A 115343-nucleotide genomic window follows, 5' to 3' on the forward strand; every position below is an offset into this window, starting at 1 on the left:
CCAGATCGTTGTAGAAAACTAAAAACACGGTAAAGATACCGCCGCCCCAATCGGGCGGCGAACTTATTGACCTGGACTGGTTATTTACCATTTACACTTAAAATAAAGTGTAGAAAATAAATTTGACTTTTATACATACTTTATTAATACTTATATGCATAAAAGTCAAATATTTTATCATTATTAAATTAGTCTAAATTTTCCGTATTTTCAATTACATCTTCTCACTTGCCACAATCCGCCTTAATGCTTACCATGCTTGCTTCACCGATTCTTAATCTGCCATACAACATAATTAAAAAGACTGGAGCATTTCTGTAGTTACAAACTGAACTGTTCTCTAAAATGCCATAAACACGCTATTTTCTGTACATTATCTACAACTCACGACGTAACCTGATATACATAATTAGTATATCATATGGTGAAGATTTTATATTAAAAACCCTTTATTTTATACTCAATTTTTCTATCTCTAACTGATCAACATAATCCATTGTTGGAACAAACATACTGTGTACTGTTGTACTTCCTTTATAGGATAATGCCGTTTCAAAAATTTCTTCCCAAATATTTCTTCGCTTCAGTTAATACCTTCTCCTATATTAATCCCTAATCATAGATTTTTTTCGTAATATGCTTCTTCAATATTCTTGTAAGTAGTGACTGTCAAAGGATGTTCTTTACCAAGAGTCTTTTCACGTATTGTTAAAGCTTTTTGAAACCATTTTATCGCCTCAGAATATTCTTTTTTTCCATAATATACTGCTCCAATGTTATTGTAAGTAGTGGCCGTCTCAGGATGGTTTCTTCCCAGAGTCTCTTCATGTATTGTTAAAGCTTTTTGATACCATTTCATCGCCTCAGAATATTCTTTTTGATCATCGTATACCAATCCAATATTACTATAAGTAATTGCGGTATCAGGATGATCAATTCCTAAAACCTTTTCACGTATTAACATAGCCTTCCTATACCATTCCAACGCTATGGGATATTCTTTAATCGTATAATGTAATAGTGCGATGTTATTATAATTATTAGCTAACATGGGATGCTCTTTATTCAGTACCTTTTCATTTATAGATAATGCTTTGTAATAATATTCCAGGGCCTTAGAATACGCTCCCTTATGATCATATACAGATGCCAGGTTGTTAAAAATTGTAGCAGTATCGTAATGGTCATTTCCAAATTCTTTTTCTCGTATATCTAAAGCTTTAAAAAAGAATTTAATAGCCTGAGGATAAAGTCCTAGATTGTCATATATAGACGCAATATTATTATAGACTGTTGCAGTTGAAGGATGATCTTCACCAAGTAACTTTTCATCAATAGATAGTGCTTTCTGATACCATCCCAACGCTTCAGGATATTTTCCTAGATAATCATATACTAATGCAATATTGTTATAGGTAATCGCTGTTGAAGAATTTTCTTGACCTAATAAATCTTCATTAATAGAAATAGCATTTTGAATCATCTCCAATGCTTCAATATAATTACCCTGCCTAATCTTCACTAATGCAATATTACTATATATTGCAGCGACCAGAGGATGCATTTCCCCCAGTATTTTTTTTCGTATAACCAAAGCCTTCCTATACCATTCCAACGCCTTGACATAATTACCTTGTTTATAATAAATCATCGCAATATTATTTTGCAAATTAGAATATATTTCTTTTTCTTCCCCCATAAAATTATTTACGATTGATAAAGCATGTGGGAAAAGCCACAACTTCTGAATAGCCATTTCATTTGGCTTAATATAAAGTTTTTGATTAATCCATAAAATCATCGGCTCTACATCATCATAATCTGGATTTGCACAATATTTAATTACTGACGATACAACAGGATGCATAAAATAACTATTTTGGTTTTCATTTCTATTAATCCATCCTTTATTAACAAGTTTGTTAATTATACTTAAACCTTGTATTCCGAAGCATTCTTTACTAACTTCCATAGGAAATAGTTCGGATGATAATAAAGAAAAATGCTGTAATATCCTTAATTCAGCTTGATCACCAATATCAGCTATATGAAAAATTTTAGCCATATGTTCAATAAATACATTTTCAGATTTTTGTTCTAACGTCGCTTCTGGATTATGGGTATATGAAATTTCTTCATTAATATCAGCAAGGTTAAAACCATTTTTAATAATTGATGCCAACATCTCCTGACTTGATTTTCCACTTGCATATTGTGTTTTTGATAATAATTCAATCGATAACGTGTGTCTATCAGACAGCTGAATAATATGATCAACTGTATTGTCAGAAGATTCATAATCATTACTGTGCATTCTATAAAGCAAACGACATTCTTCCAGAGACATCGCATTTATTTTAACGGAAGTAATACGATCTACTTTACCACGCGAAGTAAGAATAATACGACACCCTAGTGAAATTAAATCCGTAAGATCCTTTGGAGATAAATCATTTGCATTATCGATAATCAAAAGTATATTATTGGCATTTTCAGCTATATACTTTTTTATTTTCTTCCAATACGTATCAACGTCCAACTCCTCTATGAATTCAAACTGATTATAGAAAGTATTTAAAATATTCTCACGAAAAAAAAGCCAACCAATATTTTTAAAAATAAGTGCATTTTCCTTTGTAAATTTTTCGAATAATTTACGGCAAATTTCTGTCTTTCCCATTCCTGGGGGCGCATATAGAGTTATAAGTTTTCTGTCTTGGATCATTTTTTCTATAATAGCCATATCTTTGTCTCTTCCTATAAAATTCTCAGTAGCTGGGAATGGTATAGAATTGGTAATAATCTTAGCCTGCATGTGATATTTTTGTGATGTGATATCCCATTTCTTTAAAGCATTATTAAAATGAGTGTATGAAGCCCAATTAGAGAATTTAGAATCCCATATATGTGCTTCTACAGAAAAATCACCATTTTCTCTTATTTCACCAATCGAAAAAACTGTTTGCACATCTTTATCGTTCTTTAAACATCCCATAGTTATTTCCATTATTTCATTTATTCTTCTCTTCCATGCATCATGAGCATCTCCACAGAGATATAACCTCACCGGATAATTTATGAAAATCTGTTCAAGAGCCTTTTTTTCGTCATCTCTAAAATTATCCATACCATGATGAGCCAAAATGATAATGGGTTTATCTGGGTTTTCTTCAATTATAGATTCTAAACAATCATAAAGTACTTCATTGCCTATGACCAATTTGTTTCTCTCATTATCACTTCCGCAAGTAATAGCTGTGTTTAAATAAAGAAGGTTATAAGTTTTAAAGCAACGATACTGATGAATTGGTAATAAACTCTCTGTCCATACTTTGTTGTTAGGATGGAGTAGATTTTCCACACAATTAAAAAAATGGAATCGCTCAATTAAATATTCTAAATCTCCATGTTCAAAGCTTCCCTTTTCGCAATTATATGATTTTCGGATCCCAATAATTTTAGAACAATCTTCATCTCTTGTTAAATCATGATTACCTGGAACGATGTGTATATTTTCAGAATTTATTACACCAACTGATGCTGAAACCTCCTTAATAAATTCTACTGATGCACAAGCAACAGAATGCTCATCTTCATTTTTTTGAAGTAATGCATTCCTAAAATCACCCGTTATAAAAACATTGTCTACATTGAAATTGTTATCTTTTAAATATTTGATAAGATTCTTTCGTAATTGTTTTGAACTGCGTCCGTCACTTTTAGGATTATAATGAACGTCCGAAATATGTAACCATTTCATTTTTTAAACCAACTTTCATTCTTATTAATATTGAATAATACAAATAGTACTTTATTAATACAAGACATATTATGATTTTCATCAAGTTTCATATTATTTATAAAGAAATTAGTAATTCATTTCACAATATCTCGCATTAAAATTATTCTTTAAGAAAAATAATTTGTTTATATTTTACCAGAAAAGTATATGTTTTACCAATATAATTCAAAAAAATAACATCTAATCACGCTATTAACGTAATTAGATGCTTAATAGCTATTCTCTTCATCAGTTCAAACAATTCCATGTCACTTTCTACTTTTAAGGGAGGTTTAGCAAAATTATGTAACTCATTAATTTTAATGTTCTTTACTACAGTTATCTTCTTGTTTTTTTCCTCCTTTGTATGATACAACTTTATCACTTCCTTTCCATCTTAACCAATGTGCAAATAATCTTCTAAACGAAAAAAGACCTCTTATTTCCAATTGGCTTAGAAATAAAAGGTCACTAAAATTATACAAGATAAATCCTCAGCAAGATTTACTTAACATGAATCAAAAAAGGTATCACCCTATAAGCAATACCTGATTTGAATTGCAAAAAACTTAACTCCTTTTCTATTATTTTTTTGTCCCTACCGTACGCCATTCGTACACCATTTTTCACAATAACTACGGCATTTTGCGATAAATTACGATATGTCCGATTTCATATTCATATCGTCTGAACCCTTGATAAACCAAGGTTTTAAGCCACTTTCCCTACAACTCATACGGCGTAACCTGATAAACATAATAATTCAACCAATTCCCATAAATCGTATTCGCCGCATTCCTCCAACAAAGCACCGGCATCGTATCCGGGTCATCATCCTCATAATAATTACAAGGAATGTCCGGATTCAACCCCTTATCCAGATCCCTATGATACTCCCCATTCAACGTCATCCGATCATATTCCGGATGCCCCTGAATGAAAACCTGCTTTCCATCCTCACTCATCACCATCAGAATCCCAGCTTCCTTCGACTCCGCCAGAATCTTCAGCCCCTGATGCTTCTCAATATCCACTCTCCTCACCTCGGTATACCGGGAATGAGGCGCCATCACATAATCATCAAGACTGCGTACCAGCGGCACCTTCCGATCCAGAACCCTGTGTCTGTAAATACCAGAAAGCTTGCTGTCCCTCTTATACTTTGGCACCCCATAATGATAGTAGAGTCCGGCCTGGGCGCCCCAGCAGATATGAAGGGAACTGGTAACATTGGTTTTACTCCACTCCATAATCTTCGTCAGCTCTTCCCAGTAATTCACCTCTTCAAACTCCATATTCTCAACAGGCGCACCGGTAATAATCATACCATCGAACTTTTTCTCTTTTACCTCATCAAAGAACACATAAAACTTATTCAAATGACTGGCAGAAGTATTCTTTGAAGTATGACTCTCCAGCATCAGAAACGTACAATCCACCTGCAGCGGAGTATTAGACAATGCGCGGAGAAGCTGGGTTTCTGTCTCTTCCTTAATTGGCATTAAATTAATAATCAGGATTTCAAGGGGACGAATATCCTGGCTTGAAGCCCGGTCCTCATCCATGATAAATATGTTCTCTGTTTCCAGTATGGCTTTTGCAGGTAAATCCTTTTGTACTTTAATCGGCATATTTTATCCCTCCAGCAGTTTTATGAAATCCTCTTCTGAAATAATGGGCACTCCCAGTTCCTTTGCCTTTTTATTTTTAGACGAATTGGATGTGGTATCATTGTTAATTAAATAAGTCGTCTTTGATGTAACTGATCCAGTGGCTTTGCCTCCCTGTGCTTCGATTGCTTCCTGAAGCGCCTTTCGGTTCTCAAAATGCTCCACGGATCCGGTAATGACAAACGTCATTCCCTCCAGCCGCTTCTCTCCTCCGGTCTCCGCCTCCTGCTCAATGGTTACCTCTTCTAACAGACGATCTGTCATCTCATTATTCTTCTCGTCCTTAAAATAAGTAATCCATGCATCTGCCAGCACCTTTCCAATGCCGGAGACAGCAGTCAGCTCCTCTTCCTCTGCATGACGCATTCGGTCAAAATCGTAACGGAATTCCCGGCAGAGCATCTTCGCATTGGCAACTCCTATACCAGCAATTCCAAGTCCATAAATCAGACGGGGCAGGGTGGTATGAGACGCCTTATTCACTGCCTGAATTAAATTATCATAAGACTTTTTACCGAAGCCCTCCATCTGAGTAATAGCTTCTTCATGCTGATCTAAATGAAACATATCGGCAAACTCCCGGATAAATCCGGCACCGATAAACTTTTCCAGCGTAGCTTCAGATAATCCATCAATATTTAAAGCATCCCGGCTTACAAACAGGGAAAAGCCCTTGATCCGCTTCGCCTGACAATCCGGGTTGGTGCAATATAAACTTTTCACATCATTTACCTGACGGATTTCCGTCCTTCCGTCACAGACCGGGCAATGATCCGGAATCTTTATTTTACCGCTTCTGGTTAAATTGTCGGCAATCTGAGGAATAATCATATTCGCCTTGTAAACTGTAATCTGATCCCCTTCCCCCAGTTCCAGCGCTTCCATAATACTAAGATTATGCACACTGGCACGGCTCACTGTCGTGCCCTCCAGCTCCACCGGTTCAAAGATGGCTACCGGATTAATCAGACCGGTTCTTGACGCACTCCATTCAATTTCTGTCAGCGTAGTCTCCCTGATCTCATCAGCCCATTTAAATGCGATGGCATTGCGTGGGAACTTTGCAGTCCGTCCAAGAGATTCCCCATAAGCAATATCATCATATAAAAGCACCAGTCCGTCTGATGGAATGTCATATTCCGGTACAGTCTTTGCGAATTCAGCAACCGCTTCCCCGATGGTATCTTTCGTTACGATCTTATAATCCACCACATCAAAGCCCTGGGCTTTCAGCCACTGAAACTGCTCAGCTCTGGAGTTTTTAAAATCAACACCTGGGGCGGAAACCAGTGCAAATGCCTCGAAATTTACGTTTCGGCGGGCGGTGATCTGGTTGTTTAACTGTCTGACGGAACCGCTGCACAAATTCCTTGGATTCTTATACTTTGCAGTCACATCCTCAATCTCGTCATTAATCCGGTTAAAGTCAGTGTATTTTATGACAGCCTCTCCCCTTATTACCAGTTCTCCCTGATAAGAAATGGTAAGAGGAATGTTTGCAAATACTCTTGCATTATTGGTAATTACCTCTCCGATCTCTCCATTTCCCCGTGTTACCGCTTTTTGAAGCGTCCCCTCCCGGTAAACCAGAACAACCGTCAGTCCATCCAGCTTCCAAGAGAGAATCCCTCTCTGGCTTCCCAGCCAGTCAGCCAAGTCCTCCGTACTCTTCGTCTTATCCAGAGAAAGCATAGGGGAATCATGGGCTTCCTTGGGAAGCTCGCTTAAGACCTGATAGCCAACGTTCTGTGTGGGGCTGTTAGATAAAACAATTCCTGTTTCCTCTTCCAGCGCCGCCAGTTCATCATAGAGACGGTCATACTCAAAATTGCTCATGATCTCCCGGCTTTCCTGGTAGTAGGCCTTTCCTGCCTCCTGTAACCGGGATATCAATTCTTTGATTCTATTTAATTTTTCGTCCATCAGATTTCTCCTTTTTCTGTTCTTGATAGGAAAGACTGGTCGAGCTTTTTAAAGACTCTTTCATCTGGTGGTATTCACGCCGGGAAAGTTCACGGTAAGCGCCCGGCTTTAAATCTCCTAGTTCAATATTCATAATCCGCATTCGTTTTAACATGCGCACTTCGAACCCAAGCTGAGTGCACATTCGGCGAATCTGGCGGTTTAATCCCTGGGTCAGTACGATACGAAATGCCTTTTCTCCCGCTTTCTCTGCAAAGCAGGGCTTTGTGGTTACGTCTAACTCGGATAGAGTGACTCCCTTTCGCATCTTTCTGATGAAATCGTCGGTAACTGGACGATTCACTTTTACTAAATATTCCTTTTCATGAGCATTTCCGCTGCGCATGATTTTATTCACTAAATCTCCCTGGTTGGTCATGAGAATCAGACCCTCGGACTCCTTGTCCAGACGGCCTATGGGATAAATCCGCACAGGATAATGAACCAGATCCACGATATTGGGAGCCCGGTCCTTGTCTGAGGTGGTGCATACCACACCCCGAGGCTTATGGACTGCTAAAAAGACAGGCTCTGCCTTATGGCCGGTCTCACCTTTGGCTGCGCTGACAGAACGGCCCTTTACCGTAACAGACTGTCCCGGAAGCACCTTTTGTCCCGGTACTGCGGCCTGTCCATCTATTTTAACCTTTCCTGTCTCAATGAGCCGGTCCGCCTCCCTGCGGGAACAGATCCCTGCCTCACTTAAATATTTATTCAGACGGATTCCATTTGCATCCATAATTGTTCTCCCTTACTGTTTGCTAGATAAAAATTATAACATTGCTAAAGTGGTACGTCAAATTTTTATCTCTATTTTAAAATCGATTTTTCTTTCCTGAATGGTAAAATATGGTTTGCTTTTTCTTAATAAGAGTATTATAATAATAAATATCATTATTACATAGGAGGATTTCGTTATGCCGTGGACACAAAATTTATCAGTTGGTATTTCAATGATTGATGATCAGCATAAGATGTGGTTTGAAAAAGCAGAGGCTCTTTTTGATGCCGGAAAGAACAACAAAGCGAAGGAATATGTAGGAGAGCTTTTAGATTTTCTTGAAAGTTATACAAAAAAACATTTTGCAGATGAAGAAGTTTACATGCAGAAGATTCATTACCCCGGATATGCAGAGCAGAAGCAGGCTCATACTGCTTTCATTGCCCAGCTTACCAAGCTTAGAAGCGATTATAATTCTTCAGGCGGTAATTTACTTGTTATTTTAAATGCAAACCAGATGGTGCTTGAATGGCTGACAAAGCACATTTCAAATATGGACAAAAAGATTGGCGAATACGCAAAGACCGCCCATTAACCGGCAAAGAGGACTTAAATGAAATCCATTCAAGCCCTCTTTTTTATTATTCTTACGTAAACTTATAATGCACTTCACAGCCGTTAGAAATGCGGTTGCAGATATTTACCACCCGCTCCATGACAGCCGTAATCTTGCTGTTCTCCATCTCAATGTTCATTAGCTTTAAGTCTTCCGAGATCTTTATTACCTTCACCCCATCGACCTTTGCAATTTCCCGCTCAATTTTTCTGGCCTTTAACCGGTCTGACAGGGCGTAAACGTGGTAACTCCTGTTCACGCTTCTCCCTCCTTTCTATGAGTGTCTTACCCCTATTGTAGACAATCATAGGTAACTTTAAACATTACAGGAACGCCCTTGCTGCAGTAGTAAACAAAAAGCATACAATAACTCCGGTTACCGTAGGCACAGCCCAGGACAAAAGGGTCCATTTTATGCTTCCGGTCTCCTTCCTTATGGTCAGGCAGGTAGTGGAACAGGGCCAGTGCATGAGGGAGAAAAGCAGGGTGCTGACAGCAGTCACCCAGGTCCAGCCATGGGCAATCAACAGATCCCTTAATATGGATAAATCATTGATTTCCCGTATGCTGCCTTCGGAAAGATAAGCCATAATCATAATGGGCACAACGATCTCATTGGCGGGAAAGCCAAGGATGAATGCCAGGAGGATCACACCGTCAAGGCCGATGACTCTGGCAAAGGGATCTAAAAAACCGGAACAGCGGGTTAATAAGGTCATATCCCCTACTGTGATATTTGCCATCAGCCAGATTAACAGACCTGCGGGAGCAGCCACGGCAGCCGCTCTTCCCAGAACAAAGAGGGTCCGGTCAAATATGGAACGGACAATGACCTTTCCGATCTGGGGCCTGCGGTAAGGGGGCAGCTCTAAGGTAAAGGAAGAGGGAATCCCCTTTAATATGGTTACAGAGAGAATTTTTGATATTACAAGGGTCATAAAAATTCCAAGAAGAATAATACCTGACAGAATCCCTGCCGATAAAATCGTGGAAAATGATCCCGTCGCTCCTCCAATAAAAAACATGGTAATAATCGCAATCATGGTAGGAAAACGTCCGTTGCAGGGGACAAAGTTATTGGTGATCATTGCAATGAGCCGTTCTCTTGGAGAATCAATAATCCGGCAGCCTACAATTCCTGCCGCATTGCAGCCAAAGCCCATGCACATGACAGGGGAAATCTATGCTTTTTTACTGTCTGGTGACTCTGACCGGTAACAAATCCTGACAGTTATAATCAGGCTGTCTTTCTGATCCGGATCTTTCCCTGACTGGAAAATTTCAATCCGGTCAATAAACTGGTGGAGCAGATCGGAAGGTGGAATCCTTTTTTCCCTTATTTCATTTAAGAAACAATCCACAGCCTTCTCTGGCTCCTCCATGCTTTTCCACACACATGTGGTCATTTGCTTTAAGGTATTTGCTTCTGCCGTAATCTCCTTTAACTCCTGTTCATAAGAAGTGAGCAGCTTACAAAAACGCTCTTCTTCCACTACTTTATTGACCCGATCCTCGTAAAGCGTTCCAATAATTCGCTCAATCTGTCTCTCCCTCTTTTTTAAAGATGCTGCCGCCCGTTTTTCTTCTGGATTGCCTCTGTTTCTTCCATAAAACTCTAACTGACACGCAACCTCTTTCCTCTCTTGTTCTGTCAGTGTAATGAGAGTCTCAAGCTCCTGAGATACCATCTGGCAGAGCAGGTCATAGTTCATGTAGTGGTTGGTGCATGCGGTTCTTCCATACTGCTTATATCCGCTGCATACCAGCTTTCTGTCCTCCGTATGACTGCCCCCGGTTGTTGTCATCACTCTTTTACAGTCCCCGCAGTACACCAGTCCGGAAAATGCATTGGAGAATTGAGCTGATTTTGATTTTTTCCGTGGTACACTCCGCCTTCCTGCCTGCTCAAACAAATCTCTGGATACAATGGCGTTATGCTTGTTTTTTACCACGATCCATTCCTCTTTCGGTACCCTTAAAGTCATCTGACTTTTAAATGACAGCTTGGAGGTTTTGCCCTGCACCATATCCCCTGTATAAACCCGGTTAGATAAAATCTTGCAGATGGTGCCGGATGTCCAGCCTCTTTCTCCCTCACCCGTCTCCAGATCCACCTGCTGCTGTTTATAGCGACGGTAACTGGCCGGAGTTTTAACACACCTCTCATTCAGCAGTTTTGCTATTTTTAATGGGGGCTCTCCCCTGGAAGCCCGCTCAAAAATGTCCTGCACCACTGGCGCCGTCAAAGGATCAATCAAAAGATGGTTTTTATCCGCAGGGTCCTTTCTATATCCGTAAGGAGCATAATTTCCGATAAATGCCCCATCTTCCATCTTGGTTCTCAATGCGCTTCGAATCTTTTTCGATGTATCTCTGGCATACATTTCATTGACGATATTCTGAAAGGGAGCCAGATCATTTCCCCGATTGTTTGAATCATAGCCGTCATTTACTGCAATATAACGGACCCCTTTGGCTGGAAAATAAATCTCCGTATACTGACCTGTGAGTATATAATCCCTTCCAAGCCTGGAAAGGTCTCTGGTAATTACAAGATTTACCCTCTCCGCCTCAATATCAGCAACCAGACGTTTCCATGCGGGACGGTCATACGTAGTCCCGCTGTAGCCGTCATCTGCGTATTCTCCATATATAAAAAAACCATTTCGGTCTGCATAGGAACGCAGCATGCTTCGCTGGGTATTAATGCTTGCGCTCTCTCCAGTCCCGTCGTCTTTAGAGAGTCGCATGTATAAAGCTGCCTTATACTGCCGCTCCTTTCTGTCTTTCTCCCTAATCACGACTGCCTGCCTCCAGCCGTTTCTTTAAGAGACTGAGAACCAATTCCTTTACGGATGCCTCTCCCTGATAACAACGCTCTATCAAAACCGCAGTCTTCTTTTCTCCCCATTTTTTTTCATAGGTGCTCTCTTTGGACAAATCCATGATGCCCACCTCCTGAAAAATCTTATTCATAACGGTTTGTACCATATACATAAGTCAATCCGACTCGTGGAAAAACTGTATTTTTCACTCAGAGGTATCCAGTTCAGCTACTTTAAAAGGTTGATTTTTTCAAAACTTTTGTGCATATTGTTTTAAACTTTCCTAAACTAACCCATTATTTTTGTGTATAATTCACTATTTTTGACAAAATGTAACTTGCACTCTTAAATATTAAAAGCTATAATCAGGCTATATACCAAGTGAGGAATCAGCCATTGTTTCAGTATCTTCTATGGCTGGAAATAAAAGATCAGGGGAGCTTATTATGAGACATTTTTTTCCATCAGGATTATCTTTTCAAAAAAACATCAGGATAAAAATCATTGCATTTTTTCTGATTATGGTACTTTCTATTACAATGACACTTGCATACATCCTATACCGGCAAAGCTATAAAGCCGTTACCAGTAAGGCCTCCGATACGGCTTACCAGACAGTTTTCCAGTCCAGTAAGTACATTGATGTGGAAAAGTTTATAACACTGACCTCTCCTGAGGATGAAAACACCGATTATTATAAAAAAGAGAGGGATAATTTAATAAAAATCAGGGAGATCACGGGAGCAAGGCATATCTTCACTCTTAGAAAAACCTCTGATGGAAAATTTATGTATGTGGTTGACGGTTCACCTGACGGAGAGCTTTCTCATATTGGTGATACGGAAGAATCTGCACTTTGCTACGAACAGTCCTGGAGCGGAATTCCCTATACAGACCAGAAACTTAACTTTGTAGAAGGCTGGGGAATCTACATAAGCTCCTATTATCCCATTAAGGACAGTCAGGGTACGGTTGTGGGAATCATGGGTGCGGATTTTGATGCAGAATCTATTTATAATGAAATGGAGCACTTCAAAAAGATCTGCTTACTGATTCTAATGATATTTACAGGAATTATTACTTTTGCAGGTTTCCTTTTTTCAGATAAAATTTCCCGCTCCATTAAACGTTCCTCTGATTTTGCAAAAGAACTGGCTGAGTTCAATCTACAAAACAGTATTTCAAAAAAAGAATTACGTAAAAAGGATGAATTTGGAATTTTAGCCAATTCATTGGAAAATATCAGAGATAACTTTCAAGCGCTGATTGGTAAGATAAATTCTTCCTCCAGCCAGGTTGCTCTTACCTCGAATCAGCTGACTGCCGCTTCCACTCATTCAGCCAGAGCGGCCGAAGAGGTTTCTCACACCATTCATGAAATAGCTGACAGAGCAGAAGACCAGATGGAAAGCACTGTGGAAGGAGCTTTAAAAACAACCCAATTAGGAAATATTATTGATAATAACCTTTCATTGGCAAATCATATAAACAGTGCAATAACAGTTGTTACAGAGTCTATTAATGACGGTCTTAAAGAAATGGATAACCTTTCTGAAATAACGGCGGAAAGCAACCGTGCCAACGAGAAAATATACGATTTAGTGACTAAAACCAATGAGAGTTCCAATCAGATCAGTGCGGCAAGCAGCCTGATCTCCTCCATTGCCCTCCAGACCAGACTTCTTGCTCTCAATGCATCTGTAGAAGCCGCCCGTGCAGGTCAGGCTGGTAAAGGCTTTTCAGTTGTTGCCAGTGAGATAAAGAAACTGGCTGCCTTATCTGCCGATTCTTCAAAAAATATTGAAGAAATTGTTTCAGATCTGCAAATAAACGCTGCTAATGCTGTGGATATCATGGAACGAATTAAAAACATAACCACGGAGCAAACCCATCGGGTTGAAAACAGCAGAGCCACTTATCAGGCCATTAATCAGGCCATGGAAACGTCTAAAAATGCCTCAGTGCAATTAAATGATACCGGAAAAGAAATGTATGATATGAAAAATACAATACTGGCTCTACTTGAAAATCTAACCCACATAGCAAAGCAAAATTCCCAGGCCGCCGGAGACGTGAATCAATCTATGGAGGAGGAAACCGGTGCGCTGGAAGAGATTGCTGCCTCCAGCGATCTCTTATCCGATCTTGCAAAAGACTTACATGCCATGATTCTAGAGTTTAAAATATAGTTAAAATGCACCGCCATTTACAAAAAAAGAAACAGGACAGGAAAATCAAGAATTGCTTTTCCTGTTCTGTTTCTTTCTGTCTTACTGATTCTCTGTTCCTGTCACACCAGGTCCCACATTCACAGCCTCATGAGTCTCACCTGGTTCTTCAGTGGGAGCCGCTGTGGTGCTTTCCGGCTGTACATGAGTTTCCTGTACGGTCTCTTCGTGTTTTAAGGTGGTATTTCTCTGAATTACCTGGGGTTTCCCTTTATAACTGCTGTTGTGAAGCGGCTCTTCCTTTATTACAGTGTCGCCCTTCTTGTATACACGGTAGCTCTTAAAATATCCGCCGATGGTTCCTTTATCCACTACCTTTTCTGTTCCAAACGGCAGCGCTGTGTTTTCCTCATAGGTAACCGGAAGGGGATCGGAATCCTTCACCTTTTCTGAACGAATGGTAACCTTTACCCCATCCTCCAGAACCGGGATTCCTACGATAGATAGTTTTAAAGTAGTTCCGTCTAACGATGCTCTCAATACAACGGAAGAACTTCCGGTATTAATAAATTTTAAATCCGGTCCGGCATAGCCGTCAAAGCTGACCATGGCATCCTGTCCCTTTTCCACGTAGGAAGGGGCAAAGCTGTGCGAATTCCGTTCCGTGGTTTTAAACCCGCTCTCTATAATGGCATGATACAGGGTGGTAGAAACCTGACATACGCCGCCACCCGGCTCTTCAATTAAGACACCGTTTCTGTAAGCACCTGCAGGCTGATATCCCTTTTCACTGGTACGGTTTCCTGTGGTATTATTAAAGGAAAATTCCTCACCAGGCTTTAAGACCACGCCATTGATGGCATTTACTGCAAGGCTGATATTCTGATTCCGGTTTTTATTGGTGGTGGTTTTGGTAGTAAAGGTTCCGATTACCTTATACTGTTCCTTTGCCTGAGCCTGGGTTCTTACTGGTGCCTTAAGGGCAAACTCCGCCGGGATCTCTGCCTGAAAATTCTCTTTCTTAACAGCGTCCAGCAGCTGATTTACTAACTTCTCCTGGTCCAGTACTCTGCCATTCTGTTCTTTTGTGTAACTGTACGCCCCCGTTTTTGGGTCAAATGATTCTACCTGGGAATTGACTCCGTCTTTGTTCCAGCGCTTGGCAAGGGCTTCTGCCTGCTTTGTAAATCCTTCCTTCATGGAATCGTAATCCAGCTGATAATCCTGTGGCTGATCTGCCGGGGTTTCACTCAGCTGCTTCATAATCTTCTCCAGCTGACTACTTACTATATCATCGATTACAACTGCATCTGTTCCGTCTGTAACCGTCATTCCCCACTGGTAACGCTCTTCAATGGTGTCCTTAGCCTCTTTTACAGTCAATCCGGAGAGATCGGTATTTCCAATCCTGGCTGATACCAGCGCTTTCTCCGGGACTGTTTCTTTTTCTTTGGTTTCTGCGATCACCTGGCTGCTGTCAGAATCTTTGGTTTTTTTGCTGTTTCCAAAGCTATATAATATACCAACCGTTGACAGGGCAGCTATTAGCAATGATCCATAAATGATTCTCCGATTTCTTCTTTCACGTTTTCTTCTCGCCCTGTTTTTATCCATATTCTTAGTTTCTTACTCCTTTCCTTGTCTGATCAATAATACTCTTCATAGTATCCTCTGATAACTGTCCGCTTGCATATCCAAATACATTGCCATCCCGGTCAATCATAAAGGTAGTTGGATAGGAGTATATCCCATACGCATCAAATAATTCTGCTTCTGTATCCATGAGAACCGGATAGGTGTATCCATTATCTTTTAAAAATTTTTTGATACCCTCCTCATCCTTTTCATCCCCGTAACCGGGAGCTGCTACTCCAAGAACAATCAGACCGTCATCGCCTTCTGTGCTGTAGGTCTCATATATTTTCTGTATATCCGGCATCTCTGCCCTGCAGGGCGGACACCAGGTCGCCCAGAAATTTAAAAAGATGGTTTTTCCTTTATAATCCGATAAAGAATGTGTCTTGCCAAACTGATCTGTTAAAGTAAAATCAATGGCTGGAAGAATCTGGTTTTCTTCGTTCTGGGTTTCCTCTGCCTGAGACTGAGATTCAGCCGTTGTTTCCTCTGTGGCAGATTCTTTTATCGTTTCAGACGCCGTTTCCTCTGTTGATGGTTCTGTCTCTTTAGCCGGTTTCGCTGACTCTTTCGTAAATGGAGACTTCACAGAAGACAGATAACCAGTAAAGGAATTCATTTTTCCCGTAAACATCAGCAATCCCATGAGTATCATCAACACTCCGCCGACTTTAACCGCATTTTTAGCAACATTCCTGTGTGTCTTAAAAAATTCAAGAACAGATGTGGTAAAAAATCCCACTGCCAGAAATGGCAGAATAAATCCCAGGGTATAGACTCCGATCAACATAAATCCCAGTGTTTTGGTGGAAGCTGATGCTGCCATAATCAGCACGCTGGCCAGTGCAGGTCCTACACAGGGTGTCCAGGCAAAGCTGAAGGTAAATCCCATGAGAAGGGCTGTAAGCGGAGACATGGCTAGTTTGTCAAAGGAAACGGACAGCCTGCGCTCCTTTCCCAGGAGAGAGGAATTTCCCAGGAATCCCAGCTGATATAATCCGAACATAATGACAAGAATACCACCTAGTCTTGCAAACAGAAGCTGATTGGTTCGAAAGAAGCTCCCAAGTGCTGAGACACCAATTCCCAGAAGAAAGAACGTAAAACTGATTCCAATCACGAAACAAACGGTATGTAACATAACCTTGCTTCGCTTATAATAGATTCTTCCATCCTCACCTGTTACTCCCGTTCCCCCTGACAGATATCCAATATAGAGAGGAATTAAAGGCAGCACGCAGGGTGAAAAAAAGCTTACAATTCCCTGTAAAAATACGGTTAATACCGGAACACTCATGTCAATCGAAAATCCCAAATGATTACCTCCTGTAAGTGATACTTTTACCGCCTGTTTGTGGCAGTTAACCTCGTGTTTCTGTACTATTTTTAATTACAGTTTATATTTGTAACTATAACATTCAGAATAAAAAGTGTCAAGATAGTAATCCAGGATTTAACAGCGAAAAAAAGCATAGATTTCTTCTGTCACATGGTCAGCGCCTGCTTTCCGCAGGCAGAACATCGTTTAAAGCACCGGTCTAAATTAAAGGCTACTCTGGGAAGATAACCAAAATCTTCCAACAGAGTAAAAAGAGGAAAGAAAATGGCCATAGGTGGCAGCATAACCGATATTACCCACGCCAGCACCCGGTATACACCGTGAATGAAAAGCCCGGACAGAATTGACGGAATCCCCGCTGCATCTGCGGCAATGGCCAGGCGGTCTTCAATACCAAATAACAAATTACTTAATAGCTGGGATGGATAATTGGCACCTGTGATAGTCAGCCAGAAAATCCCCAGAAGAACCAGAAACATAATAGGAAATCCAGTTGCTTTACTGGTAAAGAGACGGTCCAGTTTCCGGTCTTTTCCGTTATAGGTTTTATTCTCAAATACCACGACTCCCTTACATAACTCTTCTGCTTTCCGGATAAATACAGCAGCCATATCATCGCTAACCTGTTCCTGGCTGATTCCCTGCTCTTTCCATTCACTCCAGATATCAGTAAGGCATGCCTTTACAGCCTCCGAATCTGCCAAAGGCTTTAAATATCTGTTTACTGCTCCCATCAGGTTTTCATTGGCATCCAAAAGCCTTGCACAAAGCCACCGGACCTTAACTGCTCCGTCTGATACTTCCTCCACAGCAGGCGCCAGCCTTTCAATTGCCTCTTCAATATATTGGGGATAATATATGAGCACAGGTCTTTCATAATTAGTCTCCTTTTCCCTGATGCACCGCTTTAACCCCTGGTAAATCTGATTCAGTCCCTTTTTGCTTCTTGCTGTTGTTCCTGCTACAGGGGCGTGGAGCCGTTCCTCCAGAACATCCAGATTTAAAACAATCCGTTTCTTCTTTGCCTCATCCATAAGGTTTACACAGACTACCACACGGTCCGCTGCCTCCATAATCTGGAGTACCAGGTTTAAATTCCTCTCCAGACAGGTTGCATCACAAACTGTTACTACTGCATCGGGATTTTCAAAGCAGATGAAATCCCGTGCCACCTCCTCTTCTGTAGAGTGTGCCATAAGGGAATAACAGCCTGGAATATCCACCATAACATACCCCTGATCCCCATCCCGACACCAGCCCTGGGCATTGGCGACCGTTTTGCCGGGCCAGTTTCCGGTGGGTTGATGCGGTTAGACGAAAAATGAAAAAGAGCCATTTTAACACGGTCAGATCAAAATCCGGAAGTCAGAAAACGGGTTTGTGATGGAAGTTTGTTCAAACTGTGAAATATTTGTGAATTTATTCTTAATTTTAGCTGATTTCTATTTTTTTAATACAACTTAATTTTTTTTAAGAAATAAATAACAAATTTGCCATTGATTTTATTCAATTTCGGTGCTACACTGAGTTCTGACTTCAGGGACATAGGACAACCGGAAGCCATACAACCATAATACCTATGCAGTCTCAAGGAGGATATAATTATGAGGTTAACAACAAAGAAACTGGTACTGACAGGTGTTGCAGTATTAACAATGGCAGCTATCTCCGCATGTGGAAATACGAAAAGTTCTGAAACAACTGCCGCTACAAAAGCAGAAGTAACCACCGAAGCAACCACAAAACCAGCTGAAACTAAAAAAGACGTAAAAGAAAGCAGTTCCTTAGCAGAAACCAAAAAAGACGATACTAAGAAAGAAGAAACAAAGAAGGACGAAACCAAGAAAGATGAAACAACTGCTGCAGAGTCCAAGACTGGCGACAGCAAAGTAAAGGCAGAATCCACAGCAGCTGCAAAAGACAGCAAGTCAGCAGTAACAGAAACAAAGAAAGCTTCTAATTAGTAAGTAAGATTCCTACATAGCATTTCAAAAGGCAGATCCGTCAATCCGATCTGCCTTTTTATATAGAATCATTCCGTTGATCCAGTTTCTTTTTCTTCTTTTTTCCTAAGATTTTTCAGAGTAATTTCCACTCCCTCTTTTTCCCCTATAATTCTTGCCAGCGCTTCAAATGCCCTGACCGGATCTGCCTGATTTACTGTGGTGATAGTATCTGCCACTACTACCACCTCCTTTCTGGTTCATTGTATGTTCCGTTGTTTGTCCTTCTTACCTTATTTAAAGCAATCACAGAAAACGGGTTTTAATTTTCTGACGGAGGGAGTAGATTATACCAGGAGATGATAGAATGAAACGTGCTGAGGAATCAGAGAAACTGATGCGTGTAGCCGTCTACATCCGTGTGTCTTCCGATGAACAGGCGGAACGCGGGGATTCCATAAGAGATCAAAAAGAGCGGGGCATCAAATACATCGAAGAACATAAAAATATGGTTCTGCAGGATATTTATCTGGATGACGGCGTTTCCGGTCAGAAAATTGACCGGGACGACTTTACCCGTTTAATGAATCATGTAAAGGAAGGGCTTGTGGATCTGATTATATTTACCAAGCTGGACCGATGGTTTCGCAGCCTGCGCCACTATCTCAATACCCAGGCGGTCCTGGAAAAACACCACGCAGCATGGACCGCCATCGACCAGCCCTTCTTTGACACCTCCACTCCCTATGGCCGGGCATTCGTGGCTCAATCCATGACCTGGGCTGAACTTGAAGCACAAAATGGCGGTCTTCGTGTGGCTGATGTCTTTCGCACAAAGGTCGCCCACGGGGAAGTCATATCTGGCAAAGTCCCACACGGATACCGGATTGAGAATAAGCATCTGGTACTGTCAGAGGAAGCCCCTGCCATACAAGACACGATTTTTTATTTCTTAAAACACCAGTCCATGAATCAGGCTGTAAACTATTTAAAAGAGACACACGGAATCATTATGTCTGTACAAAACTTTAAACAGTCAATTCTTCGTAATGAAAAAATCACCGGACGTTACAGAAACAATGAGACTTACTGTCCCCGTCTGATTTCCGATGAAGCCTTCCAGCAGATTCAGCGCATCCTGGATCATAACAGCAATATAAAATCCAGCCAGAAATACCCCTACATTTTTACCGGCCTTCTGGTATGCGCTGAATGCGGTCAAAAAATGAGCGGCTGTCATATCAACTCAGTTTCAAAGCAAAAAGACAAAACAGTGCTCCGATATAAATATCCAGCCTACGAATGCAAACATCACCGATCTTTCAGGAAGTGTGGCAACGGGGGAGCAATCAGGGAAGTCCGCATTGAGGAATATCTTATGAAAAATGTAAAAGAACAGTTTGGAACTTATATAGCAGACTTTGAAGCAAAAAGCAAAAAAACAGCTGATAACCGTCAGAAAAAAAATCAGCTTCAAAAGAAAATTGGCCGGTTAAAGGATTTATATTTAAATGAAGCAATTACACTGGAAGAATATAAAACGGACAGGGAAGAATTAGAGAATCAGCTGAATAAACTTACGGATATAAAGCAGCCGGCCAAAAATCCGGAAGCTTTCATAAACATGATTAATAAAGATTTTGAAAGCATGTATCAGCGCCTTGATAACCAGCAAAAGCGCCTGTTCTGGCGGTCAGTCATCAAAGAAATACGCCTGAGTAAGCGCTCCGGCTGTTGCAGGGAATATACTATTATTTTTTTATAACCATTTTACCACTAAATGCACGATCCGGTGTGCTGGTTCATCCCAGTCATCTGATTAAATACCGTACTTTTCCCCACATTGGGGTTTCCGGCCAGCGCTATCACCAGATCTTCCGGCTCCTTTTTTTTAATCTCCAGTCCACAGTCTACCGATTTGATTCCCATGGATTCTCTGCTTAGTCCCATATGTCTTCCTCCGCAGTGACACAGGCAGCCGCAATCCCCTCTCCATAACTGGGTTCAAAGGACTCCTGGTCGTGATTCTGTATCAAAACCCTGACGGAATCTTCATTTCGCAGGGCGATTACAGCACCTCTGATTAAAAATGCAGTAGGATCCCCAAGAGGACTTTTACCCACACACTCCACTACAGTGCCCTCAATCAGTCCCATATCCTGTAATCTCCGTCTCATATCATCACAAACGGTCAGTCTGGAAATGATTCCTTTCTGACCTCTTTTTAAGTCATTTAAGCAAAATCGTCCCGACATCTCTTTAACCTCCGAAAAAGTTTCCATATCCTAACATATGCATTTAATAAAAAACAGGTTCCTGTCTTTCTTATCCCCTGCCTCCCTGGTAATTCATAGAATCCACCGGCTATGAATAGATATAACTAACAGCCGTATATAAGGAGGAACTGACTATGCCTCAGAACGATAATTTTTATACATTAAAGGGTTACTCTCTTTTGGAGCATACAAAAATCACATCCTCGATGGAAGATTACCTGGAGATGATATACCGGTTATCTCAGGAGAACCAGCCTGTACGCATTAAGGAACTGGCAGAGTGTCTTCATGTCAAGCCCTCCTCTGCTTCAAAAATGACTGGTAATTTAAGGAAGCAGGGGCTGGTTGGCTTTGAAAAATACGGGACTGTTTCTCTGACCAGTGACGGAAAAGAGTTAGGGGAATACCTCCTGTTCAGACACCAGATTCTTACCCGTTTTTTTTGTTATGTCAATCAGAAAACAGATGATCTGGAACAGGTGGAAAAAGTTGAGCATTTTATTGATCCGGAAACAGTGTATAATATTCAAAAATGGTTGGATAAATTTGCATAGATATGCTTGTGTGATTTGATATTTCGTCGTATACTATAGCATAACACGAACATTTCTAAGGAGGAGAAACACATGGATAAGATTAAGATGACAACCCCCATAGTCGAAATGGATGGCGACGAGATGACCCGTATTCTCTGGCAGATGATTAAGGACAACCTTCTGCTGCCCTATATTGACTTAAAGACAGAATATTATGACCTTGGACTGGAATACCGGGATCAGACAGATGATAAAGTGACCACTGATTCTGCTCTGGCCACAAAGAAATATAAAGTAGCCGTTAAATGCGCCACCATTACGCCAAATGCTGCCCGTGTAAAAGAATACAACTTAAAAGAGATGTGGAAAAGCCCCAACGGCACCATTCGTGCAATTCTCGACGGAACCGTATTCCGGGCGCCTATTGTTGTGAAAGGAATCGAACCATGTGTTATAAACTGGAAAAAACCCATTACCATTGCCAGACATGCTTACGGTGATGTTTACAAAGGATCTGAGATGAAGATCCCCGGTGCCGGCAAAGTAGAACTTGTCTATACTGCCGCTGACGGAACAGAGGTACGGGAACTGGTTCATAACTTTGAGAGCGCCGGGATTGTCCAGGGTATGCATAATATTAACAATTCCATTGAAAGCTTCGCAAGAAGCTGCTTTAATTATGCACTGGATACAAAGCAGGACTTATGGTTTGCAACCAAGGATACCATCTCCAAAAAGTATGACCACACCTTTAAGGACATTTTCCAGGACATCTTTGATGCTGAGTATGAGAACCGCTTTCAGGAAGCAGGTATTGAATATTTCTATACCTTAATCGATGATGCGGTAGCAAGAGTGATGAAATCAGAAGGCGGTTATATCTGGGCCTGCAAGAATTACGACGGAGACGTTATGAGTGACATGGTTTCCTCTGCATTTGGATCTCTTGCCATGATGACCTCAGTACTGGTTTCTCCTGACGGCGACTTTGAGTATGAAGCAGCTCACGGAACGGTACAGAGACATTATTATCAGCACTTAAAGGGTGGGGAAACTTCTACCAACTCCGTTGCTACGATCTTCGCCTGGACAGGAGCGTTAAGAAAGCGGGGAGAACTTGATGGCAATCAGGAACTGGCTGCATTTGCCGATAAGTTAGAGCAGGCCACCATCGATACCATTGAGGCTGGAGAGATGACAAAAGATCTTGCGCTTATCACAACAATAGAAAATCCAACTGTTTTAAACAGTGAGAATTTTATAAAAGCAATTGCAACACGACTTTAATCATTCCATGGAATCGCCTTAAAAGCCGCCGACAGGCGGCTTTTGTTTTATTTTTATATCTATTTTATTCAATTTCTAGCAAAAAACAAATAAGTATGTTATAATATCACAAAATAAATTTACAATAGGAGAAAAAGTATGAAAAAGTTTTTGGTTGTATTAATGTCAGCTACAATTGTCTTAAGCAGTACAATCGTTTCACTGGCTGGAGAATGGAAACAAACAGGAAAAGGCTGGAAGTATGATAACGGCAACGGAAATTATACAATTAGTAATTGGCAGAAAATAGATAATAAGTGGTATCACTTTAATCAAGACGGTGATATGTCCCATAATACATGGATTGATGGAAAGTACTATGTTGGAGCAGATGGTGCAATGTACGCAGATGCAACAACACCTGACGGGAAAAAAGTTGACTCTACTGGATTAATAATAAATGACAATGCAGCTAAATCCGAATACAGCGATTTTATCGGAGTATTTAACGATGGTTCTTATGATGAATCAGGAAATTTTGAATGGTTCGAGGAAGTTACAATTACAAAAATTGAAAATGGCAAGATCTATGGAAAATATTCCCCTATCTCCATCGCTTATACTTTAAATGGTGATTTTAGCAACGGAATACCTCTTACCAATAAGAAATTCACCATATCTGTTGAAGCAATCGACCATACAAATAATGACAGCAAAAGTTACTATAATGCCACATTTGAATTAGGTATAGAAAACGGGAAGCCTGTTTTACTGCCAGATGAGAACAACAGCGGTAGTCTGGTGATTTATAATAAGGTGAAATAAAAAAGTAAGATGCAACAAAACCAATTAGTTTCAATCGACATTTTTTTCAAAATCTCTGTTCAACCCATTATCAAAATGATATAATGAAAGTTATCATATGAAGCACTGGTAATGGAAGGACCTATAAACATGAATCTACGACATCTAACAATCTTTAAAACAGTATGTGAGGAAGGAAGCATCACCGGAGCGGCGAAAGCGTTGTCCATGACTCAGCCCGCTATCTCTCATGCCATCAATGAACTGGAAGAATCCGTTGGCTCCCCCCTGTTTGACCGTGTATCCCGAAGAGTAATGATCAATGAAAATGGTAAATTTTATTTATCTAAAGTAATACCTCTTCTGGAGTTATACCAGGATCTGGAGAACTATTCTGGTTCCCTGCACTTACAGGCACCTTTGCGGGTGGGCTCCTGCGTGACACTGGCCAGTTACTTACTTCCTAACGCTGTTTCCCGTTTCGCTCTGACAAATCCTGACATACAGCTGAAGGTTACCGTGGATAATTCCGGAGAAATCATCAGCAAACTGTTAAAGAATGAGCTGGATCTGGCTCTGGTGGAAGGTGTCGTATCCGACGAGCAGCTCGAGAAAATCCCATTCTCCTCTTATCCCATGGCCGTAATCTGTTCTCCAAACCATCCCTTTGCAAACCGGGCTGCACAGCCGGTATCCTTAGACAGGCTGATTGAAGAACCTCTTTTATTACGAGAGACCGGATGCACCATCAGAGATACATTTGACTGCGCGCTGGCACTGAATAACTTATCCGCAGAACCATTGTGGACCAGTACCAATTCCGACGTAATTTTACAGGCAGCCAGAGAAAATATTGGAATTGGTGTCGTACCAAGAATTTTTGCCGATGAATCCATTAAAAAGGGTGAGGTTTTTGAGATCGAGGTAAAAGATATGGAGATCAGCTGTATGAACCATGTTGTGTTCCATAAAGACAAATTTCAGACAGAATCCTTTCAGGCTTTTATTAATCTGGTCTTATTCGACTAATATACATAAAACAAACAAAAAGCGCCGCACATCATCTCCCATCAGAGGCAGATTTGTGCGGCACTTTCTATTTATGCTATCTCAGACAAAATGTGGTCAATGCTTACAATCTTAACACAGAGTGCAAATAATTCCATAGCCTGCTTTAAATCCGGCAGAGTCGGATAAGATGGTGCAATACGAATGTTGTTGTCATACGGATCCTTTCCATATGGATAGGTAGCTCCTGCACCAGTCATGACCAGACCTGCTTTTTTGCATTTTGCAACAATGGTTTTGGCACAGCCATCTAATGAATCAAAGGAAATAAAATATCCGCCTTTTGGACAGGTCCATTCGCCGATCTGAAGTCCGCCCAACTCTTTTTCCAGAGTTTCAATCACAGCTTCAAATTTAGGTCTCATGATATCTGCATGCTTTCTCATATGCTCTACCATTCCATGAATATCCCCAAAGAAACGTACATGACGAAGCTGGTTCACTTTATCATGGCCAATGGTCTGAATCTTTAACTGCTTCATGATGTCTGTTAAGTTGTTCTCGCTGGCTGCAATCGCTGCGATACCGGAACCTGGGAAGCTTACCTTTGAAGTAGAAGCAAATTTATAAACCATATCCGGATTACCGGCTCTCTTGCATTCTGCCAGAATCTCAATTAAATGATCCTGCTCGTTATCGTATAAATGATGAATGGTATAAGCGTTATCCCAGTAAATACGGAAGTCACTTGCTGCGGGTTTTAAACGGGCAAAACGGCGTACAGTTTCATCGGAGTAAGAAATTCCCTGAGGATTGGAGTATTTGGGCACACACCAGATACCCTTAATGGAATCATCTGCTGCCACCAGTTGCTCTACCAGATCCATATCCGGTCCGGTTGGAGTCATTGGAACGTTTATCATCTCAATTCCAAAGTATTCGGTTATGGAGAAATGTCTGTCATATCCGGGTACAGGACAAAGGAATTTCACTTTATCCAGCTTACACCAGGGAGTACTGCCCATAACACCGTGGGTCATGGAACGGGAAACGGTATCATACATTACATTTAAGCTGGAATTGCCATAAATAATAATGTGATCCGGTGCAACCTCCATCATATCGGCAAGAAGTTCCTTTGCCTCCTTGATTCCATCAAGCACACCATAATTGCGGCAGTCTGTACCGTCATCACAGGTCAGATCATCGCTGCTGCTTAACACATCCATCATTCCCATGGAAATATCCAGCTGCTCGGCGCTTGGCTTTCCTCTGGACATATCAAGCTTTAAGTCTCTGCCCTGAAACTCCTTATACTGCGCAGAAAGTTCCTTTCTAAGCTCCTGTAACTCTTCCTTTGTCATCTCAACATACGGCTTCATAGATTTCTTCCTCCTCATAAAGATTCCTCTAACCTAACAGTTCCTTCAGAATTCGGTTGACCGCTCCCGGATCAGCCTTTCCTTTCATGGAACGCATGGTCTGACCAACCAGAAAGCCCATTGCTTTCTCTTTTCCGTTCCGGTAATCCAGGGCAGACTGGGGATTTGCAGCAAGAATCGCCTCAATGGCAGACTTAAGGGCACCTTCATCGCTAACGACTTTCAGTCCCTTTTCCTCTACATAATGCTCCGGATCGATATCATTTAAAAAAATCTGCTCAAACACTTCCTTGGCAACCGTGCGGTTAATGGTTCCATTATCCACTAAAACAATCAGTTTTGCAAGATTTTCCGCAGAAAATGTCATATTTTCCATTTCCATCTCATGCTCTTTTAACAGTCTCATGCCCTCTACCATCAGCCAGTTTGCTGCTTCTTTCGGCTTCTGACAGATGGCTGTAACCTGTTCAAATATATCAGCCATGTGCTTGGATCCGGTAATAATATCCGCGTCGTATTCAGAAAGACTATATTCCTCCTGGTATCTTGCCATCTTCTCGGTGCGCAGTTCCGGCTGTTTTTCTTTAATGCTCTGAATCCACTCATCGCTTATGGAAATGGGCGGCAGATCAGGATCCGGGAAATAACGGTAATCTTTCGCATCCTCTTTGGAACGCATGGCATGAGAGGACTCCTTGTTGTCATCCCAGCGCCTGGTTTCCTGAACCACTGCTTTCCCGTCCTCAATCAGCTCGATCTGACGCTTTCTCTCCCCTTCAATGGCACGGGCAATGGCTTTAAAGGAGTTTAAGTTTTTCATCTCTGTTCTTGTTCCGAACTGGGAAGCGCCTGCTTCTCTTACCGATAAGTTTACATCAGCTCTCATGGAACCTTCCTGCAGTTTGCAGTCAGAGGCACCTAAGTACTGAATGATTAATCGCAGTTTCTCCAGGTAAGCAATTACCTCATCTGCACTTCTCATATCCGGCTCGGAAACAATCTCAATTAAAGGAACCCCGCTTCGGTTAAAATCAACTAAGGAACAGTCTTCCCATTCATCGTGAATCAGTTTTCCCGCATCCTCTTCCATGTGGATCTCATGAATTCCTATCTTTTTCTTTCCTGCAGCTGTATCAATCTCCACGTATCCGTCGTGGCAGATGGGAAGATAGAGCTGGGAGATCTGATAGTTCTGGGGATTGTCAGGATAAAAATAATTTTTACGGTCAAATTTACAATTCTGGTTGATCTGACAATTTGCTGCAAGGCCTACTGCAAGGGCGTATTCCACTACCTGTTTGTTAAGAACGGGAAGAGATCCCGGCATTCCGGTACAGACCGGACAGGTATGGGTGTTGGGCGCTCCGCCGAATTCTGTGGAACAGGAGCAGAAGATTTTTGTTTTTGTTGCAAGCTCAACATGAACTTCCAGACCAATCACTGTCTCGTACTGTTTGCTCATTTACTTCTCCTCCTTTTCTCTCATTGCCTTAGCCGCCAGAGAAGGCATCTCATAGGTTCTGCTTTGCTCCACTGCAAAACCGGCCCTTAAAATATTCTTTTCCTGGAAACAGTCTGCAATCAGCTGTACACCGATGGGAAGTCCCTTCTCATCGGTTCCAAACGGAACGGACAGACCGGGAAGTCCGGCTAAGTTTACTGAGATTGTATAGATATCTCCCAGGTACATCTTTAACGGATCACTTAAGCTTTCACCCAGTCTTGGGGCTGTGGTCGGTGCCGCAGGTCCTAAAATTACATCATATTTGGAAAATGCCTCATCAAAAGCTTTCTTAATCAGCGCTTTTGTCTTTAATGCCTTCAAATAATATGCATCATAATATCCGGAACTGAGTACAAAAGAACCCAGCATAATACGGCGTTTTACTTCCGGTCCGAAGCCCTCAGAACGGCTCTTTTTATACATGCCGTGAAGTCCTGTATATTCCTTCGCCCGGTATCCGTATTTTACACCGTCAAAACGGGACAGATTGGAGCTGGCCTCCGCGGATGCTATTACATAATATGCGGGGATAGCGTACTCCACCATGCCCAGATCAAAGGTCTCCACAACGGCACCCTTTTCTTCCAGTACCTTAGCCGCCTTTAAAACGGCTTCTTTTACTTCCGGATCCAGGCCTTCTCCCATATAATCTGCAGGAATTCCCACCTTTAAGCCTTTTACCTCTCCGGTTAAATACCTGGTAAATTCATAATCCTCCCGCTGTACGGAAGTACTGTCCATACCATCATGGGAAGCCAGAACTTCAAGAATGGCTGCACAGTCAGTCACATCCTTTGCTACCGGTCCAATCTGATCTAAGGAGGAACCGTAAGCGATAAGGCCATAGCGGGAAATCGTTCCGTAAGTTGGCTTTAAACCTGTAACTCCGCAAAAGGAGGCCGGCTGTCTGATGGAACCGCCCGTATCAGAACCCAGAGCGAAAAAGCACTCTGCTGCTGCCACTGCCGCACAGGAACCACCGGAAGAACCACCGGGAACATGCTCCGGATTCCAGGGGTTTCTGGTAACGCCAAATGCAGAGGTTTCCGTTGTACTTCCCATTGCAAACTCATCCATGTTGGTTTTCCCGATGATTACAGCTCCCGCCTGTTTTAAATTCTCCACTGCCTTGGCATTGTAGGTAGGAACAAAATCGGATAAGATCTTAGAGCTGCAGGTGGTTTTCAGTCCTTCCATGCAGATATTATCCTTAACTGCCGCAGGAACACCGGCAAGAGGACCAGTCAGTTCTCCTGATTCAATACGCTTTTGGATCTCCTCTGCCTGCTTTAACGCGCCTTCTTCATCAATGGTTACGTAGCTGTTAAGCTCCGGTTCCATGGCCTTAATCTGGCCTAAAACGGCTTTTACAGCCTCAGGGGAGGTAACCTCTCCCTCTTTTATCTTTTTCCCCAGCTGTACCGCTGTGAGGGACAATATTTCACTTGCTGTCATTTTAATTCCCCCTATTCCACTGTCTTCGGCACTTTGAACGCTCCATCTTTGCTTTCCGGTGCATTCTTTAAGATCTGGTCTCTGTCGTCTCCGTTTATCACCACGTCTTCCCGGAAAACATTGTAAACCGGAAATACATGTGACATGGGTTCCACCCCATCTGTATCAAGTTCATTTAATTTATCTATATAATCAAGCATACGGCCCATATCCTTTTTAGCCGCTTCCTTTTCTGCATCATCAAGCTCCAGCTTGGCGAGAATGCCTACATACTCGATTGTTTCATCATCAATGATGTGCGCCATTTCTTTTCGTCTCCTTTCCGTCTGATTACGGCTCCAGCCTGGTAACATCTCTTGGGAACAGTGTGGTCTCTCTGACGTTTGACTCGTCAAGAAGACGCATGGTCAGACGTTCCAGACCAATTCCCAGTCCGCCGTGAGGAGGCATACCATATTTAAATATCATTAAATAGGAAGAGATGTCCTCGGGATTCATTCCTCTGGTCTCCATCTTTTTTATGATGGTGTCATAATCATGGATTCTCTGGCCTCCGGTTGTGATCTCAAGTCCCTTAAAGAGTAAGTCAAAGCTTAAGGTGAATTTAGAGTCTGCCGGATCATCCATGGCATAGAACGGACGCTTTTTGGAAGGATAATGAGTGACAAATACGAAATCACTGCCATACTCCTCTTTAAAGTAACGGCCGATTAAAACTTCCTCCTCCGGTTCTAAATCATAGGGGTTTCTGATCTTTCTGTTATATTTTTCAGATACCAGCTCTTTGGCTTTATCGAAACGGACCTGGGGAATGTTGGTTACATCAGGAAGGTCGATCTTTAACATGGCAAGTTCCTGTGCATATTCCTCACAAAGAAGTTCGAAGACATACTGAAGCATGGCTGTTTCCATTTCCATGATCTCCTCAAAGCTGTCAATGTATCCCATTTCAAAATCCATGCTGGTATATTCATTTAAATGTCTGGTTGTATTGTGTTTCTCCGCGCGGAAAACGGGTGCTACTTCAAATACCCGGTCATATACGCCAACCATGGTCTGTTTGTAGAACTGCGGGCTCTGACCCAGTTCTGCTTTTTTATTAAAATAATCCAGTTTAAATACGTTTGATCCGCCTTCTGCGCCCCGGGCTACAATCTTTGGTGTACGGATTTCGGTAAAATTCTGAGAATGAAGGAAATCCCGGAAGCCTCTTACAATCCCTTCCTGTATACGGAATTTTGCACGCTCCATGGGGTTACGCAAGGTAATGGGACGAAGACCCAGCTTTGTTTCCAAAGAGGTTTTTAACTTCCATTTACTGATGGCGATTGGAAGCACTTCTGCCGGCTGTGACAACACGGTTATTTCCTGAAGCCTGATTTCAAATCCATGAGGTGCCCGCTCCTCGCCGCTTACCACACCGGTAACACGGATTGCAGACTCTTCTTTTAACTGGTTTAAATCAAAGGCTGTTTTTCCGTCTTCAAACACGCACTGTACCAGTCCTTCGGCTTTTCTCAAAATAATAAAAGCCACATCACCCATGTCACGAATGGTATGGACACTTCCATCCATCCGGACCGTCTTTCCTGCATAATCACCAGATATAATTTCCTGGATTCCCACTGTTTCTTTCTGTTTTACACCACTGATAAATTCCATGATTGATTTCTCCTTACCTGAATGTAATTGCTTTGATTCCGGAGAAATATTTTATGACAATAAAATATCCCGTCCCGGAATACAGTTACATATTCCGGGACGGGACTACTATGCAATAGACTCCCGCGGTACCACCCGCATTGAGATAAAGATATCTCCACTCAAACATTTAACGCATGTATACGGACAAACCTACTCATGTCACCGGTACAAATCAGTACCAGCCGCTTCGATCTATCGGCTCCGGAGTGTTCCCATAGCCAAGTCTCTCGTGAAAGCGCTCTCAGTCGGTGACGCAATCTTCCTGTCCGGATCCATAGGCCAGAGTCTCCTTCTCTGCCTTTTTAGTATTTATTTCATTCTGTAGCTTCATCATGCCCTGTTTTCAATTTTTTTAAACAGTTCAACACTTCACTACAATGAATTTCACTTATAATATCACAATCTTTTTCCTGATGCAATGTTTTTTTATAATTTATTTCCCGGCCATGGCTGTGATTTTTTTTCTCTTTAACCTGAAAAATGTTAAAACAGCTCCCATCATACAGATGGCAGATGCAGTGATATATACGATATGCATGCCATATAAAAAGGCATCATTTCTCCCCGGAATATAGTCCGTTACCCGGTATCCCAGCCTGCTGCTCATCATGCCATACAAAAGTGTGGTGGCAAGAGCAATTCCGCATACCATACCCATATTTCTAACAAGAGCATTGATGCTTCCTGCCACTCCAAGCTTATCACGGGATACGGTGGACATGATAAGGGAATTATTGGGAGACTGAAACAGGCCCATTCCAACAGACATAATTCCAATCATGCTGACCATGGTAATAACGGCTGAATTCTCATTTAAAAAAGACATGGAAAACAACCCGATGCTGGTGAAAACAAGTCCGATAAAGGTAAGTATTTCAGAGCCTATTTTATCGGAAAGGTGACCGCTTACAGGGGCTGCAACCATTAAAATCAACGGATAAGCCATCATGATAAGACCTGCCTTCTGAGGTGAAAATTCCATAACGTCCTGTAAATAAAAAGGAAGTATGATATTGTTGCAGAACATGGCAACAAAACTGATAAAACCACAGAATATGCTTAAGGAAAACAGACCATTTTTAAAAATATCCAGCTGGATCATGGGATCTTTCCTTTTTTTCTCTACAGCCAGAAATACTGCAAAACAGACTGCTGCAAGGAAGAATCCTGTTAAAATAAGGGGATGTCCGAAACCAAGATTCAGTCCCTCGCTCAGTGCGCCAAATAAAGAAACAATTGTCACAATAAACAGAAGAGCACCATATAAATCCATCCTGCCTTTGGCCTTTGTTTTTGTTTTTGGAAGCAGACAGAAGGCTCCTATTACTGCAAGGATACCGATGGGAACATTAATGGTAAAGATATATTCCCAGCTTAATACTCCTACAATCATTCCACCCAGTCCGGGTCCTACCAGAGACCCCAGGGCAACTGCCGTACCAAGAAGTCCCAGTGCCTTTCCCCTTTCCTCAACAGGAAAGACTTCTGTAACGATTCCCTGGTTATTTGCCATGGTTCCCGCCGCACCGATTGCCTGAATGGCTCTGGCTATAATTAAAAACCAGTAGGAATGGGACAATCCGCACAGAAGAGATCCAATGGTGAAAACAATAACGCCAAGGGTAAACATGGTTGTCTTGCCAAACATATCTCCCAGTTTTCCAAAAATCAGAACGGTACCCGATATTACGATCAGATAGCTTGTGGCAACGAACTGGATGCTGGCAGTGGTAACGCCCAGAGAATCTGCCATACGTGGCAGTGCCACATTTACAATACTGCTGTCTAAGGTTGACATGAACGTCGATAATACAACAATAATCAGTACCGACCATTTATTTCTTTTTTTTACTTCTTCCATTTTAGTCCCTTTCTTATGTGTTTAATTCAAGCGCTTTATTTAGAATTTTAACCAGAGAAAACAACGTAATTTCCTTCTCCTCTGCCGTCAGATCCCCGGTAATCAGTTCTATTAATTTATTTATCTCCTCTCTGATCTGGGGAAGAATGAGCCTTGCTTTATCTGTCAGATATAATTTATATGCCCTGCTGTCCAATTGATCTTCTATTTTCACTACATAGCCAACCTCTGTCAGCCTGCTGATGGTTCTGGCAGACATTGCTTTATCGTGGCCAATCAGTTCACTGATCCGGCTTTGACATAATCCTTCATTTTTCTCCATTACAAATAAATAGCGAAACGATCCGCTGCTTAAATCATATTGTTTTAGTACTTTGTCTAAATAGCTCTGCGTATTTCTATATATTTTACTGTTGAGCATCATTAGATTCATAGGTTCATTCCCCATTTTATTACCACCTTTTTTATTCAGTTTCTTACTGTATCAGGATTTAGTTGATTAGTCAACTATTATTCAAAAAAAAAGACCGGTATCCCTGATACAAGTCTTTTTTCCGGATTTTTTTATGTATGACAAGAATAATATTATACCTGGTTCATTAATCCTCTTCGCTCTACTTCTTCTTTGAATAACTGATACTTTGCTTCATTTAATTTTAAAAATGAGCGGTAATATATCCCATATGCCAGAAACGCAAGAATCTTATTTTTACGGTTTCTGTCTGTGGTTTTATAAAAATATATCAGCTTCTTGTCTTTCATTTTTCCTTTTGCGAGTTTCTTTTTAATATTGTTTTGCTGCACTTTAGCCATAAATTTCATATAAAGCCCGTTGATGAAAAACAATACTCCAAGAAAAACAATAAAAATTATAACAGCTATTAAATCATCCATACTATTTACCTCCCTGGTTTCAAAATCAGAAAGAATATACCATAAATTTCCACTTTTGTAAAGAGATGATCTGATTTAATCTTGACATAAGTATTCCCATACGATAGAATTAGCAGAGGATGAGGGAGTAGTCAGCATCTGCCCGGGTCAGGTTAGATGCCTGCAAAGTCAACATACTGACAGTTTTTCTGTCTGGCTTTGCTAATTTGTTTTCAATACAAAAAGACGAGACTTATCTGTGTGTTCATTTCTGTACACACAGATAAGTCTTTTTTATTATATTCTCCCTCCTACACATATAATTAGATACCATATACAGGGGGAAAATCACATGTCATTATTGGAGTTATTTATCATTGCATTGGGTCTGTCCATGGATGCGTTTGCCGTATCAATCTGCAAAGGTCTTTGCATGCCTCAGATGAACTGGAAAAATGCAGTTATTGCCGGTTTATATTTTGGTGGCTTCCAGGCAGGAATGCCGGTTATCGGATATCTGCTTGGCTCCCAGTTTAAGGAAGCCATTACCTCTTATGACCACTGGATTGCCTTCGGTCTTCTGGGAATTATCGGCATCAATATGATCAAAGAATCCTTTAGCAAAGAAGAACTGGAATGTTCAGACTGCTCCCTGGATCCAAAAAATATGTTAATGCTTGCCATTGCCACCAGTATCGACGCATTGGCAGTCGGCGTGACCTTTGCCTTTTTAAAGGTACAGATCGTTCCAGCCGTTTCTTTTATCGGAGCAACCACATTTTCCCTCTCTGTTGCCGGAATAAAAGTGGGCAATGTTTTCGGTTCACGCTTTAAATCAAAAGCAGAATTTTCCGGGGGAATCATTCTTATCATGATGGGGGCCAAAATCCTGTTCCAGCATCTCTTTGAAATGTAAGCAGGGAAGGATTTTAAATCATGATCTGGCTGCCGCCAGGCACTTTCACAATGGTTTTATCCACACTGATCCAGACATCCATTGCCGATGGATTATATACGAAATCTGCATCAATGGTATATTTCAGAGCAGCAGCCGCATTCATATAATCCACAATCTGAATATTCGTTGCATACCAGGTATCATCCCGCTGCCCGGTCATACGGCAGAATTCTTCCATAAGCTCCCAGTTTTCATCTCGGGGAAATTCATAGCTGTGTCCCCAGACATACATCAAATAGAGGTATTGGGTCTTATTTAGCTCAATAAACCGTCTTCCATTTTCCAACAGATTATGGTTGTGATGGCAGGTGGCTTTCCATTTCAGAAAATTTTCAGGCATGGAAAAATCATCGGTGCTGCCTACCACTCTGCAGTATTCGATACCGAGACTGGGCAGCATGTTTACAATTTCTTCCGTATAGGAACCGTTTGGATAAGACATTCCACGAACCGGATAACCAGCTGCCCGTTCTAATCCCCGCCTGTCTTCCAATACCTGAAGTGCCGTTAAAGGCAACGGACATCTGGCTATGGTTGGGTGGAGCACGGTGTGGCAGGAAATTTCGTGACCCTTGTATACTTCGCTCCACTCTTCCGGTTTCAGCCTTTCCTCCTGATCTGCAAGTCCTGAGTTTATATGAAATGTACCCTTGATTCCATATTGGTTAAACAGCTGGGTCAGCCTTCTGTCTTCCAGTCTCCCATCATCATAGCTCATGGTAAGTGCCTTATGCTTTCCTTCCGGATAGCAGATATAGATATTTTTCATATTTTCCATCATTATAATGCTCCGTCTCCTGCAATCTTATCGTAATTCAGTACCGCACAAAAGAATGCCAGTGCCATTCCCTGTCCCCAGCCCTGAATCCATTTTTTTGATATATTCCGGTAGCCTTCCCGGTCTTTCATCACTGCCGTACCTCCGGATACATCGGTCACTCTTCCGTCTGCTGCCACATGGGAAAGAATACCTTCTATGGAGCGTTCCACATATTTGATGTGAAGAGGATTTCTCTTTAATGCCATGGCTGCAGCAATTCCCGCAGAGGCAGATACTTCCTCGTAGGATTCTTCATCATCTAAAATGGTTCTCCAAAGCCCGTTCTCCGTCTGCAGTCCCTTTAACGCAGACAGCTGTTCATTTAAACTTCCAACAATTTCCAAATACTGTGGATACAGATAACATTGAGGAAGAATCAGTCCCACCTTACTCATGGTATAGGCTGCCCAGCAGTTTGCTCTTCCCCAGTAAAAGCCAGACATATGATCCTTGGTGATATTGTTGTAACCATGGTACCAAAGCCCGCTTTCTTCGTCCTGAAGATACTGAATATGCCAGTAATATTGATTTAAGGCATCCTTGATCATGGTCTCATCGCCCGTCATGACACCAACTCTGAGGAGAAAGAAGGCAGCCATAAATAAAGTATCCGCCCAGCATTGTTCCGGAAAATCATTGTCAGCCGATACGGTATGCTGAAGGACGTAATCTCCGAAACGGAGTGCTTCTTCCGTTAAATAACGGGTCTTTAACCGGATTACATCCATATACTTTTCTTCTCCGGTGGCCTGGTAAAGGGTAATAAGGCAGTGCCCCATGGCACAGGTGTTGACTGTCAGCACCGGAAGTCCAAGTTCCATCAGTTCGTCTACCCGCTCCTTTAAAAAGTTCAGATAGGATTCATTCTTTGTTACCTCATAGGCTTCTGCCAGCCCGTAATATGCCACTCCGCAGGGCCAGTCCCAGGACATATCCATTCTCTTTGTCCGTTCCAGAATAAGGTTCATGGCATCTGTAATTCTTGTCTCATCATAATGTAACTTCCCCATCACTTATACCTCCGTTTTTCCATCTATTATAAATCTTTTTCCTTCGTTTGCCAATAATTGCCCAAAGATACCGGCACCCATTTCTGATAGATGAACCAGATCTTCCGTGTAGCATTTTACTGCTGCCTTTTCTCCTGCTTTCCACAGAAACTCCTCACATAAACCATATAAATCCACAAACAAAACTGCTCTTGTTTCTGCAAATTTTCTCATCTCTTCCCTGTAAGCCGGAAGAAGACGGGCAATCTCTTCCTTTTCCTCTTTCCTGTCCGGATCAAAGGGGCAGAGACAGACAGGGGAGATAATAACAGGGTAACCGCCTCTCTCAAGTGCCGCTTCCACATAGAGTTCCAAATATTCAGAAAGCCGCGCAAGAGGTACATACCGGTCTTCTTTTGAAGCAGCGGCATCATTGTGTCCAAATTGAATAAACAGATAGTCCCCTGGCTTCATTCGTCTTTTTATATCTTCCAGTCTTCCTTCTTCTAAAAATGTTTTTAAAGATCTTCCTGCCATTGCGCAGTTATCCACTACAAGTCTCCTGCTCTCATATCTTGTTTCCTGGGGGAATAATCCTTCTGTGCAGCGCCTGATCTGACAGGAGCTGCCATGATCCAGGCAGGAAAGCAGTTTTTCACCCAATCCGGTCTGCTTTTTCTCTTCCTCCCAATAGCTTTGTGTAATGGAGTCACCTGCCAGAAAAACAACAGGTTTTCGCTGCATAAAAGGAAGTACACGATGAAAATCCATATCAGTTCCATAATAAAATTTAGGATAGCATGGCTGGTTATAGCAGTTGTTCTGCCACGCCACTCCACAGCGGTACTGAGTGTCGTGCATAAGTGTAAACAGTTTATGTCCGGTTACTTCCGTGTTGGTATAAATCCGTATGGCAGAACTGTCCTTTGTTCTCACAAGAATCTCTTCCCTGAAATCCCCAAAGATGTCAGCCACAAGGCACGGGTTTCCCTTGGTTCCATTGTTTGTTGCCGTTTGCTCCGGACATAACATTGTGCCATGAATCCAGTCGTTTACCACACCAGTGGGATGCTGAGTCAGATAATCCGTTCCGTCTGTAATCTGGGTGGATAAATCTCCCGCCCACCGAATGGACATATTGGTTCCGAGGGTCTCATGTTTCATCAATACACCATGACAATCATAGGTTCCCTCTCCATTTACCCAGCACTGCAGTCCTCTTACTCCCTCCAGCACATCTCCAATCATACATCTGCCCAGATCTTCTTCGGCATATTTTCCAAAAATGATCTCCCCGTTTTCTCCATCCCGAAGTGCATAGCCGTATGGGGCATTCTCTGCCCCTTCAAACACTGCAAATATTTCATATCCAGGGCGGTCCGGGTCAATGTCCGCCACATGCATGGCATCTCCATGCCCCAGTTTTGCTTCTCTCCCGTCAGGCAGAAGTCCTGTCAGACTGTACAAAAGAGTCCCGTCGTGATCAATACAGGCAGCTCCGTAGATGATTTCCATGCAGCCGTCCCCATCTACATCTGCAACAGAGAGAGAATGATTTCCCTGTCCTGCCATTTTCCCATAAACGGGATCTGTTCCCCATTTCTCATGTGGATTGTCACAGAATGGATTTTTCATGGGAACAAATCCGCTGTCTGCCACCCATTCCTTTAGAAAGCGGTTCTCAAAAAATGAATAGGCAGCAACTGCTGCTCGGGTATAATATCCACGGCAGGCAATAAAATAAGGCCTTTTTCCATCCAGATAAGCCACTCCTGCCAAAAACCGGTCTACCCGGTTGCATGGTTCAATGCGAGGCATGGCATAATCGCCCCAGCGCAGACCGTCATCCACCCGTTCAAATGGAAATACGATGGTATCCAGTTCTTTTCCGTCACCGGCAAACATGGTTAAATATTCCGGTCCGTGAAAAATAAAGCCCTCCCATTCTCTCAATCTGTTTTTCGGACTCCTTGCAGGCGCATATACATCAAGAAAGTAATCGACTGCCTCTTTTTGCTGGATCTCATTTAAGGGATAACTCCAGCGGGGCGGGATATGAAAGCATTCCTCTAAAGTATCCGGCCATTGTCCCGCCTTTACCTCCGGCTGCTCCTGCCATCCGGCAAACAAACCTAAAAGGTGGGTCTCATACTCTTCCGATCCCGACACATAGGAATCACTATGACTGTACCCTCTCTTACAGTCCTCCAGTGGCATGGTAATATAGAATTCTTCCACAACCTCTCCGCCCGCTCCATATCTGGTCATACGGGTCCCCGGAGCCGTCTTTACAGCCATTTCCGCCTTCCCGTCTCCATTAAAATCGTAGCAGATAAACTGGGTATAATGGGCACCAGCCCGGATATTTGGTCCCATATCAAGCCGCCATAAAAGGGTTCCGTCTATCTGATAGCAATCCAGAATACAGTTTCCCGTGTATCCGGAAATGGAAACATCATGGGAATTAGATGGGTCCCATTTGACTATATATTCGTATTCTCCATCTCCGTTAACATCTGCCACAGACATGTCATTGGCAGAATAAGTAAACGCCTCTTTTGATGGTGTCACTCCCCCCGCTGGCTTTTTAACCGGAATATCCAGATAATCATGCTCCCATGCCCTTACTGTTTCGCTGGGTTCTGATTCCATTCCATTGATAACCGGTGCCACACAATAAACTGACGCTTCCGTTCCCTGGCGATCCAGATAGTTGGTGCTGTCTGTCACAACTAAAAGACTCACTCCATCCCGGAAAATTCTAAAATCCACACCTGCAAGACCATCTCCTCTGTCTGACACTCCAGTCACTTCATTCAGAAAAAGACGCCAGCTTAAGAAGACTCCATTTTTCACCTTAACTGCAATCAGGCCTCTGGAAAGTTTCTCCAGCTGTTCCTCCTGATGAAAATGAATGGGAGAAACAAAGGACTCTTTTTCTAACACATATCCATCCTCTGATATGTGGCAGATAAGAATATAGTGAGGAGTGAAAGTAGCCTTTTTCAAAGTAAACAACGTTTCATCCGTCTTATGAATCTCCGTCATCAGACGATAGCAGGTTTCACTTGTTTCCCGGTCCGACCAGTAGATACGTGTGGTTTTAGCCTGATTGACCGGATCCCAGGTAATGGTAAACTCCTGTGAATTAATAGATAACAGCCGTATCATAATAATTCCTCCCTCTGTCTAGGCTTTCCGAAAGCTTTCAGAAGGCATTCCAGAAATCAGGGTATTGGCTTCTTCTAAACTTTCCGGCAACTGGGCTCTGATAAATTCCAGAGTACAAATCACATTTAAGCACCACTGGGCTGCAAAGTTCGTAGAAATCCAGGGAATCTCCCGAAGCTCTTCCTGGTTTGCACAGTTTTTTAACACAGTAGTCTGGAAACCGCTGTGATTCTCTTCACAGAGAAGAGCGTGAAGAAGATGACTCCAGGTAGTTTTTGCAAGCATTTCGTCGTTATAATACCAGGCTCCATAGGCTCCCATGGCTGCTGCCATAAACGGAAGGGAGAACTCCCGGTCACCAATAATCCCCCCGGATTCCTCCAGCTGCTTTTCTCTTGGAAGATAATAAAATCTGCCGTACTCTGCCAGCATTTCTTTCCAGATGGGGTCGGAAAGAAGATCCGCCATCTCCTGCCAGATCTGAGGCGCTCCCATACAGATCTGCAGGTGTGTCCCGCCCGCTGCCCGTTCTCCAATATACCGTAAGTGAACGGTCTCAGGGTCAAATTCAAAGTCCGGTCCTGATACCAGTCTTAATGGAGCCTTTTTTAGATCCTCAATTCCCGTACGGATCTTATCCAGGTAATGGTTATCCTCAAACCGCTCCCACCGGGTCAGCCAGTTTGCACAAAGAGAAGACCAGTCAGGTCCGCTTCTGGCATGGCTTTTATACACCATTTCAGTGGAATCATAAAAATCTGCCAGTGGATCTTTTGTAAGAAACGTTTTTTCATTATCCTTTAGTTCCTCAAAGATATCTTCCAGCCGGTGATCTCCCGTCATATAGTAATAGTACCGGTGATGAGCTGCCATGGCAATCCGTGCTTCCTTGCATGGGCAGCCCCAGTGACGTACATTATGCCGGGAGCCCAGCCCCTTATATTTTCCCATATGATATACATCAACCTCGGATGCATGTCTGGTCAGTTTCTCCGCCAGGGAAAATGTTTCTGCTCTTCCAGATCGCAAAAAAGAAAGCCAGAGCCAGAGTGTGGGAACCAGTTCCGTATTATCCCAGGCGTAACCGCCCATATCATACCTCCACTGGTGGCGCTCCTTGTCGTAGGTATGCATAAAATCCCCATAATTAAAAAGCCCGTACCAGCCTCTTTGATCCACTTCCTTTTCATAGAAAACTGCGGCCCTCTCCAGCTGATCTTCCAGCCAGATTTCCATCTCGCTTTCCCTTTTTGGCAAGGACCAGTATCCAAATGCACGGTGCTCATGATAAAATTCCGGAGTTCCAACGTACTGGGGGGGATGATTTACCTGGTTTGAAAATTCCAGAAGTTCTTCCTCACTGGGAATGACTTCATCAAAGAACGCTACAGAATATTCGCTGGTGGACGCAATTCCAAAGGGGTCCGCCCCCTTATAATCATATCCTTCATAATATACCTGATTATATCCCCGGCTGGCATAATGTCTGAAATCCATTGCCTCTGCTGATGGGCTGTAAAGCCAGACTGTGGCTTTGGCCTCTTCACCTGTCAGACTGCGAAACGTATATCCGGAAGGATAGGTCTGCCAGAAATCACGGATAGCAAATCCCACACTTCCGTTTTCTCCGCCCAAACCAGCAGCCCCTCCCGCTCTTCTTCCATGGAGGCAGTCTAAGTAACACACACCTTCCTCTTTCATTTTCTTCTTCAGCCGGAAATGACTGGGACTGTCCTGACAGAAATCATATTCATCCCAAAACGGCATATCTTCCATGACTTTTTCCACAATTTCTCTGTCATTTTCCTGAAGAATCAACTGTTTTCCAGCCATCTGGCTGGAATAAACTGCTTCCGGCACCCTCGGCCTCCAGGTTAAAAGCTCTGCCAGTGCCTCATGAACCGTCCCAAAATCCCCTTCAAACCTTACATGCCGGTTATACATACTTCCTTTTACCGGAATAGTAAATTCCAGGCCGATTCCTTTTAAAAAGTCTCTGTTTTCGTCCCCGTCATAAAGAAACGTATGGGTGAAATGAAGGCGTTCACTGCCCATACCTACATGAAGCCGGATAATAAAGGGCAGCTTTCTGTCCCCGTCTTTCGATATATGGACTCCTGTGTATTTAATCACTGCCTGAAGGGGTCCTTCCTCCTCCAGAGTGACTTCCTCCACAAAACCCTGGTACTGTTTTTGCATCTGCCCCGTCATTTCATCTTTCGTAAACGGTTCTTCCAGCAAAAGTACCGGGGTTGCTGATGATACCCGGGGTTCTCCATGGACTGTCAGGTCCTCAAATAAAAAAGAGCCTTTATAAGGAACACAAAAAGACAAAGCCTCCGTTTTTATTAACATCCCCTCTGTCCCCTTGCTAATGATCAGGCTGCGGGATATCTTCTGTGTATTCCCATCAGCAGTCAGAACCTGGATTTCATCGGTAAGCTGGTCTGCACATGCAGAATGCGCCGTCCACTTGACTGAGCCGTCAGGCCAGTATGCCGTAATTCTGGACTGCATGGCAGCCTGGGTACCATCCTGATTTTTCAACACATAGGACTGATTTTTTCCGCATTCTCCCTGATTCCACATGCAGCCCCAGGTGGTGTACCCCCGTTTCTGTCTGTCTTTTAAATTATGCAGTTTCATATAATCCTCCGTCTGCGCACAAATGCGCTTTTTCATCAAAAGAGGCGGTACGGCTCCTGCAAGGAATCCGCACCGCCCAGGCCCAATCTATTTCCCAGTATCCTGCTGATACAGCTGATTGATTTCTTCGATTAATCTGTCACCGCCTCTGTCTAACCACTGTTTGGCAGCTGCGTCAAGACCAGCCTCATCGATCTGTCCACAGATATACTGAGTTCTTGCATCATCAATAATCTGTTCAATATCCGTACCTACTTCTGCATTGACACCGGAATTAGCAAGATAACCAAGTGCCGGATTAAAGACAGCAACCTTTTTATTTTCTGCATAAGCCTTATCCTGGGCAATGGTTGGTTCTGTCTTTTCCAGAACCGGTTCAGTCGAAGCAAGATTTGGAATATAGCAGATGGTCTGATTTAATCCGGTATGAGGAGTCTGCTGAACCTCCAGATCATTTCTCACCACAACTTTTCCATCCTTTAAATCATAAGTAATACCTTCAAGACCGTAATCAGCCAGCACAAGCATTTCATTATCACACATCTTATCCAGGAAATGCAGGCAGTTCTTCACATCTTCTTCTGTTTTTGCACCTGCTTTGGTGATCAGATAATAACCGTTAAAGCCGCTGGTTGCCAGTGTTTTTCCGTTAATCGGCCCTACCATGGTCATGGTGGCTGTCTTGGACGGATCTGTTACAGATTTTATATCACTTTGAATATAGTAGTTCCAGATTCTTTTTGCACTGTCCATAACATCTACGAATGCACCCGCTTCTCCCTTTTTAAGAGCATCGCCAAATGTACCGGAATCCACAGTTGCCCAGTCTTTCCGGATCAGACCATCATCATATATTTTTTTGACCCAGGTTAAGGCTTCTTTGTATTCCTTGGTCTGGTGAACAGGAATCAGCTTTCCATCCTGCACCACCCACTCATTGCCGGTTCCGAACCAGGACTGTATAATATCAATTGGTCCTACATATTTGGTCATTTCCAGCCCGTATGTATCATCCTTTCCATTGCCATCTGGATCTTCATAGGTGAATTTATAAAGCATGTTATAAACATCTTCCACTGTTTTCGGTGCCTGGGTAATGCCCACTGCTTCTGCCCAGTCGGTGCGGTAAGAAAATCCAAATCTGCCGATTTCCCTGGCACGGTATAATCCGATGACTTTTCCATCCACTGTCATGGATTTTAATACCTGGGGATCTGCCTTTGATAAATTGGGATAGCTTGCACTGTCCTTAATAAATTCGCTTAAATCCCAGAACGCACCTTTCTTTGCTGCATCAACCACGTTAGCTGATAAATCTCCCTTTCCGGTGATAATCATAGGCATATTGTCTTTGTCCATGAGCACCAGACCCAGCTTTTCATTATAGGTGTCGTTTGCCTCCCAGCGGAAATCCACATTGGTATTGGTATAATCCTCAAATTTTTTAATCACTTCATCGGAATGATCATTTTTCAGCTCAGTTCCATAAAACTGGGTAACCATCATGGAAATAGATGCTTTTCCTTCTCCCGCTTCTGCCGTACCTGACTCTTTTGACTCTCCTGCCGTCTGACTGGTTGTTTTGGAACTGCACCCTGCCATGGACAACGCCATTGTACCGGCAAGGGTCACTGCCATTGCCTTTTTCCATACCTGTTTCATCATAACACTTCTCCTTTTAAACTTTTATTATCCTTTTACAGAGCCAACCATAACGCCCTGTGTAAAGTACTTTTGAACAAATGGGTAAATACATAAAATGGGAATGGTGGCAACTACGGTTGTTGCCATCTTCACCGCTTTCTGAGGCGGCATTCCAAAGGCTCCCCAATCGAAACTGCTCTCATTGGCTACCTTGGAAGTGAGGAATATAATCCTCCTTAACACAATCTGAATTACTTCCTTTGAGCTGTCTGAAATATACATCATTGCATTAAAATAAGAGTTCCAGTGGGTAACTGCGTAAAACAGGGCAACACTGGCAAGAACCGGTTTGGATAAAGGAAGAATGATTTTAACAAATATCTCCCCATCATTGCAGCCATCCATTCTGGCCGCCTCCTCAAGCTCTGATGGTAATCCCTGAAAGTAGTTTTTTATAATAAGCATATTAAAGGGATTGATTGCTCCCGGCAGCCACAGCGCCCAATAAGAATTTTTTAAATGAAGTACATTTGCCACCAGCATATAGGTAGGCACCATTCCTCCGGTAAAAAGCATGGTGATGATAACCATGTTGGTAAAGAACGTTCTTCCCTTAAAATAAGGTCTGGATAATGGATACGCAAGGGTAGCCGATAACGTCATATTAATAATTACTCCCACGGTTGTTACAAAAACAGAATTTATAATTCCCTTCACTGCATCGCCGGTTTTAAATATATACTGGTAAGCATTTAAGGAAAGAGTGTGAGGGAATACGAAAAATGCCCGTTCTGTCAATTCCCGTTCTGTAGCAAAGGATCCTGCCACAATGTATACGAAGGGCAGCAGGGTAGCCAGTGCAAATCCCCCTACCAGTATGTAAATAATCACCTGAACCAGCTGGTCTCCCGGACTTCGCTTTATTTTGATTGTTTTTGTGTTTGCCATTTTATGACCTCCCCATTAATAGAATCCAGATTCCCCAAACAGCTTAGCAAGCTTATTTGCTCCAAGTACCATGATCATACAGACAATGGATTTAAACATGCCTGCTGCCGTTGCCATGGAATAGTTTCCATTTACGACACCTTTTGTATAGATGTAAGTATCAAATACATCGGATACGGCACGATTCATGGAATTCTGCATCAGGAAAATCTGTTCGTAGCCGGTATTTAAAATAGTTCCCACTTTTAAGATCAGCATGATTACAATGGTGGATCGTATGGCTGGAAGGGTAATGTGCCACATTTTCTGCCACCGGTTTGCGCCGTCCACTTCAGCCGCTTCATAAAGCTGCACATCAACACCAGATAAAGCAGCCAGAAATATGATCGTTCCGTATCCTGTTTCCTTCCACATATTCTGACCAACAATCATGGAAACAAAAAGCTTTGGATTGGACATGATATCCGGAGCATGATTTTTTCCAAATATTCCAGTGAGCCAGTGGTACACCAGACCGTCGGTTGTGCTGAACAGCTGGGCAGTTAAAGCCGCCACAATCACCATGGAAATAAAATGGGGAATATATACCATTGTCTGAGCCGCTTTTTTAAATGCCATATTCTTGATTTCATTTAATAAAAGTGCAAGAAGAATGGGCGCTGGAAAATAAAAAATCAGGCTGGCTATGGAAATAGAAAGCGTATTGGTTAATATACGAATAAAATCCGGTCCGGTAAAAAATTTCCGAAAGACTGCCAATCCCACAAACGGACTGTGAAAAAATGCCCCCAGCATGGTGTCTCCGTTATAAGGGCTGAAATCCTGGAATGCCATGATAAGTCCACCCATGGGCAGATAATGAAAAACCAAGAGATAGATTACTCCCGGAATAATCATTAGATACAGCCACTTATGAGAGCGGTATGCCTGCTTAAGGGATACACCCCTTTTTTGCGGAACGAAACGTTCTGCTTTCTGACTCATTGTCTCTCCTCCTCAATATTGCGGGGATTGTCTTATGAAATTTGCTCCCCTGTTGTGAGGCTATCCTACACCAGGTATCTGCTTTTGTAAATAATCATAATCAAACCTGATTTTTATCACAAAAAAGCCCTGGATCCCCTTATAATATAAGGAGTTTCCAAGGCTTGTCCTTTAGAATTATCATTTTGTTTCCATCTGATTTTTCCTATTCCCGATGCTCTTTACGAAAAGCCAGAGGGGTAATTCCTACCTGGGTTTTAAAAAAACGGATAAAATTCTGTACGTTATTATAATTTAATCTGGCTGATATTTCAGCGATGGGATCCTGGGTGGTTAAAAGCATATATTTGGCTATCTTCAGTTTTTCTTCATTGACCATGTCCGTAAATGACATCCCCTTTTCCCGTTTTAGTACCCGGCTGATATAATTGGGGTGATAGCTCAAGGCGTCGGCACACTCATTCAGGGTAATATTGCCGCTGCTAGTTTTAATCATGGCTGTTACCTGTTTTGCGATATCACAGGAATTTAATTGCCGGTAATCATTAAGGGCCTCCATCACCGGATCCAGAATTTCCGTAAATAAATAGGTGAAAAGTTCCTTTTTTCCGTAAATTCTTGAAGCCTTGGTTAAGACATCGTACTGCTCACTGTCAAAAATATCAGAAAGAGGCATGGAGACCTTTGCCGGTATATCAAGGATGGCTGTCAAAAGCCGGGTGACATAATAAGTTCGTTCCATGCCGGAAGCCCCTTTAATTTCAAGCCTTTCCAGGATCAGATCCAGCAGACGCCTGGCTTCTTCCTCATTGCAGCTTTCCACAGCATGAATCAACTCATCCTCCACAATTCTGTCGTACACATTCCCAGCCGGATCCATAAGAGAATAATCATCGTAAAGAACCAGGGATGGACCATTTTCATTCCGGTCATGATTCTTGCTGTGAAGTGCTTCCGAGCATTCGTCATACGCTCTTCTGGCATGAGTCAGTTTATGGAATGTCCGGCTGATTCCGAAGGCTGTGGGATATCCGTATGCCTCCATAATATAATCCTTCATCTGCTTATAGACCAGTGCAGTCTTATGATCCTCTTCTATATCATCATTTTCTCCTATCATAAATAACAGTGTGTGCTCGTAAATTACCGGAGCCACAAAGAATGCTTCCTTCACTTCTAAAGGAAGGCCAAGCAGGATTTTTCTGTTCAGTTCATCCTGCTCCTCCTGGATGAGATTCTTTTCTCTTTCATCAAACTTACAGGAAACTCCGATCATGCGGTAGGAATGAAACGCCTCCATACCATATTTCTTCATGGTATCCTGTATCCGGTCCATATTCAGCTCGCCCTTTACCAGGTTTGACACAAACAGTTCCCTGATCTGCACATTCTGATCATCCACAAATCTCTGGAGTTTCAAAAGAGGTTCGGAAAAAACAGAAGCAGCAAATCGTAAAAGAACCAGGATCACTCCAAAAGCGGCAATCACTGCCACAGAAGCAAATACAAATACAATACCGCCCCGTTTCATTTTCTCCGTATCCATCCCAGTTATGTAAACAAGACCATTGCTGCCGGAACGGCTGACACGATAACGGTATTTTTTTCCTTTGGGAGATGAAAAAAATCCTCCGTCTGACTTCTCACACTTCCCTGATTTTAAAAAAGCTGCTGTAAAATCAGGATTGGTTTCCATTAAGACCTTCCCCTGACTTAGCACAGTCACATCATAGCCCATTTTTTGATATGGCTCAGTCAGAGTTCCAAGCTGCTTCATATTCAGCTGAACCGTGAGCAGATAGACCAGCCCGGTACTGGCGTACTCTTCCTTTACGATGAGCAGTTCTCCGGATGTATCAATAAATCCGGATTCTTTCGCCCCTTCCTGATAGGGACCGGACACATCGGTCCGGTTCAGCCAGTAAAGAGATAACGGAACTTCTTTCTGATCCTGTAAAAACAGATCTGTCTCTCCCTTGTTTTTTAAATCCTTATAGTTATACATTCCAAACTTGCTGAGAACCCATCCTTCTTTTACATTAATAAAATTGTAAAAACCGATGTATTTGGATAAAAAGTAATTGCCCTGAAGCATGTTCTGGGCCTGCCTCACTTCTTTATACTGGGAATAGGGAACTTCCTTTTGATTGACCAACCATTTAATGGAGGTGCTGCTTGTACTGTCCAGATAATATTCCCTGACAGAAGAAAAAAGGTTCTCATACTCATTCGCCACACTATTGCAGTAAGATTCCAGCGCCTGTCTGCTTTTTTCTGTCTCTCCATTTACATAAATAAAGTAAGAAACCAGTCCCATAACAATAAGTGGAACCGTTACAAGCAGAAGAAACTGGGTAAACAGGCGCTTTTCATATTTCCCGTCTTTTATGGCAAATAGCTTTTTGTTCTTTAAATCAATTAACATAATTCAAAGACTTTCAGATTTCTGTAATCAGCTGTCAGCGGGGCCAGCTGACGGAATCCAATTTTTCCGCCTTTTAACGCCTTTCCGAACAATTCCAGCTCATCATTATATTCAAATACTGTCATATCATTAATGGAGAATCGAATATCTCCATGATATTTACGTACGGATATCCGGTAAAAATCCAGTGCATCTGCTGCACCAGGCAAAGGATCCGCCCCTTGTGCAACCAGGTGAAAGCCATGGCTTTTTCTTAAATTGCAGGTGTGAAACGCTCTCTCATCTGGCTCTTTTCTGCGAAAATAAGATACGTGGAATGCATTGATGTCACCGCTGTGATACTGGGGGTACTCACCCGTTCGTTCTGCCAGGGAGGAATCGAATAAATCTTCCCCGTTCCGCCCTTTCGCTGCAAAAAATAAAATGCAAAGCCCCTGATCCGTAACCGGCTTAAATTCCCATGTGATTTTAATATTTTCCGGAAATTCTTCTGGACACCACAAAACGTAATTGGCTTTTTGTCCCAACTCCTCATCAAGACTGTTTTTCAAACGCATACTGCCTTCTTCAAAACTTATTGATGCCTTTCCTTCTACCACGAAGCCTTCCATATCTTCCGGTCTGGTAAGGGGATTGTCGTAAATTAACCTTTCTTCAATCAGTTGAACGTAACCCGTCGTTTCTTTCTTCATGCGATTCCCTCCATAAGCACCTTTCTCATGATACTAACCAGTTTATTATACAACCGCTTTCCATTATTCTCAACTCGTTTTCCCCGGCTGCATCTAAAATTTACACACCAAAGATGTGAATCTCATCTTTCCATATCTGGTCGAATATGGTAAACTGTGATACAGAGTTTTGTACGAAAGGAGAATCGCATGCATGCAGGTTCAGTACACCAAAGATATTAATAACGAGAGCATTTTAAACATCATTCGCCGTTTTTGCAATTACATAGATCCACGGCTTACAGAGCATGGTTCCCATGTGTCTTACATTGTTTTCCAGATGCTTAGAGAAACTGGCCGTTTTACAAAAGAAGAACTGAGAAACATCTGCTTTGTAGCTCAGCTTCATGATGTGGGAGCCTACAAGACAGAAGAGATCTCCCGTATGCTTCAGTTTGAAACAAAAGATGTCTGGGATCATTCTTTTTATGGATATCTTTTTATCCGTTACTTCTCGCCCTTAAAGGATTTCGCCCCCGCAGTACTCCTGCACCATCTCAACTGGGATTTTTTGGAAAAACAACGCAGCCTGGATTCTTTAATGAAGGATTTGGGACAGCTGATCCATATAGCAGACCGGATCGATGTATTAATGTCTCTGCAGAATTGTTCCTGGGAGGAGACACTTTCCTTACTGAAAAAGGACCAGGGAACCGTTTACGCCTCCCATATCATAGAACTGGCGGAAAAACTGGATTTTAAAAATTCCATTGAGGAAGAATGGAAAGCGGACAGTCAGTTTAATCAGTTTCTTACCGGAATTCCGCTGTCAGGGGAGGCAATTACGGATTATTTAAAAATGCTGGTTTTTATTATCGATTTCAGAAGCCACTATACCGTCACCCACACCATCACTACCACAAGCATCAGCTACGAGCTGGGAAAACTTCTCTCCTATCCGGAAGACCGTTTAAATGTAATTCTCTGCGGCGCTCTGCTTCACGATCTTGGGAAAATAGCAGTCCCGGTAGAGATCCTTGAGTACCCGGGTAAACTAAGCCGGCAGGCAATGAATATCATGCGGACTCATGTAGGTTACACAAAAGAGATCTTTGGCGGAAGCATCGACGAAGCAGTGGAACGGATTGCTTTGCGCCACCATGAAAAGTTAAACGGTACCGGCTATCCCGATGGTCTCTTTGCAAAGGATTTATCGAAAGAGGAACGCCTGGTTGCTATTGCAGATATCATCAGTGCACTTACAGGAACAAGAAGTTATAAGGAATCCTATCCATTGGAAAAAATAACAACCATCCTGGAAAGCATGAAAAACGACCAGCTTGTGGATCCGGATATTGTAACCATTGCAGTCACCAATCTGGACTCCATTCTTGAGACAACAGCTATCCGCTGCAGGCCTATCCTTCGTATCTATGAAAAGTTGAAAAATGAATACCAGTATCTGCTGGGTCTTACAACTGATGACGAAAAACTGAATTTTGCACTCTCTATTAAAAAACAGGAGAAGGCTGCGTTGTGGCCATAAAAAATGACTGTATCCGTTTCATATGGATACAGCCATTTTTCTCTATACTAATATACCGTTATTTTGCAATCACTTTCACGAACTTCTTCTTTCCCCGGCGCACAACAGCTCCGTCAGCCAGCTGTTCTCTGGTATAGGAAGCTTTTATATCGTTGACCGTCTCTCCCTCTACGGTGACTCCGCCCTGTTCCACATTCCGTCTTGCTTCTGAACGGGAGGGTGCGAGTCCGGATTTCTGGAGAATGGTCAAAATATCAACACTGCCGTCTGTAAAATCAGCTTCTTCAAGCTCACATAACGGCATATTCTCTGCATTGCCGCCTGTAAACAGTTCTCTTGCGCTCTTTTTCGCCTTCTCTGCTTCTTCTTCGCCATGTACCAGCTTGGTCAGCTCGTAAGCCAGGATTTCTTTTGCCTCGTTTAACTGGCTGCCTTCCCAGCTATCCATCTCATCAATCTGGCTTAAAGGAAGGAAGGTGAGCATACGCAGACACTTTAATACATCAGCATCGGCAATATTTCTCCAATACTGGAAGAAATCAAATGGAGAAGTCTTTTCCGGATCAAGCCACACAGCACCGGACTGGGTCTTTCCCATCTTTTTGCCTTCTGAGTTTAACAGCAGGGTAATGGTCATTGCGTGGGCATCCTTACCAAGCTTTCTCCGGATCAGTTCGGTACCTCCAAGCATGTTGCTCCACTGATCATCACCGCCAAACTGCATGTTGCAGCCATGGCGCTGGAACAGCTCATAGAAATCGTAGCTCTGCATGATCATGTAGTTAAATTCCAGGAAGCTTAAGCCTTTTTCCATACGCTGTTTGTAGCATTCCGCACTGAGCATACGGTTTACTGAGAAATGAGGTCCGATTTCCCGCAGGAATTCAACGTAGTTTAAGTCCATCAGCCAGTCCGCATTGTTTACCATCATTGCCTTACCTTCAGAAAAGTCAATAAAACGGCTCATCTGGGTTTTAAAGCATTCGCAGTTATGAGCAATGGTTTCCACTGTCATCATCTGACGCATATCGCTTCTTCCGGAAGGATCGCCAACCATAGCGGTTCCTCCGCCGATTAAGGCGATTGGTTTATTTCCTGCCTCCTGCAGACGTTTCATTAAACACAGAGCCATAAAATGTCCCACATGGAGACTGTCTGCTGTGGGGTCAAATCCAATATAAAATACTGCCTTTCCTTCATTGACCATTTTGCTGATCTCTTCTTCGTTGGTCACCTGGGCAATCAGCCCTCTGGCTTTCAGTTCTTCGTAGATTGTCATTCCAATTCTCCTTTACATAAAAATAAACCCCGTCCTGTTAAAAGGACGAGGTTAAAATCTCGCGTTACCACCTTTTTTCATAAACAGCTCACGCTGCTTATCTCTTCAAGTACCGTCTGATACTCTAGCACAATAACGGGTGCAGGAATCCGTCGCCGCCTACTGGGCAATCATGCCTTTTGGAGCGAAGCTCAAAGATGTATTCGCAGTCCGTTTTCCATGCGCCTTTCATCAACCGGCTGCTTTCTGTCTGGTTTTACGTACTGTTACTTGTTCTTATCAATGCTTTTACTTATATATGAAGTTAGTTTTTAGTATATGAGGTTTCTTTTTATTTGTCAAGATCCTTTTTATTAAAGCAGTTTCCGCAAAAAAAACGAATAATCATGAAATAATATTATGGATCTGGCTAAGCATCTTTTTTAAACTGCCCGCATCAATCTGTCCAGGTGCCGATTCTTTTCCAACAGCTGCAAAGGTCAGTGCCGATCCAAAAAATTCACCGGAAAACCGGCTGATCACACCCTCTTTTGACATAGACATGGTTATGACAGGCCGGTCTGAAATATAGCGGGACATTTCATAGGTTGCTGTCAGAAGTATCATAACATCTTCTACATTTTGGGGCATTACAGCAATTTTAGGAATGTCTGCGCCAAGTTCAATCATCATCTTCACACGGCGAAACAGTTCCTCTTTTTCCGGTGTTTTCTGAAAATCATGATTGGAAGCTATTACACAGACTCCAAGCCTGTGAGCTTCTTCCACAAGAATCTTTGCGGCTTCTTCATCAAAAAATAATTCTACATCGATAATATCCACATAACCGGAGCGGATCAGAGCAAGATTTAAATCAATATACTGCTTTACATTGATTTCCTTTTCTCCACCTTCCGTTGCAGTCCGAAAGGTTGCAAGAAGAGGAATTTCCTTCAATGCTTTCCGGATACACCCTGCTGCTTCCACAACTTTGCTGATTTCATATGCCTCATCGAACCAGTCAATCCGCCATTCCGCTATATCAGCACCGCCTGCTTCCAGGTTTTCGGCAAATGTTACCGCATCTTTTAGTTTTATTTCAACAATCGGAACGCATACCTTGGGCATACCTTCGCCAATGACCACATCTCTTACTCTGACCGTCTTCATCCTGTCTTCCTTTCCTTATCCTGCAAAGTTCCCCTAAATTATTTTTTCTATTATAACGTTGAACTGCAAATAGTTCAAATACATTTTCTTCTAAAAAGTAAATCCGGCTGGAAAAAAGCATATAAATAAAGCGCAGGAATGCTTCCAGCGCTCTATTTGTAATATTCTAATAAAGGTTTATTTTGCTTTTTCAAGAGCTGCTGCAACCGCTTCTTTGATTCCATTGGAAGAGTTCGTCGCTCCCGATACACCATCTACAGTATCACTCTGGGTTCTGATAATGGCAGATATAACCGTCTTTTCTGCTGCCTCATAGATTCCAGGAGTCTCATGATGATCGGTCAATTCTATGGAGGTCACACTTCCGTCTTTTACCACCACCTCTACTGTAATATCTCCGTTATTTCCTTTTCCTGTTCCTGTATAGGTTCCGTCCTTATAATTACCCTTCACTTCTGGCTGTGCTGCTTCCTCTTCACCTGCAGCCTTCATGGTTTTCTCCGTAAACCCGCCGTTTTTCATAACGTAATCATAAGCCGCATTTCCCGCCAGTCTTCCGAACACCACAATATCAGTCACTGCGTTTCCTCCCAGCCGGTTTGCTCCATGAACGCCTCCAACTACCTCACCGGCTGCAAATAGTCCCGGGATTGCATTACCGTCCTCTTTTAGGACCTGGGCAGCTGTATCAATCTTTACTCCGCCCATGGTATGATGAACCGCTGGAGCGCACAGTCCGGCGTAATAAGGGGGCATGTTTAATGGTACTTCCATGCTTTCTCTTCCAAATTCTGTATCCTTGCCACCTGTCTGATACGCTGCATACTGTTCCAGTGTGGCTTTCAGCTGATCCTTATCAACACCGATTGCCTCCGCCAGCTCTTCCGGCGTGTCTGCCTGGGTAATGATGCCCTGACCAATATATTTTTCAATGGCAGATAAGCTTTCTCTTACAGACTGGTCAAACACCATGAAGCAGGTTTTTCCTTCCTGATTTAAAATGGCCTCAGAGACCACATCTCTGGTTTCCAGTTCATTGACAAAACGCTTTCCGGACCGGTTGACTAAAATTGCTCCGTTTCCACGGACACCTTCTGTGTACATGGTGGTTGTATCCGGATTGACGGTTGGGTGGGTCTGGATTTGATCAATATCTACAAGTCCTGCCTTCAGCTCTTGGGCCATAACAATTCCGTCACCAGTGGCACCAGAATGGTTTGTGGTGCAGAAACCATCTAGATCTTTTCTGTATTTTACCACCAGTTCAGAATTAGCTCCAAAACCTCCTGTTGCTAAAATTACAGCCTTACATGAAATGGTATAAGGCTCTCCACCTTTTGTTACTGCCTGTACGCCTACCACAGCACCCTCTTGGTTCAGTAAAATATGTACTGCTTCTGTCTCTAAAAATACAGGTACATCCAGTTCCTTCAGCTTTGCATTAAGAGCATTTACAAGCATGGGTCCCACTGCCGATGTATCAGACGGCCGGTGAATTCTCTTAACACTGGCTCCGCCGAACTGCCCTACTACCGATAAATCTCCGCCTATTTGGTTGACCCACGTAACTGCGTCTGCGGATTGCTCCGCCATTACCTGCACAAGCTTTGGATCATTTAAATTTTTGCCGCCCTTCATGGTGTCTTCCACAAACAGCTCAATGGAATCTTCAATTCCATCAGCCTTCTGATACGGTGTTTCGGCGGCATTTAAACCACCTGTGGCACGGACGGTATTTCCTCCTGTAATAGGCATTTTCTCTAATACAATCAGATTTGCGGCACCTTTTTGTGTGGCTTCAACAGCCGCTGTCATACCGGCTCCCCCCGCTCCGATTATAACAATGTCTGCCTGTTTTTCGTTTTGTTTTGATTCACGTTCCAGCGTGCCTTCAGCCGCCGCTTCCTGAGCATTCTTTTTCCCGGATTTGTCCAGACTGGTATAAGCCGGACCAGATAATACAATTACAGCTGCAGCCGCTGCTGCCATTGCAGCAATACCCGCAAATATTCCTTTTTTCATATCATTCTCCTCACTTTTTCGCTGTTAACAACAGTTTTTTAAGTTAATTAATTGCATGAAAACTTTGATAATAATTTATCATACTTTATTTACTTTAAAAAGTTTTGGAATGTAAAGAAGACCTTTTGTAAGTAAAAAAAGAGTTCCTTTACGGGAACCCTTTCTTCTGAACAAGACAAAACACAAAACAACCTGTGAGTATTAGTCCATTAATACAGTTCAAACCAATCCTTATAACCTAATTCAATCAGATGATCCCTGCTGATCCTCAGACTCTCAAACGGATCACGGTCATAAGTATCATCCTGCTCAATTAAAAAATACTCGCTCCCTCCTTCAAACCCAGCTTCCACACACTCTTTTACAGGCAGACTTCCTTCTCCCAATTCTGCAAATTCAATGGTATCAGTAAATGCCTGCATAAAGGTGGTTCTGTCAAACGCTCCCTCTGGAAGCCTTACTTCCCTGATCCGATAATCTTTCAGATGAATCAGCCGAATCCTGCCCGCATAATTTTTTATAAATTCAACCGGATTTTCACCCCCACGCTGGATCCAGTGAATATCCAGTTCAAAACCCATATACCGGGTATTGTCTTTAATTATATCCAGCAAATACTGTCCATCATATTTTATAAATTCTATATGATGGTTGTGATAATACAGATCTATCCCGTGTTCTTTCAATTTCCCTGCATAGTCATCCGCTCTCTTTACAAAATCCAAAGCTTTCTCACGACTGCCCATACAGTTGACAGGCAGCATGCCAATTCGCAGCAGGTCACAGTTTAATGCCTTACAGTCTGCCACTATTTTATCAAAATCAGTAGTCAGATATTCTCCCGGCATGCCAGGCATCATGGGTTCTAAAGAAGCGCTGCAGGCAGCTACCTTAATGCCGAATTCCTCACATGCTTTCTTTATATCACTTACATTTTCCGGAGTCATAGGTATCTGGCTGATCTCCACACAGTGATATCCCATCTCAGCACAGGCTTTCAATGTCTCATATGCCCCTAATTTATCAACTTTATCCTTGATCGTACTCATTTGAATTCCAATTAACCCTTTTTTCATTGCAAATTTTTCCTCTCATTTTTATTGTTCCTTTAACGAAGCAAACATACCTGTACGCCCTGACTCCTGTATGGAATCAATCAGACGTATGCTCATCAGTGCATCTTTGACATGCAGATAATCCTGATTGTCTTTTTCAATGGAATCATAGAATTTATTAATTAGTTTCCCATGGCTGGCTCCGTAATAAAATTTAGAGCCAAAAAACGTTGCATCCTCTGCCAGCCGTTCCCTGCTGCCATCTGGGTTGATCCGATACAGTACATTTTCGATAATGGCAAACTCCGCCTGATCCAGTTGTATGGAGATCTGTACGCTTTCGTTTTTATAATTTGCATTGGTTGCCATAAACAGACCATGGGCACCGTTTTCATAGAAGAGATTTGCCATAACGGTATCTTCCACTTCTATTCCATAGTCCAGAAGCTGACTTACCGATGCTTTCACACCGTTTACAGGGCCTCCCAGGTAATACAGCAGATCCAGGGTATGGACGGACTGGTTAATCATACAGCCTCCTCCGGCAGTATCCCATTTTCCCCGCCAGGGTTTGCTTTCATAGTAATCTCTGGACCGAAACCATGGCACAATCCCTTTTGCCCCACAAACTCTGCCATATTTTCCGCTGTCAATGACTGTCTTCAAAGCTTCCACTGATTCATTGAATCGGTTCTGAAGGCAGATTCCCATGTGAATGTCCGGATGTGCCGCTTCAAAATCAGCAAACACCTGCCCCTGTACTTGATTTAAAGCCACCGGCTTTTCACATAATACATGGACTCCCATCTCTGCAGCAGCAATAGAAACCGGCACGTGAAGGTAATGAGGCAGGCAGATATGCACCACATCCGGCTTTTCCCTGGAAATCATATCCTGATAACTGGTATAAAACGGCACTCCCTCCGGAGCCTGATCCCTTTTATTTTCCTCTATGTCACAGACTGCAGCCAGAGTAATTTCAGGATTGTTTTGAATACACATCATATGAATGGAAGAGATGTCTCCCAGGCCGATGACAGCCGCTCTTTTCATATATACTTCTCCTTATTTTGATTATCTGGTTTTGAATTTCCCCTCAGCAGCAATTCTCTTATTTAATTCCCGCAGATACAAATCCTCGTCAACAGGGTTTTCCACCTCAGTTCCCAGCCAGGACGAAAGCAAAGCCGCATTTGCCAGGTTCACTCCATTAATGCCATCGGAGCCGGGAGCCAGAAGAGGCACTCCCTCCAGAATGTGAAGAGCAAAATTTTCCATGACGGAAATATGCTGAACTCCCCAGCCATCTGTATTTTCAAAGGTTTCTTTCAGTATCATATCACCTGCACCCGCTGAATTGCCGCTTGTCAGCTTATGGACATCCATCATGCTCATGGTCGCATTCATTTCGCTCTCATCTTTTTTCAGACGATATACGGTAGCAGTTTTACTGTCATCTACCACAATCTTACCCCCATCCAAATCTATTTCCAATCGATCTGTTCCAATGGGATCATGGGTGCAGGTGATAAAACTGCCGGTGGCGCCGTTGCTGTATTCTGTCACAATGGTAACGTCATTTTCCACAATAATATCTCTGTGACTGCCGTAGAGACATTTTGCAATTACCTTATCAGGCACTCCGCAGAGCCACTGCCATAAATCCAGCTGGTGGGGGGCCTGATTCACCAGAACGCCTCCGCCTTCCCCACCCCAGGTGGCGCGCCAGTCACTCTGCTTATAGTAACTGTCCGGACGCCACCAGGAATTGATAATCCAGCTTGAGCGGCGGATTTCCCCCAATTCTCCGGAAGAAACCAGTTCTTTCACCTTCTGGTACAGTTTATTTGTCCTTTGGTTGAACATAATTCCAAACGCCACATCTTTATGGGCCGCAGCGCATTCGTTCATCTCACGGACTGCTTTTGCGTAGACTCCCGCAGGCTTTTCCACCAGCACGTTCATTCCATGTTCCAGGCAATAAATGGCAATTTCCGTATGAAGATAATGAGGAACGGTTGTAATCACCGCATCTACATCTCCGGATTCTACCATGTCCTTCCAATCTTTATAAAACGGTATTTCCGGATACTTTTCCCTGCATATCGCCTCTTTTACCGGATCATTGTCACATAAGGCTCCCAGAGTACAGTGGGGAGGACGCTCCACCGCCGGCATTCCTGCAAATCCTGCCTGTCCGCTTAAGAACCCTGCATATGCGCTGCCCTGCACACCTGCTCCGATCAGTCCGTATCGTATTTTTTTTTCCATTTTTATTCTCCTTCCGTCACATTCCTGGGTTATATAATGGATTTTAAAATTTCGCACAACGCATGATACTGCATTGCATAACCCTCTGCGCCATTTTTTGCTTTATCTTCTTTTATGATTTTCTTTGCATCAGCAAGCTCCAGATCTGACAGAGCGTCAAACACCACCAGGTGAGGTTCCAAAGTCAAAAATCCTTCATAGCCTTCATTCAAAATAGCCCGCTCTAAGATCTCTCTGATCCGCCCCTCACCAGTGCCGCACACCACATTTTCTTTGTCTGCTGCAACTGCATCTTTGATATGTATATAGGCAACATAATCCTTCAGTAAATCCCAGCAGGCAACAGGATCCTCCTTGCACTGCACATAGTTGGCAAAATCAAATGCACTGAGAAAACAGGGATCTGATAAAGCTTCCATAAGGTTTTTGCACCTGATTCCGGTATCGCCATAAATATCTTTTTCATTTTCATGGATCAGAATAATGCCATAACTCTTTGCTATTTTTAAAAACCCTCTCATTCTGTCAATTACTTTATCCCTGTAATAATCCGGATCTTTTCCTGCTGGAATATAACAGCTGAACACACGGATATACTTACAATTCAGAACCTTGCAAATTTCACAAAGCGTATTCAGCTGCCGCAGCTGTTTTTCATAACCTTCCTCATCATCTACGCTGACTTTTCCAATGGGCGAGCCCAGAGACGATACTTTTACATCAAACTGGTTGAGTTTGGGCAGAAGCTGTTCCCTGACTTCCTCAACTGTAAATTCTGCAATGGATTTTCTGTTTGCTGTCCGCAGGGAAATGTACTGCATTCCCAACCCAGCCACAGTTTTTAACTGCTCTTCAAAATCTTCACATATTTCATCTGCAAAACCAGATATTGTTACTTGTTTCTTCACGGGCTCCTCCTTTGTTGAAAGATTAGTTATGATTTAATCTTCTCTCTCTTAAAATCTCAGAATTTTCCTCCACCTTCTTTTTATTCAGTGGATATACAAAAAGCAGCATCAGGGCTACACATAAAAACAGGATTGCAGGAACAATGGTTGAGATTGTATATAATCCGTTTAGCACCTCCGGTGTCTGAATCTTTGCAGCTGATTCATAGCCAATCAGCTGCAAAGCATATCCGCTTAAACCGCCAGCCAGTGCCTGGCCTACTTTTCTTGCAAAGGAATAAACTGCATAAATCGTACCGTCTTCTCTCTTACCAGTTCTAACCTCCGCATCATCAATTACATCCGTGATATTTGCCCAGATAATCAGGTTGAAAAAGTTAACGCCCAGGAAACCAAATGCTGCAGAAACCATATAAACCCATGGGTTCTTAACCTTTAAGATAAATAACAACACATATACAACCGCAGTAAATGTGGTAGCCATTATGGCAGCTTCTTTCTTTCCAACCGCTTTTGCGATTTTTCCAACAAAGATAGCAAGAGTTAAGGAAAATGAAACATTAATAAAAGTAAAGCTGGAAAATGCTTTGATATCTCCAAAATAATCCGCATACAGGTATGTATTTAAGCCACTGATTAATAACTGACTTAACAATAGAAATATTGCTGCACCGATGATTCCAAGAATGGCTCTGCTTGAAAATATCGCTGCGAAGGTCTTGCCTAATGTCATTTTAGTGGGATTTTCATCCGTTTCAATTTTAACGCGCTCTGTGGTGCATTTATAGCAGATAACGTAGCAGATGACGGCACATATGGAGAATACGCCTGCAATAACTGGGAAGATATGCCCGCTGTTTCTGATCACCTGTGCACCGCTCTCATCCTTTGTGTAGATGATAATGGGACCTAACACACCAATAATCAGCTGGGCCAGATTTGCACCAATACCACGGAACGTGGATAATCCGGTTCGTTCATCTGGTTTCTCCGTAATTGCAGATGCCATGGAACCATAAGGAATGTTGATCGCAGTGTAGCAAATGCTTCCCCACAGCAAGTAGGTTCCGTACATATAAAAAATCTTTATGGTCATGGAAGCCCCTGCCATGGAAGACTGGTACATTAAAAAACTGGCAATCGCTACGGGACCTGCCATACGACGGATCCATTGTTTAAAACGGCCATCTTTTCCTGGTTTGCAAGTGTCCACAATGCGCCCCATGGTGATGTCTGTAAAAGCATCCACGATCCTTGACACCAGAAACAAGGTTCCTACCATGGCTCCCGGGATTCCAAGAACTTTCATATAAAATACCATTAAAAATGAACTGGCAAATATAAACGTAAAATCATTACCAAAATCACCAAACATATATCCTATTTTATCTCTAAGTCCAAATGGTCTTACCTGCTTATCATTCATTTGTTCATCTCCTTTTAGAATCTGGTCTCCCACCTGCCGCAGAAAACATTGTCATTGTAGCGTCCTTTAAATTCACTCTTACCCATCATTTTCTCCAGTGCTGCTTCAAAGGCCTCATGATGGGGCATATATGCGTTTATATAGCAGCGTGACATCGGTACGTCTATTAAGTTGTTTGTATTGCTAAGCGACACCGTAATGGTTGGGAGCTCGGACATATACCATGGCTGTTTCACCGGCTCGTCCCACTTCAGACGCATGGTATTAAACTGGGCAAATCCCTGGATATTCAGTACCAGAAGCACTGCATCATACTGATTTTTAAACTCCTCCATCTTTCCCTTGCTCTGGGGCAGGGATGCATCTACAATAAATCCCCGGGCCTCAAGCTGGCTTATAATATCTTTAATTATGACATCATCGTTGCTTTTAAACTTTGTTCCTGCAATAACTGTGGCTTCTGATCCTATGTAGAATAGTTTTATCCTGGGATAACGTTCCGGAGTCATGGGGAGATAATTACATCTGTCTTTTACCAGCGTTACGTATTTATCTGCCAATTTTCTGGATATCTCATGATGTTTTCTGCTCCCTACAACCTCCAGCGCTTCTCTGGGGGCAGATAGTGTCCCCTTTTCTTTTAACTGATTGAGATTCAATGCCGCCTTGATACCCAGAATACGGTGAAGAGCGTCATTCAGCCTCTCTTCTGTAATAATGCCGTTGCGGTAACCCTCTAACATGTATCCAAAATCTTCCTCTTTATCATTAAAGAACAAATACATATCACAGCCCGCCGCAATTGCCTGAGGTACTTGCTGACTTCTGGGGATGGTGGCACCAAACATACCAATCATATGGGATGCATCCGTCACTACAAGACCATTGAAGCCAAGCTGACCTTTCAATAAATCAGTGATCAGTTCCGGAGCCAGAGTAGCTGGACGGATATCCTCATCTTTTATTCCCGGGCGAAGTTTTCTGGAATATGCAGGGAGTGCGATATGACCTGCCATTATAGTCATGCAGCCTTCGTCGATTAGTTCCTTATAAACACGGCCGAAGGTTTTATCCCATTCTTCAGTCCCCATCTCATTGATTCCCATCAGAAGATGCTGATCATTTTCCTCCGTACCATCTCCTGGAAAATGCTTCATGCAGGTAGCAAAATTCTGTGTCTTCATGCCCTGAAAGAATGCTTTCGAATACCGTATTACATCATCCGGGTTATCACTAAACGCCCTCAGCTGTACAATTGTATTCCTCCAGTTACAGGTCAGATCTACAATCGGTGCAAAGTTCCAGTTACAGCCTATGGCTGCTGCCTCTCTGGCGCTGGCGGAGGCAACCTCAAAAACAGCCTCTTCGCTGTCCATAGCGGCCATAGCCGCCCCATTTGCAAGTGGAGTTCCCTCTGTTACACCACCATTTCCACCTGCCTCACAGTTGGAGGCAATCAACAGCGGAATTGGAGAGGCTTCCTGAAGATTCTTTGTCATTTCCCAAATTTCTTCCTTTGCTGCATTGTGGTAGCGGATCGCCCCTGGATGATAGGTATCAATTAATTTCCTGATGTTCTCCGGTTTTCGTTCCTCTGAATTTCCTACCATAGTAACAAACAGCTGACCAATTTTTTCTTCCAGCTTCATACCGGATATGGTTTCTTCTACCCAGCGAATCTGATCTGCGTTCAAATAATATGGTTTCTGCCTTAAATCTACCATATGATTCAATATCTCCTTTGTTAATTTAATAGATTGCGTTCAAACCCATTGATCAGCTGTTTCTGATACCAATTGTCGAAAGTACCGTTTATCAGCCTGTCCAATGCTTCTTTGATTCCATTCCAGCTGTCTCTTTCATGAGTTACCAGAACCGGATAGAATCGAACACGGTTTTTCTCAGCCGCTTTCAAATCACCGGGGGCATCTCCCATCATCATCACGTGGTCTGGCTCATACCCATATTCCAACAGTTTGCTGATGCAGAAAGTCTTTGAGCCGGCGTTTTGTGCCATCATAAGATCCACATAATTCATGAGTCCATGTTTCTCCCACTCTGTGGACACAGCATCCGGATTGGCGGAGGATACAATAACAATATCCGCATACTCATGGGCAAAAGCAAGCCCCTCTTTTACTCCTCCAAAAGGAATCTTATCCCATTCAGGAATCTCATTGATCCTGCGATTCACCTCGTCAGACCAGTGAAGAGCCTTTTTAAGGCAACTGCTCCCTGTCTGTTCTGAAACACGGGATAACACTGCATTGGACAGTTCATCAGACGTTTCCGTCCATTTGATGAAATCCTCTGCATCCGGGATTCTTTTGTAGGTTTCGTCTATTTCAGACAGTAAGATTGCCAGTGCTTTAAAACGGTTGATCCCCCTGGTCATGGAGTACAAATTCACCTGATTCCATCGGTACAGGATATCATCTTTCCATTTCTCAAGCCCCCACTCTTCTACCATACAAGGACCAAAACACCGAAAATGCTTAATATCCATGGTGTCCATCGCACAGCCATCCGAATCGACACAAACCAGATAATCCTTTTTCCGTGCGAACTCCTTATATTCCATTCTGCTTCCTCCTGTTCATTTATGATATAGGAAGTCTATCTGAAAAAAGCAATGCTAAACAGTGATAAATTTTATTTAAAATATTACGATTTTATGGTATACTTGATTTTATATAAATATTTTACGATTTTACTGCTAAATTATATAATTTCTTAAAGAGGTGAGTACGATTGATGAACTTGGATAATCTGGATCTTTTTGTTCATATCATGCAGGCCCAGAATGTACCCTGTTACCGGCTGGAGACCGACTTTTCCAACCTTTATCAGGTGGATCTGGCTCTGCGCGGCAGACTTTATACGAACTACAATTATCAAAATCTTCACGATTTTATTATCAGTCACTGCCACGACTCTGAAATATTGCGGATAAAAGATGATTTTCATCTGGTTAATTATTTTATCCTGATAGAAGATACCAAATCTGAATCAGATAAACAGGAATTTTATATATCAGTGGGGCCTGTGCTTGAAACAATGCCGACACCTGATCAGATATATCAGCTGATGGCAAAGAGAGCTCTGCCAGAGAAACTCTTACGGGATTTGCAGACATACTATTGTAATATTACAATACCGCCTGATTTTAATGTATTTGAATCTACACTGATTAATATTGCCTGCCACTTATTTTCACGGGATTTTAAGTTCCAGACATTTTCAGATTCCGGAGATCTTTCCATTGAATCCATAATCGGAAATTCCCAGTTAAGCGAAGACCCTTCTATCGCCAGTCAAAGCATCGAAGAACGGTATGAGACTGAAGAAAATCTGCTGGAGGCTATTACTGCCGGAGACCATGCAAGAGCCGTTCGTTACCACGGCAAATTCAGGAATTTCAAGATCATGCCTCGCAGCGAGAATACCCTGACTAACAGGAAGAATCTGGTAATCGTACTTAATACCCTGTGTCGGAAAGCTGTACAGAAAGGACATGTTCATCCGATGTACATTGATGAATTGTCTACCCGCTTTGCCATACAGATTAACCAGGTCCGATCATTGAAAGATCTTGATACGTTAGAAAGTGATATGATCCACAAATACTGCCTTCTGGTTCACAATCGTTCTATGAAGAATTATTCCCAGATCGTCCAGCAGTGCATCACCTACACTGATTTCCATTATGCTGAGCCTTTGACTCTGGCTTTTTTTGCTGAAAGATGCCATGTGACAAAATCTTATTTATCCAGCCTCTTCAAGAAGGAAACCGGAGGAAACCTCACCGATTATATCCACTCAGTCAGAATAAGCCATTCTCTGTTTTTGCTGAACTCCACACAGATGCCAATTCATATTGTGGCTGCGAACTGCGGATATAATGATATTAACTACTTTATTAAGCTCTTTAAGCGTTTGAACGGTATCTCTCCAAAACAATACCGGATACAGTTACGTAATAATTAAATAATGGAAAGAGCATAAAAATAGCGAAGCAGTGTAAAACCGCTTCGCTAAATTCTATATGTTTTTGGAGGCACATCAGTCCAGTTCTGCGTTTTCCCCATCTCTTATTATCGCTTTATTCCGATACATCATCTCATCGGCAAGGGTAATTGCCTTATAAATATCCTCTCCACGCCGGTGAACGGAAATTCCATAGGAGAAAGAAACCGGCAGTTCAGACATCCCGCCGCAATCCTTTTGCGCTGCTTTTAAAACGCGGTGCATCTCTTCTTCACAAATCCGGCTGCTGACAAGAACAAATTCATCCCCACCATAACGATATAGTTTCATATGTCTGAATTTATGCTTTAAAACAGCTGCTGTTACGCTGCAGATTGCCGCATCACCTGTTGAATGTCCATTCCAGTCATTTATTTGCTTTAGATTATTCAGGTCAATCATGGCAATGGTACAGGGATGTTTATAATTCAACTTTTCCATTTGTTTTTCATAGGCAACCCGGCTGTATGTACCTGTCATGGAATCGTATAATATTTTCTGGGTCGTCAAAAGTAAATAATACAAAACAACACTTACAGATGAAACATTCCATATCATGAAATTCAGATCAAAAAATAATTCCAGACCGACAGCCGAACCAATTCCCAGAAAAGCAGCTGTCAGAAATGTCATCTCTGCCCTTCTGTTGGGCTTATTCTGCTGCTTGGCAGAAAATACAATCAGTATCAGCAGATAGAAAAATCCAACCGTTAAAGACGTGGGAAACAAAGGTCCCCTTTTGTACAAATTATTGCTGTTCACAGAGAAAATCCATCCATTCCATAAACTTGATACGCTTAACACAGCATTTATCACCTGGGGAAGGTAAAACAGTTTTGACATCTTTCCTGTTACACCGGTATCATAAATTAACACCATAATCATAGGAGAGCACGGACCAATAACAAAATTCAGACAGGTAGTGATACTTCTCAGCCTCCATGCCAGTCCTGCATCGCCCAATGAAGCAAAATATTGATCCAGTGATGTGACAGCCATTAAAAACAGCTGCAGAAAAATTTCCAGCAGAAATAAACGCTTTATTTTCTGGGAAAAAAGTTTGTCCACTAAAACCATTACCCCAAAAAACAGCAGGATTAAAAGTGGTGCGTAATAAGATCTCATTGCCTCATGTAACATAAAGACTTCCTCACATTCTTAAAGTGTGAATCATATTTAAGCAGGACAAACAGCAATTTATTATAGAACTATATTATCATTTAACGGGAGATTCCACAATTTCATTTTCTGCCATTTTCTACAAAATCCGACAAAAAGCGTGCTGTAAAAATCGTATTTTTCTGATCTTGCAGCACGCTCGTGTTTTTTACTTAATTATGTACTTGTTACTTCAGGTAAATTTATTATCTCACCCATTCACCTTTATCATTAACCCGGTATCCATCGGGTGTAACCGCATTTAAAAGACATTTTCCTGACTGGATTCCGGTTCTTTTAACTCCAGATCCTCTCCCTCTGTTGCCGTTACTTCATACGCCAGCTCTGGTGTCCTGTTTCCTGTCTGATCAACAACATAAACCTTGAATAAGTAACAGGTATCCTGTGAAAGTCCCCCGATTTCACAGGATGTCCCGCTTACTGGTTTGGTTATATTAATTAACTCATCTTCCAGGTATATTTCCACGATATACCCGGCAATTTCTCCTTTACCTGCCACCTGATCCCCATCTATGGCTGCAGGCCATTTTAATGTTACTTTCCGCTCAGATCCACTCTTGGTTGCTTCCGATGCACTGGCAAGCACGGCTGCGTCCTCTGGCCAGACGGGCTTTGACATTGCATCATAGGAATTTACTGACTGTGTAATTGTACCAATAAAATTCAAATTGCTGCAGGCACTGATATTTGCCCATGCCTGATAGCTTTCTGCAGCTGCATCATCTGACCCTTTTTTAATATTCTTCCAGTTTATCACCACATTATTAAAGGTAACATTGGAAGCACCTTGTAAGATTTCAGAGTTCTTTGCCAGCTTTGTGTCAATATTAGTAAATGTTATGTCCTGGAAATAAAGATCATGGTGGCTATGTACGGGTTTATAAGGCATCTGGTCATCGACATCTGCCACAATATCAATGGTGTTTTTTGTGATGGTGTCCGCTGTAATGCGGAATGCATCAATGTTATAAAATTCTGCCGGTTTATCTGCCGGTTCCACAGTCATGGCCTGGTTCGCATCACTATAAGTCGTATTAAAGGTGAATACCTTTTGGGCATCCCCACCGAACAGTCGCGAATCAGTACATCATAGATTCCACCGCCGTTTACAGGTGCACTCTTAAAACGGAACGGCATATCACTGTGATTTAAAACATTGTCCTCCAAAAGCATGCTGCCAATGCCTGCTCCCGTATGGCTACCTGCTGCAATGGCACCGCCATGGCATTCCCTCAGAAAATTAGACCATGGCGTTCTGGATATTGCCAAGCTCGACTCCATCCGCATTGTTTGCATCGTAAGTAGCTATTTTATGAAATGCAGGATTTTCTGCTGTAATTCCCTCAATGTAAACGCCGTTTACATTTCTAAGCACAATGAGATTGGGTCTTTGGCATACGCTGAGGTATTGCTAAGGCCATTTGTTTTACCATTGTCAAAGGCACTAATGGCAAGAATTCCAAGGTTCATGTCATTGTAATTCTTATCTTTTCTTCCCGCAAACCCCTTTAAGGCATATCTGGAAAATTCCCCGTTTGTCCAGTCTGGATCTCCGCTCTGCCCTGGCTGAATGGCAGGAAGATATCCGTTTCCTTCTGAAGCAGGAACCGTTCCCGAACCATATTTCCAACCATTTCCATAAATCGTCCCCTTTCCCACGATCCGGATTCTCAAATCCGCCTTACTCATCTGCACTGCAGGTATTGATCTGTGCCCAGGATCTTGTATCTGTGGAATAGGGATGAACAGCACTGCTCCTTCAGAAAGTTCAAAAGGCATCAATGGCATCCTGGATTGCCTTAATATTAGCTACTGTAAACGCATTTTTCTCCTCATCAATGGAGGTGAATCCCTCTTCTGACCGCTTTACACCATAATCCGTAATGTCAAATACGTCCGGTTTGCTGGTTGTTGACCAGGAGATACTTGCACGGCTGCCAGGTTCCTCTCCTTCCCTATCCACCGCCACTACAGAAAAGTTGTAATCCGTATTATTTCCTCCCGCTTTGAAGTGAAAGCGCTTACAGCTGAATTTTACAACTCTCTTTCAGATTAATCAAGCTTGCCTAAGCACTTTTGGTAAGCACCAATTTTTCCCATATATCGCTTTTATTCTTTGTTATTTTTACACATATTTTCACTTATGTTTTTATTAGTTTTTTGTTAACCAAAGGCGGTTAAGCACTTACATTTTTCGACATTTTTCATCTGCAGAGCTTATTTTCCCTTCCAAGCTAAATAATCTTTAAGGAGAAATATAAGTCCCATTTAAGATTAAACCTCTATGATAAACCTGACACCATATAAAAGGAGGCAGATTATGATTGAGGAAATTCTAAAATACAATGATATCTTTGTAAACAGCGGTTTCTATAAACGCTTTAATACCAACAAATATCCCCGAAAAAGGCTTGCCATACTAACCTGTATGGATACAAGGCTGGTAGAGCTTCTTCCAGCAGCTCTGGGCATTCATAACGGAGACGTGAAATTAATTAAAAACGCCGGCGGAATGATCTTAGATCCTTGTGACAGTACAATCCGGAGCCTGCTGATTGCCATACTGGATTTTGGTGTGGAAGAGATCATGGTAATCGGCCATACTGACTGCGGTGCCGCATCTGTCAGTTCAGAATCCATTATTACCCGTTTAGTGCAGCGGGGAATTACAAGAGAAACCATACAGAATCAAAGAGAAATGGGGTTTGATTTTGAAAATCTGTTTCAGGGATTTGAGGATACAAAAACATCTGTCAAACGCTCTGTCTCCCTGTTAAAAGAGCATCCGCTTATGCCTTCCGGTGTTATCATAAAAGGCTTTGTAATGGATATTTCCTGCGGCAGGCTGGATCCTGTCAGCGCCTCATAAAATTGAAAATGCGTTCTGGAAAGCTTAAGTAAGCCGGCATTCCAAAACGCATTTTTTTTAGCCAAAGACTTACGGGGCTGCATAGGCAGCCCCGTTATTCTTAGGAGATAACTAAAATGTAATGACACCAAGCATTAAACCTGCAACCAGGCATACCAGGCTGACGCCCCAAACCCATAAGAAGGAATTCTTAATATGGTCTTTTATCTCAACACCTGCAAGACCGATACCAAGGAAGGTAGCCGGTACTACAGGGCTGATAAAGGTTGCACAGTTGCGGCATACAACCATAGCGATTGCTGTGTGAACCGGATTCACTCCAAAGCTGTTTCCTACGCTGATCAGAACTGGAAGGAGACCGTAGAAATAAGAATCCGTACAGAAAAGCATTGTCAGAGGCACAGATAAAACACCAATAATAATAGGCATGAAGTGTCCCATAGACTGTGGAATAAAATCCGCCAGAATCATTGCCATATGGTTCATAATTTCACTCTGCTCTAATACGCCTAAAAATACACCCGCAGCAAGAATGGTAGTAGCCATCATAAGAGCAGGTCCGGAATGAGATTTAATAATCTTATTCTGCAGTTTGGCTCCCGGATAATTAACCAGAAGTGCAATTACACAGCCAACCATGAAAGTCAGGTAGGATGGAACCTTTAAGAACACAAGGCAAATAATGACAACGAGAGTTAAAATTACATTAAAGAATAAAAGCTTTGGTCTTGCAAGATTTCCCAATTCACTGGTAGAAGCACTTTCTTCCAGCATATCAAAATCTTCCATTTCCAGTGTACTGTCAATTCCTGCACCACGCTTTTTCTCTACAACTCCCCAGAAGAATGCAGTAAACAGAGCAATTACAATACCAACTGCCTGCATGGGAAGAATTTTCATCCAGAGTTCATTTGCTTCAATTCCAAGCACGGAAGCGGCACGCATGGTGGGTCCGCCCCATGGAAGCAAGTTCATAACACCCATGGCTGTTACACAGATTAAAAGCAGTGTTGTAGGACGCATTTTTAATTTTTTGTAAACAGGAAGCATAGCCGGTATGGTAATCAGGAAAGTGGAAGCTCCGCCTCCGTCCAGGTGACCAATTATGGCAATAATACAAGTCATAAATGCAACTCCAATTACGTTATGCCCCACTTTTTTCATTAAAGCATTGATGATGCTGTCAAACATACCTGCATCTGTCATAATTCCGAAGAACAATACGGAGAATATGAACAGTGCCGCAGTGGAATGTACATCAGCAACCCCCGCCTTAATAAAACCCCCAACTTCTTTGACTGTAAAGGTTCCTGTTAAAACCAGAATCAGCGCGCTGACACTGGATACTCCGATAAACGCCAGAGCCGGAACAGTAACATTTCTCAGCAGTAAAACAATGATCATGATAATGGTTGCAAATCCTAATAATGCAAGCATTGTCTCATTCATGTTTTTCTTCCTCCTCTATATTTTGTTATAAAGAAAGTATAAAAGTCCAACCTTACAACCTCACATCTTCTCCCTTTCAGTTCTTTAAGAGAAAAATTAAAAGTTGTTAAGATTGGACTTTTAACTAAAATAAATCTTTTAAATTCATGACAGCCTTTAAAATAGCAGAATCCGAGACAGGCTTATCAATGTATTCATCTATCATTCTGCGTTTCTTTGCTTCCACAAGCTCTTTTGTCACACGGTCAGCCATAACAATGCGGAGCACCCCCGGATACGGACCCTGTAAGGACATACAAAAATCCACCCCGCTTTTCCCTCTCACATACTGTTCCGTCACAACGGCAGCCACTTCCTGTTCCTTTAATATTTTTCTTGCCTCTTCAAAATCCATACAGGAAGTTAGAGGAACGTCCAGTCTGCTAAAGCTTTTTTCCAAAAGACGTAATACTTTTGGATTATCATCTACGATCAAAATACGAAGAACCGGTCCTACATCCACAAGTTTAATTTCCTCTTCCCGCTCCTTCTGCTCATTAACCGGAAGGTACATATGAAAGATGCTTCCTTTTCCCAGAGTGCTTTCTGCAAATATATAGCCTTTATGAGAGTGAATAATCTGCTCCACCAGGGAAAGACCAAGACCTGTCCCTTTTCCATTTTTCTTAGTAGTAAAAAACGGGTCAAATATTTGCTTTAACACCTCATCACTCATTCCCTCCCCATCGTCTTTAACATCAATGCGGATATAATGCTCCCACCCCTCCGGCAGTGTGGAAAGCTTGTGCCGGGACAGATCCTCCCGATCCACCGTCTTGCAAGAGACACAGATGGTTCCTTCTCTGTGTCCGATGGCATGAATGGCGTTAACACAGATGTTTAATATCACCTGATTCATCTGTGTTTCATTGCCCAGGAAGCACTCTTCCTGCAGGGTAAATGATTCCTTAAGACGTATATTGGGAGGGCAGACAGAACTAACCATCTTAATTGCCCGTTTTAACACTTTTTCACCCTGAAGATTTTTAAAAGCCGTCTCCATATTTTTTCTGCTTAAGCATGAGATCTGCTGGATAATTTCCTTTGCTTTTGTGGAAGCCTCATAGATTTCCGTGGCATTGTCATGATTCTCCGATTGCTCAGGCAGGTCCAGCATCAGAAGCTCTGCGTAACCCATAATAGGAGTCAGAAGATTGTTAAATTCATGGGCAATTCCCCCTGTCATGGTCCCCATAATCTGAAGCCTCTGTTGATGTGCAATGGTTTCCTCACTCTGATGAATCTCTTCCAGTATTTTATTGAGTTCCAAAAGGTATGTAATCTGTTCCGTATCCTTTCGTTTTTGGACCCTTAAATCTCCGATATAAATCACCAGACCCAGAACAATTGCCATTGCACAGAAAAATACAAGTCCCAGCTTAAAAAAACCGGCTGCTACAGGGATATAGATATCATTGTAATCTATAACCGCACTGATGACCAGGAAACCATCTCCGATCTGTACCGGTGAATAGGCGCTGATCTTTTTTACTTCCGGTACACCCGGATCAACCCACCAGTAAGAAAAATACTCCGAAACGCCTTCCTCTCCCCGGTTTTGTTTGTCGATCATTTGCTTTAAGCTGGTTAAATCTACGCCTGGGAACATCTCTTTTCTTCCTGATATTACATTAATTCCCCACTGCTGCTCCTGGGGATGAGCCAGTATAATGCCGGTAGAATCTTTTATGACAACATATCCATTTGTGCCAAGACGAATTTTAGATACCAGTGATTTATAGTAGTTCCGCTCATTAATTACTATGGAGATAGAACCCACATCAGGTATGTCCCTCTTTAACACCAGATACAGGTCTCCATTTTCCAGCTTACACTGAAGAAACTGTTCCCAGCGGCTGATTGGAGTAACTGAATATGTTTTCACCACACCATAGCCCTTCATGCTTTTTATCATATCCCCACGTTTGTCTTCCACAATCACATCATAGACAAACCGTCTGTGATTGGATACGTAATCCCCAATCATACTCCAGTCCCGGTTTCCGGTCTTTCTATAATTCTCTTCCTCTGTATCATAAATTGTATTTAAATCTTCCTGATAACCTTCAATAAAAACCTTTAAGTTTTCCCCCATACTCTGGGTTGTTAGAAGCATCTGCTTTTTCTGATTGTTAATGATGGCATCCTTATAATCATTCCAGATACCATATGTGAGAAAGCAGAAAATAATCAGTATTGCCGCCATTGCGCAGCAGATAACTATCCCGGTATACTTCCTCTTTCCTTTTATATTATTCATGATTCTGCCTTTCGTCTGCCTCTTCCTCATTGACTTGTTCTGTTATTAATATTATAATAAATTATAACATATTTCGATAAGATTCTACATGATTTTCACTGGGGGAAACTATGTCTGATAAAGTATTAATCGTAGATGATGATCCGGCTGTTTTAAAATTGCTGGAAAAAGTCATGCACAGCAATGATTTGGAAACTACTGTGGCAGACAGCGGTCTCGCTGCTCTTAACTGCATAAAAAATCATACATATGATATGATTCTTATGGATGTCATGCTGGGAGATATGGAAGGCTTTGAAGTCATTAAAAAGCTGCGTGGCCAGGGAATACAGACTCCCGTTATGATTGTCAGCGGGCGAAACGAGGACTACGATTCCTTGTATGGACTGTCGTTAGGCGCCGATGATTATATTACAAAGCCATTTCGCCCTCTTGTGCTGGGTGCCAAGGTGAAGGCGCTCATAAGGCGTTATAAAAACCAGGTACTGGATAGTTCCGATATTCTGGAATGCGGCCCCTTTTCCTACAACACTTCCACCATGCGTTTTTATAACAAAGGGGAAGAGATCGTTCTCTCTTCCAAGGAAAGCAGCCTGATGCTGTTGTTTTTAAAGCATCCAGGACAGGTTTACACAAAAGAGATGATTTATGAGCACGTATGGGGAAACAGTGTGGCAGTTGATGATAACGCCATTATGGTTTATATCAACCGTCTCCGCGGTAAAATCGAAGAGGACCGGCAAAAGCCGGCCCATATTGTAACTGTCAGAGGTCTGGGATACCGGTTTATCCCTTAGGCCTCTGGTCTTTTTTTATTTCCAGATATCTAAGAGTAGTATCAGGTACCACTTCCTTAATGTGCTGAAAGTCTCCCTTCTCATACCAGGCTCTCACCATGGAGGCACTGACAGGAGTTCCTTTCGACTGTTTTCTTTCAAATTCAATTACCTCAATCCCATATTGAGGCAGAATCTCTTTCATCTGCTCATTGTACTGCCTTGTTATGGCACAGTTTGGCTCAGTCCCTGCAAAACGTCTGGTGATCCTAAGTTCCGGAGCGATTCGGCGTGCAAATAACGTCAGATCCAAAAGGCAGTTGGCCTTTTGAGCCTGGGCTTTCTCCTTAATAAAATAGGTAGGAAAAGTAGCTGCCGAAATCACAAAATCCGAGGACCGGTGAACAATCACTTTTGATAAATCACTGACCCCTTCCTTTACTAACTGATAACGGTCTTCCGCATGAAAAAAACTCCTGTCATCCGATAAAACAAGTACATGAAGATAGTCACAATTAAGAAGTGCCTGTTCCACCAGATAACGGTGTCCATTGGTAAATGGATTGCAGTTTACCACCATGCAGCCGATTACGGGACCGGATTCCAGGGCTTCTTTGGGAGATTCCTCTTTTAAGCGGTGTATAAACTGATCAAAACCCTCTTTTCGGTTTTCCATAAAAAGAATTTCATTGGTTTTCAATACACCATAGAATCCCAGATTTTCAAACATCTCCTGGTTTTCCGGTTTTGTGTAAAGAAGGATATGGGATCTCCCCTTTTCAAATTCATACTGAACCAGTGCAGATACAATGGTTGCCGCCAGTCCGAATCCCCTGGCTTCCTGATCCACCGCAATACATTTCAGCACATTGTCATGAGCGGATCCGGTTGCCGCGATTTTGTAATTCTCATCTAAAAGACAGATGGAATACTCAATCCCTTCATCGTAATCCAATTGATTTAAGGTAAGAAACGCCTTCAGCCGTTCCAGCTCTTTCCCCCGGAAAGGTCTCCCTTCCAGTCTCATGAATTCCATAGGCTCCTCCCCACTTACCAGTTAACTGTGTGAGAAATATGGTGACAGCAAGAAGATCTGCACTTCCTCCTGCACTGATATTCTTTTTCACAAACCACTGATCCATTTCTTTTAATAGAGAAAGACTCTCTTTCCTGTAGGCGCCCCCGTCCTCAATAAACCTGGAAGCGATGTCCTTCACCTGCTTTAGAACCGCGGGATTATGCCTGGAAAGAATATTTGAATCATCCACCTGGCTCATAAGATGAAACAGGGTCTCCAGCTTAATACGGTTCCATTCCTGTCCTTTATAAAGCCCCATCGTCATCACAGGCAGTGAAATATGAAATACAGAGGAATAGCCACTGATGGCCTCCCCCCTGGCACCGGTCAGACCGTATTTCTGAAGGTTTTTTTCACCTTTCGAAACAAAGTGATCCATGCTTTTTACTTCTTTCACCAGAACATCTCTTACCATTGCCTGTTCCATCTCTATCAGCTGTTCTAACGTAATTTTTCCAAAAGTGCGGTGGCAGGCTCCTGCTGCCCCGCATAAAATCCCAAGATGAAAGACCAGCCCCTTGTGTGTATTCACTCCGCCAGTCGCCTGATACATGGCTCGTTCTGCCAGAATACCGATTCTGCGAATGGTTTCAAATAACACAGGAGGCGCTTCCCACAACCTCTCCCCCTCAAGAGCCATTGTGACAAAATAAGGCTTCAGGGCCTTGGCACTCCGTTCAAAAGAGACCACATTCATATCAGTATGGGCCCCATTGGAATAAGGATCCACTAACCCTGGTTTTGGCAGCGTATAAACCTCTTCCAGCAGCGCACCGTATGCCAGTTTTCCAATCCGATATGCAGCTTCTTCCTCCTTTAAAGGAACCTTCACACAAGACCCGCTTTGCATTGTCTATTCTCCTGAAAATTCAAATTTTTTAATCTTACGGACAACATCCATGACAGTACCATCGCGTCCTTCAATGATACCCACTACTTTATCATCAAATTGCACCCGTTCCGGCTCTCCCACAATGGAGTAAGCAATATCCCGCAGTTCCTCAATGGTTTTAAACGGAAGATCCACATTCTTCATGGCATCAATTAAATCCTGTCTTCTGGGATTAACTGCTATACCGTAATCGGTTATTACCACGTCAATGGATTCCCCCGGAGTGGTAACTGTTGTCACATCGGTACAGATGGCCGGAATTCTTCCCTGTAAAAGAGGTGCGATCACGATGGTGCATTTCGCACCGGCTGCCGTATCCGGATGCCCTCCCTGGGCGCCGGTAATAATGCCGTCTGAGCCCACCACAACGTTACAGTTAAAATTCACATCTACTTCAAGCGCAGCCAGAATTACGAAATCCAGCTTATTAACCACCGCTCCTTTATTAAACGGATCGGCATATTCACCAGCACTAATGCGGAAATGTCTGGGATTAATTACAGACTCCACTGCATTTAAGTCAAAATCCTGGGTATCAAGCAGTGCATCTACCTGATTGTTTTCCAAAAGATCGCACATGGGTTTTGTTAAACCTCCCACGCCGAACTTCATTCGTATGTTTCTCTCTTTCATAATTTTAGAAAGAGAGATGGTTGAAGCAATGGAAGCACCGCCCACACCCGTCTGATAGGAAAATCCATCTTTGAAATATGGTGTATTTACTACAAACTGAGTGCAATAATCAGCCATCATCAGCTTTCTCATATCTGTGGTAGGCTTCGCCGCTCCTGTTGCGATTTTATCGGGATTTCCAATCTCATCAACCACAACCACGTAATCAACCTTTGTCATGGAAATATGGGCAGGAAAGTTTGGAAATGGAACCAGGCAGTCCGTAATGGCAACCACTTTATCCGCATAATCCGCATCAACCATAGAGTAAGAAAGCACACCGCAGTCAGACTTTCCGCCGATTCCACGGCAGTTGCCGTAATCATCACAGGTAGGAGATCCAATAAATGCAATATCAATTCTCACTTCTCCAGTCTCTATGGCACGGACTCTGCCGCCGTGGGAACGCATAACAGCCAGTCCTTTCAGTTTTCCTTCTGAAATGGCTCGACCGATTTTTCCTCTGACACCGGAGGACTGAATGTTTGTAATCGTTCCGTCTTCAATAAATTCCACCAGCTTATCATGTGCTTTTCCCAGGGAGCTTGCGCAAATGGTAATATCCTTAATTCCCATGTTGTGGATCTCTTCCATCACCATGTTAACGACATAATCTCCATCCCGGAAATGATGGTGAAAGCCCAGCGTCATCCCATCCTGAATCCCGCATTTTACCAAAACTTCATGAATGTTCTCTACCAGCTTACTTCCTTCTGAATTAATGACACATCTGGTAGAAGGACCGTCTTTTTTATATTCGTAACCATCAAAATAATGATTTCCTTTAAATGGTTCTTTTCCTGTTATTTTTAAGATTTCTTCCGGAATCTCTCTTCCTACTGCATTGATCATCTTATAAATCTCCTTTATATACGCCGGAAGCCTTTGCCAGTTCAATGGTTCTCCTGGCTCCGTCATAAAATGCAATATCAATCATCTTTCCATCTACAGTAAATACACCGATTCCCATTTCTTTTTTCTCTTCGATCTCTCTCACCACTTTTTCTGCAAAGATGATATCTTTTCCAGAGGGGGTAAAAATATCATGAACAATTGGAATCTGGCGGGGATTAACAATTGACTTTCCGTCAAATCCCATAAGATGAATTGTCTCCACATCACGACGGAAGCCTTCCATATCATCAAGGTTTGTATATACGGTGTCAAAGCACTGTACCTTTGCCGCTCTTGCAGCAATGATTAAATTCTGTCTGGCTCCCATGAGCTCAATACCTGTACCTGTAATGCGGGTCTGCAGATCTTTGGTATAATCTCCTCCTGACAGAGCAATTCCAAAGAGACGGTCTGATGCTTCACAGATATCCAGAGCCTTCATAACACCTCTTGCCGATTCTATTGCCGCCATGATAAGGATCATACCTTCCGGCATTCCAAAATCCTTCTCTGCCTTTAAAATCTCCTCTTCCACTCTGTGAACATCTTTGGGACATTCCACTTTTGGAATACGGATGGCATCACATCCCCCAGCTACTGCGCAGCGGATGTCCTCCTGCCAGTACGGTGTATCAAGCCCGTTAATTCTTACCACCCGTTCACACCCTCTGTAATCAATCTCTTTAAGGGCATGATACAGAGAAAATCTGGCAGCGTCCTTTTGGTTTTCTGCAACTGCATCCTCTAAATCAAGGATGATGCTGTCCGGTCTATAAATATAGGGATCCTTAATCAGTCCCGGTTTCTGGGCATTTAAAAACATCATGGTTCTTCTGAGCCGCTTCTTCACTAAATTGATCATTCGAAAGCACCTCCCCATAAAGCATTGACAAAGTGATTCACAGAGCGGGAAACTGCCGCTTCTACCCTGGCTTTGATGGTGCAGTCCAGAGCCCCCTTGTCAACCATGGAAATTTTTATATTATCCACTCCCAGGTGACTCAGAGTTTCAAATACCACTTTTCTGATTTGGTTGCCATACTGATTGATCACTGCACTTTCCAGTGTAAAATCGATTCTGCCGTCTCCTGGTTCAACAGTTACCTGACAGTCACTGGATTCCAGCGTTCCGGCCATAGCCGGTCTTTCTATCTCCATTTTGTTTAAAGCCTCCCTTTAATTTTCTATAATTTCAGTTTACATGGGGAATCTTAACTCTGGAAAAAATGTACCTTAAAAAATGTTAAGAAAGGGAGCCTGCATTTTTCGTGCAGTGCTCCCTTTCCTCACAGACTAAATTATTCTGAAAAATGTTCCTTTATAAACTGAATCGCGTTCTCTCCCGCCATTCTTCCGGAATTGACGGCAAATCCAAGAGTATTTCCCGGAAGAACGAATACATAATCCGGGTTGCATATGGAATTGGCATCCGTTCCAGCCGCATAAAGTCCTGGTATCACATGATTATCTTTATCCAGCACTTCCGTTTTATAATTAATCCGTATTCCTCCAAGGCTTCCATATGCACTGGGTGCAAACTTGAGTGCATAGTATTTTGGTCCATTGATTGGTTTTAAGTATTTAGGATTTTTGTTAAACATGGTGTCTCTGAACTTACAACATTCATTATAATCAGCAATGGTTTTCTCAAGCCCCTCCTTGTCAATTCCAGTTTTAGCTGCCAGTTCCTCAATGGAATCGGCTATGAAAAGGACATCATTTCCATTTTTAATCAGCTCCTGCATTTCCTGTTTAAAATCATCCATGCTGATATTGGAGGTGACCACATTGATCAGATCCAGTCCGTTTTTCTCGTACTGATGTAAAATAGCATCATCTATGATTGAAAATGCCACCCGGTCTCTCTGTCTGGCAATCGCATTTACGGAGAAAACAGGATTTTCCACCACTGCTTCATCATAGAACCGTTCACCGTCCAGGTTTACAAAGAGGTTGGGCTGACGGAACGGTAATTCGACAGGAGCATAGCCGCCTGTATTTGGTGCAAAAAACACTAATTCCATATCCATGCGGTCGCTGGCAGCGCCTGCGTCCCATGCCATACTGATTCCATCTCCTGTAAGTCCCGGTATTCTGTAGGAGAAAAGATCCTTTCCCCATTCATAATCGGTGTATTTATTGATGAACTCAGGGCTGTCCCCAAATCCTCCGGTCGCAATAATTACTGCCGATCCATAGGCACTTATTTCTCCTTCTCCGTCCTTTGCAACCACACCGATCACTTCACCATCTTCCTTCAAAATACGCTGTATTGGGGAATCCAGACAGATTTTTACGCCCAGCTCCTCTGCTCTGTCCGTCATTGCCTTAATCATGGTTGCCGCTGCTCTCAGCCCCGGAGCACCGGTTTTCGGCTGAACAATATGCCAGGTTGCTTCTGAGCCAGGAAAATACTTAGATGGCAGAGCAAATTTTACCCCCATATCCTGAAGCCAGGCAATCGTGCTTGCAGATTTATCGATATAGCCCTTTACCAGCCTTGCATCGGAACGCCAGTGGGTATAATCCATAAATTTCTGGAATGCACTTTCTCTGGTGCAGTCAATCAGTCTGTCCTTCTGCAACTTTGTCTCCACTCCCAGAAGACCCATTGCCATGTTTGCACAGCCACCTGTTGTATTAGCCTTTTCAAATACAAGTACCTCTGCTCCCTGCTCTGCAGCTGCGATTGCAGCTGCAAGTCCTGCTGCTCCTCCGCCTACAACGATTACATCCGCTTCCATCTCTCTCATGATTCCAGCCTCCATCTTATTCATTTTATTTATTATAATTTAAATTAAAACGCCTTACATTCTCCGCCTTCTGCCAAGACCTTTTTTCATTCCATTGCTTTCTGCCGAAAAACTTCCCACTTCTGACGGCTCTGACGGCAGAGCGGGTTTCACTGTTCCATACCTCTTAACAGCATTACTGCTGCATACCTTGCTGCATTTTCCGCACTTGCTGCAAAGATCTGTATCAATGATGTGAATTAAATTTTCTCCTCCTCTGATGGCATGCTCAGGGCACGTCATGCATTGGCCGCAGCCGTTGCAGACAGCCGGATCAATATAGAAATTTACATAGGAAATACAGCTTAAAGACTGGCAGATCTTTCTGTCTATGTGCTTTTCAAATTCTTCCCCAAATTTCTTCATGGCCGTAGAAAGAGGGACAGCCGCTGTTCTTCCGATATCACATAACGTTCCTGCTTTCAATGTGTCACAGATTTCCTTCATGACAGAAACATCGCCCTCCCTTCCTTTTCCTTCTGTTGCATCCTGTAAAATACGGAAGAGCTGATAAATCCCTTCTCTGCAGTACACGCAGGTTCCACAGGTTTTCCGGCTGTTTAAAAGCATTCGCTCAGAGGTCCACCCTACGATACAGGTGTCATTGGAAAAGACCTCTATTTTTGCCGATTCAAGCATTGTGCCGTCTTTTAAGAGGCTGGAATAGGTAAATGGAGTATTCAGTTCATCCGCTCCATAAACTGCTCCCATACCCCCGCCTGCTGATATAAATTTAACCGTTTTTCCAGCTGTTACCCCTTTGCCGTATTTGGTAATAATCTCTTCCAGCGTGATTCCAAAGGGAATTTCATAAATTCCGGGCTCCATAATATCCCCTGTTACCGTTACTATTTTGTGAGGCACGTAATTTTCGTCCTCCAGATATTGATGCAGAGCCAGCATGGTTTCTCCGTGATGTACCAGAACGCCTTCCTTGAATACTTCTTTCTGGGTTTCTTTTGTGGCATCTGCCAGTTTAGTCTCTATTCCTTTCACTTTAAATTTCTCTGCATATCTTTCGTAATTCTTGGACAATAATGCGCAGATGCTGCTTAGCTGAAGCCGGTCTTTTAAAGCCTCCATTCCACTTATTGCCTCATCCAGATGGTGCTCCAGCAGATAAGCCATATTCCCGCATCCGCTTTGATCTTCCAGAAAAAGGCAGACGAGTTCCTTCCATTCCCTGCTGCTCCATCTCTCTGCAGAAGGTCTTCCTTTAATTCCGTGTCCGAATATTTCAATTCTGTCCGTTTCCATCATTTTCACCCTCTTTATTTATACTGATACTCTGTCCAGAATCTGGATCTGGTAAGCCTTGGACGCAGATCACATTGTAAACATCTCTCTGCCTCGCATATGGCTTCCGTTTCCTCAAATCCTTCTGTCATGAGATGAAAGTTATCTTTCCTCTGGTCAAGGGAAATACAGCGGTATGTCCTGCGGCCAAAGTCTGCAAATCCCTCTGCTTTACCGATAAATCCGTTTACTTCCTCATCTTCTGTCAAACATTCTTCTATATTGCCATCCCCACCTAAATATCGGTCAATTTCCGAGGCGGCCTTTCTGGCTCCCGCAATTGCCTGAATGACAGAAGCTGTTCCTGTTACCGCATCACCTGCTGCAAAAACACCCTTTATCCCCGTATTCCCACTGCCATCTGTTTCCACCAGTCCTCTCGGATTTAAAGTCAGCTCCTCAAAGCTTTCCAGATCCGGCTTCTGCCCGGTGGAGAAGATAACCATTTCTCCGGAAATCACATGGTCGGAATCTTCTTTTACCGTTAAAATCAGCTTTCTGTTTTCATCAAATGTGAAGCTTTCAACTTTGCGGCAGAGAACACCGGCCGCTTTTCCGCCATTCTCAATAATTCTTACAAAAGTCCTTCCGTTGTAAATCCGGATACCTTCTTCTCTGGCCTCAGTAATCTCTTCTTCACCGGCAGTCATGCTGCCTTCTTCTTCCAGACATACCACAGATACTTCCCTGCATCCCAGCCGCTTTGCAGTCCTTGCACAGTCGAAGGCAACATTTCCCCCGCCCAATACCACAACAGAATCTTTCAGTTCCATTGGAGTGCTAAGTAAGTTCCGTCTGAGAAAATCAATATTTACATGGACATTTAAAAGCTCCGCACCAGGCAGGGGTATCCGCACTCCCTTGTCGGTACCGGCCGCAATAAGAATCGCCTCGTAGCCAAGGTTCTTCAGTTCTTCTAAGGAACTGATTTTCCGATTGGTAAAGATTTTTACTCCTGCCTCCCTGATCACAGCAATTTCCTCTTCCACAATCTGTGCAGGCAGACGGTAATCCGGAATTCCGGCTGAAAGCATTCCTCCTGCAACCGGAAGCTTTTCAAAAACATCAACTGCATGTCCTGATTTAGCCAGATAATATGCTGCCGTAAGTCCGGCCGGACCAGCTCCCACAACTGCCACTCTTTTTCCAGTTTGTGGTTTGAAAACAGATTTTTCTTTCCATCGGTAAGTATCATGTCCGGCCGCAAACCGCTTCAGTTCTCTGATTGAAACCGCTCCATTTATCTCTTTTCTTCTGCAGGCAGATTCGCAAAATCTCATGCATACAAGTCCAAGGGACTTGGGAAATGGAGCTTTTTCCCTGACAACAGCCGCCGCTTCTTCATATTTTCCTTCTTTAATAAGGCGGACATACTTGGGAACATTGATACCGGCAGGACATTCCTGCTTACAGGGTATGAGGACATCCTCCCTGTTTCCCTCTTGAAAAGTGCCTTTCTTATCCTGAAGAGCTCCAGTCGGGCATACTTCCACACAGGCACCGCAGAACCGGCAATCTGCTTTTGCCAAAGCAAGGCCTCCGTTTACACCAACTGCTGTTCTGACTTCTTCATTCTTATGAAATCCAAGAATTCCAACCCCTCTCACGTCCCGGCAGACCCGTACACAACGCCCGCAGGCAACGCATCGGTTTGGATCTCTGATAATTAAAGGATTACCAGTTTCCACATTTACTGCATTTAATGTCCTCCTTAACCTGGAAGTACTGACTCCCAGATACTGGATCAGAGACTGAAGTTCACATTTTAAATATTTTGGACAGGTTGTGCAGTCATCTACATGATTGGCCAGCATCAGTTCCATGGAAAGCCTTCTCATTTGGTCAAGATTCTCTGATTTAGTCGTCACCGACATGCCTTCCTCCGCCAGTGTGGTACAGGCGGTATGAGACTCTTCTCTCCCGTTTATTTCAACCACACACAGTCTGCAGCCACCCTCTTCATGCAGATCCGGATGATGACACAGGTGAGGGATGTAAATATCCGCCTCCTCCGCTGCCTCCATGATTGTTTTTCCTTTTTGGGTATATACTTCCATGCCGTCAATCTCAATTTTAACCTGATTCATTTCAACCTCCAATTTTCTTGACTCCTTTGTTGAGATTCATTTATACTAGTACTATAAACTTTGCCACAGAGGCAAAGTCAATAGTGGAGTGTGAAAAAAATGACAAACTTATATACAATTGGGGAAGTTTCACGGTTTCTTAAAATTTCAACGAAAGCTTTACGTAATTATGATGATATGGGGCTCTTAAAACCCTGTTATATTTCACCGGAGACCAAATACCGCTACTACAGCTATGAACAGTTTTTCATTATTGATGTAGTCCGTTACTTAAACAAAATCCTTGGAATTCCTCTTGAGAATGTGAAAAAGATGTTAGAGGAGAACAAAGAACCAGACCATTTATTAACACAGCTTAAGTGTCATAAACAGCAGCTGGAAAGCAGAATTGCTTCTCTGGACAGTTCCATACAGCTGACAGAACATCTGATTGAAAAGATAGAAGATCAAAAAAAATATCCCGGTAAAATCGGGATATACGAGAAATACCAGATGAGCCGGAATTTGTATTACCACAAACTGGACAGCTCTATTTATGATATAGATAAATATGTTACGAGAAACGGCGCGGATGAGGATCTGCCGGAGACAAACACGATGTGCCTTTTGTTTTCCCGATCGGATCTTCAGGCAGGAGAAACTTTGAAAGTCCGGGGCTTTGGTGTTTTATCTGACAAAAAGCTGCCTGGAATGGAGTTAAAAACCATTCGGGAAGGCCGCTATATCACCCGGAGTTTTCTTTATTCTGAGGAAAATACCAGCACAGCGTTTCACGAACTGGCCGAATATGCACAGGTAAAAGGAATCGTCTTAGACGAGACTGCATATTTGATCTCTCCCATGGTAAAATTCCCTGCATGTTCCAAATATGAATATCTGATGGAGCTCCAGATCATGATTCATTTATAAAGGTTAAAAACTGTCTTTTATAATCCATGATGGGTTTTCCAGTCTTGAATTATATGCTCCACCTGGAGGATCAGCTCGTCAACTGAATGAGTTCTGCTTCTGGCGCATCCCTTGGCATCCTGTCCGCAGATTAAACATTTGCGGGCAGGGGCAGAAAGGATCTCTCTGCTCATACTGACGCCCTTTTTATCATAAACATCAATATCCCACAGCCTGCCCAGCGGATGGCTCTCTTCCAGCCTGACTGCCAGACATTTCACTGCGGCAGGATCAAAACTGTCTAAAGCATAGAATTTCATATATCCTGCATTCTCCGACACCTCTGCCATCTCTTTGATTCTGATTCCAGAATCAGTAACTGCCTCTTCCAGCGTTTTGGTTCCCTCGTTAAACGCAAGCAAAAAATCGGGGGAAGTCTTGACTGGACCTGGTATGTTCATTGCCAGTGCCATTGTCACCATCCCCTTATATTTTTCCCTCAGCTCTTCCTGGATTCTGACTTTCGTTTCCCGAAACCGAAGCATCTCCTCAAGCTCTACATATCTCTCCATGTTCTACCTCTTATCTGGCTTAATCTGTACAGAAATTCTGTCTTAAAAAAACGTCTTATAGTTTTCTGATCTTAATTGTCAGTGGAATCACCATGAGAATCCAGACGATTGGTTCTGCTACAATAATTCCCATATAGTTAAGAACCGGTGCCAGAAATGCTGCAATTGCAACCTTTCCTGCCAGTTCAATAAAGCTTGATACAACCGGGGTTTTATGATCCCCGCATCCCTGAAGTGCATTCCGGAAAATGGAAATCGCTGCAGGTACAAAATAAAACAGGGAATTAATCTTTAAGTAAAGGGCAGCCGTTCCTGCTATATCACGGTTTAAAGAACCGGTCACCAGATACACCAGATAAGGCGCAGCCGTATAACTTAAGAAAATCATTGCCAATGACCAGATGGACGTAATGATAAGCGCCTGGGAAATGCCCTTATAAATTCGGGAAATCTTACCCGCTCCCATATTCTGGCCGCAAAAATTTGCCATGGTTACGCCCATAACTGAAAAGGGGAGCATGAAAAACTCTGTAATCTTACGAGCCGCCGTGTGCGCTACAATAATATCTGTCCCCAACAGATTGATTGCGCTTTGCAGGGAAAGGGTTCCAAAAAATACCAGTGACATCATGAGAGCCATGGAAATTCCCGACGAATAGAGCTGCCTGATCTCTCCTCTGGTAATTTTAAAATCCCGGATATGAAAGCGGAAAACCGGATACCGTTTTATCATATAGCAAAGACTTAACACTGCCGACAGGGTTTGGGACAATACGGTTGCAATGGCCGCTCCCTCCACCCCGCTATGGAGAACAAGGATGAAGAAAAGATCCAGAAATACATTGAGTATACTGGATAAAACCAGAAATGCCAAAGGGGCTGCCGTATCTCCCACTGCTCTTAAAATGGAGGCACAGGCGTTATATAGCATGGTCATGACCATTCCAAACAGAATGATCCGGATATATCCCTTCGCAGCGGGCATCAAAGACTCCGGTACATGAAGTGCCCTTAAAAACAGAGGCAGACCTCCAACACACAGCAAAGTGATCACAATGGAGGTGAGAGTCCCCAGAAGCAGACATCCGGCCGAATACCTTCTGACCTTCTCTTCTTCTCCTGCTCCATAACTTCTTGCTGTAAGCAGGGCAAAACCGCCGGTCAATCCAGACAGAAAACCGATAAACAGAGTGCTGATGGAAGTTGTGGCTCCCACAGCTGCCAGTGCACTCTCTCCCAGGGTGCTTCCCACTACCCGGGTATCGGCAAGGCTGTAAAATAGCTGAAATAGATTGCCGGCTGCAACAGGAACCGCAAACTGAAGCATGATTTTTCCAGGGCTGCCCTTCGTTAAGTCCTTCATACTTTCTCCTTAGTAATCTTCATATTTCTCCCATCAGTCACATACAGTCAGACAGTAAAATCCTCAAATCCGGAAATCATGGGATAGGGTGCAATGCTTTTCACCGGACTGGTTATGGTCCCTTTAACATAAGGACTGAAAGCCAGACGGCGAAATGGCTCTTTTGTTTTATTTTTAATCAGTCTGTCATTTCTTCCTAACTCACCTATGTAATTTCCATTCTTGTCATACAGCTCTTTGCCGTAAAATTTGCCAAGAACTGTTCCATCACACGCAACTAAATAATCTCGTTGCTTCACCCCGATATAGCTTCCTCCCCAGTTCCAATATTTTTCCATATTTTTAACACCTTTCCATTTTTCATTCGTTAACATCATACAACATTTTTGAATAAAAAGGAACACTTTACAAGAGACACTTGGTCAAACTTGACCAAATTTCAAGGAACACTGGATTTTTCCCGTGTTCTGTTATATAATCAACTGCAAAAAATAAAAAGCAATGATACAGGAGGATATTATGGGATTTCAATATGTCAGCAATCTGCCCAGCCCGGAAGAAATCAAAGATCGTTTTCCTCTTCCAGCCGCTTTAAAAGCCCTTAAGATAGAAAGAGACCAGGCCATCCGTGACGTACTTACAGGAAACAGCGACAAATTTCTGGTTATTATTGGTCCCTGTTCTGCTGATAACGAAGACTCCGTCTGCGATTATGTAAATCGGCTGGTAAAGGTTCAGGAAAAAACAAAAGACCGTCTGATTCTGGTTCCCAGAATTTACACCAACAAGCCAAGAACCACAGGCGAAGGCTATAAAGGAATGCTTCACCAGCCTGACCCGGAGAAAAAACCGGACATGCACGAAGGACTCATCGCCATCCGCCGCATGCATATGAAGGTTTTTGAGGAGACCGGTTTATCCACAGCAGATGAAATGCTGTATCCGGAGAACTTAACCTACCTTGACGATATCATGTCTTACATTGCCATCGGTGCCCGTTCCGTGGAAAACCAGCAGCACCGGTTAACTTCCAGCGGCTGTGAGGTGGCAGTTGGTATGAAAAACCCCACCAGCGGTGATATGTCGGTTATGCTCAACTCCGTAGTTGCTGCCCAGCAGGCTCATGATTTTACTTACCGTGGATGGGAAGTGAAAAGTTCCGGCAATCCACTTGCCCACACCATACTGCGTGGTGCGGTTAATAAACATGGCCAGTGCATCCCTAACTATCATTTTGAAGATTTATTTCTTCTTCATGAGATGTACAGCAGACGCAATCTGCAAAACCCGGCCTGCATCGTAGATGCAAACCATTCAAATTCCAATAAAAAATACAGGGAACAGATTCGTATCTCCAAGGAAGTCCTTCACAGCAGAAAGCACGCACCTGAAATCCGCAGCCTTGTTAAGGGACTGATGATTGAAAGCTATATCGAGCCTGGATGCCAGAAGGTTGGAGACGGATGCTATGGAAAATCCATTACCGATCCATGTCTTGGGTGGGAGGAATCCGAGCGTCTGCTTTATGAGATTGCGGAGAACTGTTAATTGCCCATACAACTTTCATAATTTCAAGTAATTTAATAGAAGGTATAGACCAAAACAGTCTGATGTATTTCTCAACAGATTACTTTGGTCTATGACCTTCTTTTAATTTATATGTACTTATCTTTGCTGATTATCTATCACTACGCTTTAGATCAATCCATTTCTCTGCTGATTCTACGTCAGTAGCCCTCTTATTCCGCATATGAAAACCGTAAGGAGTTCAGCCTCCCATCCCTTTCATCACTATGCTTATGATATGGATATACGAGTATAAACAGATTTCTTTCTGAGTCGGTACGGAAGAAGATTTAAATACTAGATTAGAAATGTCGTTGTCAAAGAAAGCCATTATCGCAATTGCCAAAAAATGATGGTCTGTAATTATCATATGGTCCAGGGAATAGATATATTTAACCCATTCTGTCTTCTTTTCCACTCTTACTCCACTTTTATGTCAAATTGTGAACTTGGTTTATCGCTAATTAAATTTTCATAATACCAAAAATATCTCTTTTCACCATATAGAGTATATTCAATAATTTCAGTTGGACTCTGACCTTCTATCTTCAGCCTTTTTACATATTCTTCATCAAGGCCTCCAAATATAAATCGATTTCCTTCTGTGATACCCAAATCTTTTAAATCAGGTAAATCAAGGACTTGAATTGCCTGACAAAATATATCGAAATGTCCCTCTGGTGTTTCCTTTATTCTTTTAGAATTACCATATCCTTGGATGATTGCAGTAAGTAATGCATATTGCTTTTTATCCTCTGCTATTTTTATTTTAAATTTAGCTATAACAAGTGCTCCTTCCCTTGAATCCTTTTTTGAAAAGTAAACCATTGTTGCATAATCATCGTTTTCAAAGATTTTTATTATGTCACTTACTTTACTTGCATAAAAATACTCTTCTCCAAAATAAATTTTTTGATTTACCACAACTAGAGCCGCTTCTTTGGTATCTGCATAAATTGGAGCCGGTTCTTCGAAAGCCGGCATATCCTTTGCTTTAAACTCGAATAGTATTTGTTGAGAATTATCTGCTGAACCTTCCACATTATTTATTTTTAATGTGGAAAATGCAAATGGTATAGCCAATATTATGAATTGTCCCAGCATTACAAGTATAAAGAGTCCTATGTATTTTATTATTTTCTTCATTGATATCTCCTTTTGACTAATTATTCAATACTATGCTCCACATAGCAGCCCTAAAGACCCTCCACCTGTTTCTGGAGCAAGGGCTATAGCTATAGAAGCTAATGCCAAAATGCGAACGCACTCTAATATTGTATCCCATGGCACTATTGTTTCATCTTTCGAAATTGACCATATGATTTTTGCATGTGAATCGATAGTTACCCCATTTGGTAATTCTAAAGGTAACGTATCCTTCCCACCTCCCAAACTTTCATTAATATATAGCCCTTCTTTGTTGTATCGTAAGCGCCTAAATTTCGGGCGGTAGTTCGATATTGTCGTCGGGAATTTTGGTAATGAGTAGTTATTTACTCCCAAAACTCAAAATACCCCGGTTCCATTTGGAAACCGAAGCACCTTGACAATTCACATATAATCTAACTGTTTTAATCTTCTTCCATAGCACGAGTTTCCAGAAATGTCTTTACTTCTTTGTTCCATGGTGCGAGCTTTTCCAGCTCTTCATCTTTCATCTGGTTATTCGGCTGCTTTTCAAGGAGAAGTTTCAGGTATTGGTAAACATTTACTCTGTTTGCTTTTGCATTCTCTACCATTGTGTAGATGATGGCACTTGTTTCAGCACCAGCCGGTGTGTCACTGAACAGCCAACCCTTACGGCCCACCACAAACGGGCGGATTGCGTTTTCACTTAAATTGTTTGAAAAACTGCACCTTCCGTCTTCCAGATATGTGGCAAGATACGGTTCCCGGTTTTGTATATAGGTCACCGCCTTCGCCATTCTTGATCCTCTGGTCGGCGACTGATCTTTAAGCCACGTCAAGAATCCATCTACAACAGGCTTTTCCTTCTCCAGGCGGGCCTTTCGGATGGCTTCATAGTCCCCGGCATGTTTTTGCCGGATCTTCTTCTCCAGTTCAAAGAGTTGGTTGACATACATGACTCCCTGAACGGCTGGCTGCGTATAGTCAAGCTGTTTCCCCTTTGGGATTGCATCAATCAGATATCTTCGGATGTGCGCCCAGCATGCAGTGCGCTTTGCCTCCGGGACCTTATTATAGCCACTGTATCCGTCACACATCAGATATCCATGAAATCCTTCCAGAAACTCTGCGGCATTATCTCCGGCACGGGTAGGGGAATACCGATAGATGATAACCGGGTCCTCTCCATCCTCCCCGCTGCGGAACAGTCACATATAAGACTGGGTCTGCGCCCGGCGTTCCGGTTCATGCTGCACCTGCAGGGGCGTCTCGTCAGCCATTACGAATGGTCGTGAGAGGAGTTTTCTCCTGAAATAGTCATACATGGGACGGTTTGCGGAAAATACGCTGTTTTCCGGCATTTAGATATATAGTTTTTGGAGAATGGGAAACCACCTTTTATGATGTCCGGATTGCCTTTGGCTGATCGATATCGATGCCAGACATGAGCCAGTCAAACTCCTTCCAGGTGAGGTTTCTGACCTCGGATTTGTCTCTCGGCCAACGGTAACGCCCCTGTGCTGTCAGGCGTTTGTAGATTAAGACAATGCCGTCCGGTTCCTTTAAGATGGCTTTGATCCCGTCACATCTGAGTCCGCAGAACAGGAAAAGTGCATGATCCATGTCCATGGAAAACTCTTCCTTAATAATTGCACAGAGTCCATCGAGGATCTCAGCCAACAGCTTCGGGTCTGCGGCATTGCTGATTTTTACCCTGAAGTTGTCCACCACAAGTTCGATTGTATGTGAAAAGTCAAGGTGCATTGCAGGTTTCGGCACATCTATGCACGGGGAAAATGGTTGCTGGCAAGAATCCGGACATATATCAACCCGGACCACTTCCTGTCGGGAAGTAAAGTCAAGTGCATATGTGTGGTCAGATGGCGCAGTTGTTTCAGGAATAGCACAGGCTTTCTTTCTGAGCCTGGTCACGGCATTGTAAAAACTGCTCGGTGGGACGTTGTTCTGCTCACACCACGCATTGTCTGCCAGTCCGCTATGGCGGCATTTGGTAATGAGTTTTACCCATTCTTCTTGGGATCGGCGTGAGTTATATTTAGCCATAGCAGTCCTCCAAAATGAAAGTGTAGTAAAAAACTACTTGTCTACCATTATGAAGGAATATGATCTAATTTACTATTCGCCCAAAATTTAGGCGCTTACGAACCAACAATCATTGTCCATTTAAATTACTTCAACTACAATACTCTTCTTCCCCATTTTTTGTCCACAATTTATCATATATTAATTACATTGAAGGTACTTTCCATTTTGCATAAGCGGAAGATGGCTGCCAATCTTCTCCATACGATTTTCTACAAGATCTTACCCATCTAATAATTCCATTACAATTGTCATAATAATAATTTAGTATTAATTCAACGTCTTCTCTTTGCCATATCCTTACCAATTCCTGTAATATATCACGCCAATGGTATAAAGTTATATCTACACCAGATAATCCATCACTTTCTGTATATTTCCAACATCCACCCACTTTTTTTATAAACATATTCCCATATACTGAAGCAAGCTCTATTAATTTATCCTGCACATCCTCATACGGTTTTCCTTTAATTTTTTCTAATTCTCTTTTTAACAGCAAAAGCATATCTTCTTCCGACAGCTTATCTGTATTATACTGTTCGATAAAATTTTGTGTTAATTTAGAATTCTCTTCATATAACTTTTTATACATTTCAGGAGTTGGATAAAGCCATTCTTCCATCTCTTTTATCTTCGCTCTTGATTCTTCCGCCTTTTCCTCCAGTTTCTTCAATCCGTATTGTTCAACCAAATCTAACAGTTGGTTCAGCACGGCAATCTGTTCTTCTTCGTTTTGAAAGGGCAGGAAGTCTAACTTGCAGTTTGGATCATCGGTTATTTCCTTTGATCTACCAAACCAATAACCATTGTCCATTTCCAAAGTATAATCATTTCCATGATAACTTCTCTGAATCACTACACTTTGAACCAATCCATCTACCTCTCTGCTGAATCTCCAACGATATCCTTCATAATCTGCATATTGAAATCCATATGGGACCAACCTTTTTTTCATTACTTCAACTACAATACTCTTCTTTCCCATTTTGTCTCCTTTTCAACTAATCTTAGTATGCTGCCTGACAACTACCAAATACCTTAGAAAATATTTGTGCTGCTGCTTTCAAAAGCGCTACTGCAATGCCATCATCGAATAATCCAACACCAGATAAATTATCTGCAAACAAAATACCCGCTCCTACTACTGCTGCAGTTCCAACCACTACCAAACCAGCATTCTTCGCCCATTCCAATGCATCTTTTGGTACTGTTACCATTTCCTCCTGCGGTTGCTTTTTCTTTTTCTCATAGGACCAGAAGATCATTCCGGGATATTCTGCTTCAGTATGGTAATGAATGACTCTATTTGGATATCTTTGGCTGGGGACATCGCAGTTAAATATAGCATTTAAGGATTCCCCCGGTATTGCAGTCCTTCCCTTATATCTTTTATCAGTATGATTCCTAGTTATTGCATCTACATATGCATTTAACTGTACTTGTCCTCTGGCTTTACTATAGGCCGTATCATGCTTTAATTCATATACTTCTATCTGTCCAGCCGCATTATAATACAAATAATCCACTCTCCCCTTTCCCGTCGGCGTGGAATACCCCAGCTTTTTATCTTTTTCTAATCCATTTGGTATAGTCTGCTCCGGTAATAACCCCGGACAGCCTTTCATATAGGACCTTAATGTCGTATGCGCATCATTCCCCTTCTCAATCAGATCGCGCCACCATTCTATTGCCTCCCCCAGTAAATCCACAAAATTTAAAGGGGAATTTAAGCAGTATATATAACTGTTTAAAGAGGAAGGACTATCCAGGTATCCCTTTTGAATATCCTCCCCCGCAAATCTTCCAATCTCCGGGACATACTCTCTGGCCTGAGCATAATAAGTACCAATTACTTCATCCGCTAAGTATCCGGTATAAGAGAAGGGCTGTATCTTTCCCGCATTTCCAAATTCGTCACAGCCAAATTCATCATACCCATAACGTTCCAATTCTTTTCCGGTATACCAAAGAAAACGAACCGGACTTCCCATCTCATCTAAAAGGGCAAAGCTGTCTACCCCGTTTTCTCTCATACCTTCCAGAGAATTTCCCCACAAATAGGTTTGACGTTTTCCTCCCCTTTCTAACGCCAGAAGGTCATGATGATCCTTTGTAATGTCAAGAAGGTATTCTGTGTCAACAGGATTTGCTTCGTCTCTTTTTTCTGTTGTTCTGACTCTTTGTCCCAGACCATTATATTCATGCCAGCTGCTTTTCCCATCTCTGGTTTCTGCTCTTTCAAGCCTTCCCATGGCATTATAACTGTATCTCTGCCAAAGGACATCATTCTCCCGGACCTCTGTCAGATTCCCTCTTAAGTCATACTGATATGCGTACTTGGACGTTCCGTTTTTTTGAACCATCTGATCTGCAACATTATAGATATAATCGGTACGGTCTTCTCCTTCCACCATGAAAGTGCGGTTATGAAACCTATCATACCCATATTCACGCAGGACTTGTCCATTCTGTTCCACAGTGGTCAGCCGTCCACTCCGGTCATAGTGATACCGGTAGTCTCCGCTTTCCTTAGGGATTCCTCTTCGGTATTTCCGGATTTGTGTTTTATTCTCCATGAGATCATACGCATATTGGTAGTCTTCCAATACCGTTTCACCGCTTTTATGAATCAGCTTCTTAAGCCTTCCCACATGATCATACGTCCAGCACGTAGTAAGATTGTCATTGCAGATTCTTTCTGCCAGTCTTCCAGCCGAATCATATTGGTAATTCACACGGGATTTACCATTTTTCACCTGGGTAAGGCGCAAAAGTTGGTCATAGGTATATTCGGTACGGTTCCCCTCTGGATCGATCACCGCTTTTCTTTCATCCATATCTCCGAATTCATACGCTATGCTCTGGCCCCGGTGGTTGGTTACCTTTTGGATTCTTCCATAACTGTCATACTCAGCGGTTGTGGTTCCCAACCAGTCTTCTATCTCCTTTAACTGCCGAAGCTGATCGTAGGTATATTTTACCACGTCTCCATTATCATATGCAATGCTCTCAAGCAGACCATCTATAGTGTACAAAAAGGAAGTGCTCCGTCCATCACGGTCTGTTCTTCGCAATACGTTTCCGGATGCATCGTGTTCATACTGTTCTTTATTTCCAAGTGGATTTATTACAGATACTACCCTGCCTTCCAAATCCCTCTCATATAGCGTTAAGTGCAGGTTATGTTTATCCTGATTGATCCGCATGGCCTCTTCTAATTCCAGATTCCTCTCGGTGATATTTCCCGTGCGGAATACTGCGGTTACATTTCCTAATGGATCATAACCATACTTTGTTACATTCCCTTCTCCATCCTCAACGCTTACAAGTTTTCCCGACGAGGAATATCGATACGTCATTTTATTTTTGTTGGCATCCATCACAGCAGTTATACGTCCAACTGCGTCATAATCATATGATTTTTCCTGCCCATCACTGCTTTTTATAAATATGATGCGGTTTTCATTATCATAAGTGTAATGAATATGATATCCCTCAGCATCCCTCTTTTCTATTACGTTCTGATTTGCATCATAAGTATAATTTTCACTTTTACCATCTGGAAAAATAACCTTTTTTAAAAGCCCCCCTGGAAAATATTCATAAGAAGTTGTCCTTCCAATACCGTCCTTGACCAACAGCGGTTTTCCCATTGAATTATAACAAAAGGTAGTTATGTTTCCACGAATATCAGTTTCTTTAATTTTTCTCCCGCATGCATCATACTCCATCTGTTTCCAGTTTCCGGCCGGATCTGTGATCCTTGCTAAGTTTCCAGCAGCATCATATTCATATTGAGTTACCATGCCAAGAGAATCCGTTTCTTCTATTACTCTGTTTAATACATCGTAATGGTAACTGGTAGTTTTACCTCTTACATCTTTTATCTCCACCTTGTTTCCACAGGCATCATAAGCAAATTTCGTCTTCCCCCCTACTGCATCCTCATGTTGAATCAGTCGGTTGGATTTATCATAGGCAAGGTGTATATCTCCTCCATTTGGAAGTTTTACACTAATCGGATTTCCCATTTCATCATACTGGAATTCCGTCATATTCCCTTCTTGGTCCTCATATCGTTCCGGACGGTTGCAGGAATTATACCACATCTTTTGTGTTGACCCATCATAATCCATGATGGCAATTACCTTTCCACTTGAATTATATTTGTACTCTTTTTCATATCCCATAGAATTTATGGTTTTAACAATATCGTTCTTTTCATTATAAAAAAATCTGGTTACATTACCATTTCCATCTGTGGTCGAAGAAACTCTGTTTAGTATGTCATATTCGTACTGGATCATATTTTCCATTGGATCGATCATACAGGTTACGTTCCCAGAGGAATCATAGCGCAGCTTTGTCTTCGAACCGTCCGGATATAAAATACTTTCCAATTGTTTTTTATCATCGTAGTTGAAGTATGTAATATTTCCATTTGGATTTTCCACTTCCACAAGATTCCCTGATTTATCATAACGTCTTTTAGAACAGGCTCCATCCTGTTGTTTTATACAAATCAATTTTCGGTTAATGTCATAGGTCATATTCGTCTTCTGCCCCAAAGCATTGACTATTTGTGTTAAATTTCCCCGGTTATCATATGAATACCGGGTCGTATTCCCGTTTTTATCCGTAAAACGAATCTTCTGATTCCTGTCATTATATTCAAATATCTCTTCCCCATCCTCATAAATGGTACGGACATTGCGCATTAGTTTATCACATTCATAAATAACCAGATTTCCATTTTGCTCCAACATGTAGGTGCGGTTATTTTCATCATCATACCGAAACTCTGTCACACCCCCATCGGGCATGATCTGTTTTCTTACCCGGTCCGCTCCATCATACTCATTCTTTACTCCCAGTATATCCCGTGGCGTAATAATTCCATTTACCTTTCCATTCTCATTGTATTCATAGGCATAGGTGTTTCCCATGGAATTGGTAAACCACCGCAACTTCCCATACTGGTATTTCAGACTGATCTTTCTTCCGGTATGATCCTCTACATAGATCAGTTTCCTTTCCTGATTATAGGTATAATTCAGCCTGCCTCCGGTTCCATTATCCGCACATTCTAAAAGTCCATCACTGTTGTACGTAAATTTACGGTTGTTTCCATTCCTGTCTTTCTGGCTGCATAGCTTTCCCTCCTGGTCGAATTCATAAACAGTACCATCTTCCCTCTCAAACTGGTAACCGTTTTCTGATTTGCTCAGTATTCCTCCATCTAACATAACCGGAGCATAACTATTCCCCAGCTTCCGGCAGTAAGGCAGTTCCCGGCCGTCTTCCATGACGATTCCTAACAGTTCTTCCTCTTTGATTTTTATCAGACGGACCCCATAATTATGATTCCATCCTTCTCCAAGTACCTGTTGGTCTCCGCAATCCATAGCATTATAGAACAGTTGAAAACTTAACGGCATATTCCCATTTATGACAAGATCCTCTTTTTCGTATATATAATTTCCTGTGTTCATATTGATGGGATCTTTACCATAGACCTGACAAAGCTTATTCTTTCCAGCTACCCAGCGGAATACATTCTGGTAACGCTTTAAAAATGCAGCCCAGTTTATCTTCCCGTCATACCCCTGTCCAGATGTCACGGGAATAATGACTCCTCCCTTTTTGCAGAGCAGGACAGAACTCATGCTGATAGCCTCTTCTCCCCCTACGGTTTCCGCCTTTCCGGTTCCTACTGCTGTATTTTCCCATTTATCAGCCAGATCCATGAAGCCTTCGCACTTGTGGTCCTTTTCATTCTTTCGGCACTCTCCAAAATACGGGATATTCTCACAGGCCTTGCAATCCTTACAGTTTACCTTTTTCTTTCCACCACTGGTATATCCATGACCGGTTGGAAGCTTAAGCTGGGTAATATTGCTTCCGTTGACACAGAAAAGCTTTGCTCCCTCCACCAGATACTCCTTACTGTCTGCTGCTTTCTGCGCCTGATTAAGCATCGATCCTGGTCCCTGACCTAAATTCATTTTACCTGCCTCACTCATTGCTTTTCTCCTCTCTTTCCCCTGTTTTAACTATTTATCTCAAGATGCTGCTGCCAGTTAAACTTACCTCCTTAAGATTCAGACCAATTGCTCCCCGTTCCAGCAGACTTTCCGCTAGATCCATACGGATTATTACTGCACTTTCAGTTCCTGTCCTGATACGAAACAGAGGAATTCCTGTCATTTTACTCCGATCCAAAATAAGTTCCCGCTGCCCAGGTTCCGGCTTTTGCGCCAGACAGTCCTCTTCTTCCAGCACCGGACTAAAGTAAGAGGCGCACTCTCCTTTATCTGTATCAAAAAGTACAAAAAACAAAAACGGAATATTGGAATCGTATAAGCCAGTTACTTCCATAGCTGCCCTTGATAGCAGAAAAACAGGTTTCTCAATGATATCAGGAAATATGCCATCTATACCAAGCTTTGCATTTAGCAATACATAAGAAGGAATGGTCTGATACTCCTTCCTGTTTAGCTTTCTTACATCAATGGACTGGTTTATATTCATAATCTGCAAAAGGGGATTCTTTTCTTCGTTGGTCAGTATAAAATATTTTAAGTTTCCCTGGTACGCCATATAATCTCCCCCTCTCCCTGATACCTGCCGAAAAAGGCAGAAAAATCTTCTGCCTTTTCTGCCCTTTGAAAGGCTTCTGTTTCCATTATTTCATCTGCCAAGTCCGCGCACAGCTGACGTACGGCCGCATAGTAATATTCCACACAAACTCTGCGGACCGCGTCCTCCTCATACCTCCAGATCCTGGGATACTTTTTCCTTAAATCTGCCATTACTGATTTCATATCATCCTCAAAGCACTCAAAAAAGCCGGATGGACGCCAGTACAATTCCACTGGATCCGGATCAAAATAAAATTCGTTATTATATAAAGACAGCAAAAACTCATAGCTTCCTGTTTGCAGACTGGTATTGAGATAACAGATCCCAAGCCAGGACCACTTTTTCTCTTTCTTTGCCGCCTCTTCTAATAACTGAACAAAAGGCTCCAAAGCCTGCTTCCTCCACTCTTTGTTCTGGTAATCAAGTTCCAGCCTGCGGCACTTTAATATAAATATCTTATCTTCCGCATTTTGGGCGGCTTTTTCCAGTTCTTTTATCCGACCCATCACACTTCCTCCTGTTTACTGTACTTTCAGTTCTCCTCCAGTAAAAGAGATGCCCTGTTCTATATTAATGCTGGTTGTCTTCTGCTTTATATTGACGGAATCTGTTCCTGCTGCAATGAGAGAACCAGTTTCACTTGAAATAGTAAGGTCATCTTTTGCCTTTAATACAATATCATTCTGGCTGACGATATGGACTCCTTTGGCATCACTTAGTTCTATTTTGGTTCCCTGGTTATTGGTAATTACAATGGAATCTGGAGTAAAACGAATCTCCTTCTGGTATTTATTCTTAATAATTTTGTGGTCTGGATTTTTACGGTCAGAACTTTGTGTATCAAGATGAACCGAACTTATCACATATGCTTCTTCTTCCTTTTGTTCCGGTATATGGAGCCGGACAGCATCCCCCACCTCCGGCATACAGTACCAGCCGGTTCCGTCAGGGGTGGAATAAACGGTAGAGTATGGATACCACAGATTAATTTTCTGATCCTGATTCTCATCCTTACTTATCTTCACCATCACCTTATCTTCTTTTACCTTTAGAACTTCCGCCGGGAAAGAACAGCCGGCACGGTCTTTCTCCCGGTATTCCGGAAAATCCATACCAGATCTGGATTTCAGGTGACATGTATGCAGCATTTCACCTCTTTCATACCTGCTTTCTATTTTCCAGACAAAGAGCTGCATTCCATCTATTGAAATCTGGTCACCAATCTGGTAATCCTCCCGGCTTTGTATCACATACTCCAGACAGGAGGATTCCCGCATTTGTGTTAATCCCTGACTCCGCTTCATTTGATAATCCATCAGATTCTTTTTAACAGCGTATTTGGCAAACTTGGGGAGTTCATAACTTTCTCCTTTTGGTAAATCGTAAAAATACTTAACCCCGTTTATTCTGGTACTGGGGACAAGGAAGCTGTGAAACCCTGCCGCTATCCTCTTTAAAAATTCCCAGTCTGTCTCCCTGTGCTGCAGCACCAGTTTTCCGGCCTTATCCGTGAGGGGACGATTCTTTATAATTCCCGAATTCTCATAGTTTCCAGTAATTTGTCCAAAAATTGCTTCATATGTAGCTGTGCCATCCTGAAAGGTTCTGAAGTGTGATTTCAGATCCATAAAATAGGTACCCGTTGTAAGCTCTAATGTCATCTTTTTCTGATCATTTACCTGTTCCACGGAAAAGCCGGTAACTACTCCCCAGAAAAGTGTCTGTACGTCACCGTCTTCCCCCACTTCTTCGATCTTTTCCCACACATCGCCGGTCAGCTGCTTTAAATAGATATCTTCATCCTCATCTGCAATATACCCGCTTACCACAGCTGTTCCATGCTCATTAATCTGCCTGTTTACCATAAGCTCTCTGACCTCAATAAACTGAATCGGTCCTGTTTTTAAATTATATTCTTTCACATTCTTCCTCCTCTGTCTGTATTGTCTCAAGCATACGAAGGATCACCGGCCTCCATTTATCGTAATCCTTAAATATGCAGTAAAAGGTTCCAACCATCATTTTTCTGTCAGAAAGGATCAGAAACATCATGTTATAGACCCGTTCATCGGCAGCAAAGCTTTTGTAATCAAACCACACCATAGGAACATTACCGGAAATATTTCCCTGATCATAGAAAACGTTCTTTTCATCTGCGCGCTTTAAAATTTGTATCATTTGTTCCCTCTCATGATAAAGATCAAGAACGTATGTCTTCTTTTCCAGAATTGCCGTCTGGAAGGTCAGTCCTGAATGGGCAGAGGGATTGATTAATACCAGCTCCGGGCGGTTTTTTGAAAAAAAGATGGAAGCAGTTTTATCTTCATCTGCTTCAAAAAAACCATCTGGAATGTCCATTGCAATACCCAGACTGGGAAACCACTTCAACTTTTTTGATCGGTCAGCCCGTTCCTGTGTCTCCTGTTTTATCTTATTAAGCTCTCTTTGAAGCTGCAAAAATATCTTATCAATATCGTTATCATTTATCTCTTCCATTATCTCACTCCTGACCTTTTGCGAACTACTATGCAGTTTCCTCCAGCGTATCAAAAAAATACTTTAACAGTGCCTCCCATTTCAAACGATCCTGTTCCGGAAAAGTTGCCGTGACAAGTAACATCCGATTATGAACCGATAAGACCGCTTTTACGTGCTGACTGCTCTCTCCCGCCTCTTCCAGTTCCATGGTAAACCAGCCACACTGGAATTTCCCCTTATCGTATCGATGAACCGGAGATAATTCATTTCTTGGATAAATACTGCTGATATATTCTCTAACTGCTTCTGCAGCGATACCCGTTTCATCCGGTCCCAGCTTCTTATCTATCATTTGAAACGTCATTTGACATTCCCCTGTATCATCTGCGAAAATCATTTCCGGACGATCCTCATATGGATAATATGCTTCCTTCCCGTTATCTGACATCTCTTTTAGCAAGACCGGAATTCTGGCTGTTAATAATCCATCTACAAGTTTAATTTCTTGCGTCAAAACCGGTTTCTGGAGGCAGCCTTCCGTATTTTCATCATATAATAAATTCATCTGTTACACTCCTGTTTACCCTCTACTTTGAAAACTGATGCCGAAATCTTTTATGATCTGATTTCTTTTATTCAAACGATCCTGTGCTTTCGCCTGCTCAGACTGGAATACCTTCTGTTCTAAGACAGCTGCTGCGTCAAGCTGGCTGCTGATTGCATTCAGCCGGTTGACTTTTTCAATTAAAGGACTTTTTCCAACTCCGCCGACTTTAATGGTCTTACTCATTTCTTCACCCCCGAAATATTATTTTTAAAGCACTTTTATATCTATTGCCCTGTAATAAAGTTTACCTTTGTCCCTGTTATCTGCCGTTCCAGTATTGTGGTGCCTGCCGCACATGGAGTTGATGCCAGAACTGCATTCTCTGCCCCGTTTAAATCATATTTTCCCACGTCCGCAGACTCGGTTACAGGAAATCCCGCATCACCGCTTCCCTCCATTTTCACCTTTCCAAATTTTCCAATGGAATCAAACCCGTTGCATAAATTAATAACCGCAGGAGAAGCCAGATCTCTTCTGACAAGGGAGATTTCCTGAGGGGCAAGAAAAGAGATTCGGCTGGCTTTTAGCCACACTCCTTTTTTCGCAAGTACGGTAAGCTCTTTACTGCTTTCAATATTTGCTCCCAGGCTGTCACTTATTTCCACCTTTAACGGAACCCTCTGTTTTAAATCTACAAATCCCATGCAATCCGGAAGCAGATACATCCGTTTATTCTTTGCTGTGGTAAAATATCGCTTTGACGGATCAGTCATCTCTCCATTACCGGTTCCATTTTTCCTGATACTGCCGCTTGCCCTGGCACTGCCATCTCCATCGTCAAATGTAATCCAGATACGCTCTCCGATTTCAGGCATACAGTACATCACATTTCCGGTATCCGGCAGCCATGGATACCAGAACACTTCCTGGCCATTCTGAGCCCCATCAATATCCAGACTTACACGTACACACTCTCCCTTTGTTTCCAGTACCGTACCCACAAGTGAGACGCCAGTCATCTGGGCATTGTCATATCTGGCTGTGCCAAATACCTGGGGAGAACCAACCGTATAGGTATAAACCAGCAGCCCTTGTTTGAGTTTACACCGTTTGGCGAGAATTACCTTGTTGGAATTATCCCGCATTGTTATACTGTCTCCAACCTTCCAGTTCTCATAATTGCTGATTTCATGACAGATAAACTGGCTCTTTAAAAAATGATACTGCTCTTTATCATAGGTGTAATAAGACCGATCAAACCATATTTTTTCTTTACTGGCTTCCTGCCCCTCTCTGGATTCGCCACGGGGCAGACCAAAATATAGCTCAGGTTTAACCGAAACTCCCCCTGGAAGCAGAGAGGTTCCTAGTTGTCCTGCAATTCTTTTTAAAAATTCCCAGTCCGTTTCCTTGTATTGATAAACCGGAGTTCCAATTTTTCTGTCCTCAATGTGAAATATCACTTCAGTATTTGCTGTATCTGCCAGGACGCGCCTTACTAACGCTTTGTAAGTCATGTCAATATTTTGAAAGGATCTGCAGTTTTCTTCTCTGTCAAGCAGTTCGGTAGGGGACACTGCCTCTATTTCAGCAGTATAGCCGTTTCCCTCCCTGCATATTGAGACCTCCATAATAAAACCACAGAAAACAGGAGGGCTCATTTCATTCCCATTTTTATCAGCCATCGTAACGGATATACTACTTCCCTCCAGTTTTTGTAAGATAGGCGATACTCCAATATCTTCCGAAACATATCCTTTTAGCTTGGCAAGTGTATGGCAGTTTTTCTTTATGTCCATTTCAAATTCAGTAACTTCATTGATATTTAAAAGACTGTGGATTATTAGATTTCCGGATGTGACTGCATTCATGAAAAAGCTCCTTCCTCCTCTGTTATTTCCCCTGTTAGTTACTATTTAATTGCATTTGATAAATAATTACATTATACTCCAATAAATTACAAAAACTACTATCATGTAATAATTAGCAGCTTATATGTAACTTTTGGTATTTTTTTTAGTTATATTCGGTCAATAGCATTGCGAGACGTCACTTTCGGCTTACAAATTTTGTAATCCGAAATTCTGGTTCTTTGAAATTTGTTTGCATAAAAAAAATACCCTGCCATTGTTTTATGTCAAGGTATTTTTTTATATAATTAGAACATATCACAATTTATTGGGGTAGACATACACCAAAAACATGTCCTTTTTTATTTTCACTCTTGTAATTTCAAATAGAATTGAGTAAAATGAAACTACCAGAGTTACCCCTATACGTAACGTTTCATACATAAGCCCACACCGGCATGTCCGGTGCTAAAGAGAAGGAGGTACGGATATGCGGACGATGAATGTCGATATCCAGCTGCGTACCATTCCCATTCCGCTTGCACTTCTGATCAATACTGCCAATGCATTTATGTGCGATATCTATATTGATTACGGGTTGACCAGAGTTAATGTGAAAGACTACGATGAAATGAAGATGGGACTGGTTACACAGAATCGGAATTTATTATTTAACTTCGACGGCGAAGATGAACTAGCTGCTGAAGGGCGGATTGGAATGCTGTTTAGACCGTAGCCGTCGGAAAGGAACAATATGACCTATAATACAAAAGAGAGTTGACCGCGGCGATTGGCCGGCGGACAGCTCTCTTTTTCATGGTTCCCTTAACCAAGGAGTGCGGTTACACCAAAATACAACAGTACAATTGCCCCAAGGACAATTCTGTAATATCCAAAAAATTTAAAATCATGCTGTCTGATATATCCCATAAGAAACTTAATCGCATAGACAGAAACAGCAAATGCTACTACCATACCCAAAATCAGATAAAAAACCTGAGCTCCTGAAAAATTAAAACCGAATTTCACAATCTTTAAAAGGCTTGCACCAAACATAACCGGAATCCCAAGGAAGAATGAAAATTCTGCTGATGCCGCTCTGGAGCAGCCTAAAATCATGGCACCCAGTATGGTGGATCCGGAACGGGATGTACCGGGAATTAAGGAAAGCAGCTGGAACAAACCAATATAAAGAGCTGTCTGGTAAGATATCTCTCCCACCTTCTGCACTTCAAAGTTGCGGTACTTGTTCCGGTTCTCAATCACAAGAAAGAGAACACCGTATATAATTAAAGTCGCTGCTACTACATAGCCGTTCATTAAATATTTATCCAGGATGTCATCCACTAATATTCCAATCACAGCTGCAGGCAGACATGCCAGTATAATCTTGCTCCATAAAATAAATGTTGCCTTTTTCTGAGCCGCCTTTTTTCTTGGGGAAAATGGATTTAACCTGTCAAAATACAACACTACTACTGCAAGAATCGCCCCCAGCTGGATTACAACCAGAAACATGTTTTTATAACTGTCCGGCTGGTTTAAATGAATGATCTCATCTACTAAAATCATATGACCGGTGCTGCTGATTGGCAGCCATTCTGTAAATCCTTCCACGATTCCCAGAACGATAACTTTTAATATCTCAATTATATTCATCTTAATTCCTCTGTTTTAAATATTTTCTATCTGCCAGTCAATTGGAGTCATTCCATTTGCCTCCAGATAAGCATTGGTTTTGCTGAAATGTCTGCATCCAAAGAATCCTCTGTAAGCGGAAAGAGGACTGGGGTGTGGCGCTTCCAGTATTAAGTGTTTGGGATTTGTAAGCATTGCTTTCTTATTCTGTGCGGGACGCCCCCATAAAAGAAAGACCATAGGGCGATCCTGCTCATTTAAAATTTTAATGGCCGCATCCGTAAAAGTCTCCCAGCCAATTCCCTGATGGGAGTTAGCTGCGTGTGCCCGAACAGTCAATACGGTATTCAGTAACATAATTCCCTGATCTGCCCATTTTTTTAAGTATCCGTTGTTAGGAACCTTACAGCCAAGGTCTTCTTTCAGTTCCTGATAGATATTCACCAGAGACGGCGGAATATCCACATCGGGCTTCACTGAAAAGCACAGGCCGTGAGCCTGACCCACGTTGTGATATGGATCCTGCCCCAGTATCACCACCTTAACTTTGGAAAGGGGGGTAAACTGAAACGCATTGAATATGTCATTGGGGTCTGGAAAGACCTGAGTTGTTTCGTACTCTTTCCTCACCTTCTGATAAAGTTCCCTGTAATATGGCTTTTTAAATTCCCCGTTTAAAGGTTCCAGCCAGTCGTTATCAATTGCTCCCATATTTTCTCCTTTGCATCTTTAAATCCGAACCGGTACTCCTTTCTCTGATAAGTACCGTTTTAACTCCATAATTTCCAGTTCTTTGTAATGAAACAGGGAGGCCGCCAGAGCCGCATCTGCCTTGCCCTCTGTAAGAGCGCTGTGAAAATGTTCCATGGTTCCAGCTCCGCCTGACGCAATAACCGGAACGGATACAGACTCTGCAATAATCCGATTCAGCTCATCATCATAACCAACTTTTGTTCCGTCACAGTCCATGCTGGTGAGCAGAATCTCTCCGGCTCCCAGACGGTCTGCTTTCATAGCCCACTCTACCGCATCCAGTCCTGTATCGATTCTTCCGCCGTTCTTAAAGACATTCCAGCCGCTTCCATCTGCCCGCCTTCTTGCATCAATGGCAACCACCACGCACTGGCGTCCAAACTTATCAGCAGCATCCGAGATCAGTCTGGGGGTATTGATCGCAGAGGAATTGATGGATATCTTATCCGCGCCTTCCCGTAAAAGCATCTTAAAATCTTCCACTGTCCGGATTCCTCCGCCTACCGTAAACGGAATAAAGACCTTTTCTGCAACCCGGCGTACCATATCAACCACTGTATTCCGGTTATCGGAGGAAGCCGTAATATCAAGAAATACCAGCTCATCTGCTCCTGCTTTATCATAAGCTGCTGCAATTTCCACCGGATCTCCGGCATCCTGTAAATTAACGAAATTAACACCCTTTACCACTCTTGCGTTGTGTACATCCAGACATGGAATGATTCGTTTTGTAAGCATCCGGTTCCTCCTTTATGTCAGTTCAATGAAGTTTTTCAGTATCTTAAGACCGGTATCTCCGCTCTTTTCCGGGTGGAACTGGCAGGCAAATACATTATCCCGTTCCACCGATGCCCCAAAAGCCACACCGTACTCACAGGATGCGGCAACATCCGATTCCCTGTCTGCCTCTAAATAATATGAATGGACAAAATAAACATATGCACCGGAATCCAGACCTTTAAAAAGTCTTGCGCCCGGTCTGATTGTCAGGCTGTTCCAGCCCATATGGGGAACCTTAAGCCCGGACTGGTCCGGGAATCTTACGATTTTACCCGGAAGAACAGAAAGTCCTTTGACTCCTTCACATTCCTCACTGCTGTCAAATAACAGCTGCTGCCCCAGGCAGATTCCCAGAAAAGGAGTACCTTTTTCTGTTACCTTCCGGATTACATCTGGCAGGTCATACTGGCAAAGTTTATCCATGGCGTCGCCAAATGCTCCCACACCTGGCAAAATCACCTTGTCTGCTGCAAGTATGGTTTCCTTATCCCGGGTTACCACCGGTATCTCCCCTAACGAAGTAAGGGCTTTTTCCACACTTTTTAAGTTTCCGGCATCATAGTCAATAATTGCAATCATGGCAGCCACCTCTTTTTCGCCTTTTTCCAATATTCTAACACAGTCCCTGATCCTGCACAACGCAAAACGTTACTAAATGCTTTCTAAGAATTCCACGGAATTTACAGGAATTGATTCTGCCTTTCCCCGCAGCCCTTCGGATAGCTGTGCAAAACTTCCATGAATGCGGTACAGAAATGCCTTGTTATTTACAGAAGCCGTTTTCTCAAAAGGCCACCGGATTACAGTCGGCGTCTGAAATCCCACACCAAGTTCTAAAATCACAAGCTTTTTATTCAGTGTTCCTGCCAGCCATCTGGTATAGGCATTCCACTGGGGAAGATACCCCTCTTCAATATAAGTTTCCGCCTGAATGGTATTTCCTGTCAGCGGTTCTCCACAATGAGGGCAGATATCATCCGGAATCTCTCCTGGTTCCCAGATGTCTTTTGTACAGGCTTTGGAACACTGTCTCCAGGTAACATTGCCACAGGGTGCCACCATACGTTTTGAATCCAGACCGGATTTCATCAGCTCCCCGTTGGTCAGTGTAGTGACTATAAAATAATCCTTATCTTTTATTAGTCCGCCCAGTCTTTCATAGAGGCTGTCTTCCCCTCCAGCCAAAATGCCGTTCCATTCCTCTCCGATTCCGATTAAAAGCTTTTCACATCCCTTTATCTCATTTAATATCTGCTCTTTCAAAGCCATACGTTATCCACCTTCTTTTCTACAGTACTGATCCATTATACATCACTTAAGTTTTTAAGAAAAGATGGAAATTCTCACCTTGCGGCAGTCCTCTCTTCTATGCTATACTAATCTGTGCTATTTGAATAATGAAAAAGGAAGTCAGCATAACATGAATCGATTCAAAAGGCTCTCTCCCTTTTTGGGAGGCTGTACCGCGATAGCAGTCCTGGCACTGCTGTTAGTCATCTATACTCTGACAAGGCCGGTTCCTATGGCGGGAACCAAGAACATTACCGTAGATGTAGTATATAAGGACGGGACAACAGACCACTATCAGCTAAAGACGGAAGCGCAGTTCTTACTGGAAGCCATAAACGCCATACCAGGTCTTACTCTGGAAGGAACCACCACAGAAGAAACGGGACTTATGGTGATTAAAATTAATGGTAAACAGGCCGATTATAAAAAAGACGGTGCCTACTGGGCTCTTCTTTGTGACGGAGAACCATGCAATTACGGCGTCAGCCAGCAGGCGATTAAGGACGGGGAACACTACACCTTTCAGTACACCCTCTCTGATGGCAAAGGCGGCGGGACATGAAACAATATCGTCCCATTACCACAAAGAATCTGGTGATTGATGGGTTTTTAAGTTCGCTGCTATTGATCAGTCAGGTAAGCTTATCCTGGCTGCCCAATGTGGAGCTGGTCTCTTTGTTTTTAATTTTATACACTTTGGTATTTGGCAGACACGTATGGATTATCCTGTACGTGTTTGTTCTATTGGAAGGCTTATTCTGGGGAATTGGCATATGGTGGTTTTCTTACCTGTATGTGTGGGCGATTATTCCGGCCGCTATTTTTCTTCTTTATAATAAGAGCTGTCCATCACCATTCCCGGTCGCGCTTCTGTCAGGAACCTTTGGTATGCTGTTTGGTTTATTTTCCTCTCTGCCCACACTTCTGACCGGGGGCCTGTATGCAGCCTTTGTCTGGTGGACTGCCGGAATACCATTTGACCTCATCCACGGTATGGGAAATTTCACTGTTTCACTTATTTTATTTAAGCCCTTATATCAGCTGCTCGTCCGGCTGAAACAGCATCAATCATAAAACAAAGGAGTATCAGACTATGGAAACAGCTATTGTAAGAATTAAAAAGGGAGAAGGACGGTCCTTAAAAGCCGGAGGAATGTGGATTTTTGACAACGAAATTGATATCATAACGGGAGATTATACCAACGGAGATATTGTTACTGTCCATGATTTTGACGGCTACTGTCTGGGCCGGGGCTTTATTAATACCAACTCCAAAATCACAGTCCGCATGATGACACGGAAAAAAGACGTGGAGATCAATGAGGATTTCATTGAAATGCGGGTTCGAAACGCATGGGAATACCGGAAAACTACTGTAGACACCAGCAGCTGCCGGATTATCTTCGGAGAAGCTGATTTTCTTCCGGGAATCGTAGTGGACAAGTTCTCCGATGTTCTGGTAGTGGAATCTCTTGCGCTGGGCATTGACCGCTTAAAGCCTGTAATTCTTGAAAAGCTGAAAAATATACTTGCAGAAGACGGAATCATAATTCGGGGCATCTATGAACGCAGTGATGCCAAGGTACGCCTTCAGGAAGGGATGGAACGATTCAAGGGTTTCATCGGAGAGCCATTTGACACGAAAGTGGAGATCACAGAGAACGATGTTAAATATATGGTAGATGTGGAAGACGGCCAGAAAACAGGATTCTTTCTGGACCAAAAGTACAACCGGCTTGCCATGAAACGCTTATGCAGGGACAAACGGGTTTTAGACTGCTTCACCCATACCGGTTCCTTTGCCTTAAATGCTGGTATGGCAGGTGCAAAAGAAGTAATTGGAGTCGATGCATCGGAACTTGGAGTTGAACAGGCAAGAGAGAATGCAGCGTTAAACGGACTTTCCGACCGTGTCTCCTTCCGCTGCGCCGATGTTTTTGAACTCCTGCCCGAGCTTGAGAAGGCCGGGGAAAAATTCGACGTGGTGATTCTCGATCCTCCCGCGTTTACCAAATCCAGAAACTCCGTTAAAAATGCTGTAAAGGGTTATCGGGAAATCAATATCCGGGGATTAAAGCTTGTTACAGATGGCGGTTATTTAGCCACCTGCTCCTGCTCTCATTTCATGACTCCGGAGCTGTTTACCAAAACCATAAGAGAAGCGGCTGTAAGCGCCCATAAGCGCCTGCGTCAGGTGGAATATCGCACCCAGTCTGCAGACCACCCGATTCTCTGGAGCGGAGACGAAAATTCTTACTACCTGAAATTTTATATTTTTCAGGTTTGTGATGAGAAATAATCATTTAAAAACAGGGCAGGTCAATCCTCTTATTGGATTCCTGCCCTGTATTCCATTATCTTAAAGACATAGCAGCATACATACCGCTTCTCACAGCACCGCCTACTTTTCCTACTTTCGTACAATCACCGATCAGCCGTACCTTATTATGGTATTTTGCATCAATGGCTTTCGCTGTTTCATTGTTAGGAAGCATTCCAAAGGAGGCAACCACTGTGTTTCCTTCAAGGAAGACCTCTTTTCCATCTTTTCCCATAGCCCGAACACCTTCAGCCGTGATTTCAAGCACCTTATGTCCCGTATAAAGTTCTACTTTATTCTCTAAAAGCATTGGTATTAAGGATGCTTTGTTAATCATATGATCTCCAGCTGCCACTTCATCTAGCATTTCAATAATGGCCACCTTCTTACCCTTTAATGCAGTTTCCAGAGCACTGTCACAGGAGGACAGGCCGCCGCCGCAATATATGATCTTTTCACCTTTCAGCTTGTTCTCATCCAAATGTGCTTCCAGAACATTAATTGCACGTTCTATTCCTTTAATCGGGGGCATCATTGGAATTGCTCCGGTAGCAACGATGATCGCATCTGCCTTCTCAAACACCAGATCATCTTCTCCTATTTCCGTATTCACATGTACTGCAACTCCCGTTAACTCCAGCTGGCGCTTATACCAGGTAATCAGTTCACGCAGCTGGCTCTTAAAAGGAGGAGTTGCTGCACTGCGTAACTGTCCCCCCAGATCACTCTCTTTTTCAAACAAGTCAACCTTATGTCCCATGAGCGCTGCTGTTCTGGCAGCTTCCATTCCACCAGGACCTCCTCCGATTACTACTACATGCTGCTGTTTATCCACCTTTTCAAGTTTAAAACGTTTCTCGAATCCAGTGGCTGGATTGACGGAGCAGCTGATTTTAGTCAGTCTGGTCAGAATTCTTCCGATGCAGTCATCGTTACAGCGAATACAGGGACGAACTTCATCACGGCGATCAGTTAAAATTTTGTTTGCCATCTCCGGTTCAGCGATTAAAGGTCTTCCCATCAATACAAAATCAGCATTTCCGCTTTCAATTAACTGAACGGCTGTTTCCGGAGTGTGGTTACCGGCATTTAAAAGTGGAATTTTAACTGCCTTACGTGCAACCTCACAAACATCTGCCATACAGGCATCACCCAGATAAGCAGGTGGGAATATATAATCGATATTTTCATAGCTTCCGCTGTCAATATCCAGTGCATCGACTCCTGCTTTTTCCAGTTCCTGCATAAGGGGAATGGTTTCTTCAAAAGTACGTCCGCCTTCAAAATTATGCTTTACTGCCATTCGAAACAGGATAGGCATATCCGGTCCCACTGCTTCCCGTATGGATTGTACAATTTCAACGGCAAAACGCATACGGTTTTCCGGTGTTCCGCCATACTCATCTGTTCTTTTATTCCAGATTTCTGACATAAACTGGTCAATTAGATATCCTGCATGACCATGAACCTCAATGGCATCAAAACCAGCATCCTTTAATACTTTTGCAGAATATGAAAATTGCTTCATAATAGTCCTTATTTCTTCAACCGTTAATTCGCGGCACATTAAATTCGGATCAAACATGGAAGGAATTGCGGAAGAAGAAACAGGCGCCTTTCCATTTAACATATTAGGAAATGCGTTTTTTCCGGTACCGCAGCTGAGCTGTGCACAGATCTTCGTTCCATAGCGGTGAACTGCTTCCACTAATGTGGTTAATTGCGGAATCACATAGGTATTATCCAGATATCCTTCCATGGAGCCCTGAGCCAGTTCCTGTGTTAAGAATTGGCAGCCCATAATGATCAGTCCGGTTCCCCCTTTTGCCCGCTCTTCAAAATAATCAATTTCATCATCAGCAATTGTTCCGTCAATATGGCCTGAGTTAAGTCCCATTGGTGCCATGGCAATACGATTCTTTACAATCATATTACCAATTGAAAATGGTGTGTTTAAAATCTCGTAATTCATATGCCGCCTCCGTAAGTATGTTTTTGATAAAATATTAACATATTTATGGTAACATACTTACGGACGTTTATGCATCGTGCATTTATTTAGAAAAATATCAGAAACAATGACATTTCTGCACAAATGAATTTTTATCTCATTTACTAATATATTCTAAGATTTTATAGGAAAAATATAAAGTCATATAACAGTCCCTGTTATAAATATCCACGGATATCAGTTCTTGTATTTTAGACAAACGGTAGTTCATGGTATTTCTGTGAATAAACAATTCATCGGCAGAAGCCACCAGATTCCCCATGTTTATAATGTACGTATATAAACTTTTCAAATAATCTGTTTTATGGTTCTCATCGTATTCTTTTAATCTTAAAATATCCGGATGGCAATAATGGATCAGATCCTTTTGTTCCTTTATCCGGTCCAGCATATCATAAATACCATAATCCTCATAGCGATAGATATTTAACTCAGCTGCTTCCTTTTTGCCAAACCGGATTGCTGCCAATGCCTGTTCGTATGCCTCAGGAATCTCCAATATTTCAGCAAAACTCTGACTGACACCGGCGCTCATGTGCATCTGCTTTAAATACTCAGTAATGGGCTGAATATCTTCATTGGTCAGGTATTGTGACTGATTGCAGCCTGTAATAAATATTAAATGATTATCATGAAACATTAATTCTCCATGGGAACCTTTAAAAAGTTTTGATTCTCTTATCAAAGAGATTAAGCTGAATGTTTCCGAATAGTGATTGTATTTTATAATAATAAGATATTTTTTCTCCGGCAATTTCCACTGCAGTCTCTTTGCTCTGTCTTTAATCAATTCCGGTTCCGTAAGACTTCCCTGTATCAGATCCGAAATAAAACGGTTCGCCAGCCAGTCATACTGAAAACCTGAGGATTGATTGTTTTTAATCTCATTTGCTATTACATCACAGATGAATTCCGTTATTTCCAGATCTTTCTCTGTAAAAAGCCTGTTGGATTCAAGAACTGCAAAATGACCCACAATACGCCGATCCAGCCGTATCGCACAAAATATTCTTCGATATCTGTAACCTTCTCCAAGACTTCCAATGACTGCTTTCTTGTCCTGGACTGTTTTTTCTATCCACTGCTTAAAATTATATTTTTGTGTATACTCATAAGTTGTAAATCCCATATTCCGGTATTCCATCCATGGCAGATCATCTACTTCCTTAAAATCAGATGCTGCCAACAAGCGATGATTATTATCTCCCAGCATAACGGGATTTCCCAATAACTCACTGGCTATATCTATAATGTAGGAAAGCCCTCTGCCTTGTATAATGGTATTAAATAGTGCAGCTGGCCGCTCGATTAACGAATACTGATCCACAAGTATGTCCGTAATATCATTGAGCAGTTCCTCCGTGGTGATTCCCGGCTGTATATAAATAACATTGGCATGGCAGTCTTCCTTCACCATGTGAGAAAGATCCGTATTAGACGGACATTCAAGCAATAAAACATTCATGGGGAAATTATCGCCGGAACTATTGAAGATTTCAGAGTATCTGCCAATATAAAGTATATGATCATCAAAAGCTGCAATGTGGTCAGTTAATAGTTTTACTCCCCGTATGGTCAGATTTTCTTCGCATAAGACTGACTTTATGATGATTGTTTCCTCTAATTTCTCTAATATGTCTTTTATTCTCAGTATCATGGGTTCACCTTCTCCATATTATAAAAATACCCTAATAGCATTACTATTAGGGTACAGTTTTCCATTTTTTATTCTTATCGATAGAACTGTGAATAAACTCCTCCGGACACCACACCGCCCCGATAGCTTGCCAGCTCGCTTACGGTAACCAGCTGATATCCCTGCTCGGATAATCTGCGGATAATCTCAACTGCGGCAGCTCCGCTTTGAGGATAGAGTTCATGCATCAGCACAATGTCCCCATCTTTCACCCGGCTCATCACTGTCTGTATGGATTTAGCCGTGTTCCTGGTCTTCCAGTCCAGCGTATCAATACTCCACATAATCATAGGCGCATGAACATTCTGAAGAACTGTGCTGTTTTTATTCCCTCCCGGAAGTCTGACTAATACAGGTCTTACTCCGCAGACAGCTTGTACCGCATCATTACAGCGGTTAATCTGGCTTTGAATCTGCTGGGCATTTAACTTGTTTAAATACTTATGCTCATATGTATGATTACCAATCTCATGTCCTTCTGCAGCCATACGCTTTAATTCATCCGGATAATAGGCTGCCCGGTTTCCTACCACGAAAAAAGTTGCTTTTCCGCCATACTGTGCCAGACTGTCCATAATCTGATTTCCCACCGGAGCGTAAGGACCATCATCAAAGGTCAGGGCAACCATTGGTTTGGAAGGATCAATCACTCTTCCAGCAGGTTGTCCCTCCGTTTCTGATGATTCCTGCTGCCCTGCTGTCTCTCCTGTACTCTGACTTTCTGTCTCCGCCTGTGACTGTGTCGCTGTCTCTGCCTGAGTCTCTTCCTGCTTTCCCGGCTTTGCAGAAACGTTTCCGCTTTCATCTACCCATCTGGCAACTCCCGGCCCCAGGTTTTCATCTATCCAGCCGCCTCGTACCTGCGTTGTCTCTTGTGCAGCTGCCGCCGTCTCATACGCCATGGACGGAAATGGAGAAGCTGGCACGAAGGCTGTTATAAGGGCAAGGGCTGTCACACCCAGACCCAGTTGTAAAAATTTCTTCATAAAACATCATTCCTTTCCCAGTTACTAATCTCTACTATACAGGAATTAGGGGAAAATGGAAAGTAAAAAGCAAAAAAAGCCCCGAAATACAGTTTGTTTTCTGTATTCCGGAACCTTCTCTTTTACATCCATACAGGAATAGGAACGACTGCAGCTTCAGTCCCTCATATTCATACAAGTCTTCCCTTCAGAAGGGCAGCAATGATCCCTTCCACACTTTTTTCTTCTACTTCCAGGGGCTGACCCGGTTCTTTGATGTTCCCCAGCTGATGAGCGTCCGAATTCTGAATAATCGTACAGCCCTCAAGATAGGGGTTTTGTCTGATCAGTTCAGGAAGACGGTCCCAATTCCTCACTTCTGCCGCCATAAAACGGCTGTCAGGCGGAACGAAACCCAGGTTTGACAACAGGCTGTTGGCGTTTTTGTCCAAATGAGCGGGAAACATAACTCCGTCAAAGGAACGGACCAGATCCCAAAGTCCGTCAAAGGATATCTCTGTGGAGTTAATCAGAAGATTTTCGAACGTCCCTGCTGCTTCGTCTTCCTTATTATATATAAACTGATTCCCAAAAATTTCCACGTTATTCGGTAAGGGGATCAGTTTCTTCTCCACATACCCATCAAATTCCATGGCTTTTGACAGCGTAGGAAAGAGACATACCGCATGTACCTCTTCCGACGTACAAATCTCCATACCGGGAATTGCAAGAATCCCGAATTCCTCCGCAAAATGCAAAACAGCGGGACAGTTCTTGCAGGAATTGTGGTCTGTCACCGCAATCACTTCAAGTCCTTTTAATGCTGCCATCCCTACGATATTACCAGGTGTCATATCGTCATCACCGCAGGGGGATAAGCAGGAATGAATATGGAGGTCATATTCAAGCGTCTTCATGGGAAAGCCTTTTTTCAATCAGCAGAGCTGCTTCAAAAATGGGAAGCCCGGTCTTCATTACCGTAATATTCTGTTCGATTGCCTTTTGTTTTGCGGCCTCATCAGGTGCCACACCCTCCGCAAGAATCACACAGGCGGCATCCGTTAAAGAAGCAACAGCAAGGGTGTTCATATTTCCCATAACCGTCACCCATGCACAGCCCTCAGGCGCTTTACCCATGGCAATACTTAATAAATCACAGCAAAATGGTTTTGTAATGTTTCTGTCCGTTCTCTCACCTACATGAATCGTCTCAAATTCTCCAGTATCAATCAGTTCCCTTATCGTCATTTTGATTTCTCCCCTCTTTCCTGTCAAGCTGGTTCATTTCATCAGAAATCCTTACTATATATGAAGTCATGGCTCTAAATTTACTGTAGCTGTCTCCATCTCCCTCCTCAATATCAGCTGCCAGTCTGGCAACCTCCTTTGTCAGCTTATGAACATTATCCCGGAGGAAATAGATGCAGTCCGACTCAGCGGCTTCCCCTCTGACAATATCTTCTGCCAGTGCCTTACAGGTGGGAGCACCGCAGGAACCGCAGTCCAGTCCCGGAAATTTTTTCAAAAGCCGTTCTACCTGATTCAGCCTTGCAAAGCTTTCCATCATGGTATCCCCCAGGTGAAATACCGGCTCGTACTGGACCATGCTGGTCCATCTCACAAGTTCTTCCCCTTCTGATTCCATATGGCTTCTTGCCACAGGCATATATTTGCGAAGACGCTTTAACTTTACCTCCGCTACATAAGGGTTTTCAACGGTAAGAACCCCTCCTACGCATCCGCCGTTACAGGCATTTAACTCCACAAATTTTAAATTGGTAAATTTCTGGTCTTCCATATCCTCCAGAACCCGTATGACATTCTCAATCCCGTCTGCAGCCAGATAATCCTCTGTAAAGAGTCCGCTTGCTTCTCCTCCGCTTCTTCCCCAGCTGACGCCGATTTTTCCTGACGTTCCGATCTCCGGCGGTTCTTCTCCTACCGCTTTCATGCAGGAAAGAAGCCGTGGATAGACATCCTTAATGGCAAGGACTTTATCCACTTCACTGTGATCGGTTCCCAGGGGAGCACGGGCATAAGTCACCTTTGACGGACATGGAGAAATAAATATGATCCCGATCTTCTCCCTGGGCAATCCCGTCTTTTCCATCGCTCTTCTCACTGCAAGTATGGCAGCCACCTCAACCGGAGGATTAAGCGGCAGAAGATTGGGGATTAAATTAGGAAAACGAACGCGGAT

Annotated in this window: 99 protein-coding genes, 3 pseudogenes and 1 other annotated feature (1 of these 103 running past the window's edge); of the genes and pseudogenes, 19 read left to right on the top strand and 83 right to left on the bottom strand. The window is 42.6% G+C overall.

Features of this window, described 5'->3' with window-relative positions; translation table 11 throughout:
- Positions 1-616: 616 nt before the first annotated feature.
- The 4 genes from BXY41_RS17500 to BXY41_RS17515 form a co-directional block, all read right to left on the bottom strand.
- Positions 617-3760, bottom strand: coding sequence for a tetratricopeptide repeat protein (locus BXY41_RS17500; RefSeq protein WP_104438167.1), 3144 nt, complete (start codon positions 3758-3760; stop codon positions 617-619).
- A 746-nt stretch (positions 3761-4506) separates the two neighbouring features.
- Entirely contained in the window at positions 4507-5412 is a 906-nt protein-coding gene (metA, locus tag BXY41_RS17505; RefSeq protein ID WP_104438168.1) for a homoserine O-acetyltransferase MetA, read from the bottom strand.
- A 3-nt stretch (positions 5413-5415) separates the two neighbouring features.
- Positions 5416-7374, bottom strand: a complete 1959-nt coding sequence (gene ligA / locus BXY41_RS17510) for an NAD-dependent DNA ligase LigA (protein WP_104438169.1) — start codon at positions 7372-7374, stop codon at positions 5416-5418.
- Positions 7355-8152: a pseudouridine synthase gene (locus tag BXY41_RS17515; protein WP_104438170.1), complete on the bottom strand. Its 798-nt coding sequence runs from the start codon at positions 8150-8152 to the stop codon at positions 7355-7357. Before BXY41_RS17515 ends, ligA begins: the two co-directional genes overlap by 20 nt.
- A gap of 178 nt (positions 8153-8330) precedes the next feature.
- Here BXY41_RS17515 and BXY41_RS17520 point away from each other — a divergent pair, with 178 nt between their 5' ends.
- Positions 8331-8729 (top strand): bacteriohemerythrin, encoded by a 399-nt coding sequence (locus tag BXY41_RS17520; protein WP_104438171.1) that lies wholly within the window; start codon positions 8331-8333, stop codon positions 8727-8729.
- A 52-nt stretch (positions 8730-8781) separates the two neighbouring features.
- Here BXY41_RS17520 and BXY41_RS17525 read toward each other — a convergent pair whose 3' ends face one another.
- The 4 genes and pseudogenes from BXY41_RS17525 to BXY41_RS26830 all read right to left on the bottom strand — a co-directional run bounded on the left by BXY41_RS17525 (position 8782) and on the right by BXY41_RS26830 (position 11696).
- Positions 8782-9009 carry a hypothetical protein gene (locus BXY41_RS17525; protein ID WP_104438172.1) on the bottom strand — a complete coding sequence of 76 codons (228 nt, stop codon included), beginning with the start codon at positions 9007-9009 and terminating at the stop codon, positions 8782-8784.
- 64 nt (positions 9010-9073) lie between these two features.
- Positions 9074-9919 (bottom strand): annotated as a pseudogene (locus BXY41_RS17530) (nucleoside recognition domain-containing protein); the annotation flags it as partial.
- Positions 9920-9931: 12 nt separating this feature from the next.
- The gene (locus tag BXY41_RS17535) at positions 9932-11551 is read right to left on the bottom strand and encodes a recombinase family protein (protein ID WP_104438174.1); all 1620 of its coding nucleotides are present in this window, start codon (positions 11549-11551) and stop codon (positions 9932-9934) included.
- Complete coding sequence (locus BXY41_RS26830) at positions 11544-11696, bottom strand: hypothetical protein (protein ID WP_170072448.1); 153 nt, start codon at positions 11694-11696, stop codon at positions 11544-11546. The genes BXY41_RS17535 and BXY41_RS26830 overlap by 8 nt, the downstream gene beginning before the upstream one ends.
- 325 nt (positions 11697-12021) lie before the next feature.
- Here BXY41_RS26830 and BXY41_RS17540 point away from each other — a divergent pair, with 325 nt between their 5' ends.
- A complete protein-coding gene (locus BXY41_RS17540) occupies positions 12022-13764 on the top strand; it encodes a methyl-accepting chemotaxis protein (protein WP_170072450.1) in 1743 nt (580 codons plus the stop codon).
- 81 nt (positions 13765-13845) lie between these two features.
- Here the strand turns inward: BXY41_RS17540 and BXY41_RS17545 are convergent, their stop codons facing one another.
- The 4 genes and pseudogenes from BXY41_RS17545 to BXY41_RS27235 all read right to left on the bottom strand — a co-directional run.
- Positions 13846-15357, bottom strand: coding sequence for a VanW family protein (locus BXY41_RS17545; protein ID WP_242980234.1), 1512 nt, complete (start codon positions 15355-15357; stop codon positions 13846-13848).
- A 4-nt stretch (positions 15358-15361) separates the two neighbouring features.
- On the bottom strand, positions 15362-16693 hold the full coding sequence (locus tag BXY41_RS17550) for a redoxin family protein (RefSeq protein ID WP_104438176.1): 1332 nt from the start codon (positions 16691-16693) through the stop codon (positions 15362-15364).
- Between the two features lie 170 nt (positions 16694-16863).
- Positions 16864-17583 (bottom strand): hypothetical protein, encoded by a 720-nt coding sequence (locus BXY41_RS27230; protein ID WP_242980241.1) that lies wholly within the window; start codon positions 17581-17583, stop codon positions 16864-16866.
- Between the two features lie 60 nt (positions 17584-17643).
- Positions 17644-18009: pseudogene (locus BXY41_RS27235) on the bottom strand (FeoB small GTPase domain-containing protein); the annotation flags it as partial.
- Positions 18010-18321: 312 nt separating this feature from the next.
- Here BXY41_RS27235 and BXY41_RS17560 point away from each other — a divergent pair.
- On the top strand, positions 18322-18681 hold the full coding sequence (locus BXY41_RS17560; RefSeq protein ID WP_104438177.1) for a hypothetical protein: 360 nt from the start codon (positions 18322-18324) through the stop codon (positions 18679-18681).
- A 68-nt stretch (positions 18682-18749) separates the two neighbouring features.
- On the opposite strand, the gene BXY41_RS26835 is transcribed toward BXY41_RS17560, so the two are convergent.
- Entirely contained in the window at positions 18750-18899 is a 150-nt protein-coding gene (locus BXY41_RS26835; RefSeq protein ID WP_170072452.1) for a hypothetical protein, read from the bottom strand.
- Between the two features lie 128 nt (positions 18900-19027).
- Between BXY41_RS26835 and BXY41_RS17565 the strand changes: the two genes are divergently transcribed.
- Positions 19028-20425 carry a recombinase family protein gene (locus tag BXY41_RS17565; protein ID WP_104438178.1) on the top strand — a complete coding sequence of 466 codons (1398 nt, stop codon included), beginning with the start codon at positions 19028-19030 and terminating at the stop codon, positions 20423-20425.
- Positions 20426-20436: 11 nt separating this feature from the next.
- On the opposite strand, the gene BXY41_RS17570 is transcribed toward BXY41_RS17565, so the two are convergent.
- Together BXY41_RS17570 and BXY41_RS17575 are read right to left on the bottom strand one after the other, a co-directional pair.
- Complete coding sequence (locus BXY41_RS17570; protein WP_242980235.1) at positions 20437-20610, bottom strand: FeoB small GTPase domain-containing protein; 174 nt, start codon at positions 20608-20610, stop codon at positions 20437-20439.
- A complete protein-coding gene (locus BXY41_RS17575) occupies positions 20601-20915 on the bottom strand; it encodes a FeoA family protein (protein WP_104438179.1) in 315 nt (104 codons plus the stop codon). Before BXY41_RS17575 ends, BXY41_RS17570 begins: the two co-directional genes overlap by 10 nt.
- A gap of 155 nt (positions 20916-21070) precedes the next feature.
- Here BXY41_RS17575 and BXY41_RS17580 point away from each other — a divergent pair, with 155 nt between their 5' ends.
- The 4 genes from BXY41_RS17580 (at position 21071) to BXY41_RS17595 (ending at position 24571) form a co-directional block, all read left to right on the top strand.
- A complete protein-coding gene (locus tag BXY41_RS17580) occupies positions 21071-21490 on the top strand; it encodes a metal-dependent transcriptional regulator (RefSeq protein WP_104438180.1) in 420 nt (139 codons plus the stop codon).
- Positions 21491-21562: 72 nt separating this feature from the next.
- The gene (locus tag BXY41_RS17585; protein WP_104438181.1) at positions 21563-22759 is read left to right on the top strand and encodes an NADP-dependent isocitrate dehydrogenase; all 1197 of its coding nucleotides are present in this window, start codon (positions 21563-21565) and stop codon (positions 22757-22759) included.
- Positions 22760-22897: 138 nt separating this feature from the next.
- Positions 22898-23563, top strand: a complete 666-nt coding sequence (locus BXY41_RS17590; RefSeq protein WP_104438182.1) for a hypothetical protein — start codon at positions 22898-22900, stop codon at positions 23561-23563.
- 129 nt (positions 23564-23692) lie between these two features.
- Positions 23693-24571, top strand: a complete 879-nt coding sequence (locus BXY41_RS17595; protein ID WP_104438349.1) for a LysR family transcriptional regulator — start codon at positions 23693-23695, stop codon at positions 24569-24571.
- A gap of 71 nt (positions 24572-24642) precedes the next feature.
- On the opposite strand, the gene BXY41_RS17600 is transcribed toward BXY41_RS17595, so the two are convergent.
- From BXY41_RS17600 to BXY41_RS17635, 8 genes are all read right to left on the bottom strand, one after another.
- Positions 24643-25932: an aspartate aminotransferase type Ic gene (locus BXY41_RS17600; RefSeq protein ID WP_104438183.1), complete on the bottom strand. Its 1290-nt coding sequence runs from the start codon at positions 25930-25932 to the stop codon at positions 24643-24645.
- Between the two features lie 28 nt (positions 25933-25960).
- Complete coding sequence (gene gatB / locus BXY41_RS17605) at positions 25961-27394, bottom strand: Asp-tRNA(Asn)/Glu-tRNA(Gln) amidotransferase subunit GatB (protein ID WP_104438184.1); 1434 nt, start codon at positions 27392-27394, stop codon at positions 25961-25963.
- Positions 27395-28891: an Asp-tRNA(Asn)/Glu-tRNA(Gln) amidotransferase subunit GatA gene (gene gatA, locus BXY41_RS17610; RefSeq protein WP_104438185.1), complete on the bottom strand. Its 1497-nt coding sequence runs from the start codon at positions 28889-28891 to the stop codon at positions 27395-27397. It lies immediately after the preceding gene.
- 11 nt (positions 28892-28902) lie between these two features.
- Positions 28903-29196 (bottom strand): Asp-tRNA(Asn)/Glu-tRNA(Gln) amidotransferase subunit GatC, encoded by a 294-nt coding sequence (gene gatC, locus BXY41_RS17615; RefSeq protein ID WP_104438186.1) that lies wholly within the window; start codon positions 29194-29196, stop codon positions 28903-28905.
- A gap of 25 nt (positions 29197-29221) precedes the next feature.
- Positions 29222-30553 (bottom strand): aspartate--tRNA(Asn) ligase, encoded by a 1332-nt coding sequence (gene aspS / locus BXY41_RS17620; protein ID WP_104438187.1) that lies wholly within the window; start codon positions 30551-30553, stop codon positions 29222-29224.
- A gap of 475 nt (positions 30554-31028) precedes the next feature.
- Positions 31029-32456: an MFS transporter gene (locus BXY41_RS17625; protein ID WP_104438188.1), complete on the bottom strand. Its 1428-nt coding sequence runs from the start codon at positions 32454-32456 to the stop codon at positions 31029-31031.
- 13 nt (positions 32457-32469) lie between these two features.
- A complete protein-coding gene (locus tag BXY41_RS17630; protein ID WP_104438189.1) occupies positions 32470-32904 on the bottom strand; it encodes a MarR family winged helix-turn-helix transcriptional regulator in 435 nt (144 codons plus the stop codon).
- 137 nt (positions 32905-33041) lie between these two features.
- Positions 33042-33350, bottom strand: a complete 309-nt coding sequence (locus tag BXY41_RS17635) for a hypothetical protein (protein ID WP_104438190.1) — start codon at positions 33348-33350, stop codon at positions 33042-33044.
- A gap of 331 nt (positions 33351-33681) precedes the next feature.
- On the opposite strand from BXY41_RS17635, the gene BXY41_RS17640 reads away from it, so the two are divergent.
- Positions 33682-34245, top strand: a complete 564-nt coding sequence (locus BXY41_RS17640) for a manganese efflux pump MntP (protein ID WP_104438191.1) — start codon at positions 33682-33684, stop codon at positions 34243-34245.
- Between the two features lie 13 nt (positions 34246-34258).
- On the opposite strand, the gene BXY41_RS17645 is transcribed toward BXY41_RS17640, so the two are convergent.
- The 9 genes from BXY41_RS17645 to BXY41_RS17685 all read right to left on the bottom strand — a co-directional run bounded on the left by BXY41_RS17645 (position 34259) and on the right by BXY41_RS17685 (position 48606).
- Positions 34259-35068, bottom strand: coding sequence for a polysaccharide deacetylase family protein (locus tag BXY41_RS17645; protein ID WP_432765522.1), 810 nt, complete (start codon positions 35066-35068; stop codon positions 34259-34261).
- Entirely contained in the window at positions 35068-36117 is a 1050-nt protein-coding gene (locus BXY41_RS17650) for a glycoside hydrolase family 88/105 protein (protein ID WP_104438192.1), read from the bottom strand. The genes BXY41_RS17645 and BXY41_RS17650 overlap by 1 nt, the downstream gene beginning before the upstream one ends.
- 3 nt (positions 36118-36120) lie before the next feature.
- Entirely contained in the window at positions 36121-39267 is a 3147-nt protein-coding gene (locus tag BXY41_RS17655) for a rhamnogalacturonan lyase family protein (RefSeq protein ID WP_104438193.1), read from the bottom strand.
- Positions 39268-39285: 18 nt separating this feature from the next.
- Positions 39286-41913: an exo-rhamnogalacturonan lyase family protein gene (locus BXY41_RS17660; RefSeq protein ID WP_104438194.1), complete on the bottom strand. Its 2628-nt coding sequence runs from the start codon at positions 41911-41913 to the stop codon at positions 39286-39288.
- An 87-nt stretch (positions 41914-42000) separates the two neighbouring features.
- Positions 42001-43578 carry an extracellular solute-binding protein gene (locus BXY41_RS17665; protein ID WP_104438195.1) on the bottom strand — a complete coding sequence of 526 codons (1578 nt, stop codon included), beginning with the start codon at positions 43576-43578 and terminating at the stop codon, positions 42001-42003.
- A 24-nt stretch (positions 43579-43602) separates the two neighbouring features.
- Positions 43603-44505: a carbohydrate ABC transporter permease gene (locus BXY41_RS17670; RefSeq protein WP_104438196.1), complete on the bottom strand. Its 903-nt coding sequence runs from the start codon at positions 44503-44505 to the stop codon at positions 43603-43605.
- A gap of 15 nt (positions 44506-44520) precedes the next feature.
- The gene (locus BXY41_RS17675; protein WP_104438197.1) at positions 44521-45489 is read right to left on the bottom strand and encodes an ABC transporter permease; all 969 of its coding nucleotides are present in this window, start codon (positions 45487-45489) and stop codon (positions 44521-44523) included.
- 205 nt (positions 45490-45694) lie between these two features.
- On the bottom strand, positions 45695-47914 hold the full coding sequence (locus BXY41_RS17680; RefSeq protein WP_104438198.1) for a helix-turn-helix domain-containing protein: 2220 nt from the start codon (positions 47912-47914) through the stop codon (positions 45695-45697).
- Positions 47908-48606, bottom strand: a complete 699-nt coding sequence (locus tag BXY41_RS17685; RefSeq protein ID WP_104438199.1) for a DUF1961 family protein — start codon at positions 48604-48606, stop codon at positions 47908-47910. Before BXY41_RS17685 ends, BXY41_RS17680 begins: the two co-directional genes overlap by 7 nt.
- 193 nt (positions 48607-48799) lie before the next feature.
- Between BXY41_RS17685 and BXY41_RS17690 the strand changes: the two genes are divergently transcribed.
- Positions 48800-50131, top strand: coding sequence for an HD-GYP domain-containing protein (locus tag BXY41_RS17690; protein ID WP_104438200.1), 1332 nt, complete (start codon positions 48800-48802; stop codon positions 50129-50131).
- Between the two features lie 58 nt (positions 50132-50189).
- Here BXY41_RS17690 and tyrS read toward each other — a convergent pair whose 3' ends face one another.
- The 10 genes from tyrS to BXY41_RS17740 all read right to left on the bottom strand — a co-directional run bounded on the left by tyrS (position 50190) and on the right by BXY41_RS17740 (position 62822).
- Positions 50190-51410, bottom strand: a complete 1221-nt coding sequence (gene tyrS / locus BXY41_RS17695; protein WP_104438201.1) for a tyrosine--tRNA ligase — start codon at positions 51408-51410, stop codon at positions 50190-50192.
- A gap of 38 nt (positions 51411-51448) precedes the next feature.
- Positions 51449-51702, bottom strand: a binding site (T-box leader).
- Positions 51703-51794: 92 nt separating this feature from the next.
- The gene (gene aroD, locus BXY41_RS17700) at positions 51795-52559 is read right to left on the bottom strand and encodes a type I 3-dehydroquinate dehydratase (RefSeq protein WP_104438202.1); all 765 of its coding nucleotides are present in this window, start codon (positions 52557-52559) and stop codon (positions 51795-51797) included.
- Positions 52560-52736: 177 nt separating this feature from the next.
- Positions 52737-54581 (bottom strand): flavocytochrome c, encoded by a 1845-nt coding sequence (locus BXY41_RS17705; RefSeq protein ID WP_104438203.1) that lies wholly within the window; start codon positions 54579-54581, stop codon positions 52737-52739.
- Positions 54582-54790: 209 nt separating this feature from the next.
- Positions 54791-55657 carry a sugar phosphate isomerase/epimerase family protein gene (locus BXY41_RS17710; protein WP_104438204.1) on the bottom strand — a complete coding sequence of 289 codons (867 nt, stop codon included), beginning with the start codon at positions 55655-55657 and terminating at the stop codon, positions 54791-54793.
- A gap of 21 nt (positions 55658-55678) precedes the next feature.
- Positions 55679-56689 carry a Gfo/Idh/MocA family protein gene (locus BXY41_RS17715; RefSeq protein ID WP_104438205.1) on the bottom strand — a complete coding sequence of 337 codons (1011 nt, stop codon included), beginning with the start codon at positions 56687-56689 and terminating at the stop codon, positions 55679-55681.
- A gap of 21 nt (positions 56690-56710) precedes the next feature.
- Positions 56711-57907, bottom strand: a complete 1197-nt coding sequence (locus tag BXY41_RS17720; protein WP_104438206.1) for a Gfo/Idh/MocA family protein — start codon at positions 57905-57907, stop codon at positions 56711-56713.
- Positions 57908-57936: 29 nt separating this feature from the next.
- Positions 57937-58815, bottom strand: coding sequence for a sugar phosphate isomerase/epimerase family protein (locus tag BXY41_RS17725; RefSeq protein ID WP_104438207.1), 879 nt, complete (start codon positions 58813-58815; stop codon positions 57937-57939).
- A gap of 22 nt (positions 58816-58837) precedes the next feature.
- Positions 58838-60241 carry an MFS transporter gene (locus tag BXY41_RS17730; RefSeq protein WP_104438208.1) on the bottom strand — a complete coding sequence of 468 codons (1404 nt, stop codon included), beginning with the start codon at positions 60239-60241 and terminating at the stop codon, positions 58838-58840.
- Between the two features lie 14 nt (positions 60242-60255).
- Positions 60256-61965 (bottom strand): glycoside hydrolase family 3 protein, encoded by a 1710-nt coding sequence (locus tag BXY41_RS17735; protein ID WP_104438209.1) that lies wholly within the window; start codon positions 61963-61965, stop codon positions 60256-60258.
- 20 nt (positions 61966-61985) lie between these two features.
- Positions 61986-62822, bottom strand: a complete 837-nt coding sequence (locus tag BXY41_RS17740; RefSeq protein ID WP_104438210.1) for an HAD family hydrolase — start codon at positions 62820-62822, stop codon at positions 61986-61988.
- Between the two features lie 173 nt (positions 62823-62995).
- Here BXY41_RS17740 and BXY41_RS17745 point away from each other — a divergent pair, with 173 nt between their 5' ends.
- Complete coding sequence (locus BXY41_RS17745) at positions 62996-64228, top strand: helix-turn-helix domain-containing protein (RefSeq protein ID WP_104438211.1); 1233 nt, start codon at positions 62996-62998, stop codon at positions 64226-64228.
- A 75-nt stretch (positions 64229-64303) separates the two neighbouring features.
- On the opposite strand, the gene BXY41_RS17750 is transcribed toward BXY41_RS17745, so the two are convergent.
- The 5 genes from BXY41_RS17750 to BXY41_RS17770 all read right to left on the bottom strand — a co-directional run bounded on the left by BXY41_RS17750 (position 64304) and on the right by BXY41_RS17770 (position 67409).
- Entirely contained in the window at positions 64304-65407 is a 1104-nt protein-coding gene (locus BXY41_RS17750; RefSeq protein ID WP_104438212.1) for a GGDEF domain-containing protein, read from the bottom strand.
- 280 nt (positions 65408-65687) lie between these two features.
- A complete protein-coding gene (locus BXY41_RS17755) occupies positions 65688-66452 on the bottom strand; it encodes a fibronectin type III domain-containing protein (protein ID WP_104438213.1) in 765 nt (254 codons plus the stop codon).
- Positions 66449-66715, bottom strand: coding sequence for a hypothetical protein (locus tag BXY41_RS17760; RefSeq protein WP_104438214.1), 267 nt, complete (start codon positions 66713-66715; stop codon positions 66449-66451). The genes BXY41_RS17755 and BXY41_RS17760 overlap by 4 nt, the downstream gene beginning before the upstream one ends.
- Positions 66716-66805: 90 nt before the next feature.
- Positions 66806-67225 carry a hypothetical protein gene (locus BXY41_RS17765; protein ID WP_104438215.1) on the bottom strand — a complete coding sequence of 140 codons (420 nt, stop codon included), beginning with the start codon at positions 67223-67225 and terminating at the stop codon, positions 66806-66808.
- On the bottom strand, positions 67215-67409 hold the full coding sequence (locus BXY41_RS17770; RefSeq protein ID WP_146088585.1) for a hypothetical protein: 195 nt from the start codon (positions 67407-67409) through the stop codon (positions 67215-67217). The genes BXY41_RS17765 and BXY41_RS17770 overlap by 11 nt, the downstream gene beginning before the upstream one ends.
- Positions 67410-67766: 357 nt before the next feature.
- Between BXY41_RS17770 and BXY41_RS17775 the strand changes: the two genes are divergently transcribed.
- Positions 67767-68315 (top strand): beta-class carbonic anhydrase, encoded by a 549-nt coding sequence (locus tag BXY41_RS17775; RefSeq protein WP_104438217.1) that lies wholly within the window; start codon positions 67767-67769, stop codon positions 68313-68315.
- Between the two features lie 111 nt (positions 68316-68426).
- Here BXY41_RS17775 and BXY41_RS17780 read toward each other — a convergent pair whose 3' ends face one another.
- Both BXY41_RS17780 and BXY41_RS17785 read right to left on the bottom strand, forming a co-directional pair.
- Positions 68427-69764: a CitMHS family transporter gene (locus tag BXY41_RS17780; RefSeq protein ID WP_104438218.1), complete on the bottom strand. Its 1338-nt coding sequence runs from the start codon at positions 69762-69764 to the stop codon at positions 68427-68429.
- A 124-nt stretch (positions 69765-69888) separates the two neighbouring features.
- Positions 69889-72063, bottom strand: a complete 2175-nt coding sequence (locus tag BXY41_RS17785) for a sensor histidine kinase (RefSeq protein ID WP_104438219.1) — start codon at positions 72061-72063, stop codon at positions 69889-69891.
- Positions 72064-72173: 110 nt separating this feature from the next.
- Here BXY41_RS17785 and BXY41_RS17790 point away from each other — a divergent pair, with 110 nt between their 5' ends.
- Positions 72174-72860: a response regulator transcription factor gene (locus tag BXY41_RS17790; RefSeq protein ID WP_104438220.1), complete on the top strand. Its 687-nt coding sequence runs from the start codon at positions 72174-72176 to the stop codon at positions 72858-72860.
- On the opposite strand, the gene citC is transcribed toward BXY41_RS17790, so the two are convergent.
- From citC to BXY41_RS17830, 8 genes are all read right to left on the bottom strand, one after another.
- A complete protein-coding gene (gene citC, locus BXY41_RS17795; protein WP_104438221.1) occupies positions 72850-73875 on the bottom strand; it encodes a [citrate (pro-3S)-lyase] ligase in 1026 nt (341 codons plus the stop codon). The two genes, BXY41_RS17790 and citC, sit on opposite strands and share 11 nt — an antisense overlap.
- Positions 73781-74767, bottom strand: a complete 987-nt coding sequence (citG, locus tag BXY41_RS17800; protein ID WP_104438222.1) for a triphosphoribosyl-dephospho-CoA synthase CitG — start codon at positions 74765-74767, stop codon at positions 73781-73783. The genes citC and citG overlap by 95 nt, the downstream gene beginning before the upstream one ends.
- Positions 74768-74770: 3 nt before the next feature.
- Entirely contained in the window at positions 74771-76333 is a 1563-nt protein-coding gene (gene citF / locus BXY41_RS17805) for a citrate lyase subunit alpha (protein ID WP_104438223.1), read from the bottom strand.
- Between the two features lies 1 nt (position 76334).
- On the bottom strand, positions 76335-77237 hold the full coding sequence (locus BXY41_RS17810; protein WP_104438224.1) for an aldolase/citrate lyase family protein: 903 nt from the start codon (positions 77235-77237) through the stop codon (positions 76335-76337).
- Positions 77234-77533 (bottom strand): citrate lyase acyl carrier protein, encoded by a 300-nt coding sequence (gene citD, locus BXY41_RS17815; RefSeq protein WP_104438225.1) that lies wholly within the window; start codon positions 77531-77533, stop codon positions 77234-77236. The genes BXY41_RS17810 and citD overlap by 4 nt, the downstream gene beginning before the upstream one ends.
- A 140-nt stretch (positions 77534-77673) precedes the next feature.
- Positions 77674-79128 (bottom strand): FAD-dependent oxidoreductase, encoded by a 1455-nt coding sequence (locus tag BXY41_RS17820; RefSeq protein WP_104438226.1) that lies wholly within the window; start codon positions 79126-79128, stop codon positions 77674-77676.
- Positions 79129-79182: 54 nt separating this feature from the next.
- Entirely contained in the window at positions 79183-80427 is a 1245-nt protein-coding gene (locus tag BXY41_RS17825) for an NADH-ubiquinone oxidoreductase-F iron-sulfur binding region domain-containing protein (protein WP_242980236.1), read from the bottom strand.
- Between the two features lie 11 nt (positions 80428-80438).
- Positions 80439-82550, bottom strand: coding sequence for an FAD-dependent oxidoreductase (locus tag BXY41_RS17830; protein ID WP_104438227.1), 2112 nt, complete (start codon positions 82548-82550; stop codon positions 80439-80441).
- 99 nt (positions 82551-82649) lie between these two features.
- Here BXY41_RS17830 and BXY41_RS17835 point away from each other — a divergent pair, with 99 nt between their 5' ends.
- Positions 82650-83459, top strand: coding sequence for a MerR family transcriptional regulator (locus BXY41_RS17835; RefSeq protein WP_104438228.1), 810 nt, complete (start codon positions 82650-82652; stop codon positions 83457-83459).
- Between the two features lie 17 nt (positions 83460-83476).
- Here BXY41_RS17835 and citX read toward each other — a convergent pair whose 3' ends face one another.
- From citX to BXY41_RS17850, 3 genes are read right to left on the bottom strand one after another with little or no spacing between them, the layout of a single operon-like run.
- A complete protein-coding gene (citX, locus tag BXY41_RS17840; RefSeq protein ID WP_104438229.1) occupies positions 83477-84010 on the bottom strand; it encodes a citrate lyase holo-[acyl-carrier protein] synthase in 534 nt (177 codons plus the stop codon).
- A 55-nt stretch (positions 84011-84065) separates the two neighbouring features.
- Complete coding sequence (locus BXY41_RS17845) at positions 84066-85373, bottom strand: MATE family efflux transporter (protein WP_104438230.1); 1308 nt, start codon at positions 85371-85373, stop codon at positions 84066-84068.
- A 47-nt stretch (positions 85374-85420) separates the two neighbouring features.
- The gene (locus BXY41_RS17850; RefSeq protein ID WP_104438231.1) at positions 85421-85711 is read right to left on the bottom strand and encodes a hypothetical protein; all 291 of its coding nucleotides are present in this window, start codon (positions 85709-85711) and stop codon (positions 85421-85423) included.
- Positions 85712-85892: 181 nt separating this feature from the next.
- Here BXY41_RS17850 and BXY41_RS17855 point away from each other — a divergent pair, with 181 nt between their 5' ends.
- Positions 85893-86921: a 3-deoxy-7-phosphoheptulonate synthase gene (locus BXY41_RS17855; RefSeq protein ID WP_104438232.1), complete on the top strand. Its 1029-nt coding sequence runs from the start codon at positions 85893-85895 to the stop codon at positions 86919-86921.
- 438 nt (positions 86922-87359) lie between these two features.
- Here BXY41_RS17855 and BXY41_RS17865 read toward each other — a convergent pair whose 3' ends face one another.
- The 12 genes and pseudogenes from BXY41_RS17865 to BXY41_RS17920 all read right to left on the bottom strand — a co-directional run bounded on the left by BXY41_RS17865 (position 87360) and on the right by BXY41_RS17920 (position 101711).
- On the bottom strand, positions 87360-88085 hold the full coding sequence (locus tag BXY41_RS17865; protein ID WP_104438234.1) for a hypothetical protein: 726 nt from the start codon (positions 88083-88085) through the stop codon (positions 87360-87362).
- Between the two features lie 425 nt (positions 88086-88510).
- Positions 88511-89395: pseudogene (gene tnpC, locus BXY41_RS17870) on the bottom strand (IS66 family transposase); the annotation flags it as partial.
- 70 nt (positions 89396-89465) lie between these two features.
- Positions 89466-90131, bottom strand: coding sequence for an IS66 family insertion sequence element accessory protein TnpB (tnpB, locus tag BXY41_RS26590; protein WP_146088586.1), 666 nt, complete (start codon positions 90129-90131; stop codon positions 89466-89468).
- Positions 90132-90315: 184 nt separating this feature from the next.
- Positions 90316-91158, bottom strand: coding sequence for a hypothetical protein (locus tag BXY41_RS17880; protein ID WP_104438235.1), 843 nt, complete (start codon positions 91156-91158; stop codon positions 90316-90318).
- A gap of 22 nt (positions 91159-91180) precedes the next feature.
- A complete protein-coding gene (locus tag BXY41_RS17885; RefSeq protein WP_104438236.1) occupies positions 91181-96196 on the bottom strand; it encodes a DUF6531 domain-containing protein in 5016 nt (1671 codons plus the stop codon).
- Positions 96197-96230: 34 nt separating this feature from the next.
- Positions 96231-96773: a hypothetical protein gene (locus tag BXY41_RS17890; protein ID WP_104438237.1), complete on the bottom strand. Its 543-nt coding sequence runs from the start codon at positions 96771-96773 to the stop codon at positions 96231-96233.
- Entirely contained in the window at positions 96752-97321 is a 570-nt protein-coding gene (locus tag BXY41_RS17895) for a hypothetical protein (protein ID WP_104438238.1), read from the bottom strand. The genes BXY41_RS17890 and BXY41_RS17895 overlap by 22 nt, the downstream gene beginning before the upstream one ends.
- Before the next feature lie 15 nt (positions 97322-97336).
- On the bottom strand, positions 97337-98737 hold the full coding sequence (locus tag BXY41_RS17900) for a contractile injection system protein, VgrG/Pvc8 family (protein WP_104438239.1): 1401 nt from the start codon (positions 98735-98737) through the stop codon (positions 97337-97339).
- Positions 98724-99311, bottom strand: coding sequence for a hypothetical protein (locus BXY41_RS17905; RefSeq protein WP_104438240.1), 588 nt, complete (start codon positions 99309-99311; stop codon positions 98724-98726). The genes BXY41_RS17900 and BXY41_RS17905 overlap by 14 nt, the downstream gene beginning before the upstream one ends.
- A 28-nt stretch (positions 99312-99339) precedes the next feature.
- On the bottom strand, positions 99340-99858 hold the full coding sequence (locus tag BXY41_RS17910) for a hypothetical protein (protein ID WP_104438241.1): 519 nt from the start codon (positions 99856-99858) through the stop codon (positions 99340-99342).
- A 15-nt stretch (positions 99859-99873) separates the two neighbouring features.
- Positions 99874-100083, bottom strand: a complete 210-nt coding sequence (locus BXY41_RS17915) for a hypothetical protein (protein WP_104438242.1) — start codon at positions 100081-100083, stop codon at positions 99874-99876.
- Between the two features lie 41 nt (positions 100084-100124).
- Entirely contained in the window at positions 100125-101711 is a 1587-nt protein-coding gene (locus BXY41_RS17920) for a contractile injection system protein, VgrG/Pvc8 family (protein WP_104438243.1), read from the bottom strand.
- Between the two features lie 469 nt (positions 101712-102180).
- On the opposite strand from BXY41_RS17920, the gene BXY41_RS17925 reads away from it, so the two are divergent.
- Positions 102181-102426 (top strand): HPr family phosphocarrier protein, encoded by a 246-nt coding sequence (locus tag BXY41_RS17925; RefSeq protein ID WP_104438244.1) that lies wholly within the window; start codon positions 102181-102183, stop codon positions 102424-102426.
- Positions 102427-102515: 89 nt separating this feature from the next.
- Here the strand turns inward: BXY41_RS17925 and BXY41_RS17930 are convergent, their stop codons facing one another.
- From BXY41_RS17930 to BXY41_RS17950, 5 genes are all read right to left on the bottom strand, one after another.
- Complete coding sequence (locus BXY41_RS17930; RefSeq protein ID WP_104438245.1) at positions 102516-103349, bottom strand: undecaprenyl-diphosphate phosphatase; 834 nt, start codon at positions 103347-103349, stop codon at positions 102516-102518.
- A gap of 15 nt (positions 103350-103364) precedes the next feature.
- On the bottom strand, positions 103365-104039 hold the full coding sequence (locus BXY41_RS17935; RefSeq protein ID WP_104438246.1) for a uracil-DNA glycosylase: 675 nt from the start codon (positions 104037-104039) through the stop codon (positions 103365-103367).
- Positions 104040-104057: 18 nt separating this feature from the next.
- Positions 104058-104819, bottom strand: coding sequence for an imidazole glycerol phosphate synthase subunit HisF (gene hisF, locus BXY41_RS17940; protein WP_104438247.1), 762 nt, complete (start codon positions 104817-104819; stop codon positions 104058-104060).
- A 12-nt stretch (positions 104820-104831) separates the two neighbouring features.
- Positions 104832-105440 (bottom strand): imidazole glycerol phosphate synthase subunit HisH, encoded by a 609-nt coding sequence (gene hisH, locus BXY41_RS17945; protein ID WP_104438248.1) that lies wholly within the window; start codon positions 105438-105440, stop codon positions 104832-104834.
- Positions 105441-105512: 72 nt separating this feature from the next.
- Positions 105513-106130 (bottom strand): hypothetical protein, encoded by a 618-nt coding sequence (locus tag BXY41_RS17950; RefSeq protein ID WP_104438249.1) that lies wholly within the window; start codon positions 106128-106130, stop codon positions 105513-105515.
- 151 nt (positions 106131-106281) lie between these two features.
- On the opposite strand from BXY41_RS17950, the gene BXY41_RS17955 reads away from it, so the two are divergent.
- From BXY41_RS17955 to BXY41_RS17965, 3 genes are read left to right on the top strand one after another with little or no spacing between them, the layout of a single operon-like run.
- Positions 106282-106713, top strand: a complete 432-nt coding sequence (locus BXY41_RS17955) for a DUF4430 domain-containing protein (RefSeq protein ID WP_104438250.1) — start codon at positions 106282-106284, stop codon at positions 106711-106713.
- Entirely contained in the window at positions 106710-107225 is a 516-nt protein-coding gene (locus BXY41_RS17960; protein ID WP_242980237.1) for a hypothetical protein, read from the top strand. The genes BXY41_RS17955 and BXY41_RS17960 overlap by 4 nt, the downstream gene beginning before the upstream one ends.
- A 19-nt stretch (positions 107226-107244) precedes the next feature.
- Positions 107245-108450, top strand: coding sequence for a class I SAM-dependent rRNA methyltransferase (locus tag BXY41_RS17965; RefSeq protein ID WP_104438251.1), 1206 nt, complete (start codon positions 107245-107247; stop codon positions 108448-108450).
- Between the two features lie 55 nt (positions 108451-108505).
- On the opposite strand, the gene BXY41_RS17970 is transcribed toward BXY41_RS17965, so the two are convergent.
- The 6 genes from BXY41_RS17970 to BXY41_RS17995 all read right to left on the bottom strand — a co-directional run.
- Positions 108506-110443 (bottom strand): oxidoreductase, encoded by a 1938-nt coding sequence (locus BXY41_RS17970; protein WP_104438252.1) that lies wholly within the window; start codon positions 110441-110443, stop codon positions 108506-108508.
- 136 nt (positions 110444-110579) lie between these two features.
- Positions 110580-112139, bottom strand: a complete 1560-nt coding sequence (locus tag BXY41_RS17975) for a PucR family transcriptional regulator (RefSeq protein WP_104438253.1) — start codon at positions 112137-112139, stop codon at positions 110580-110582.
- Positions 112140-112213: 74 nt separating this feature from the next.
- A complete protein-coding gene (locus tag BXY41_RS17980; RefSeq protein WP_104438254.1) occupies positions 112214-113164 on the bottom strand; it encodes a polysaccharide deacetylase family protein in 951 nt (316 codons plus the stop codon).
- Between the two features lie 170 nt (positions 113165-113334).
- Positions 113335-114060 carry a PHP domain-containing protein gene (locus tag BXY41_RS17985; protein WP_104438255.1) on the bottom strand — a complete coding sequence of 242 codons (726 nt, stop codon included), beginning with the start codon at positions 114058-114060 and terminating at the stop codon, positions 113335-113337.
- Complete coding sequence (locus BXY41_RS17990; protein ID WP_104438256.1) at positions 114047-114391, bottom strand: hypothetical protein; 345 nt, start codon at positions 114389-114391, stop codon at positions 114047-114049. The genes BXY41_RS17985 and BXY41_RS17990 overlap by 14 nt, the downstream gene beginning before the upstream one ends.
- Positions 114369-115343, bottom strand: partial view of a [Fe-Fe] hydrogenase large subunit C-terminal domain-containing protein gene (locus BXY41_RS17995; protein WP_104438257.1) — the 3' portion only. The gene runs 438 nt beyond the window's last position; the window shows 975 of its 1413 coding nt (coding positions 439-1413); the start codon falls outside the window, past its right edge; its stop codon occupies positions 114369-114371. Before BXY41_RS17995 ends, BXY41_RS17990 begins: the two co-directional genes overlap by 23 nt.

The sequence above is a fragment of the Lacrimispora xylanisolvens genome (genome assembly GCF_002934545.1).
In the GTDB taxonomy this organism is placed as follows: Bacteria; Bacillota; Clostridia; order Lachnospirales; family Lachnospiraceae; genus Lacrimispora; species Lacrimispora xylanisolvens.

Bases quoted from the DNA above. Each gene is read 5' to 3' on its own strand.
- BXY41_RS17915 (WP_104438242.1), bottom strand. From the start codon at position 100,083: ATGAGTAAGACCATTAAAGTCGGCGGAGTTGGAAAAAGTCCTTTAATT.
- BXY41_RS17765 (WP_104438215.1), bottom strand. From the start codon at position 67,225: ATGCCTTTTGAACTTTCTGAAGGAGCAGTGCTGTTCATCCCTATTCCA.
- BXY41_RS17690 (WP_104438200.1), top strand. From the start codon at position 48,800: ATGCAGGTTCAGTACACCAAAGATATTAATAACGAGAGCATTTTAAAC.
- BXY41_RS17635 (WP_104438190.1), bottom strand. From the start codon at position 33,350: ATGGATGATTTAATAGCTGTTATAATTTTTATTGTTTTTCTTGGAGTA.
- BXY41_RS17575 (WP_104438179.1), bottom strand. From the start codon at position 20,915: ATGTCGGGACGATTTTGCTTAAATGACTTAAAAAGAGGTCAGAAAGGA.
- BXY41_RS17720 (WP_104438206.1), bottom strand. From the start codon at position 57,907: ATGGAAAAAAAAATACGATACGGACTGATCGGAGCAGGTGTGCAGGGC.
- BXY41_RS17955 (WP_104438250.1), top strand. From the start codon at position 106,282: ATGAATCGATTCAAAAGGCTCTCTCCCTTTTTGGGAGGCTGTACCGCG.
- BXY41_RS17950 (WP_104438249.1), bottom strand. From the start codon at position 106,130: ATGGCTTTGAAAGAGCAGATATTAAATGAGATAAAGGGATGTGAAAAG.
- BXY41_RS17935 (WP_104438246.1), bottom strand. From the start codon at position 104,039: ATGGGAGCAATTGATAACGACTGGCTGGAACCTTTAAACGGGGAATTT.
- BXY41_RS17925 (WP_104438244.1), top strand. From the start codon at position 102,181: ATGCGGACGATGAATGTCGATATCCAGCTGCGTACCATTCCCATTCCG.
- BXY41_RS17585 (WP_104438181.1), top strand. From the start codon at position 21,563: ATGGATAAGATTAAGATGACAACCCCCATAGTCGAAATGGATGGCGAC.
- BXY41_RS17560 (WP_104438177.1), top strand. From the start codon at position 18,322: ATGAGGTTAACAACAAAGAAACTGGTACTGACAGGTGTTGCAGTATTA.
- BXY41_RS17785 (WP_104438219.1), bottom strand. From the start codon at position 72,063: ATGAATAATATAAAAGGAAAGAGGAAGTATACCGGGATAGTTATCTGC.
- metA (WP_104438168.1), bottom strand. From the start codon at position 5,412: ATGCCGATTAAAGTACAAAAGGATTTACCTGCAAAAGCCATACTGGAA.
- BXY41_RS17930 (WP_104438245.1), bottom strand. From the start codon at position 103,349: ATGAATATAATTGAGATATTAAAAGTTATCGTTCTGGGAATCGTGGAA.
- BXY41_RS17985 (WP_104438255.1), bottom strand. From the start codon at position 114,060: ATGAAGACGCTTGAATATGACCTCCATATTCATTCCTGCTTATCCCCC.
- BXY41_RS17730 (WP_104438208.1), bottom strand. From the start codon at position 60,241: ATGAATGATAAGCAGGTAAGACCATTTGGACTTAGAGATAAAATAGGA.
- BXY41_RS17885 (WP_104438236.1), bottom strand. From the start codon at position 96,196: ATGAGTGAGGCAGGTAAAATGAATTTAGGTCAGGGACCAGGATCGATG.
- BXY41_RS17850 (WP_104438231.1), bottom strand. From the start codon at position 85,711: ATGGAAAAATATTGGAACTGGGGAGGAAGCTATATCGGGGTGAAGCAA.
- BXY41_RS17740 (WP_104438210.1), bottom strand. From the start codon at position 62,822: ATGGAATATAAGGAGTTCGCACGGAAAAAGGATTATCTGGTTTGTGTC.
- BXY41_RS17865 (WP_104438234.1), bottom strand. From the start codon at position 88,085: ATGAAGAAAATAATAAAATACATAGGACTCTTTATACTTGTAATGCTG.
- BXY41_RS17675 (WP_104438197.1), bottom strand. From the start codon at position 45,489: ATGAGTCAGAAAGCAGAACGTTTCGTTCCGCAAAAAAGGGGTGTATCC.
- BXY41_RS17810 (WP_104438224.1), bottom strand. From the start codon at position 77,237: ATGATCAATTTAGTGAAGAAGCGGCTCAGAAGAACCATGATGTTTTTA.
- BXY41_RS17590 (WP_104438182.1), top strand. From the start codon at position 22,898: ATGAAAAAGTTTTTGGTTGTATTAATGTCAGCTACAATTGTCTTAAGC.
- BXY41_RS17685 (WP_104438199.1), bottom strand. From the start codon at position 48,606: ATGAAGAAAGAAACGACGGGTTACGTTCAACTGATTGAAGAAAGGTTA.
- BXY41_RS17835 (WP_104438228.1), top strand. From the start codon at position 82,650: ATGACAAACTTATATACAATTGGGGAAGTTTCACGGTTTCTTAAAATT.
- BXY41_RS17680 (WP_104438198.1), bottom strand. From the start codon at position 47,914: ATGTTAATTGATTTAAAGAACAAAAAGCTATTTGCCATAAAAGACGGG.
- BXY41_RS17975 (WP_104438253.1), bottom strand. From the start codon at position 112,139: ATGATACTGAGAATAAAAGACATATTAGAGAAATTAGAGGAAACAATC.
- BXY41_RS17630 (WP_104438189.1), bottom strand. From the start codon at position 32,904: ATGGGGAATGAACCTATGAATCTAATGATGCTCAACAGTAAAATATAT.
- BXY41_RS17660 (WP_104438194.1), bottom strand. From the start codon at position 41,913: ATGAAACTGCATAATTTAAAAGACAGACAGAAACGGGGGTACACCACC.
- BXY41_RS26830 (WP_170072448.1), bottom strand. From the start codon at position 11,696: ATGGATTTGTCCAAAGAGAGCACCTATGAAAAAAAATGGGGAGAAAAG.
- ligA (WP_104438169.1), bottom strand. From the start codon at position 7,374: ATGGACGAAAAATTAAATAGAATCAAAGAATTGATATCCCGGTTACAG.
- BXY41_RS17895 (WP_104438238.1), bottom strand. From the start codon at position 97,321: ATGGGTCGGATAAAAGAACTGGAAAAAGCCGCCCAAAATGCGGAAGAT.
- BXY41_RS17565 (WP_104438178.1), top strand. From the start codon at position 19,028: ATGAAACGTGCTGAGGAATCAGAGAAACTGATGCGTGTAGCCGTCTAC.
- gatB (WP_104438184.1), bottom strand. From the start codon at position 27,394: ATGAGCAAACAGTACGAGACAGTGATTGGTCTGGAAGTTCATGTTGAG.
- BXY41_RS17960 (WP_242980237.1), top strand. From the start codon at position 106,710: ATGAAACAATATCGTCCCATTACCACAAAGAATCTGGTGATTGATGGG.
- BXY41_RS17580 (WP_104438180.1), top strand. From the start codon at position 21,071: ATGCCTCAGAACGATAATTTTTATACATTAAAGGGTTACTCTCTTTTG.
- BXY41_RS17890 (WP_104438237.1), bottom strand. From the start codon at position 96,773: ATGGCGTACCAGGGAAACTTAAAATATTTTATACTGACCAACGAAGAA.
- BXY41_RS17825 (WP_242980236.1), bottom strand. From the start codon at position 80,427: ATGATGGAAACGGACAGAATTGAAATATTCGGACACGGAATTAAAGGA.
- BXY41_RS17670 (WP_104438196.1), bottom strand. From the start codon at position 44,505: ATGGCAAACACAAAAACAATCAAAATAAAGCGAAGTCCGGGAGACCAG.
- BXY41_RS17980 (WP_104438254.1), bottom strand. From the start codon at position 113,164: ATGAAGAAATTTTTACAACTGGGTCTGGGTGTGACAGCCCTTGCCCTT.
- tnpB (WP_146088586.1), bottom strand. From the start codon at position 90,131: ATGGCTAAATATAACTCACGCCGATCCCAAGAAGAATGGGTAAAACTC.
- BXY41_RS17990 (WP_104438256.1), bottom strand. From the start codon at position 114,391: ATGACGATAAGGGAACTGATTGATACTGGAGAATTTGAGACGATTCAT.
- BXY41_RS17600 (WP_104438183.1), bottom strand. From the start codon at position 25,932: ATGAAGCCGTATGTTGAGATGACAAAGGAAGAGTTACAGGAGCTTAGA.
- aroD (WP_104438202.1), bottom strand. From the start codon at position 52,559: ATGAAGACGGTCAGAGTAAGAGATGTGGTCATTGGCGAAGGTATGCCC.
- citD (WP_104438225.1), bottom strand. From the start codon at position 77,533: ATGGAGATAGAAAGACCGGCTATGGCCGGAACGCTGGAATCCAGTGAC.
- aspS (WP_104438187.1), bottom strand. From the start codon at position 30,553: ATGGAATTTATCAGTGGTGTAAAACAGAAAGAAACAGTGGGAATCCAG.
- BXY41_RS17745 (WP_104438211.1), top strand. From the start codon at position 62,996: ATGAACTTGGATAATCTGGATCTTTTTGTTCATATCATGCAGGCCCAG.
- BXY41_RS17750 (WP_104438212.1), bottom strand. From the start codon at position 65,407: ATGTTACATGAGGCAATGAGATCTTATTACGCACCACTTTTAATCCTG.
- citC (WP_104438221.1), bottom strand. From the start codon at position 73,875: ATGGAATTCATGAGACTGGAAGGGAGACCTTTCCGGGGGAAAGAGCTG.
- BXY41_RS17920 (WP_104438243.1), bottom strand. From the start codon at position 101,711: ATGAATGCAGTCACATCCGGAAATCTAATAATCCACAGTCTTTTAAAT.
- BXY41_RS17705 (WP_104438203.1), bottom strand. From the start codon at position 54,581: ATGAAAAAAGGAATATTTGCGGGTATTGCTGCAATGGCAGCAGCGGCT.
- BXY41_RS17540 (WP_170072450.1), top strand. From the start codon at position 12,022: ATGAGACATTTTTTTCCATCAGGATTATCTTTTCAAAAAAACATCAGG.
- BXY41_RS17640 (WP_104438191.1), top strand. From the start codon at position 33,682: ATGTCATTATTGGAGTTATTTATCATTGCATTGGGTCTGTCCATGGAT.
- hisH (WP_104438248.1), bottom strand. From the start codon at position 105,440: ATGATTGCAATTATTGACTATGATGCCGGAAACTTAAAAAGTGTGGAA.
- citF (WP_104438223.1), bottom strand. From the start codon at position 76,333: ATGATCAATGCAGTAGGAAGAGAGATTCCGGAAGAAATCTTAAAAATA.
- hisF (WP_104438247.1), bottom strand. From the start codon at position 104,819: ATGCTTACAAAACGAATCATTCCATGTCTGGATGTACACAACGCAAGA.
- BXY41_RS17855 (WP_104438232.1), top strand. From the start codon at position 85,893: ATGGGATTTCAATATGTCAGCAATCTGCCCAGCCCGGAAGAAATCAAA.
- BXY41_RS17515 (WP_104438170.1), bottom strand. From the start codon at position 8,152: ATGGATGCAAATGGAATCCGTCTGAATAAATATTTAAGTGAGGCAGGG.
- BXY41_RS17845 (WP_104438230.1), bottom strand. From the start codon at position 85,373: ATGAAGGACTTAACGAAGGGCAGCCCTGGAAAAATCATGCTTCAGTTT.
- BXY41_RS17790 (WP_104438220.1), top strand. From the start codon at position 72,174: ATGTCTGATAAAGTATTAATCGTAGATGATGATCCGGCTGTTTTAAAA.
- BXY41_RS17710 (WP_104438204.1), bottom strand. From the start codon at position 55,657: ATGAAAAAAGGGTTAATTGGAATTCAAATGAGTACGATCAAGGATAAA.
- BXY41_RS17645 (WP_432765522.1), bottom strand. From the start codon at position 35,068: ATGATGGAAAATATGAAAAATATCTATATCTGCTATCCGGAAGGAAAG.
- BXY41_RS17520 (WP_104438171.1), top strand. From the start codon at position 8,331: ATGCCGTGGACACAAAATTTATCAGTTGGTATTTCAATGATTGATGAT.
- BXY41_RS17965 (WP_104438251.1), top strand. From the start codon at position 107,245: ATGGAAACAGCTATTGTAAGAATTAAAAAGGGAGAAGGACGGTCCTTA.
- BXY41_RS17905 (WP_104438240.1), bottom strand. From the start codon at position 99,311: ATGGAAGAGATAAATGATAACGATATTGATAAGATATTTTTGCAGCTT.
- BXY41_RS17500 (WP_104438167.1), bottom strand. From the start codon at position 3,760: ATGAAATGGTTACATATTTCGGACGTTCATTATAATCCTAAAAGTGAC.
- BXY41_RS17775 (WP_104438217.1), top strand. From the start codon at position 67,767: ATGATTGAGGAAATTCTAAAATACAATGATATCTTTGTAAACAGCGGT.
- BXY41_RS17820 (WP_104438226.1), bottom strand. From the start codon at position 79,128: ATGAGAGAGATGGAAGCGGATGTAATCGTTGTAGGCGGAGGAGCAGCA.
- BXY41_RS17755 (WP_104438213.1), bottom strand. From the start codon at position 66,452: ATGACTGTGGAACCGGCAGATAAACCGGCAGAATTTTATAACATTGAT.
- citG (WP_104438222.1), bottom strand. From the start codon at position 74,767: ATGCAAAGCGGGTCTTGTGTGAAGGTTCCTTTAAAGGAGGAAGAAGCT.
- BXY41_RS17830 (WP_104438227.1), bottom strand. From the start codon at position 82,550: ATGAATCAGGTTAAAATTGAGATTGACGGCATGGAAGTATATACCCAA.
- citX (WP_104438229.1), bottom strand. From the start codon at position 84,010: ATGGAGAGATATGTAGAGCTTGAGGAGATGCTTCGGTTTCGGGAAACG.
- gatC (WP_104438186.1), bottom strand. From the start codon at position 29,196: ATGGCGCACATCATTGATGATGAAACAATCGAGTATGTAGGCATTCTC.
- BXY41_RS17780 (WP_104438218.1), bottom strand. From the start codon at position 69,764: ATGAATGAGACAATGCTTGCATTATTAGGATTTGCAACCATTATCATG.
- BXY41_RS17910 (WP_104438241.1), bottom strand. From the start codon at position 99,858: ATGAATTTATTATATGATGAAAATACGGAAGGCTGCCTCCAGAAACCG.
- BXY41_RS17545 (WP_242980234.1), bottom strand. From the start codon at position 15,357: ATGGATAAAAACAGGGCGAGAAGAAAACGTGAAAGAAGAAATCGGAGA.
- BXY41_RS17665 (WP_104438195.1), bottom strand. From the start codon at position 43,578: ATGATGAAACAGGTATGGAAAAAGGCAATGGCAGTGACCCTTGCCGGT.
- BXY41_RS17655 (WP_104438193.1), bottom strand. From the start codon at position 39,267: ATGATACGGCTGTTATCTATTAATTCACAGGAGTTTACCATTACCTGG.
- BXY41_RS17715 (WP_104438205.1), bottom strand. From the start codon at position 56,689: ATGAAAAGAGCGGCTGTCATCGGCCTGGGAGACATCTCTTCCATTCAT.
- BXY41_RS17735 (WP_104438209.1), bottom strand. From the start codon at position 61,965: ATGGTAGATTTAAGGCAGAAACCATATTATTTGAACGCAGATCAGATT.
- BXY41_RS17570 (WP_242980235.1), bottom strand. From the start codon at position 20,610: ATGGGACTAAGCAGAGAATCCATGGGAATCAAATCGGTAGACTGTGGA.
- BXY41_RS17650 (WP_104438192.1), bottom strand. From the start codon at position 36,117: ATGGGGAAGTTACATTATGATGAGACAAGAATTACAGATGCCATGAAC.
- tyrS (WP_104438201.1), bottom strand. From the start codon at position 51,410: ATGACAATCTACGAAGAACTGAAAGCCAGAGGGCTGATTGCCCAGGTG.
- BXY41_RS17970 (WP_104438252.1), bottom strand. From the start codon at position 110,443: ATGAATTACGAGATTTTAAACACACCATTTTCAATTGGTAATATGATT.
- gatA (WP_104438185.1), bottom strand. From the start codon at position 28,891: ATGACAGCAAGTGAAATATTGTCCCTCACAGCGGTACAGCTGGGGAAA.
- BXY41_RS17625 (WP_104438188.1), bottom strand. From the start codon at position 32,456: ATGGAAGAAGTAAAAAAAAGAAATAAATGGTCGGTACTGATTATTGTT.
- BXY41_RS17880 (WP_104438235.1), bottom strand. From the start codon at position 91,158: ATGGGAAAGAAGAGTATTGTAGTTGAAGTAATGAAAAAAAGGTTGGTC.
- BXY41_RS17595 (WP_104438349.1), top strand. From the start codon at position 23,693: ATGAATCTACGACATCTAACAATCTTTAAAACAGTATGTGAGGAAGGA.